The sequence below is a fragment of the Epibacterium sp. Ofav1-8 genome (genome assembly GCF_022348185.1).
Classification (GTDB): domain Bacteria; phylum Pseudomonadota; class Alphaproteobacteria; order Rhodobacterales; family Rhodobacteraceae; genus Epibacterium.
In genome coordinates, this window is record NZ_JAKRFD010000008.1 from 1 (window position 1) to 112625 (window position 112625).

Below are 112625 nucleotides of genomic sequence, written 5' to 3' on the forward strand. Positions count from 1 at the left end.
CGCAAGTTCGAATATTCGGCGCTGGAGGGCACCATCGGGGCAGATGGCTTTGACGGCTACACCCGGGATTTTTACAAGGGCGGCTGGTTCCGCAGCGACAAGAACGTCTATGGCGCGGTGGATGCGGGGCTGGATGCGGCGCTCGATCAGCAGGTTGCCGGGCTGACCTCCGGCCTTCTGTCGATGTCGGAGGCGCTGGGGCTGGGCTCTGAAGCGCTGGCGGAGTTCGAAGGCTATACGCTCTCGGTGATGACCTCCGGGCGCTCGCAGGAGCAGATCCAGCAGGACATCGCCGATCACATGGCGGCGGCCTCCAATCAGATGGCGGATCTGATCCTCGGCACCGATGACTTCACCCGCGCCGGGGAAAGCGCCTCGGACACCCTCTCGCGGCTCTCGGGCAGCCTGGTGGCGGTGAATGACGCCATGGATCTCTTGGGCGGCACCGCCTTTGACGTGTCGCTGGCGGGTGGTGATCTGGCCTCTGACCTGCTGGCGGCCTTTGGCGGCTCGGAGGCCTTCTCCGTGGCGATCTCGCGCTATTTTGACGGCTTCTATACCGAGGCGGAGCGCAGCGAGACCGTCCTGCGGCGACTGGAAGAAGAGTTCGAGGAACTGGGGCTTGCCATGCCCGCCTCGCGCGAAGCCTTCCGCGAGCTGGTCGAAAGCCTCGATCTGAGCACCGAGGGCGGGCAGACCCTCTATGCCGAACTGCTGCGGCTGGCCGGGGCGATGGATGAGGTGCTGCCGCAGGTGGGCGCCTTCACGGCGGAACTGGCCGGGCTGGCGCAGGAGATCGGTGGCGAGATTGGCGTCCATATCGATGCGGCCCAGGATATGGTCAGCGCGGCGCGGGAGGCGGCGGCGGATTGGCGGCGCACCTCCGAGGATCTGCGCGGCTTTGTCTCCGATCTGCTCACCACCGAGTTGAGCGCGGCCAGCGATGCCCAGACCGCCACGGCGCAGAAGGCGCGCCTGGATGCGGCCTTTGCCGGGGTGCAGGCTGGTGATGCCTCGGCGGCGGCGGCGCTGCCGGATCTCGCCCGCAGCTACCTGCGCAGCGCCCGCGACATGGCGGCATCGGATCTCGATTATCGCCGGATTGCTGCCGAGGTGCAGGCGCAGATGTCCTATGCGGCGGGGATCGCGGATCTGGAAGCGGGCAATGATGAGGTGCTGGCGGGGCTTTATGAACAGCAGATCGAGGTTCTGACCGCGCTTGGCACCTTCCTGCAATTTGAGGGGCTGACGGCGGATGAGGTCGCCAATCTGAGCGAGGGTGTGCAGGCGCTGGCCGAGGATTGGGATGGCACGGTGGCCTCCTTCGAGGCGTCGCTGTCGGCGCTCGAAAGCGCCATCGAACAGGCCGAGGCCTTCAGCTATGACGATCTGGTCGGCGCGCTGGATGTGGCGGTGACGCTGGATGACAGCGCCCCGGGCTGGCTGCGTGAGCTGGTCGAACAGGCCGACACCGGCATTCGCACCACGCTGGATTTTGTCATCCGTCGCGATGACCTGACACCGGCGGATCGCTGGATTGCCACTCATGCGCTCTCGCAGCATGTGGCAACGCTGGATCTGGTGCTGGGCGCGGATCTGGATGCGGAGAGCCGCAGGCTGGCGCTGACCACGGCGGCGGATCTGCGCCGCCGGGTGATGCTGGATCTGACCCGGGATCTCGACCCGGAGACCCGGTCGCTGGTGCTGACCCGCTCCGCCAACCTGTCGCGCCGGGTGACGGTGGCCCTGACCGGGGCCGGGGCCGACACGGTGGCGCGGCTGAGCGAGATTGCCGGGCTGATCGGCGATGGTGGCGGCAGTGGTCGGCTGACCTTTGGCGGCGGCGTGGTGCTGGAGGCCGATGATGTCTTTGCCGATCTGGCGACACAGACCGAACGGCTGCAGGAGCCGCTGGACCGCCTGCGCGGCATGCTGGGCGAGCTGCGCGATGCGGTGGAGGCGGATCGGCTGGCGCGGGCGGCGCAGACCCAGATTGCCGCGTTGCAGGCGCAGGGGCAGACCGTGGCCAGCAGCCTTGCGGATCGCAGCGAGGCGGCGGGGCTCATCGGCCAGATCGAGGCGCTGGAGCGCCGGACCGGCGTGAGCCTGACCCGCTCCGGCGGCCGCGATGCGGAGCTGCGGCTCTCAGAGGTCTCCGGGCGGATCATCTATGATGCGGATTACCTCACCTATGGGGGCGGGGCGGATCTGGCGGGCTTCCGCGCCGCCTTCCGGGGCGCGGATGGGCTGGAGGCGCAGATCCGCGCCTACAACCAGCGCTACAACGGCAACGAGGATCAGATCGAGACCCTGCGGGCGCAGATCCGGGATCTCGGCGGTATTCCCGCCTTTGCCCGGGGCGGGGCGCATAAGGGCGGCGCGCGCATCGTTGGCGAGCGCGGCTGGGAGATCGAGCACACCGGCCCCGCGCGCATCCACAGCCATGCGGAGTCGGTGGCGATGCTCGACAACCGCCCGCTGGCGCGGGGGATCGAAGATCTGACCCGCCATGTGGTGGCGCAGGGGCAGGCGTTGCAGCTGGTCGTGGACCGGATCGCCAATCAGATGGACGATTGGGACGAGATCGGCCTGCCGGGGGAGCGGAGCTGATGGACTTCAACATCATTGCACCGATGCCCGTGAGTGAGGTGGAGCTGATCGCCTCGAACATCCCGGAGGATGATCATCCGGACTGGGACAGCGCCGCCACCTATGACCAGGGCGCGCGGGTGATCTCCACCCTGTCGCACCGGATCTATGAAAGCCTGGTGGACAACAACCAGGGCCATGATCCGCTGGGGGATGACGGCAGCCATTGGCTGGAGATCAGCGCCACCAACCGCTGGCGGGCCTTCGATCAGCGCCGCTCCAACACCGCAAAACAGGCGGACCGGATCACCTATTCGGTGGTGCCGACGCAGGATTGCGATGCGATTGCGCTCTTTGGTCTGACCGCGGGCACGGTGCGGATCGAGGTCTGGGACGGGGCGGCGCGCATCTATGATCGGAGTTTTGCGATGGCCGACACCGGCCATGTGGTCAGCGCCTATACCTGGTTCTTTGGCGGCGTGGTCTATGCCCGCCAGAAGGTGCTGAACGGCTTTCCCGGCTATATCGGCCACCGCATCGACATCACCATCGATGCCACCGGCGCCATGGCGGAGGTGGGCCATATCGTCATGGGGCGCAACAATCTGCTGGGGCGGGTGCGCAACCGGCCCACGGTCCAGTTCGTCAGCCACAGCCGCAAGGGCTATGACGACTTTGGCAATGAGATCCTGGTCAAGCGCGGCTCCACCCGCAAGGTCGACCTGTCGCTCCTGGTGCCGACGCATCAGGCGCAGCGGGTGATGGACATCGTGGCCGAGGTCGATGGTCTGGCGACGGCGTTTTACGTCTCCGGCGATGCCCCGTCCTTCGGGATCGAGGGCCTGGGCTTTGTCGATGACCACAGCCAGCCCATCGATGTGGCTGGCGAGTCCGTCTTCCCCCTGATTTTGAAAACCTTAAAATAGGAGAGTGCCACAGATGAGCATTCCAGGCTTCTCACCCTTCCCCGAGATCCCCCAGCGCAGCACGCCAGAGGCGGATTTTGACGCCAAGATGTACGCGCTGTTCCAGCACTTCGCGACCACCCATCGCAATGAGCTCTTGGCCTTTATCGAGTTTTTGGAAAACAACTCCACCGTGATCGATGCGGCGCTGAACGGCACAACCATCGGCCTCACCGATCCGGCGGCGGCGAAGTTCACCACGCTGGAGGCGGACAGCATTGGCGGCGCGGCGGTGCAGGCGAATGCGACAGATGCGAGCGACGACAAACTGCTGAAGGTCGGGGCAGGGGGCATTCTGGCGACCAACCCGCCGAACCTCGCGGACCCCGCGCAACTGGACGCGCCCGCCGGTCTCTACAGCATTGCCGCGTCGGACGGCTGGCCCTTTGACGGTGCGCTCCTGCAACTGCGCCGGAACGCGGGGCGCGGGGTTCAGATTGCGGCGCGGGGATCGTCCTCGGCCCCCAATGCCTCCAGCGAGATCCTTGTGCGCACCTCCGGCAACAGCTTTGGCGGGTGGGCGCGGTTGATCCATGCCGAAAACCTGCTTGGCACCGTCTCGCAGTCCGGCGGCACGCCCACGGGCGCGGTGATCGAGCGCGGCAGCAATGCCAATGGCGAATATGTCCGCTTTGCCGATGGCACCCAGATCTGCCGCCGACAGGCCGTGCCGGACTACTCATCACAGAACACCCGCCAACAGTTCAGCTATGCCGCAACCTTCGCGGATCTGGCCGAGGTCTGGTGCGGCTATTCCATCCAGGGCAACGGCAACACCGCCGCCTGGGACGCCGCCGACGGTCTCTTTGTCTTTGGCGGTCTGGCTGCCGCGCAATGGGAGGTCATCCAGCGCAAATCGGGGCAGCCGGACAGCGGCTATCCGATCAATCTCATCGCCTATGGCCGCTGGTTCTAAAGGAGACACCGCATGCACCTCTCATTCACTCCGGTTCGCCAGGATCAGGAACTGAGCGTCACCCGCCAGGGCGACAGCCTGACGATCAATGGCGAGACTTTCGACTTCGCGCCGCTCCAGGAGGGCGATGTGCTGCCCCGCGCGGCTGTGGCCTGCGACTGGCTGGCCTCCGATGTGACCCGCGCGGGCGGCGAGATCCACCTCACCCTGATCCTGCCCCATGGGCCGGATGCACCCGAGGCCACCCGCTTTCCGCAGCCGCTGAGCCTGACCGGCGACGGGCCGGTGCCGCTCCCGGCCTATGAGACCACCGCCACAGAGGATCCCGCGCCATGAGCACCATCGACTTCTCCCAGGTCATCACCGCCCAGGACCGCACCGAGGCCGCACGGGCACAGGCGCTGGCCGATCTGGCCGATCTGCGCTGGCAGCGCACACTTGCGGGTGTGACCCTGCCCGGCGGCCTGCACATGCCGGGCGATGAAACCACCCGCCTCGCGCTCTCCGGCGCGGTCAGTGCCTTGCAGCAGGGCATGATCGGAGAGCCGGTCGCCTGGAAGACACCGGCGGGCTTTGTCGAGCTGACGCAAGAAGAGATCAAGGTCGCAGCGGCGGCAGTGGTGCAGCACGTCCAGGCCTGCTTTGCCGCCGAGGCCGCCGTGGCCGCGCAGATCGAGGCCAGCGCCGATCCGGCGGGCTTGGATGTTCAGGCGGCCTTTGACGCCGCACTCGCAGGATAAGGGCGCGAAAGGATGGCCATGATTGAAAACAGCGATCGCGGGATCACCATGAACAAATCCCTTGCCTGGACCGTGGCCTGCGGTTTGGTCGGGGCGGGGCTTTGGGTCGGGATGCAGCTCGCGACCCTGCGCGGTGAAACAGCCGGTCTGTCCCAGACGATCACCGCCCTGCGCGCGGATCTGACCGCTTCCGAAGCCCGCCAGGTGACCCTGACCGCCCGTGTGCGCACCAATGAAACCGCGCTCGCCCGCCAGGATGAGCGCCTGTCCCTCATCCTCTCCACCCTCAACAAGATCGACAACCGGCTCGAACGCATGGAACGCGCCCCGATCCGCTGATCCACCACCCGACATTCTGAAACCACCCCGCCTCGCCAAGGTCACCTTGCGCGGGGCGTTCTCATTTGGAGGCGGCATGACCGACATTCTCACCTTTGACACCTTGGAAAAGATCACCGGCAAGATTCCGAACGCCAGCGCGCAGGAGGCAAACGCCCGGTCGTTCCTGCTGTCGCTGAACGCCTATGGTGGCGACCTCGGGCTGAACCGGCGGCACCGCCTGTCCTGTCTTCTGGGGCAGGTGCTGCTGGAAAGCGGGGCCTTTCGCTATGACCGCGAGCTGTGGGGGCCGACACCGGCGCAGCAGCGCTATGACATCCGCACCGATCTCGGCAACACGCCGGAACGCGACGGCGATGGCTACCTGTTGCGCGGGCGCGGGCCGATCCAGATCACCGGGCGCTGGAACTATCGCGCGTTTACCGCCTGGGCGCGTGGCCTTGATCATACCGCGCCGGACTTTGAGGCCGATCCGGATGCGGTGCTGACCGATCCCTGGGAGGGTCTGGTTGCGCTTTGGTATTGGACCGCACGGGGGCTGAACGCGCTGGCCGATCTCGGCGACGTGCGCGGGATCACCCGCAAGGTCAATGGCGGCTTCAATCATCTGGCAGAGCGGCAGGCCTGGACCGACCGGGCACAGCTTGTCCTTCTTGGTCATGCGGCCACGGATGCGCGCGCCTTCCAGCGCTCCGCCGACCTGACCGTGGACGGGGTGATCGGCCCCAAGACTCGCGCCGCGCTGCATCAGGCGCTGCTTGCCCTGCCGCCTGTGTCCGCACCTCCGAAACCCGCGCCACGCCCGAACTGGCTGTGGCGCATCCTCGCCTTCCTCCGCAGCTAAGCGGTGGTCGGCTTTCTTCTCCCTGAAATCGAAAGGATTGACTGATGAATGACATCTTGCAGGAATTGCTGCCGGTGGCCCTGAGCGGGCTGAGCGTGCTGTTGACGGCGCTGATCGGCAGCGCGGCCCATACCGCCAAACGGCGCTGGGGTCTCGACATCGAGGCCCGCCACCGCGACGCGCTGCACAGCGCCCTGATGAGCGGCATCCGCGCCGGTCTGGAGCGCGGCCCCAATGAGGCGGCGGAGGTCCTGATCCGCGAGGCCGTGGATCATGCCAAGGCCTCTGTCCCCGACGCGATCCTGCGCCTGGGGCCGAACGATCAAGTGTTGCAGAACCTCGCCCGCAGCAAGCTCGCCAGTGTGGTGGGCGGCCTCATTCATTGACGAATAAGGGCTGGCGGCAATCGTCGCCAGTCCATTCCTTCAGTGCCACAAGCTCGGACAAGAGTCGCAACCGTATTGAAATCATGTTCGGCAGGCTCAAGGCTTGAAGGCGCGAGGTAGCTTGATAGGACAGGTGTCCAAGGGCCTTCGTCTCGGCAATAGTACTCGCCGCAACAGTCATCTATTGGCTGTGAGTCCTGAGTCTCGTGCCACGTAATCCAACGGCGAGTATTAATGAGAAAACGTCGGTGATACGACGTTTCTACGATTTAACATCACAACTATATGTAATTAATAACTATTCGTTGCTTCTCGACCGCACCAACTTGCCAACAGGTTTGGCGACTGGGTTTTCAATCAGATTGGTCTTTTTGACCCCTTTGCGGCTGTTGCCTGTCAGAAGGCGCGTGCCCGTGCGAAGGTGTTGCAACGGGCCCGGTATGCGCCTTGGCTTTGGCCACCCGGGGGCGGTTGGCCAGCCCTGTCAGGAGCTGCGTGATTGCAGGCGGAGGCGCGCCTCGTGTTGCAGAATGAAAACCTTCAGCTCCTTGATCGGAAGCGGTTTGCAGAAGGCATAGCCTTGCAACGTATGGCAGCCAATATCCCGGAGCACCTGAGCGTGTTCCAGGGTTTCGACTCCTTCGGCCACGATCTTCAGATCCATCAGATTGGCCATCCCAACGATATGTTGCAGCAATCCCAGGGCGATAGGGTCATTCAGGATCGGGCGGATCAGCCGTTGATCGATCTTCATCGCATCCGGTTGCAGATGCATCAGACCGACAATCGAAGCGTGTCCGGAGCCGAAATCATCGATTTCGATTTGCACGCCGGCCTCTCGCAGCCGATCCAGCCCAAAGCGGAACAGGTCGCTTTGTTCTTCGACCAATACGGATTCGAGGATCTCGAACACGATTTTGGGGCCGTCTTTGCGCTGCGCCCTGATCTGTTCGAACACCTGGTCGTTATGGATGCGCTCCACCGTGACATTGACGGACACCTTGGGGATCTGGATGCCGAGCGGCCGCAGGCTGTCGGTTTGCTTCATCGCCTTTGCAAAGATCTGGTTGTCGATGTCCTCGACCAGCGACAGCTGTTCGGCCACGGGCAGAAATTGGGCCGGTGGCAACAGCCCCAGTTCCGGTGAGTCCCAGCGCACCAGCGTTTCGACTCCGACGATCTCGTGGGTGTGGGCGTCAAACTGTGGTTGGAAGAACGGCACAAATTCCTGCCGTGCCACCGCGCGGCGCAATTCCCGGGCCAGGGTCCGGCGCTCCAGAACCATGTGGTGCAGGGTCTCGGTGTAGATGCGGATGCGATTGCGGCCGGCGTCCTTGGCCGCGTAGAGCGCCGCGTCCGCGCCGATGATGAGCTGATCCAGATCTAGCAGATCCTCATGGGTGCTGGCGACGCCAAAGCTTGCGCCAACGCGGATCGACTTGCTGTCGAAATACTTGGGTATCTTGATCCGATCCAACATGCGCTGCGCGAGATGTCGACCCTCCTCCGAGGTCGCCCCGGGCGAAAGCAGCAGCACAAATTCGTCCCCGCCTACGCGGGCGGCAATATCCGTCGCTTTGGTTTCCTCGCGCAGAATCCGTGCCACCTCGCACAGGATGAAATCACCCGCATCATGGCCCATGGTGTCATTGACGTATTTGAAATGATCGAGGTCGATGCGGATTATGGTCGAATGCTGCGTGCTGTCATCGGCGCGGTCCTGCAGCGCGTTGTCCAATGCGCGCCGGTTGGGCAGCCCGGTGAGCGGATCGTGCAAGGCCTGATGTTCAATTTCCAGTTTTGCAGCCACGATCGCCTCGCGCTGGGCCCGGGCTTCTGTGATGTCGTTTGAAATCGCCATGAACCCGTAGTGCGTGCCGCGATCCGTCTGCAGCGGCGAGATGCTGAGGCTGATCCAGTAGGGGCTGTCGTCGCAGCGGTAGTTGAGGATCTCAACCTGGATTGCCTCACGCGCCTCCAACGCATTGCGAATCCGGCCTCTGGTATAGGGATCCGTGTCCGGACCTTGCAGAAAATTTGCGGGTTTCAGGCCGCGGACATCCTCGACCAGATGACCGGTGAGTTTCTCGAAGGAGGGGTTGGCCCAGACCAGCCGGCCTTCGAGGTCGGTGATCAGGATCGAATCGCTGGCGCGTTCCGCGATGGCGGCGAGTTCGCGCAGTTCGGCCTGTTTGGCTTCGAGCTTGCGATGGGGGGCAACGATCACCGCCTTGCCGACCAATGCAAACAGACCGAAGCCGCCGATCAGAACCACCGCGATCGCGGTCATGCTGTTGGCCATCACCGCGCGTCCGGCTGACAGCACGGCAGCCTCGTCCGGAACCAGGGCGACCGACAAGCGGAAGTCGCTCAGGGCCCGAACCTGGGCAGTGCTGCGCTGCAGGATCCCGCTGAGCGGCTGCACGAGGTAGGTCCGCGTGGCAATTCCGTTGGCAGGAAAAATCTGGTCCGTGGCGAGCCTGTAGCCGCTCACGAGGACGCCTTCGACATAACCCTGGTGGAGGACAGGTGTCGCCATGACGACAAAGGCCTCGGTGCCGCTGGCCTTGAGCAGCACCGGCAAGCGATCAGGCGGCGTGGCCTCCTGGCTTTGTTTCAGCAGGTCGCGGATTTCATGCGCACCAAACCGCAGCTGACCCGGATGGCCCGGTGCATTGTAATGCGACAGAGGCGCGTTGAACGCGTCGTAGAAGGTCACCCACAACAGCGTCTCCGGCATCTGCAAGTCGTCGAGAAGATCCGGCAGGTAGCGCGCGTTGTTGTTGAACCCCAGTGCGATGTTCACCAGGTTGGAGTCCTGCGCGATCATCGACAGCATGGACCGATTGTGCATGAGCAATGCGTTCAGATGGGCCGCCGAATCCTGGGCCTGGGCCTGGATCGCCTCGTATTGATAGCTGCGAAAAAAGGGCAGCGCGACAAAGCGCACCGCCAGGGCAGAGCTGATCATGGTCAGGGTCAGGATCAACAGATTGAGCAGCCAGAACCGCCGTGCGATGGTTGCTGATCGGAGTTTGTGATCGGTTGGCATTCAGTGCATGTCCACGAGTTGGCCGGCGGAGTTGAAGCGGGCCAGGCACATGTCCCCCAAACCCAGTGCTTCATGGGCATCCGGTGTCTGCGCGGTATAGGGTGCGAAGGGCATGGAGTAGGTTTTCAGGATCCCCTCGACGGGGTGGTGCAGGTGTTCCAGCGCGGTCTTGAGCGCCATGCGCTTTTGCTGAACGGTGCCGGACCAGCCCGGTGTTGTCGCGGCCTGTTCGGCCGCCGCGATCAGCACGCGTGTCAGATCGTAGCCGTGGACAAACCCTGTCGGGGCGGGCAGGTCCGCAAGGTTGCCGGTTTCGTTTTCGAGGGCGCGCGAGAGCGCCGCCCGCAGGACTTGATTGCCCGCCTGTTCCCGCCGCAACCCGCAGGTTTGCAGCACAGACAAGCCATGCGCAGTGCGAACCTCATGCGGCACAAGGCGGCTGAAGGCACCGCCCATGATGCCCCAGTGACTGAACAGGCGAACCTCGGGCAGATGTTGGTGGAGGGCGTTGACCAAAAGAGCGCCGCCTTGCCAGTTCGACAGCATGATGATGCATTCCGGCGGATTCCGGGACAGACGCTCCGCCAGGGTGCCTGCTGCGGCTTCGCCGATCGAGTTAGCGAAGAAATTGACAGATTGCGGGGGGATCCCCTGGGCATCCAGCGCAGCGACCAGCGGGCCATGATTGGCCTTGCCCCACCCGGTGTCCAGCAGCAGCAAGGAAATGGACTCGCAACCGGCGTCCGTCACCGCGGCGTCGGCCAGAAACCGGCCCGATTTGGTGTCATCGACAGAGAGCCGGAAGATCCAGTTCTCCCGCCCCTCCGCCGCGCGGGTGATCGGCCCGGCGGCAGACCAGGGCAGGAGGGTCAGCAGCCTGTTTTCGTTTATGAAATCACGGTGGGTCAGATACGACGGCGATTGCATGCCGCCGATCATCAGCAAGGCGTTCTCATTGCGCTGAAGATCCTGCATGTGGCGGAAGGACCGTTTGACATTGCCCCGGTGATCCATTGATCGGAGGATGACATCCTGACCGCCGATCCGATGTCCGACCTCGTCGAGCGCGGTGCGTACGCCCAGCGTGATCGAGGTAGCGGAGGCCGTGCTCTTGGAAAAATCCGCGTCGATAAAGATTTCCAGCGGTTCTGCGGCCGAGGTCGACACGGCAGCTAGGAGGCAGGCAAGCCAGATTATGGCGCGGCGGAACATGTCGAACTCTCACTCAGCAACACGACGTACAGGGCCGAGCTTAGGCGGGGCAAGTTAAGGAAGGGCAAAGCGCCTGTGGGAAAGTTCCGGTGCAGTTGCGGTGGCGGCGGGCGCGGGCTACTGTGTTGCGGGCAGATGAATAACGGGCCCTCCCGCTGCCTCGGCGTCGGCGGCATCGTGGGTCACCAACAGCGTTGGCAATCGGCGCTCTGCTGCGTGGGAAAACACCAGCCTGCGCATCTGGTCGCGCAGATCGGTATCCAGCCTTGAAAAGGGTTCATCCAGCAGCAGGGCGGAGGGTGCGGACAGCAGCATGCGCATCAGGGCGACACGCGCCTTTTGCCCGCCGGAGAGCGTTTCGGGATCCCGATCGTGAAACCCGGTCAGCCCGATGGCGTCGAGGGCGGCCTCGATCTTGGCACGACGGTCTCGGCGCGGGATCGTGGGGGCCAGGCCAAACGCCAGATTGCCTCCAACGCTCAGGTGCGGGAACAGCAGGTGATCCTGAAACAGGATACCGACGCGGCGCGCCTGCGGAGGGAGGCCGAGCAAGGATCGGTCGTTCAGGCGAATGTCGCCTTTGGTGCTGAACCCTGGGGGCAGTTGTCCCGTGATCGCAGCGAGCAAGGTTGATTTGCCCACCCCGGAGGGCCCCATGAGACTGGTGACCTCGCCCGGGCGGACCAGCAGATCCAGCGACAGCAGCGCGGTCCCGTCCCGCCACAGGGTCAGGTTATCGAGGCGCAGCCCGTCAGGCATGATGCAACCCTTCTCTGTTGCGCCACACCAGCATCGGGACCGCCAGCGCGAGCGCAAACGGCAGCAGGGCTGCGGCAGTTTGGGCCAGCGCATAGGCACCGATGGCGCGCCTGTCGCCGCCGGCCGCCAAGGCGACGGCTTCGGTGGTGAGGGTCTGCACCCGGCCACCGCCCACAAGCAGGGTCGGCAGGTATTGTCCAACGGAGACGGCCATGCCCACGGCGCAGGCGGTGAGGATCGGCGCCAGCAACATCGGCAGACGCAGGGTGAGGAAAATCCGGTTGTCCGAGGCGCCCATGGTCGCGGCCACGGCAGCCTGGCGCAGGTCCCAGGTGCGATAGGGGCCTTCGAGGGCAAGCCGCAGGTAGGGCAGCACAAACACCAGATGCGCCAGAACCACCGCGCCAAGTGACCGATCCACATCCAGGTTGAGCAACAGGGTCTGCATGCCCGGCAGGAACGCGGTCTGGGGCACCAACAAGGGCAGGTAGAGCAGCCACAGCCCCTTTTGTGTCAGCGTCAGCTGACGGCGCTGTTCGGTTTCAAGGCACCCGAGCGTCAGCAGCAAGCCGGCTGCTGTGGCCGCGAGGGCGATGGTGAATGTGGTGGCAAGAGAGGGCAACATGGCGGTGCCATTGCGCTGCCAGCTGCGCAGGGAGAGGCCATCCGGCAGCACGTCCGGAAAGCTCCACCGCGCCGCGACCGACCAGAGCGACAGACCAATGAGCCCAAGAAGGACGGCCCCAACGATCACCCCGCCGGAGACAAACCCCACCGCGCGCACCATGCGGTCATGGCTGCCACGTCTGCCGCGATAGGCGCACCGCAGCCCGGTCTGCGCCAGCAGAACTTCCGCGCCGAACCACAGGGCAATCGCCAGGGCAACCAGGCCGAACTGCAGCATGGCGGCGGCAGAGGCAACGGTGCGCAGCGTCAGATCGGGGTCACCCATCCAGCGCACGATCTGCACCGACAGGGACGGCGGCGTGTTGGGACCGAGGATGACGGCCACATCGACCACTGACATGGAATAGGCCAGAACCACCAGAACCGGCAGCCGAATGCGCGCGTAAAGGGCTGGGAATACGCTGTAAATCCAGGCGGTAACACGCCCGTATCCCAGCGCCTGCGCCACCTGCAGACGCCGCGACGCATCGATCTGGCCCAGAGCCGCGAGGCTGATCAGCAGCAGAAACGGCACTTCCTTCACCACCAGCCCCAATACCATCGCGACGCCCATGGGGTCCTGTACCAGCAACAGATCGGGAGGGCGCTGCCAGCCGGTGAGCCAGGGGCTGAGCAGGCGGGCGATCCACCCCGAGGGCTGGATCAGGAACAAAAGCCCGAAGGCCGCCGCCGCATGTGGCACCGACAGGAGCGGGGACAGCACCCCCAGGAGCGCGCGAAAGGCGCGGGTTCCCGACCACCCTGCCAGCAGCAGCATGGTGACGACCAGAGAGATCACCGTCGCCAGCACCCCGGTACCGAGGCTGAGGCGCACGGAGGATGCCAGCCCCGGCCACTCCCACAGCGCCTGAAACGCGATCAGCGACGGGCCGTTCAGCCCGGCGGCGGGCAGGTGGCCGAGGGCGGCGCTCAGCGTGCCCCACAGCCCCGCCAGCACCGGCCCAAGCAGGGCAAGGATGGTCAGGGCCGGCAGGGCTGGGGGCAGGCGCATCGGGGGTCAGACCGGCAGGGAGGTCAATTGCCAACGCCGTAGCGGGCCACCCAGTCTTCGGCAATGCGGGTCATCCAGCTCGGGTGCGGTTCCGGTTGCACGGCGCCCAGTTCTTCGGGCGACAGTGTTGCAACCCCCAGGTCCAGCGTGCGGAAAGCGGCGCGGTCGTGCACCGGCAATGCGTTCATGTCAAGCACGGTGCCATAGCCCAGTACCTCGGGGTCTTGGGCGCGCAATTGGGCCTCGGGCGACATCAGGAAGTTTGCCACCACCATGGAGGCAGCCTTGGATCCTGAATTGTAGGGGATCGCCACGAAGGACGCATTGCCGATGGTGCCCTTGTCGAGCACGAAGGTGCGCACGCTTTCGGGCAGCTGGTAGTTGGCGATTGCGGTGCTGGCTTCGCCGGGGCTGAAGGAAATCGCCAGATCGATCTCGTCATCATTCATCAGCTGCAGCTGGCGCGGGCCGGTGGGCGGATAGGCGCGCCCCTCGCGCCACAACAGCGGCGTCAGTTCCTCAAGAAATGCCCAGAGCGGCGCCGTCACCTCGACGTAGTTGTCTTCATTGACGGGGGGCGCGAGCACCTCGGGATCATCGCTCAGATCGACCAGCGCCTGTTTCAGGAAGGTCGTGCCAAGGAAATCGGGCGGCTGCGGATAGGTGAAGCGACCGGGGTGTTCGCGGGCCCAGTCCAAGAGCGCATCCATTGAGCCTAAGCGTTCGGGCAGGTCTTTGGTGTCATGCATAAACACCACCTGCGCCATCGCCCATGGGGACTCATAGCCCTCGGTCGGGACGGTAAAATCATGCGTCAGGGTGCTGTTCTCTGTGTTGGCATATTGCCAGTTCGGCAGCGCCTCGGCGAAGGGGCCAAACAGCAGATCGGCGTCTTTCATGGAGGCGAAATTTGCGCCGTTGATCCAGATCAGGTCCACCGCACCATCCTCGTCCTGGCCTGCGGATTTCTCTGTCAGCACCCGCGTCACCGCATCGGCGGTGTTCTCCAGTTTCACATGATTGAGGGTGATGTCGTGGTCTTCTTCCAGACGCGCGCCCACCCAGGCGATAAAATCATTGGTCGCGGTAGAGCCACCCCAGGCGTGCCAGTACACGGTCTGGCCCTCTGCCTCCTGGAGCACCGCGCCCCAGTTTGATGGATCCGGGTTCGCCCAGCCGGTCAATGGCGCCAAGGCGAGGGCAAGCGACAACAAACGTTTCATGATCGTCCTCTTCCTGTTCGGAATGTCACGCGTAGCGGTGCGGCAGGGACGTCCTGCGCGTACCAGTCGCCCCAGATTGCCGATCCGCGGCGGGAGGTCCATGGACATGACGAAAATGTGACGTGCAGTGTACCTCAACCGGGCACGACGCTTGCACCCATGGGGTCCGACCGCTATGCACAGTCGCGCACACTTGCAGTGCCATCTGCGAGGATTGACCGGTTGTGCGACTTCTGCCGGAGTTGCCGCCAGCTATTTCGGTGCCGCCCGTATCTGACGGCGGCCCGCGACCAGACGAGGGGAACACCCAGCCATGTCGCTCGATATTCCGGTGCTGCGGAACGAGTTGTCCCAGCACTACGACCTCACTCCGAACCCTGAGCTTGCCGAGGCCATGTCTGATGTCTATCAGCGCATGTCGCGGGTGGTCTCGCCCGTCGATTGGGTGCTCTATGCGCCTTATGTCAAGGCGATCAATGACCTGAAGGCCAAGCGCAACGCGGTGATCCTGGGTCATAACTACATGACGCCCGAGATTTTCCACGGGATTTCCGATTTTGTCGGCGACAGCCTGCAACTGGCGATCAAGGCCACAGAGGTCGAGGCCGATGTGATCGTGCAATGCGGCGTGCATTTCATGGCCGAAACCTCCAAGATCCTGAGCCCTTCCAAAACGGTGCTGATGCCCGATATGGAAGCAGGCTGCAGCCTTGCGGAATCGATCACCGCCGAAGGGGTCGAGGAGATGCGCCGCCGGTATCCCGGCGCGCCGGTGGTATCCTATGTGAACACCACTGCCGAAGTGAAAGCGGCCTCTGACATTTGCTGCACCTCGTCCAATGCGGCGCAGATCGTGGGCGCAATGGAGAGCGACACGGTCATCATGACACCGGACCAGTATCTGGCGCAGAACGTGGCCCGTGATGTGCCGCATAAGAACGTGGTCTGGTGGGAGGGTTCCTGCATCGTGCACGAGCAATACACCGCCAAGGACCTGCGCGATTTCCGCGAATGGAACCCCGGCACCCGTCTGATCGCCCACCCGGAATGCCCCCCGGATGTGGTGGCGGAGGCCGATTTCTCCGGCTCCACCAGCGGTATCCTGAAATATGTTACGGATGAGAAACCGGAAAAGGCGCTGCTGATTACCGAATGCTCGATGGCGTCCAACATCGCGGATGAGCTGCCAGAGGTCGAGTTTGTCGGCCCCTGTAACATGTGCCCCTATATGAAGAAGATCACGCTGGAAAAGGTGCTCTGGTCGCTGCACTCCATGGAGGGGCAAGTCGAGGTTGAGGCCGAAATGGCCGCAAAGGCCCGTCACGCGGTGCAGGCGATGATCGACCTGTCGCGCAAGCTGGGCATCTGACAGGCGCATGGCGGGCTTGGAAGCGGTCCACAGCAACCGCATCGTCATCATCGGTGCCGGGCTGGGGGCGCTCTATGCGGCGTTGACGCTGGCACCGCGCCCGGTGGTGATGATCTCTCCTGACTCGCTGGGGCGGGGGGCAAGTTCGGCTTGGGCGCAGGGCGGTGTGGCTGCCGCGATGGGCGTCAGCGACAGCCCCGAGGCGCATGCCATTGATACCACCCGCGCCGGGGCAGGCACTGTGGATGCCGAGGTCGCCGCATTGGTCACCCGTGAGGCCCGCGAACATATCCTTGATCTCACCACGCTTGGCGCGCCTTTTGATCGGACCGAAGACGGCGGCTATGTGATGTCGCGCGAGGCGGCGCATAGTTTTGCCCGCGTGGTGCGGGTCAAGGGCGATCAGGCCGGGGCCGAGATCATGCGCGCCCTCATCGAACGCGTGCGTGCGACGCCCTCGATTCAGGTGATCGAAGGGGTGATGGCCGAGGGGCTGGAGGTCCGCGAAGGCACTGTGACGGGCGTGCGGCTCATCTCTTCAGCGCCAGAAGGATCAGCTGTGGTGCTGCTGCGCGGCAGTGCGGTCTTGATGGCTGGCGGCGGCAGCGCCGGGCTTTATGCGATCACCACCAACCCGCCCCGCATCCGGGGGCAGGCGCTGGGCATGGCCGCCCGCGCCGGTGCCGAGATCGCTGATGCGGAATTCGTGCAGTTCCACCCCACCGCAATGGATGTGGGCGAGGACCCGGCCCCCTTGGCGACCGAGGCGCTGCGCGGTGAGGGCGCGATCCTTGTCAATGCCGCCGGTGAGCGGTTCATGCTGGACGAACATCCCGACGCGGAGCTTGCGCCGCGCGATGTGGTGGCGCGGGCGATCTTTGCGCAGTCGCAGGCGGGCAAGCGCCCGCTTTTGGATACGCGGGCTGCAATCGGCGCCGACATCATCACCCTGTTCCCGGCGGTCAGCAGTGCCTGCGCGCGCAATGGCATCGACCCGACGCAGGAGCCGATCCCGGTGGCCGCCGCCGCGCATTACCACATGGGCGGCATCGCCACCGATCTGGACGGGCGCAGTTCGCTGTCCGGCCTCTGGGCTTGTGGCGAATGTGCCTCGACCGGGCTGCATGGTGCCAATCGTCTGGCCTCGAATGGTCTCTTGGAGGCGCTGGTCTATGCCCGGCGCGCGGCGGAGGATATTGCACGAGGGCAGGATGCACCCCACGAGGCCGCGCCGGTTCATCTTGAGTTGCCCCCCGGCGGCGAGGGCGCTGATCCCGCGCTTGTTGCATCCCTGCGCCAATGCATGACCCGCAATGTTGGTGTGGTACGCAACGCGGATGGGCTGCGCACAGCGCTGCGCGAGATTGCGGCCCTTTGCGCCCAACAGCCCACCTGCGAGAGCTTTCAAAACATCTGCACCGCCGCCACCATGATCGCCGCCGCCGCATTGCTGCGCGAAGAAAGCCGTGGCGCGCATGAGCGGTCCGATTTCCCCGAAACCTTGCCCGCGCTCGCGCACCGCTCCCGTCTGACGTGGGATGCGGCCAAGATGCTGCGCGACAGCTTGCTTGAAGCGCCTTTACCCCACCCGGAGACCCCATGAGCTTTGCCACTTTGCCTGACCTGATCCTCGAGCCCCTGGTCAAATCCGCCCTGATGGAAGACCTCGGCTCTTATGGCGATGTGACCACCCGCGCGGTGATCCCGGACGATGTGACCTATTCCGCCCGCCTGCGCGCCCGCGAGGAGGCCGTGGTCTCTGGTATGCAGGTGGCCGCACTTGCGTTCCGACTGATCGATGCCAACCTGCGGGTGAAAACCCTCGTTGCAGATGGGGCCGCCTGTCAGCCCGGCGATGTGCTGATGGAGATCGAGGGCAAAGCCGCCTCGATCCTGATGGGCGAACGGGTGGCGCTGAACTTTGCGGGCCGCCTGACGGGGATTGCAACCCTGACAGCGGCGATGGTGGCCGAGACGCGCGGCACCGGGGCGCGCATCACCTGCACTCGCAAGACAACACCCGGCCTGCGCATGGTGGAAAAGCTCGCAGTGCTGCATGGCGGTGGCTTTAATCACCGCTATTCGCTCTCGGATGCGATCCTCATCAAGGACAACCACATCGCCGCTGCGGGCGGTATTCCCGCGGTGCTGGACGCCACCAAGGCGCATGCCAGCCATATGATGGCGGTGGAAATCGAAGTGGATACGCTGGATCAGCTGCGTGAGGTCCTTGAGGTCGGCGGTGCTTCCGTTGTGCTCTTGGACAATATGGCGCCGGATCAGCTGCGCGAGGCAGTCCAGATCAACGCGGGTCGTCTAGCGCTGGAGGCCAGCGGCAACGTCAAACGCGACACGGTGGCGGCGATTGCGGCCACGGGGGTGGATTATATCTCCTCGGGGGCGCTCACGCATTCGGCGCGCACAGTCGATTTGGGCTTGGATTTTTAAACGCTCAGCCCGCAGCCCTTGCTGGATGATAATGCCTGAAGGACGGGGTCCGCGCGCAGCCGGTCGCGGGCAAAATCAATAAAGCTGCGTACCTTTGCCGGTGCGCGCCGCCCTTCTGCATGGACCAGATGGATTGGCATGCTGTCTGGCTCAAACTCCTCCAGCAGGCAGGCGAGATGTCCCGCAGCCACATCGCGTCCGGCCTGATAGGACAACATCCGGCAAATGCCCCAGCCCGCGCGCGCCGCGTCCAGCCCAGCCGCAACGGTACTGACACAGAGCTGCGGCGTAATGCGCACCGCGTCCTGTTGGTCGGTGCCAAACCTCCACTCCGTTGCGGAAGAGACCGCGTTGATCGCCACGATGCGATGCGCAGCAAGGTCTGCCGGACCCTCTGGCGTGCCGTATCTCTCAAGGTAGGAGGGCGCAGCACAGACCACCCGGCGCACCGCGCCAACTTTGACCGCTGACAGCGTCGAGGAGGGCAGATGCCCGATCCGCAGGGCCACGTCAAAGCCCTCTTCGACGATATTCACCACCCGGTCCAACAGCACCAGTTCGGCCCGCATCTCCGGGTACTCATCCAGATAATCCAGCAGGATCGGCAGGATATAGATGCGCCCAAACTCATTGGGGCAGGTCAGCCGCAATAGTCCCACCGGGGCGCTGGCCGCCCCGCGCGCCGCATCATCGGCGGCCTGCAAGGAGGTCAGGATATGGCGCACATCGTCCAGATAGCGCCGTCCCACATCGGTCAGATGCAAGCGCCGGGTGGTGCGGGTAAAAAGCCGCGCGCCCAGTTGCGCCTCCAAGCCGTTGATCGCTCGCGTGGCCGATGGCGCACTCAGGCCCACCCGGCGGGCCCCGGCGGCAAAGCCCTCTTCCTCTGCCACGGCGACAAACACCTGCATGCTTTGAACGCGGTCCATGGATTTTGCCCTGATTGCTATCGAAATCTGAAATTATCTCTTTCTTTCATGTCGTATTATTTTACGCAACGGGGTGATTTATCTCTGTCACCAGAGGCGCCGACCACCGCGCCACAACTGGAGACCAAAATGACCCTCACGCCTCGCCCACCGCTGCCGCCCTTCACCCGTGACAGTGCGATCGAGAAAGTTCGCCTTGCCGAGGACGGCTGGAACAGCCGGGACGCGGCCAAGGTGACGCTGGCCTATACGCCCAATAGCCGCTGGCGCAATCGCGCCGAATTTCCCGTGGGCCGGACCGAGATTGAGGCATTCCTGACCCGCAAATGGGCGCGCGAACTGGAATATCGGCTGATCAAGGAGCTTTGGGCCTATGACGGCAACCGGATCGCCGTGCGCTACGCCTATGAATATCGCGACGACAGCGGCCATTGGTTCCGCGCCTATGGCAACGAAAACTGGCAGTTTGACGAGAACGGTCTGATGGAAGAGCGCCATGCCTCCATCAACGAACACCCAATCACTGAAGCAGATCGCAAGTTCCACTGGCCACTGGGCCGTCGCCCCGACGACCACCCGAGCCTGAGCGATCTTGGCCTTTGACCCCTGAGGAAAACCAGATGACCCCCGATTTCCCCGCCAACGCCACCCCGATCAAATTCTACCGCCACCCGCTCTCTGGTCACTGCCACCGGGTGGAGATGATGCTGTCGATCCTGGATCTGCCGTATGAGCTGATTGAAGTCGACCTGCTAAAGGGCGCGCATAAAGCGCCGGAGTTTTTAGAGCTCAACCTGTTGGGTCAGGTGCCGGTGATCGACGACAACGGCACTCTGGTTGCGGATTCCAATGCGATCCTTGTCTATCTGGTGCAGGCCTATGGTGCGGGGACCGACTGGCTGCCGACCGCGCCCAAACCCGCCGCCGAGGTGCAGCGCTGGCTGTCGCTGACGGTGTCGCATGTGGCAACCGGCCCCTCACGCGCGCGGTGGCGGACATTGATCGGCGCGGGAGACACGCCCGAGACGGGTGCAGCCCGCGAGGCCAGCCACGCGTTCCTCGGTCTGATGGAAGGGATGATCGCGGGGCGGGATTTCCTTGTGGGCGACAGCCCCACGATCGCCGATGTCGCGGCCTACGCCTATATCGCCCATGCGCCGGAAGGGGGCGTAAGCCTTGCAGATTATCCGCTGGTGCGGGCGTGGATCGACCGGGTGCAGGGCATCAAGGGCTTTGTGCCGATGCAGGCCTCCCCCATTCCCGAAATCGCCTGAGGAGCGCCGACATGTCCCGTGCAGACCATGTCTTTCACGCAGGTGAGCTGATCCTGCAACGCCGCGCCGGTGTGGCAGAGAGTTACCGAGAGCGGGTGGCCCATGCCATCCGTCCGGAGATGCCGCAACAGCACCGCGATTTCTTCGAGAGCCTGCCGGTGCTCTTCCTCGGCCTGCTGGATGCGCGCGGACAGGTTTGGGCGACGCCTGCGGTGGGCGAGGTCGGGTTCCTGCGTGCACGCGATCCCCGGCGTCTTGCGGTGGGCGCACGGCCGGTGCTGGGCGATACGCTCTGGCTCGATGTCCGACCCGGTGCGAAAGTGGGCGTTGTTGGCATGGAGCTGTCCAGCCGTCGTCGCAACCGGATGAACGGCACAATCCGCGCGGTCAATAGCGAGGGGTTCGAGATCGCTGTGGACCTGAGCTTTGGCAATTGTCCGCAGTATATCCAGACGCGCGATCTGTTGTGGCCCGCCAATCCGCCCGCGCCAGTGGCGACCGCGCTGCCCGATTGGGACGCGCGCAGCCGCGCCTTGGTGGCGCAGGCCGATACCTTCTTTATCGCCTCGCGCGCGGCGGAGATGTCGGACGATCCAGCCGATGGCATCGATGCCTCGCATCGCGGCGGGCGACCCGGATTTCTGACGATCAACGCCGATGGTTCGCTGTCGTTTCCGGATTTTTCGGGCAACCGCTTTTTCAACACGCTTGGCAATATCGAGGCCGACGGCCGCGTGGGGCTGTTTATCCCCGATTTCAGCAGCGGGGCCGGGATTTTTGTCACCGGATTGGCCACGGTTGACTGGACCCCCGACCGTGTGGCGGGCTTTCAGGGTGCAGAGCGGATCGTGGACGTGCAGCCTGAGGAGATCTGGTATTGCGACCACGCGCTTCCGGGGCCTGCGCCGCTGGTGAATGCGTGGCCGATGCTCGCGGAAACCGGGACCTGGTAGGCCGGGGCTTGCGGAGCGACTCAGATGGGCGCGGGCCATGCGGTCCGCGCCCAAAATTTTGGCGGATACCGCAGATTCCCGGGAATGCTGCACATTGGTCCAAAGCCGCGAGAGCGTGATTTTCTCAAGGGTTCGGAAAATTACGACGCAAATTCAGTATTTTACGATCTTCCTGCCAGGGCAGGGCACGCCACCTGTCTCGCGCGGCGTCACAGCTAATACTTTAAAAATAGAAATTTCAAGCTTGAAATTGTTATGAGATACGCAGACCCTCTTCTCATCAATACTTGAGTTGGGGATGAGGATCATATGCGCATAGCATGCTTGGGAGGGGGGCCTGCGGGCCTGTATTTCGCGATCTCGATGAAGCTGCGCGATCCCGATCACGACGTCACCGTGATCGAGCGCAACCGCGCCGATGACACCTTTGGCTGGGGTGTGGTGCTGTCGGATGAGACGCTCGACAATCTCGCCGCCAATGACGCCACAAGTGCACAGTCGATCCGGGCGCATTTTGCCTATTGGGACGACGTGGCACTGCATTTCAAAGGCACCCGGCAGGTGTCTTCGGGCCACGGGTTCTGCGGTATTGGACGCAAGCAACTGTTGATCCTGTTGCAAGAGCGCGCACGCGAATTGGGCGTCGATTTGCAGTTTGAGACCGAAGCAAAAAGTGCCGAGGATTATCGCAAGGACTACGATCTGGTTGTCGCGAGCGATGGGCTCAATTCCCGCACCCGCAGTCTCTATGCCGAAACGTTCAAACCGGATGTGGACACGCGTTTGTGCAACTTTGTCTGGCTGGGCACCCACCAGACTTTCAAGGATGCGTTCACCTTCATCTTTGAGGAAACCGAGCACGGCTGGGTCTGGGCGCATGCCTATCAGTTCGATGACGACACCGCGACCTTCATCGTGGAATGCACGCAAGAGACCTTTGATGCCTTTGGCTTTGGCTCCATTAGCCAGCAGGAGAGCATCAAGGTCTGCGAAGAGATCTTTAAGGATCATCTGGGCGGTCACGCGCTGATGACCAATGCCAACCACATTCGCGGCTCGGCCTGGATTCGTTTCCCACGGGTTCTGTGCGAAAAATGGAGCCATGAAAATGTGGTGCTGATGGGCGATGCGGCGGCGACGGCGCATTTCTCCATCGGGTCGGGGTCGAAACTGGCGCTGGAATCCGCCATCGCGCTGGCTGATCTGCTGCATGAAAAGCCCGATCTGCAAAGCGCCTTTGAGGACTACGAAGAACAGCGTCGCCTTGAGGTGCTGCGCCTGCAATCGGCGGCGCGTAACTCGATGGAGTGGTTCGAGCGGGTCGAACGCTATCTTGATCTCGATCCGGTGCAGCTGAATTATTCTATGCTGACCCGCAGCCAGCGCATCAGCCATGAAAACCTGCGCGAACGCGACAAGGACTGGCTTGAGAGCGCGGAACGCTGGTTTATGACCCAGGCCGGTGCGCCTGAGGATGCGCCGCTGCGCGCGCCGATGTTTGCACCCTTCCGCCTGCGCGACATGGACCTTAAGAGCCGCATCGTGGTCTCGCCCATGGCGCAGTACAAGGCCGAGGACGGCTGCCCCACCGACTGGCATCTGGTGCACTACGGCGAACGCGCCAAGGGCGGTGCGGGGCTCGTCTACACCGAGATGACCTGCGTGTCGCCAGAGGGCCGGATCACTCCGGGCTGTCCGGGGCTATATGCGCCAGAACATGAGGCCGCATGGTCCCGCATTGCCGATTTCGTACATACGCAGACGGATGCCAAGATCTGCTGCCAGATCGGCCATTCGGGGCGCAAAGGCTCCACCCAGCTCGGTTGGGACGAGATGGATGCGCCGCTGCCAGAGGGCAACTGGGATATCGTCAGTGCCTCTGCCATTCCATGGTCGGATCAGAACGCCACCCCGCGCGAAATCACCCGCGCAGAGATGGACGAGGTGCGCGATCAATTCGTGAGCGCGGCTGAGATGGCGGATCGTGCGGGGTTCGACATGATCGAGCTGCACGCGGCCCATGGCTATCTCATCTCTTCGTTCCTGTCGCCGGTCTCAAACCAGCGCGGCGATGACTATGGCGGCAGCCTGGAAAACCGCCTGCGCTATCCGCTGGAGGTCTTTGCCGCCATGCGTGCGGTCTGGCCCGACGGCAAACCGATGTCGGTGCGCATCTCGGCCAATGACTGGGTGGGCGAGGATGGCGTCACCCCGGACGAGGCGGTCAAGATCGCGCGTGCCTTCTGGGAGGCGGGGGCGGATCTGATCGACGTGTCTGCCGGTCAGACCACCATTGATGCCAATCCCGTCTATGGTCGCATGTTCCAGACGCCCTTCTCGGATCAGATCCGCAATGAGGCCGGGATCTGCACCATGGCGGTGGGCAATATCTTTGAGGCCGATCACGCCAACTCGATCCTGATGGCGGGCCGGGCCGATCTCGTGGCCGTGGGTCGCCCGCATCTGGCCGATCCCTACTGGACCCTGCGTGAGGGCACCAAGATTGGCGACCGCGCCGCTCCGGACTGGCCGCTGCCCTATCAGGCGGGCCGCGATCAAAGCTGGCGGCTGGCGGATAAAGAAGCGGAGAGCTTGCGCGCATGAGCAGAGATCTGAGCCAAGAACACGTCCTGATTACCGGCGGTGGCACGGGGGTGGGGGCGGCCTGCGCGCAGGCTTTTGCCGCTGCGGGGGCCACGGTTACCCTGATGGGGCGCACAGAGAAAACCCTTGTTGAGCAGGGGCTTCCCTATGAGGTCTGCGATGTGACCGACGCGGCGAGCGTGACATCCGCTGTGGCGCGCGCGGCGGCTGCACGCGGGCCGGTGAGCGTGGCACTTGCCAATGCGGGCGCCGCCGAAAGCGTGCCTTTTGCCAAGATGCAGCCAGAGATGCTGAATGCCATGATGGCGGTGAACCTCAATGGCGTGGTGAACCTCTGGCAGGCGGTGCTGCCGGGCATGAAAGAGGCAGGGCACGGGCGCATGATTGCCGTGGCCTCAACCGCCGGGCTCAAAGGCTACCCTTATGTCAGCGCCTATTGCGCTGCAAAACACGCGGTGGTGGGGTTGGCCCGTGGTCTGGCTAAGGAACTCGCCCGTACCGGCATTACCGTGAATGCAATCTGTCCGGGGTTTGTGGAAACGCCGATGCTTCAACGCAGTATCGATAATATCCGCGCCAAGACGGGCATGAGTGCCGAGGACGCGGCGGGCGCGCTCAAGGCGGACAATCCGCAGGGGCGTTTTGTGCAACCGGAGGAAGTTGCGGATGCAGCGCTGTGGTTGGCGTCGAGCGGTGCGGCCTCGGTCAACGGCCATGCCCTGGCCCTGACGGGGGGCGAGATATGAGCAGCGCCAAACCGCGCGCAGAGGTCCGCGATGCGGCCTCCAAGGCCCGTCTGCGCCTGTGGCTGAAACTCTTGAAGACCTCTGGCAGTATCGAGGCCGAGTTGCGCCGCCGCTTGCGGGATCGCCACAATACCACGCTGCCGCGTTTTGATGTGATGTCGGCGCTGTCGCGCAATCCCGAGGGCCTCAAGATGAGCCAGCTGTCGCAGTTTTTGCGCGTCTCAAACGGCAATGTAACAGGCATCGTGGATCGGCTGACCGACGATGGCCTCGCGCTGCGGGTTGCGGTGCCCGGAGATCGCCGCGCGCAGGTGGCGCGACTGACCCCTGCGGGAGAGGCAGAGTTTGCCCGCCTTGCCGCCGAGCATGAGGCCTGGATCGATGAGATGATGGCGGGCCTTGGCGCAGATGACATCACGGATATGAGCGCGCTGCTGGATCAGATCCAGCCCATAGGCGCAAATCAGACTTCTAAGGACGACCTCACATGAGCCTGCACGACACAACCCATTTCAATTGCACCATCGAAGGCGATATTGCCCGCATCTCGCTCAATCGGCCAGAGCGTAAAAACCCGCTGACTTTCGAGAGTTATGCTGAGCTGCGCGACTGGTTCCGGGCGTTGCCCTACTCGGACGAGGTGCATGCGGTGGTGATCGTGCCCAATGGCGGCAATTTCTCCTCTGGCGGCGATGTGCATGACATTATCGGCCCGCTTACCAAGATGAACATGAAGGAGCTTTTGGCCTTTACCCGCATGACCGGGGATCTGGTGAAGGCGATGCTCAATTGTACCAAGCCGGTGATTGCTGCGGTGGATGGTATCTGCGCCGGGGCCGGTGCGATCATGGCGATGGCCAGTGATCTGCGCATTGCCGCACCTGAGGCCAAGGTGGCCTTTCTGTTCAACCGTGTGGGGCTGGCGGGCTGCGACATGGGGGCCTGCGCTATGCTGCCGCGCATCATCGGACAGGGCCGCGCGGCGGAGCTGCTCTATATGGGCCGGTCGCTGGGCGCCGAGGAAGGCGAACGCTGGGGGTTTTTCAACCGCGTGGTAGCGGGCGACGCGCTGGAGGCGGAAGCCATGAAGATGGCGGAGCGCATCGTTCAGGGGCCGACGTTTGCCAATGGCATGACCAAGACCATGCTGGCGCAGGAATGGTCCATGAGCCTTGAACAAGCCATCGAGGCCGAGGCGCAGGCGCAGGCGATCTGCATGCAGGGCAATGATTTCCGCCGCGCCTATGAGGCTTTTGTCGCCAAAGAGCGGCCAGTGTTTGAAGGCGACTGAGAGCGCCGGATTTCGCCTTCGGCGAGGATATTTAACAAGAAGATGAAAACAACGGGGAAGATAACGTGGCGGACCAGAGTTTTCTGAATTGGCCCTTTTTTGACCAGGAGCACCGCGATTGGGCGGCGCAGGTCGAGGCGGTGGCGGCTGGGCTCAATGTGGATCACAGTGACACCGATGCGGCCTGTCGCAAGCTGGTGGCCGATCTTGGCGCGGCAGGTGTTTTGCGGCCCACGGGCGAGGGGGAGGGCGGCGACCGCCTTGATGTCCGCAGGCTGTGCATCGCGCGTGAGATCCTCGCCCGCCACGATGGGCTGGCGGATTTTGCCTTTGCCATGCAGGGGCTTGGCACCGGGGCGATTTCGCTGTTCGGGACCGATGCGCAAAAGGCGGCGTGGCTGCCCAAAACCCGCAGCGGTGCGGCGATTGCCGCCTTTGCGCTCACGGAGCCGCAATCGGGGTCGGATGTGGCGAACTCTACCATGACGGCGGTGCGCGATGGCGATGACTATGTCTTGAATGGCGAAAAGACCTGGATCTCCAATGGTGGGATTGCCGATGTCTACACGTTGTTTGCCCGTACCGGAGAGGCTCCGGGCGCCAAGGGACTGTCGGCCTTTATTGTGACGCCGGATCTGGACGGATTTGAGGTGGTGGAGCGGCTGGAGACCATCGCGCCGCATCCGCTGGCAACCTTGCGCTTCACCGATGTTCGTATCCCCGCAAGCGCCATGATCGGCGCGCCGGGGCAGGGGTTCCGCATCGCCATGTCGGTGCTGGATGTGTTCCGCTCCACGGTGGCGGCGGCGGCGCTGGGCTTTGCGCGCCGCGCATTGGACGAGGCTCTGGCGCGTGTCACAGAGCGTCATGTGCAAGGTGCGCCGCTCTTTGATTTGCAGATGGTGCAGGGGCATATCGCCGATATGGCGCTGGATGTGGATGCGGCGGCCCTATTGGTCTACCGCGCCGCATGGACCAAGGACAGCGGTGCTGCGCGTGTGACGCGCGAGGCGGCGATGGCCAAGCTGTTCTCGACCGAGGCGGCGCAGGTTGTGATCGACAAGGCGGTGCAGCTCTTTGGCGGTGAGGGCGTGCGCTCCGGTGCGATGGTCGAAAAACTCTATCGCGAAATCAGGGCGCTGCGCATCTATGAGGGCGCGAGCGACGTTCAGCGCGTGGTGATCGCGCGGCAGGCGATGATGGCATTGGAGGGCAAATGATGACGCTCGGAGCATCCGCACACACCGACACATTCACCCGCGACGCCTTGCCGCCTGCGGATCAGTGGCCCGATTTTATGCTTGAGGGGTTCGAGTATCCCGAGCGTCTGAACGCGGGCGTCGAACTGACCGATGCGATGGTGGAGCGCGGCTTTGGCGACCGCACCGCATTGATTGGCAACGGGCGGCAGCGCACTTACAAGGAGTTGGCCGACTGGACCAACCGGCTGGCGCATGCGCTGGTGGAGGATCTGGGCGTCAAACCGGGCAACCGCATCCTGATCCGGTCCGCCAATAATCCGGCGATGGTGGCCTGCTGGTTGGCTGCGACCAAGGCGGGCGCGGTTGTGGTCAACACCATGCCGATGCTGCGCGCCGCGGAACTGAAGAAATACGTCGAGAAGGCACAGATCCAGTTTGCCCTCTGCGATACCCGGCTGATGGAGGAGATGGAGAGCTGCGCGGCAGAGTGTGACGTGCTTGAGCGCGTCGTGGGCTTTGACGGGACTTCCAACCACGACGCCGAACTCGACAGGCTGGCGCTGGAAAAGCCGGTGCGCTTTGAGGCAGTGCAGACCGGGCGCGATGATGTGGCGCTTTTGGGGTTCACCTCCGGGTCGACCGGAGAGCCCAAGGCGACCATGCATTTCCACCGCGATCTGCTGATCATCGCGGATGGCTATGCGCGCGATGTGCTCAATGTGGTGCCTGAGGATATTTTTGTTGGATCACCGCCACTTGCCTTTACCTTCGGGCTTGGCGGGCTGGCGATCTTCCCGCTACGTTTCGGGGCAACCGCGACGCTTTTGGAACAGGCCACCCCGCCCAATATGATCGAGATCATCGAGAAATACCGCGCGACCGTGTGCTTTACCGCGCCGACCGCCTATCGGGTGATGCTTGCCGCAATGGAAGAGGGGGCGGATCTCAGCAGCCTGCGTGCCGCCGTCTCCGCCGGGGAGACCCTGCCCAAACCCGTCTATGACGATTGGATCGCCAAGACCGGCAAGCCGATGCTGGATGGGATCGGTGCGACCGAGATGTTGCATATCTTTATCTCCAACCGTTTTGACGACCACCGCCCGGCCTGTACCGGCAAACCCGTGGGGGGCTATGAGGCCAAGGTGGTCGATGACGACGGCAACACTGTGCCCGATGGCGAGGTTGGCCGCCTTGCGGTGCGCGGGCCGACCGGGTGCCGCTATCTGAACGACGACCGCCAGGCCGGGTATGTTACCGATGGCTGGAACATCACCGGCGACAGTTTTGTCCGCGACGCGGATGGCTATTTCCACTTTGCCGCGCGCAACGACGATATGATCGTCTCGGCTGGCTACAATATCGCAGGCCCCGAGGTGGAGGCGGCGCTCTTGGCGCATGACGCCGTGTCTGAATGCGCGGTGATCGGTGCCCCGGACGCGGAACGGGGCCATATCGTCGAGGCTCATATCGTTTTGAACGCAGGCGTTGTTGGCGACGCCGCGTTGACCAGGGCGCTTCAGGACCACGTGAAGGCAACAATCGCGCCCTACAAGTACCCCCGAAGCATTGTCTTTGCCCAAAGTCTGCCAAAGACGCAGACAGGCAAGATCCAACGTTTTAGGCTTCGGTCATAAGCCAACACACCAACCAGAACAGGGAGTTCGACAATGAAGAAATTTCTGATGGCCACAGCGGCCACAGCGCTCATGAGCAGCGTCGCAATGGCAGAGGTCAAGGTGGGTATGATCACCACGCTTTCGGGCGGCGGTGCGAGCCTCGGCATCGACACCCGCGACGGGTTCATGCTGGCGATGGAAAACGCCAACCGTGATGATGTCGAGGTGGTCATCGAGGATGATCAGCGCAAGCCCGACATCGCGGTGCAGCTTGCCGACAAGATGATCCAATCTGAAAAGGTCGACGTGCTGACCGGGATCGTCTGGTCGAACCTCGCCATGGCCGTGGTGCCTGCGGCCACCGCGCAGGGATTGTTCTACCTTTCGACCAACGCCGCCCCGGCTCAACTGGCGGGCAAGGGCTGCAACGCCAACTATTTCTCCGTGTCGTATCAGAACGATAACCTGCACGAAGGCGCGGGCGCTTATGCGGCGCAGGAAGGGTTCAAGAACACCTTCATCATGGCGCCGAACTATCCGGCCGGCCACGACAGCCTGACCGGGTTCAAGCGGTTCTACGAGGGCGATCTGGCGGGTGAGGTCTACACCAAGCTGGGGCAGACGGATTACGCGGCTGAAATCGCGCAGATCCGCGCGTCTGGCGCCGACAGCGTGTTCTTCTTCCTGCCCGGCGGCATGGGGATTTCCTTCCTGAAGCAATATGCCGACAGCGGCGTCGATCTGCCCGTGGTCGGCCCGGCCTTCAGCTTTGATCAGGGTATCCTGCAAGCGGTGGGCGAGGCGGCGGTTGGGGTCAAGAACTCCTCCACATGGTCCAAGGATCTGGACAATGAGGCCAACGCGGCCTTTGTCGCGGCCTTCCAGCAGAAATACGACCGCCTGCCGTCGATCTACGCGGCGCAGGGCTATGACACTGCAAATCTGCTGTTGTCGGCCATCGACAAGGCGGATGTGAATGATGACGCGGCCTTTGCTGCGGCCCTCAAGGAGGCGGATTTTGCCTCTGTGCGGGGGGAATTCTCCTTTGCCGCCAACAATCACCCGATCCAGAACGTCTATGTGCGTGAGGTCATCAAGGAAGGTGACGTCTTTACCAACAAGATCGTCGGCACCGCTCTTGAGGATCATGCAAACGCCTATGTGGACGCGTGCAAGATGTAAGTGAGGCGCGCCCGGCCTGCAGGACCTGCGGGCCGGGACACACCTGAAAGAAGACATATGTCCACGATACTTATCATCGAGCAGGTGCTGAACGGGCTGCAATCCGGCGTCATGCTCTTTCTCATGGCGGCGGGGCTGACGCTGATCTTTGGCGTCATGGGGCTTATCAACCTCGCCCATGGCTCGCTCTATATGGTTGGGGCCTTCGCGGCGGCGGCTGTGGCGGGTGTCACCGGGTCGTTTGTGCTGGCACTGATCGCGGCCCTTGCGGCAGCGGCTCTTGCGGGGGCTGTGATCGAGGTCGCGGTGATCCGCAGGCTTTATGACAGTGACCATCTCGATCAGGTCCTGGCGACCTTTGCGCTCATTCTGATCTTTTCCGAGGGCACACGCTGGGTCTTTGGCTCTTTTCCGCTGTTTCTGGACATTCCCGATGCCTTGTCGGGGCCGGTGACCTTGCCCGGCGGGATCCAGTATCCTTTGTATCGTTTGGCGCTGATTGGCGTGGGGCTGCTGGTGGCGTTTGGCCTGTGGCTCTTGATTGAGCGCACACGTATCGGCATCCAGATCCGCGCAGGCGAAAACGACCGCGAGATGATTGCGGCGCTGGGCGTCGATATCTCGAAACTCTACACGCTGGTCTTTGCGCTGGGGGCGGCTCTGGCCGGTCTCGCGGGCGCATTGGTGGGCGCAATCCAGTCGGTGCAGGTGGGCATGGGCGAGCCGGTGCTGATCCTTGCCTTCGTGGTGATCGTCATCGGTGGAATCGGGTCGATCAAGGGCGCGTTTATCGGCGCATTGCTGGTGGGGCTTACGGACACATTGGTTGGGATCTTCCTGCCCGAAGTGCTCAAGCTCTTTATGGACGCAGCCCCTGCCACCTCTGCCGGATCGTCGATCGCCTCGATGTCGATCTATATCCTGATGAGCCTTGTGTTGATCTGGCGTCCCTCTGGCCTGTTCGGAGCACGCGCATGAGCCGAGAAACACTCTTTAACGCAGCCCTGCTGCTGGGTCTGATTGCCGTGCCTGCATGGGCGGTGATGACGGACGAACCGTTTACGATCACACTGGCGACCCGTGCGGTGATCCTTGCCCTTGCGGCGGCGGGGCTGAACATCGCGCTGGGCATCGGCGGTCTGGTCAGCCTTGGCCACGCCGTATTCTTTGGGATTGGCGGCTATGCCATGGGCATCCTTGCCCATCACGCCCAAAGCTACACCCCGCTGATGGAGTGGCCGTTCCTGATTGAGGGCACCAAGTTCATGCCGGTGATCTGGCTTCTGGCCATTGTCGTCTCGGCGCTGGCGGCATTGGTCATCGGCATCCTGAGCCTGCGCACCACCGGGGCCTATTTCATCATGATCACGCTCGCCTTTGGTCAGATGTTTTACTACTTCGCCATCTCGTGGAGCACCTATGGCGGCGAAGACGGCATGTCGATCTATGTCCGCAACGATTTTCCGGGTCTCAACACATTGGCGCCGATCCAGTTCTACGGGTTGTGTCTTGCGATCCTCGTGGTGGTGCTGATCTTTACCGCGCGCCTGCGTCGCGCGCCCTTTGGTCTGGCTCTGAACGCGGCGCGTCAGGTGCCTGCGCGGGTTGAGGCCGTGGGCATGGACCCGATGCGTCTGAAACTGGTGGCCTTTGTGATTTCCGGTGTCATCACTGGCCTTGCGGGCGCGCTCTTTGCCGATCTCAACCGTTTTGTCAGCCCGACGATGTTCAGCTGGCAGTTCTCGGGCGAGATCATGATCCTTGTGATCCTCGGCGGGGTAGGGCGGCTGTTTGGGCCTGTTGTGGGGGCTGTGACCTTCGTGGCGTTGGAACATTTCCTCGGCGGGATCACCGAGTTCTGGCATATCTTCCTCGGGCTGATCCTTCTGGCGGTCGTGCTCTTTGCGCGCGGTGGCATCACCGGGCTGGTGGCCGGCAAGGAGGCGACCCATGACTGAGACCATTCTTGCAACTCACGGCATCAGCAAATCCTTTGGCGCGCTGAAGGCCAGCAACGATATCTCGATTGATCTGCGCCCCGGCGAAATCCACGCCATCATCGGCCCCAATGGGGCGGGCAAATCCACGCTGATCGGCCAGATCTGTGGCTCGCTTGCGCCGGATGCAGGTCGTGTCGAGCTGATGGGCCAGGATGTGACCAGCCTCAGCACCGACCAGCGGGCGCGGGCCGGTCTGGGGCGGACCTTTCAGATCTCGGCGCTGGCGATGGAAGACACGGTGCTGGAGAACGCCACCCTCGGCGCCATGGGTGCCAGCGGTCGGCCGTGGCGGTTCTGGTCGGCGGCCCTTGGTGACAGGTCGTTGCGTGCCCGTGCCGAAGCGGCACTGGAACGGGTTGGCCTTGCCGACCACAAGACCAAGCGCTGCGCCGACCTCAGCCATGGACAGCGCCGCCAGCTGGAGGTTGCTGTGGCGCTCACGCTGGAGCCCAAGGCTTTTGTGATGGATGAACCCATGGCGGGCCTTGGTGCAGAAGGGTCGAAAAACCTCACCGGGTTCCTCGATAGTCTGCGCCAGGAGGCTCCGATCCTTTTGGTGGAACATGACATGGATGCGGTCTTTGCGCTCGCGGACCGGATCAGCGTGCTGGTCTACGGAGAGGTCATCGCCACCGGCAGCGTCGATCAGATCCGTAGCGACCCGCGCGTGCGCGAAGCCTATCTGGGAGAAAGCGCATGAGTCTTTTGTCGGTCAAATCCCTCACCGCATCCTATGGTGTCAGTCAGGCGCTGTTTGGTGTCGACCTTGATATCAATCCGGGCGAGGTGGTGGCGCTTATGGGCCGCAACGGCATGGGCAAATCCACCACCGTCAAGGCGATCTGCCGCATGATCACCGCAGGCGGCACGCTGGAGTTTGCAGGCCAGAACCTGCACGCGCTGCCAAGTCACAAGGCCGCGCGTCTGGGCCTTGGCCTGGTGCCAGAAGGGCGGCGCTGTTTTCGCGATCTTACGGTGGCGGAGAACCTTCTTGCCACCAGCCGCCCCGGTGATTGGGACATGGGCCGCGTCACGCAACTGTTCCCGCGTCTGGGCGAACGTCACAGTCAGCTTTCGGCGTCGCTCTCGGGCGGTGAGCAGCAGATGCTGGCGATCGGCCGCGCCCTGATGACCAACCCGCGCCTGCTCATTCTGGATGAGGCGACAGAGGGGCTTGCGCCCATCATCCGTCAGGAAATCTGGGCGGCGATCAACCGGCTGAAACAGGACACCGATATGGCGATCCTGGTGATCGACAAGACTTTGGCGGAACTGGAACAGGTCTGTGATCGTGCGGTGGTGTTGGAGCGCGGCAAGACCGTCTGGAGCGGGGCCATGGCGGCTCTGACCCCAGAGATTTCAGAGCGTTACGTGGGGGTCTGAGCCGTGTATGAGATGCCACAGAAAGTGCTGTTCAAACATTGCGACCCGGCGGGGATTGTCTTTTTCCCGCGCTATTTCGAGATGATGAACGATTGCGTCGAGGGCTGGTTTGCCGATGTTCTGGGCTGGCCGTTTGAGGACATGCACCACACTGCGGGCGTGCCCACGGCAAACATCCAGACGCGGTTTTCCGCCCCCAGCCGCCACGGTGACCACCTGATGCTGCGCCTTGTGGTCACGCGGATCGGGAAGTCCTCGCTTGCCTATGAAATGACCGCACATTGCGGCGAGGAGCTGCGCTTTTCCACCGAAACAACCCTGGTGCATATCAATGCCGAGGGGCGCTCCGCCCCCTGGCCCGCACCGATCCGAACAAAAATTGAGAACGAGATGAAAGGGCAGACATGACCCATCAAACCATTCACCCCGAAGGTTGGGCTCCGGCCAAAGGCTATGCCAATGGCATGCTGACCCATGATGGCGTGCTGCATATTGGCGGCCAGATCGGCTGGGACGAGAACAAGGAATTTGTTTCGGATGATTTCGTCGGCCAGATGCGACAGGCGTTGAAAAACATCGCCGCCATTGTCGAGGCGGCCGGGGGCAAGCCCGCTGATGTGACGCGCCTGACGTGGTTCGTGACCGACAAACAGGAATACCTCGCCCATCAGGCCGAAGTGGGCGCGGCCTACCGCGAGGTGTTTGGCAAGCATTTCCCGGCCATGTCGATGCTGATCGTCGCAGGGCTGGTGGAGGATCGCGCGCTGGTCGAGATCGAGGCGACTGCGCATATCACCTGACCCGTTGCCCGGAACAACGGACCCAGACAATCTGTAAAGGGCCCCGTGTTGCCGGGGCCCTTTCTGTTGCGTGCAGGGCGGTCTCAGAAACGCAAGATTGCGTTGCCCATCAGGCTGCCAGCCTCCACGGTCTCATGGGCGACGGCGACGTCCTCCAGCGCGAATGTCCTGTCGATCCGCGGGGTCAATTGACCAGAAGACAGCAGCGCATTGATGTCGGCAATCGCCTCGGCCTTGGCGGCGTCGCTCATGGAATACACAAACACCGGCTGCAACTGGATGTTGCGGAAGGCCAGCGGGTAGAACGGCAGCGCCGGTGTCAGATCGGAGGCCGAGGCATAGGCGCCGACGGAGCCGTTCAGCGTCAGGATCTGCGGATAGATGTCGACATGTGCGGCAATGTCCACATCAACCACATGATCTATTCCCCCGGTTCCGACAACATCCAGCAGTTGGTCGACAAGCGGCGCGCTTTTGTAGTTCAGCACGTCGTCGGCACCGGCGTCTCTGGCAATCTCCGCCTTGGCGTCGCCGGACACGGTCGCGACAACCCGCGCGCCTTTGGCCTTGGCGATCTGGATGGCGCTGTGACCGACGGCACCGGCGCCTCCGGTGACCAGCACCGTCTTGCCCGCAACGGGGCCGGCCCAGAGCAGGGCGCGATGCGCCGTCATCGCCGGAACCCCGAGACAGGCACCGGCGTCAAAGCTCGCCGGCTCCGGCAGTTCGACCGCAAGATGCGCGGGCACAATGGCATATTCCGCAGCGGTTCCCAACGGACCCTGACCCAGCCCATCCGCAGAGCGGTTCACATTGTAGAGCCACACCCGCTGGCCGACGCGCGCGGGGCCGACGCCTTCGCCCACCGCCTCGATGACGCCGGCGCCATCATTGTGGATCAGCACCTGATCGGCGATCATCGGCCCCTGCGCGCCGGAGCGCAGTTTCACATCCGAAGGGTTCACGCCGGAGGTCCGCATTGCGACCAGAACCTCGCCCGCGCCCGGCGATGGGGTCCCCACCTGCTTGAGGGTCAAAGTGTCCCGGGCTGTGCCGCGTGCCGTATTGAAGACCGCTTTCATGCTCGCTCCTTGTGTTTTTCTCTGAACGTATGGATGTGCGCATGAGCCCCGAAATCGCCCCGGAACGCAAGGGGCAGTCGGGCACAGGTCCTTGGGGTGCAATGTCGTGTTAACCATGCGGGGCGGTGCCGCGGCTGGATTAGGCATTGAGCAAGTATATCTGCCTAGGGTCGATCCGATGTGGAATTCGAGTACCCTTCGGGAGATCTGGTCATGAGGTTGGGACAAACGCTGGCCCTGTTTGCGCTCATTCTGGCGCTGCTGACCGGTATGTCATTCCTTGGCTATCGCTATCTGACCTTGGCCAGCGAATACCGGGCCCGCAACATGATCCACCTCAGCCTCGTGCATGACGCGATGGACATCCTGGCCGCGAACCCGGTGATCCGCCCGGAGGCGGCCCGGCAAATCAAGGTGCTGGCCGAACGCGCCGACGCGCAGGCCCATTGGTGCATCGACAATCTGTCCATGGTCGAACGCAAGGGGTTTGAGCTTCTGGGGGCCAGCGCAGCGCTGGATCTGTGCCATCAGGGGATCGAGGAATCCCACAAGATGACCGCGCTTCTCGACCAGCTGCTGCAGGAGGATGCGATCCATCAGAGCGGGGCGGACAGCCCGTTTGCGCGCAACCTGCAACTCCTCGCCTCGGTGGAGCGGTTGGAGCGGCTGAGCCACGCGTTCCACCCGCACGTCAATATGATCGAGGATCGGCTTGTCCGAATTGTCGAAGGCGGCACGGCGGTCATAAGCCTCTGCCTGGCGCTGTTTTTCGTGGGGCTGTCGCGACAGATGATCCGCTCCTGGCAGACGCAGGCGCAGCAGACCCGTGACCTCAACCGAATGACACAGCGGGTCGCGGCGGCCATGGGGGCGTCGGGCGATGGGTTTGCCATCTTCGACGATGAAAACAGGCTGGTGACCTGCAACGATACCTATCGGGAACTGAGCCATGCCCACCCCGAGGAGGTGAAGCCGGGCATGTCGTTGGGGGAGATTCTCGTCGGCGCCGTTCATGCCGGCCATTACGCGCTGCATGGGGCGACACCAGAAGATTTCGCCGCCTCCTACAATCTTCGAATCGAAAGCCGGGATTTCCGCGCCGAGACCCAGCTGGAGCTCGCCGGGGATCGCCATATCATCGCTCGGGTGAACGAGACCGACTTTGGCGACAAGGTGGTGACACGCAGCGAAATCACCCAACTGGTACGCAATGAACGTCAGCAGCGCGAAGCCGCCGAAGCGCTGAAGGAAGCCAAGGATCGGATCGAGCAGCAATCCCTGCGCGATCCGCTGACAAAACTGGCCAACCGTCGCCATCTGGATCAGGAACTGGCCCGGCGTCTGTCGCATGAAACGGTCACGCTGGTTCGCATCGATCTTGATCGTTTCAAGAAGATCAATGACATCCTGGGTCATGAGGCTGGCGACTTCGTGCTGTGCCATGTGGCGGATGTCCTGCGCAAACACACCAAATCGGGCGATCTGCCCGCGCGGGTGGGGGGCGATGAATATGTCATCCTCTGTCAGGCGGGCACCACCCTGCGGCAGGCAGAGGTACTGGCAAAACGCGTATTGGCAGAGGTGCTGCAACCGGTCTCCTGGGGCAACAAGCGCTGCAACTTCGGGGCCAGCTTTGGTGTGGCCTGTGGCGAGGCCGGCGCCATGAGCGCCAGCGAGTTGCTGAGCAATGCCGACGCGGCGCTGTACCGAGCCAAGGCGTCGGGGCGCGCGACGGTCGAGGTCTTCACCTCGGAAATGCGTCAGGAAGCCCAGGCCGAACGTGCGCTTGCCGATCAGTTGCAGGAGGCGCTGGAGCGTGGTGAAATCGTACCTTTCTACCACACCCAGCACGACGCCCGCACCTGGCATCTGGCCGGGCTGGAGGTGCTCGCCCGCTGGGATCACCCCAGTCTCGGGGTGCTGCCGCCCTCGCGCTTTCTCGGTCTTGCCAAGCAGCTGGGGCTGGAGGCAGAGATCGACGGGCAGATCTTTGAAGCGGCGGTCCAGCAGGTCACAGCACTGCGCGACATGGATATTCACGTGCCCCGCGTCGCCTTCAACGTCAGCGCGCCCCGGATCATGGAGCCGGGGTTTCTCGATACCGTACAGAGCAGAATCCCCAAGAACCGGGATCAGTTTGCCTTTGAAATCCTGGAATCGATCTCCTGCGAAGAGGGCGATGATGCGCTGATTTTCTGCATCGACACGCTGAAGGATATGGGATTTCAGATCGACATGGATGATTTTGGTTCGGGACATGCCTCTATCAACGGGGTGCTGAACATCGAACCGCATGCGATCAAGATCGATCGCAATATTATCTTCCCCCTGGGTAAGAGCGAACGCGCGGAGCGGATGGTGGCCTCGGTGGTTGACCTTGCTCATACGCTGGATGTGAAGATCATCGCCGAGGGGGTTGATACGCTCGACAAGGCAAAACTGTTGCGCCAGATCGGCTGCGACACCCTGCAAGGCTTCTATTTCTCCAAGCCGCGCAGCTTTGCCGACCTCAAGCTGAACCTCCTGGGAGTCGACCAGGATCGCAGCGTGATCTAGCCCTCTGAGGGAAGATCACCGCCCTGATCGGGATGACGCCGGGCCGTATCTGACGCCGGGGGCGGTGGCTGCAACCGGTCGAGGATCTCTGGCGCGAGGTCGCCGCTGCTCGCCAGCACCGCGCCACCTGCGCGCAGGAACTGGGGCAGGGCGGGTCTCGAGACCTGCCCACCCGCGGTTTCCACCAACAGCAGGCCCGCCATAGCGTCCCAAGGGTTGAGATGCCCCTCGAAATAGAAATCCGCCCAGCCGGCCGCCACCGCCAGCAAACCGAAACAGGCCGCGCCTTGGCGACGGTACTCGTAGCCTGCGGGCAGCAGGCCCGAGATGGTGCGCAGATGATCCTCCAGCAACAACCGGTCTGAATGGCCGAGGATGGCCAGCTTCCCGGCGCTCTCGGGGCGGTTCGACAGGTCAAGCGCGATCCCGTCCAGGTAGGCCCCTTCCGCGCGGCTGCACCAGCCGAGGCGGTTCAGGTCCGGCAGGTAAATGACCCCAAGCTCGATGTGTTCGGCGCTCATGCAGGCGATGGATACGCCCCATTCCGGCAATCCGCGCAGGAAGTTCGTGGTGCCGTCTATCGGATCGACGACCCAGGTGAACCGCCCACGGGTGCGTGATCCGCCCTCCTCACCCAGAAAACCGTCTTCAGGATAGGCCGCAGCAAGGCGGCGGTGCAGGAGGTATTCGACGGCGGTATCGGCTTCGGTCACAAAGTCCTGCGGCCCTTTTGCCGAAACAAAATCGCCAGATTGCCGGGACCGCATCTGGCGTGCCAATTGCCCCGCCTCCTGCGCGATATCGATCGCCAAGGCCAGTCGCGCTGCGATTTCGGTCATCCTGCGGTCTTTCGCGTGGTGCCGCGCCAGACCGGTGAAATCGGAATGGTGGCGGTTTCAAACGGACGGGTGGCGTCTTCGATCCGGGCTTGCATCAGCTCCACGGCCAGCACCGCCGCCGCGCCTGCGTCCTGCTTGATCGTGGTCAGGTTGTTGCCCAGCCAGCCCGCCTGCTCGATATCATCGTAGCCGAGTATTTGAAGATCCTGCGGGATCTGGCGACCATAGGTCACACGCATGCCGTCAAGGCACCCCAGCGCCAGCAGGTCGGTGGTGCAGAACACCGCATCGATGCTGTCGTCCTGCGCCGCAAGCAGATCCGCAGCCTCAAGCCCGTCGACATAGTTCTGCCGGTGCGGTGTGATCATTGTCACCGGCAACTCGGCGGCTTGGCAACAGGCGGCAAAGGCGCGGGCGCGTCCGGTCACGGTATAGGTCTGCTCGCGCGGCGCCAGCACCGCAAAACGCGTGCCTCCGGCGGCGCGCAGCATGTCAAAGGCCATCTGGCCGGACGCTTCGATATCCAGCTGCACGCGGTCGGCCTGTACATCGCCCACATCGCGATTGACCAGCACTACCGGCACGGCAAGGCGTTTGCATTCGTCAATGATCCCGGCCGGCGGCGAGTCGGAGGTGACGATCATCCCGGCAACATTGTAGTTCAACAGCCGGTCGATCAGCCCCGACAGCGCCACGTCCCCTTCGGCCACGATCAGGATCGGGCAATAGCCCTTGTTCAGCAGGTCGCGGGCCGCGATCTTCACCTGAAGGGCGCGATAAGGCGTGTCGAGCCGCGAAGCGACGATACCGACAAGCCCGGAGTTCTGGTCGTGCAGGCTCCGTGCGAGATAGTTCACACGATATCCGAGTTCCTGCGCCGCCTTGATGACCCGTTCACGGGTCTCCTCGGACACGCGTCCCTTGCCCGACAGCGCCCGCGACACCGCCGAGCGGTGCACATTCGCCAGGCGCGCCACGTCAAAGGATGTCGGTTTTTTCTGTTTCTTTTCAGTCATGTCTCACGCCGCGCCCGCAGGTGATCGCGGAACAGGAAAGGAAAGTGCAGGTTCACCAGGTCGGGCCCGGCGGTCAGGAGCTTGTCAAAAACCGCCGTGTCACGTCCCATATAGGCGATCATGGGCCGGACACCCGCCGTACGGCAACGGCTGAATTCGGAGAAGTCCTCCTCCACCGTGAATTCGAGGATACTGGGCCGGAGCGTTGCCAGCGCAGTCTCAAGATCGGGCAGGTCCTGACGGCGGATCATGATGTGCGCTTCGGGCGCTGCGGCGCGCAAGGCTGCAAGGCGCTGGTAGTCAAACGACCAGAAAAAACACCGCTCCATCATGCCCTTGGCCCGCACCGCGGCCAGCACGGCATCGGGGTCGGCCTGTTTCAACTCGACGTATAGCTTGCCGCCGTGGGTGCGGGTGACATCCAGAATGTCGTCAAGGTCGGGAACTTTGGTGCCGGTAAAGTGCGGCGAATACCACGCCCCCGCATCCCGTTTTGCGCAGTCCGCGACGGTGGACCAGGCCACCCTGCCGCACCCATCGGTGGTGCGGTCGAAACTGTCGTCATGGATCACCGCAAGCGTGCCGTCGCGCAGCGTGTGCACGTCGAGCTCGACCATGTCGAACCCCGCACCAAAGGCACAGATCGCGCCCTCGACCGTGTTTTCCGGCGCAAATTCGGTGGCGCCACGGTGGCAGACGATCTCGATCTGCGCATCATCGCGGGCGGAGAAGGGATGCACCATTTCGGGGCGGTCGGAACAGATGCCCAGCACCGGCAGATGCCGCAACTCGGCCATGCGCTGGGGATCTTCCTCGTGCCAGAGCACCACTTTCTGCCCGAGTTGCGCAGCCTTGGCAAAGAACGCAGGCGTCAACAGATCCTGCGGTCGATCCAGACTCTCCCAGCAGAGGTGGATGATCTCGGCGCCGCGCGCGTGCTCAAAGGGGTCGACACCCACCGGCACCAATGCGGCGCGGGGGTAGGGGCATTGTGCAGCATCCAGAGCGGCGATGGCCTCGGGGTCAAAGGTGCCGAGGATCGCGCGGGTGATGCCCTGAGCCTGCAACATCTCCATCACCGGCAGGGCGGCGTCGACGTCTTTGATGTCGGCGTAGACACCGGCATCATGCTCCAACGCCAGCGACAGGATGCTCGCGAGGGCCACGGCGGACACGCCTTGGGCAGCTGCCGCGGCGCCGAGCTGGTCGAAGGTCAGCTCCGCGATGGCGCGGCCATCGGGCAGGGCGGCATCGTGACAGGAAACAAGTGTGCCGCAGGCGGCGCGGCGAATGTCGACCTCCCAGAAATCGGCGCCCAGACAGGCGGCTTTTTCATAGGCCTCGATGGAGCAATCCGGCGCATAGGCCGAGGCCCCGCGATGGGCGATGACATAGGGACGGGCGGGGGAGAGCCAGTGCGTCATAGCCTCCTCCCGTCCTGATCGAACCGCAGCAATTTGTCCTGTGCCACGCCCCACTGCACTGTCGCCCCGGGGCGGATGCCCGACCCGGCGGGCTGAATGGAGCGCAAGACCTCTCCATTTGTCAGCGAGACATCAAAGAGATCTTCGCGGCCCTGGGTTTCGACAAAGGTGACGCGACCGGACAGGGCGCTGCCGAACTGCGGGCCAAACCCCTCGGGCCGGATGCCGTAGCGCGCCACCCGGGCCTCGCTCTGTCCCAGCCCCGCGCCAGACACAAAGGAGATCGGCGGATTGCCGAGGAAGCTGGCGACAAAGTCGTTCTCGGGCCTTTCATACATGCTGGTCGGCGTATCATATTGCACGATGCGCCCGCCATTCATCAGCGCGATGCGGTCGCACATCGACATCGCCTCCACCTGATCGTGGGTGACGAGGATCGCGGTCAGGCCGGTCTCCTGTTGCAGGCGGCGGATTTCGGATCGCATCTCCAGCCGCAGCTTGGCATCAAGGTTGGCAAGCGGTTCGTCTAGAAGCAGAAAATCCGGCTGCCGCACCAGCGCACGGGCCAGCGCCACCCGCTGCTGTTGCCCGCCGGACAGTTGCGCCGGGCGCCGTTCCAGCAGCGCCTCGATATGGACCAGTTCGGCATATCTGCGCACCATCGCCTCGCGGTCGGTCCGGTTCATCTTCTGCACCTTCAGCGGAAAGGCGATGTTTTCCGCCACCGTCATATGCGGATAAAGCGCGTAGTTCTGGAACACCACGCCCACATTGCGCGACTGGCTTGGCAGATGGGCGACATCCTTGCCGCCGAACATCAGCTGTCCTTGGTCAATGCGATGGATGCCGCAGATGGCGAATAGCGTTGTCGACTTGCCGCAGCCAGAGGGGCCCAGCAGCGCGATCATCTCGCCGGAGCTGACCGAGAGCGACATGTCTTCGATCACCGTGGTGTCGCCAAAACGCTTGGTGAAGTTGATCAGGTCAAGTTGCATCAGCCCTTGGTGCCTCCGCCATAGATGTTCATGAGGTGTTTCTGGAACAGCAGGTAGATCACCACGACGGGGGCCGCGTAGAACAGGCCCACTGCCTTGAACAGATTGAAGTCCGCCTTGGTGTCATCGAGGATCAGGGAGCTGAGATAGGTGGACAGCACCCGCGCGTCCGATCCTGGGGCCAGCACCTGCGGCAGGATGTATTCCGACCAGCCGGAGAGGAAGGAGAACAGGATCAGCGCCATCAGGCCGGGCCGCACCTGCGGCAACACCAGATGCCACCAGACAGTGGCGCGGCTGGCACCGTCCTGCACGCCGGCCATCTCGATCTCCCAAGGGACGGTGTCGTAGAACCCTTTCATGATCCAGATGCCGAGCGGCAGCTCCAGCGCGGTCTTGACCACGATGACACCGATCAGCGTGTCATAGAGACCGAGCATTTGCAGGATCAGGAAGATTGCGATGATCAGGGTGATGGTTGGAAAGGCATGCAACACGATCAGCCCGGCCAGAAAGAAGCCCCGCGCCGGAAAGTTCAACCGCGACAGCGCATAGCCCGCGGTAAGCGACACCGTGGTCACAACCAGCGCCGAAGTGGTGGCAAAGACAAAGGTATTGCCGGTCGCCACCCAGATGCTGCCGCGTGCTTCGGCCACCGGCTCCCACAGGAAGCGGAAATGCTCCAGCGTGAAGCGTGTGGGCACCAAGGAGCCGGGAGCGGTATCGCTGAAGGCGTCGATTACCGCATAGCCGCACATGATCAACAGCGGCAGCGACACCACCGACAGCAGCAGGAGGACGGGCCAGTTCTTGGAGGACATATCTTTCACCCCTCGATCAGCGGCTTGGTGATCAGCCGTTTGAAGTTGAACAGGCGGAAGTAGATCAGGCTGGCGGCAATACCGATCACCACGAGCACCAATGCGAAGGCCGCGCCGAGGCCATACTCCAGATTGCCGCCATAGTTGTTGAGGGCGGTGTGATAGGCGGCCAGAGACCAGACCTCGGTCGCGCGTCCGGGTCCGCCATCGGTGGCCAGCAGGATGTATTCAAAGGAGGTCAGAAGCGACAGCGTCTGGTAGCAGGTGATGAACAGGATCGGCCAGGCCAGCTGCGGCAGGATGATCCAGCGTACTTGTTGCCAGCGGCTCGCCCCGTCCACTTCGGAGGCATGCAGCATGGATGTGGGAATGGCGCGGATGGCGGAGGAAAAGATGATCATCCCCATCGACGCGCCGACAAAGCCGTTGATCAGCACCACCACCGTCCAGGCGTGGTAGGAGGTGTCGAGCATCCAGTTCTTCGGGCTGATGCCGAAATACCCGGTGACGGTGGCCAGAAAGCCTGTGTCCCAGGTGAACCAGCGCCACATCAGCACGTAGAGCACGGGCGGCAGGATGCGCGGCAGGAACCAGATGGCCCGGAAGGCAGCCCCCTGTCCCTTGGGCAGGTAGAAGGTGGTGATTGCGAGGAACAGCCCGAAGCCCACGTTGAAGGCCAGCGTCAGCGTCACATACAGTGTGGTATTGGCCGCGTAGCGCAGGGTGGAGGGCAGGGCGAACAGCAGCTCCACGTTTTTGGTGGTCCAGACCCAGCCGGTATAGGCGGCCGTGGTGATCTGCTCCGCATAAGCGGTTCTTGTGCCTGTTTCAGACAAGGCTGCACGAAAGGCAGCTTCGGTGGCAAAGCGTTCATTCAGGATCGAGCGTTTGAACAGCTCTGCGGCCTCTTTCCGGTCGCGGGTTCGGCGGATGCGATTGTCGAGCAGGTCCTTCAACGCCCGTTCCATGTCGCGCCGGTCGGAAAACTCCGCTGCGCCATGCAGCTGTTCCAGTTCCTGCGCGGTGGCGGGGGTGGTCGCTTCGGCCAGGGCGGCAAGCCCGGCCGCATCCACGCGGTAGCCGCCAGCCTCCAGTTTCGCCAGCACCTCCTGCGGCAGGCCCTCGTTTTGCAGCCTGCGCAGGCTGGCACTGTTCAAAAGATACTCGCCGCCGGTCACGCCCGTGGCGGTGGACATATTGGTGAAGGCAAAGAACCCGGTCAGCACGACCGGCAGCAGAAAGAACAGCGTCACCATGACCAGGGCGGGGCTCAGAAAGGCGAGGCCCAGCCAGTTTACGTTGCGCATGACAGATCCGAGACGTTGGGGGGAAAGGTGGGAAGGCGGCGCACCGCCCTCCCGATCTTCTTGGGGGAAGATAACCCTCAGCGGACGATCAGTTCGTCACCAAGCTTTGCGGTCAGTTCCGCCTCGACCGCGGCCACGGCCTCGGCGGGGGTCTGAACACCGGTCCAGGCAGCTTCGAGCCCTTTCCACATGGTTTCGGCAAAGACGCCGTATTGCAGGTGGTTCGGCTGCGCATTGGCGGTGCCGAGCAGGCGTTCGGTTGCTTCGTCGGCCCAGCGGTCGCCGGAATAGAGTTCGACATTGGACTGTTGCCTGCTGATGCCAAGATGCGCAGATTTGATCGCGTGCAGGGAATTCAGGCGTGGTTCGGAGGCGATCTTCACCAGCTGCGCGGCCACGTCTTCGACCATGTCATCCTGTTGGTCGGTCAGCAGATAGACCAGCGGTTGGGTGATGGTATTGGCACGGCCCTTGTCGTTGCCCGCCGGGATCAGCGAGAACTGGATGGTGCCGAAGAAATCATCGTTGCCTTCCTTACCGGTGTAGCGGGCATAGTGCCAGGTGCCGCCGTGCCACAATGCGGCCTTGCCGTTGGCGACCTCACTGTACCACTGGCTCCAGTCGGTGCCGATGTGGTTCTTGCGGGTCACGCCTGCCTCCACGGCATCGACAAAGAACTGGTACATCTCTTCCATCGCGGCCTTGTCGAGCACCAGCTTGCCGGTTTCGGGATCTTGCAACTGACCGCCAAACGACTGGTAGAACTGCGCATAGTCGGGGCCGTTCGACACCCGCGGATAAAACCCGTAGCCCTCTTCGACGAGGCCCATGTCGACGGCCTTTTGGGCATCGGCCAGCACGTCCTGCAGGGTGTATTCACCGGCGGCCACCTTGGCGGGCAGGGCGTCGATGTCGGCATCGGAATAGCCGATACCCTTCATCGCGTCCTTCCAGAAGAAGAACGGACGGCTCTCGGCGTCCTGCGGCAGGCCCCACTGGATGCCATCATAAGAGGCGATCTCCAGCAGGTTCGGGTAGATGTCATTGAGCGGCCAGGCATCCAGATCGAGGTAATCCTCGACCGGCACGATATAGCCGGCCTGCGACCAGGGCGCGATATCGAGGTGGGACGTGACCACGATCGCCGGCGCGGTGCCGGCCTCGGCCGCCAGCGTCACCGCCTGTTTGAATTCGTCCCAGCCGCCAAAGTCGCGTTTTGCCTCGACGGTGATGTTCAGCTCCTCGCCCAGGATCGCATATTCACGTTCCAGCAGGTCGGCTGCGAGCTCGATGGCTTCCCAGCGGTAGCTGTCAGCGTCGTTGGAGCCTCCAGCCCAGACATTGATGGTAATATCCTCGGCGAGGGCAGCTGTGCCGCAGGCGACAAGGGCGGTGGTGGCGAAGACGGCGCGCAAGTTGGACATGGTCGGTTCCCCGTGGTTTTGGCCAATGATCGAAGCAGTCGGCACATGATGCTCGTGATGTGAGCACACGTGTGCACATCTCGATGCAGGATCTAGGCGATTCGTGTTTCACTTTTTTGACGACGGATCGCGACAGGGCAGGGGGCGGCCGCAAAAACGCCCCGGATGCGGCATTCGGGGCGTGTGTGATGTTTCAGGGAAAATGTTCGAAATCAGGTGTTTGGAGAGAACCTCAGCGACAGGCAGGACATGCCGCCGTCCAGTTTTGCGGCCTCGGAATTTCCGATTTCGCGGAGGTTGTAACCGGCCTCCACCAGGCGGTCGCGGGTCTTGGGGAAGCCTGCGGGCATCAGCACCAGGTCGTTGAAGCGGATGGTGTTGGCCGCGGCCTCCTCGCCCTCTGCGGTGAGAATAACCTTGTAGCCGTCAAAGCACCCCGAGGCCGCCAGACGCTCTGTCGCGAGCACGGTCTCACCGTCGAGGAGCGAGCAATCGGTCTTGAAGTGCAAGACGCCTTCCGGGGTGATGACCTCGCGCACGCTGTAGCCCCAATCGGCCACCAGCTGGCGCAACTCTTCGATGCCGGCGGCATTGGTGCGGGCCGAGCGTCCCACCAGGATTTCCGTTTCCGTGGTCAGGATGTCGCCGCCCTCGATGTAGCTGTCCGCACCGGAGATCTCCCGCACCTCGGCGTAGAGCCTGCGCAGATGCGGTGCCATTTCGGCGGCCTCCCCCAGCCGCGAAGGGGCCCCGGGGCGCATCACAATGGCCCCTTCCTGCAAACACAGTGCGGTATCCTCGACAAAGACCGCATCGGGGTAGGCCTCCAGCGCGTCAAGCACCAGAACCTCGGCCCCGGTCTCCTTCAGCGCCAGCACGTAGTCGGCGTGATGGCTGGCAAACAGCTCAAGATCCGGCGTGCCGGTGTCGACCGCGCGCAGGCCGTCGGTGATGCTGGCGCTGGGTTTGCGCGAAATCGCGTGGGTGAAGCGGAAGGAACGGTCCGTCATGGGGGTAGTCCTTGGTCATTGAATAGAAATACAGATCAGGCGGTGCGGCGGGGCATCCGGCGCTCCATCAGGCGAAAGGCGATCACCAGCACGAAGGTCAGACAGAGGTAGATCGCTGCCACGAACAGCAGCGGTTCATAGATGCGATAGGTTTCCTGGCGCACGATGGTGCCGACGCCATAAACCTCGAACACGGTGATGGTGGCGGCCAGAGGCGTGGCCTTCAGGGTCAGGATGAATTCCCCCGCAAGGGTGGGAAAGACGTTCTGCAAGGCCCGCGGCAACCAGATCCGGCGCAGCACGGTGAAGGGCGACATGCCCATGGCGCGCGCGGCCTCCAGCTCGCCCCGCGGCACGCCGCGGAACGCGCCCCGCATGACCTCGCCCTCGTAGCCCGCCACGCTCAGCGAGAACGCAAAGACCGCATAGGGAAAGGCCTCGCGCAGCAGGGGCCAGATCATCGTGTCGCGAATGCCGGGGATAAAGGGAAACAGCGATCCCAGCCCGTAGTAGATCAGCCAGAGCTGGATCAGCAGCGGCGTGCCCCGGATCACGGTGCAGAACGCCCGCGCCGCCCAGGCCAGCGGCCAGGGTCCGGTGACCTGCACCAATCCAATCGGGATCGCCAGCGCCATGCCAAAAAAGATCGACAGCCCAAGAAGTTGCAGGGTGAGCCAGAGCCCTTCGGCGAAACGGGGGGCATATTCGGCCAGCCAATACCATTCCATTCTATGTGCCCCCTATGTCTGTACCGGCTGGCCGCGCCGCAGGCGTCGTTCCAGCAGGGTGAAACCGAGGGTGGAGACCAGCGTCAGCGCCAGATAAAGCGCGCCCGCCACCATGTAGAACATGAAATACTCCCGCGTGGCCCCGGCCGCCTGTTTGGTTTCCAGCGCCAGTTCGCTGAAGCCGACAACGGCCAGCAGCGCGGTGTCCTTGGTGGTGATCAGCCACAGGTTCGACAGCCCCGGCAGCGCATAGGGCAGCATGATCGGCAAGGTGATGCGGCGCAGCACGGTGAAGGGGCGCAGACCCATGGCACGCCCGGCCTCCACCTGCCCATGCGGCACCGCCTGAAACGCGCCGCGAAAGACTTCGGTGGAATAGGCGCCCTGGACCAGACCGATCACGTAGATCCCGGCCCACAGGCCATTGATGTCGGTGCGCTCCATCCCGAGGCTCTCGCGCAGCACATTGAGGAGATCCGTTCCCGCGTAATAGAGCAGCAGGATCAGCACCAGTTCCGGAATGGCGCGGATCACCGTGGTGTAGATTTCCAGACCCCAGCGCAGCACCGGCCCGCCGTGCAGCTTGCCCAGGGCGCCAAACAGCCCGATCAGCAGGCCAAGCGCATAGGCGCCGACAGCGATCTGGATGGTGCGAAACAGGCCCATGAGGAGATTGCCTCCCCAGCCGGGCGGGCTGAGGGCGAGGAGGTCGAATGCGCTATCCATCGGGGATGTGGGTCTTTCCTGAAACAAAGGTGCCGGGCGACCTCAGCGGGTCGCCCGGCCAGTCGGGCGGGGATCAGCCGCCGTAGATGTCGAAGTTGAAGTATTTGTCCGAGATCGCATCATAGGTGCCATCTTCGCGGATCTGCTGGATCGCCGCGTTCATCTTCTCGCGCAGCTCGGTATCGCCCTTGCGGATGCCGCCGCCCACGCCGGGGCCGAAGATCGCCACGTCATTCAGCTCCGCCTTCACTTCGTAATCCTGGCCCGCGTCGCTGTTGAGGAAGTCCTGGAACGCCAGGCTGTCGCCCACAACCGCGTCGATACGGCCCGCAACCAGATCCTGGTTGTGTTCGTCAAAGGTGTTGTAGGTCTTGACCTCGGCGGTGTCGGCAAAATGCGCATCGACATAGTTCGCATGCGTGGTGGAGACCTGAACGCCGACATAGCGGCCATCGAGGCTGGCCGGATCGCCGGTCATCTCCATCGATTTCGGGCCCACCAGAACGGCGGGCGTGTTGTAGTATTTGTCCGAGAAATCAATGGTCTTCATGCGTTCTTCGGTGATCGACATGGACGCGGTGATGACGTCGATCTTTTCCGACAGCAGCGCCGGGATGATGCCATCCCAGGCGATCGGCACGATCTCGCAGTCTTCTTCCATCGCGGTGCAGAGCGCATTCACGATCTCGATTTCCCAGCCTTTCCAGCTGCCATCGGCGGCCTTTTCGGCAAAGGGCGGATAGGGTTCGGCGGCGATGCCGATCTTGACCTCGGCGTTGGCGATGCCGGCGGTCATCGCGAGGGCGGCCGCGGCGGTGAAGGTGCTGAGTGTTTTCATTTTTCTGAACTCCCTGTTTGGTGGTTTGTTATGGATTGACGGGTCAGTGGACCGAGGCGACGAAGGCGCGGCAGCGGTCGCTGACCGGGGCGCCAAAGACCTGCTCGGGCGGGCCTTCTTCCTCGATCTGGCCCTGATGCAGATAGAGCACCTTGCTCGACACATCCCGGGCAAAGCGCATTTCATGGGTGACCAGCAACATGGTGCGGCCCTCGTCGGCCAGCTCGCGAATGACCTTGAGCACCTCGCCCACCAGTTCCGGGTCCAGCGCCGAGGTCGGCTCGTCAAACAGCATCACCCGCGGATCCATGGCCAGCGCGCGAGCAATGGCCACCCGCTGTTGCTGCCCGCCCGAGAGATAGGCCGGATAGGCGTCGCGTTTTTCCCACAGGCCAACCCGGGCCAGATGCGCCTCGGCACGCTCCGTCGCCTCGGCGCGGGACAGCCCGAGGATCTGCACCGGCCCCTCGATCACGTTCTGCAACACGGTCATGTGCTGCCAGAGGTTGAAGGACTGGAACACCATGCCCAGCCGGGCGCGAAACCCTTCCAACTGGCGTCGATCGCGCGGCATCAGACCCGCGCGGCCGGGCTTCAGGCTCAGTTCCTCACCGCCGAGGAAAATCTGACCGCTCGACGGTGTCTCCAGCATGTTGATGCAACGGAGGAAGGTGCTCTTGCCGGACCCGCTCGAGCCGATCAGGGACACCACATCGCCATCTTGTGCCGTTACACCCACCCCCCGCAGCACATGCGCCGTGCCAAAATACTTGTGCAGCGCGCGCACTTCGATGGCGGGGGGATTGGGCGGTGTGGCATCGGGCATCGGCTGGGTCCGTGGTTGTCTTCGTTGGCGCTAGCCTAGGTGTGATCGCGCCCGAAGGTCAACTCTGTTGCACGGTTGTGCAGTCATTAAATTTCTGGATCGCGCAACGGTTGTATCCGTGCCTGCGGCATCGGCAGAAACAGCGCGTGGTCATTGATGCCGCCAACGCGGACCGGTGCAGTCCCCTCAGGCGATTGCGTGTTGCCAGGTCTGTGCCAGAGCGCGGGCCTGCTCTGCTGGCAGTACCAGCGCAAGGTCCAGGCCTTCGATGCGGGCCAGCGCCAGCTGTAGATCCGGGCTCAGTGGCAGGAGATGCAGGCGCGGTGTCCTGCGGCATAATGCCGGTCCGGGCGCGTTCAGAGGCTGGTCCTGACGCAGCTGTGCAAGTGCCGCGTCCAGCATTGGCGCAAAGGCCGAGTCCGGGGGGGACCGTTCCATCCCGCGCGTATCGGTGTGATAGGCGCAGGCCGCCAAAGCCTGCGTGCGCGCCGCCGTCAGCACGTCCTGCACGGAGGCCGGGGCACATGCGGCAAGCGCGGCGCGCAGCATCGGGGCCTTGCATGCTGCGGCATGGGGGCGGACGGCGGCGGCACGTCGCGTCAACTCAACCCTGGCGTTTGCAGACAGCCGGGCGCTGATCTCCAAGAGGGTTCGGGCAAAATCCGTCGCAGCCGTTTCGGGGCTGTCGCCGCCACTGCCAGCACCGTCAGGCGCGTCGGGCCGGGGCAGGGTGCAGCCCTGCCAGCACAAGCGCATCAGGGCGCGCTGTGCGACGTGGAACTCCGCCACCTGCCCGTCGGTGATCCGGAGGCTCAGGACACGGGGCAGGACAATCTCGTCGATCTCCTGTAGCAGCCGCTCCATCAGGTCTGTCGGGGCCGCGGGCAGGGGCGCGGTTGCCAGCAGCCGCAACCGACGGGCCAGCGGGGTATTGGGGGACGGTGCCGTGGGTGCCTGTGCGGCCTGTTTCATATCGTGCCCATGCCCGGGTCCGATAGCACCGCCAGCAGCAGCGCCTGCGCCTCAGGCAGCACCCTATCCGCGGTTTGCACGGTGTCGCAAAGCAGGAGCAGCGCATCCTGTGGCGCTTGCGGTGACCTCAGGAACAGGCGCACGCCGCGGTCGTCAATAAGGCGGACCTGCTCCACGTCAGGGCCGTCGTCCGCCCCCCCGCCAAAACCCGGCGGACAGCAGGCCAGCGCCGTTGCACGCAGGGCAAAGGCGGCATGGGCGTCGGCGCTCAACTGGTCCAGCAGCTCTTGCCGCACGGCCGGGCTGGCCACATGGCGCAAGACCAGGCTGGCCTCGAGATCGCAGTAGGCGACCACCCGGCATCCGGAAACCCGGCGTTGCACGGCCGAGAGCGCCTGTTCGACGGGGCGAGCGGGGGTATCTGGGTCGCTGCCGGATGAGGGGGAAATCACTTGCGTCACTTGACCCGGCGCTCCTGCCGACCGCGGCGCGGACGCGGCGTGGCGTGCTGCGTTTCACTGCGCACGCGGCGCGGCAGCACCCGCACGGTTCCTTCCGCTGCCGTGTCCTCCTCCGCCGGTGTCACCCCCGCAGAAACCGCGCGAACCGGTCGCAGCCGGGGGCGCTGCAAGTCGGGCACGGGCGCCAACTGGGCGATCGTGTCGTCACAGAGGGGGGGCGACGCGGTGGCGGTCTCCCAGTTCAGCAGCATGTCGATGAGGTGTTCGACAAATTGGTCCGCACCGCTGGTTTTCCAGGCTTCCACATCCTCGCCCGCGGCCAGCGCCTGTGGCAGGGCGATGGGGAAGATGGCGCCAAAACCGCCGTCGGTTTCCCGCTCCAGCCGCCGCAGGACCCGCGCCCGATCCCGCTCCGAGGTGAGCTTGTCGAAATGCGTCACCATCAGCGTGCCGGGCATTTTCAGCTGCGGCGACAGGATCGACCAGAAGGCCGCCTCGCTCTGGCGCCAGGCCTGAGTCGCCGAGGTGCACCAGATGACGCTGTCGACCTCGGGCAGCACCGTTTGCCAGACCTCTGCCGGCATGTTTGGATCGGAAATCCCCGGCATGTCGATCAGGTCGCACAGCTCCAGCGCTTCTGACGGCAACTGCAGGTCGATCCGGCGCGCCTGCGCCAGCGGCACGCGGTCCAGCGCCGCCGGTGCTATGTCCTGAACCGTGCCGTCGGCCATCTGGACCTGCGCCTGCTCCGGCCCGTGGGAAATCCACACCGGCGGCAGCCGGGTTGCGGTGACTTTGACCGGCAGCGGGCGGCTGCCCAGCAACAGATTGGTGAGCGTGCTTTTACCGGCACTGAATTCGCCCATCAGGGCGATCCGGGGCTTTTGGGAGGGATCTGGCATGAGGTGGGTCTCCGGGATCAGTCGGTGAGCCTGCGCAGGGTGCGCAGGGTGGCGGGGCAGAGGCTGGTTTCACGGTGGCCAGCGGCAAGAGGGGCACTCTGCGGTGGGTGTCCCCGGGCCATGGCATCTGTAATTTCAACAAGGATATCGCGGTGCTGGCGCAGGGTATCCTGCAACCGTCCCAGCGCCTCGGTTCGGATGCGTTCGGCCTGATCCACCTTGAGCGCGGTCATGAAGGGATGGGTTTCCACCGCGATCTGGGTGCGAAACGTCTCGGCAAAGGCGGCATATCCGCGGGCCCGGCGCCACCAGCTGCCCCACCAGCTGTCGCGGACATCGAGGGCAATGGTCTGGGCGAGCGCCACCGGAGCGGGCAGCGCAGGCGCATCCGGAACCGCGATCTGTATTCCGGCCACGGCGTCGCCGCAGGCGTCGTAGAGATGGCGCGCCACATCGCTCAAGGCGGCGGAATAGCGGTCCTCCAGCCCTTCCTTGAGCTGCTTGCCCATGACCGAATAGGCGCTGCGCAACAACAGCCGCAGTCCGGTGGGATCGTACTGCCAGGGGCTGCCTTCGCCCCACTCCTGCAAATGCGCGATCAGGGCGTGGGTGGCGCGATCCAGAAACGTGTCATGGGCGCGATCCGCCCGTTCCGCAAAGGCCTGCAGCACAGCGTCGATTTCTTCGCCACACGCCTCCAGATGCGCCTGAGTCAGGGTGTCAAACGCGTGCAGGCTCTCCTCCGGCGTGGCAAACACCGCGCCGCGGTCGCCACTGACGCCGCTGACCCGAATGCCCTCGGCTGCATCCCGGGCGGTGGCCAGCGTCAGCGCCTCCTGCGCGATGCGGCGAATGAGGGGGCGTGCGTCGGTTTCGGCCACGCGGGTGGCAATGGCACGGTTCAGCGCCGGCAATCCGGAGAGCGCCCAGACCAGGTCCGGCGGTTCGACCGCGTCGCCCTCGGACAGCGGGTTGGCTTCAACCCAGTTGAACAGCGCCTGCGCGGAGGCCCGTGGCATCGCATCCAGATCGCCGGCCAGCACCGCATTGGCCCAAAGCGCACTGCCAAAGATGATCTCAGCCCCGCCGGGCACGTGATGGGCCTTTAATGTTGCGCGCAGCGCGGTTTCGATTTCGGGCACCTGCACTGCCGGCTCCGACAGTTCGTCGATGCGGTTGACGAAGAGCACCACCTGTTCGGCCTGCAGGTTGCTCAACATGCGGATCAACCCGAGATCCACCGTCGACAGCGCCTGGCTGGCGGTCAGCACCACCACGCAGACGCGGCTGTCGCGCAGCGCCTGCAGGGTGATCTGTTCGCGCATCAGAAAGGTGTCGTTGACCCCGGGCGTATCCCGCAGGCACAGCTTGCAGGGCAGCACCGGACTGCCGAGATAGAGATCGGCAGAGCGCGTCACATCGGCAAACCGGCCCTGATGGGCGTCCGCGTCGTCGCCAAGGCCGGGATCATCGCCGAGGCAGATATAGCGTTCGATCAGGTTCTTGTCGAAATAGCCGTAGTCATGGCTCTGCCCCATCAACAGCTCGAACTTGCGTCCCAGTCGCGCCTTGGCACGGTCGCGCATGGTTTCCACCTGGCTGCGGATCTTGTCCATCTCGCCCGCAGCACCGGCGCGCCCGGCCATCTCTCCCATCCGTCCGCCCCGGGTCAGCAGGTGATCCCACTCCGCCTCGGTCATGAAGCGAAAGCGGGCGCTGGTTTCCGCCCGACCCTGGCCCGGGCTCAGGTGCAGCGAGGTCACCACCGAGGTCCAGGGGTTCACATCCGAAGGCAGCAGATCCGACCAGCCGGCCAGCGCATTCACCAGCGTGGTCTTGCCGGATTTCACTTGTCCCAGAAAGGTCACCGCCGGCTCGAACTGCGCCAGGTCCTGATCCAGCCGGGCCAGATTGCGCGCAGTCTTCTCGCCGGGGCCTTGCGCCAACTGATCCAATGCAGCCCGCAAGTCCGCGAGGTCCTGCGCGACCTCGTGCAACGGCGCCAGCCCGGCGGCGAGATTGCCGGGCTGGGTGGCCGCGCGCAGGTCCGTGGCGCTGTCGATTTCGGTATCGATGTACATTTGGCGGGGGCGTCCTTTGGATCGGGGCGAGAGAGAGCGGCAGATCAGGCTGGGGGTGACATTTCGCGCCGCAGTTGCAGCAGTACGGTGACCGCATCGACGGCGGCGTCCTCGTCCTGTTCCAGTTGGCAGAGCATCAGCACCTCTTCGCCTTCCTGCGCTGTGTCGTGGATCTTGCGCAGCCGGTCGGAGCGCGCCGCATGAGGTTCGACGGAGCGCATGACCTGCCGCAGCGTCGCCAGCGTGCCGTCAAAGATACAGTTGAGGTCGGGGGGCTCGGCGTCCTGCGCCTGCAGGAGGTCCGCGGCGCGGGCGCGGATCATTGCCGAGGCCTCGGCCAGAAGATCTTGCTCGTCGAGGCGCGCATGCGCGGGGGCGGGCGCCTGTTCGGGGGCGGGCGTGGCTGCGGCGTCGCTGCGTGCTGTGGCGGTTGGCGCCGGTCGGAGGGTCCGGTGATCGGTCGCCGACGGGCGACGCCGGTCCGGCGGGGCGAATTGTTGCAGCAGCATCTCCGCCTGATCGAGGTCGGCAGTCCGGCCCTGATCGATCTGATTCATGATGTCATCATAGAGCCGCTTGCCACCGCTCGAATGCCACAGCTGGCGGTCGATGCCGGCATCACCGCCCACCTGCGCCGTCAAACCCTGGATTGCGGCCAATGGATACAGGCCAAGGAATTCCTGCGCGGCCACGGGATCGAGCGCATTGATCGCCCGGTCAAGCGTGCCACGCATGATGCGGCGGTCGGCCATGGTCAGCACCAGAAAGCTGTGATCCTTGCGTTCGTCCGGCACTTCGGACCAGAGCGCCTGTTCCGGTGCGCTGAACTCGGTGCTGCAAAACAGCAGAATATCCGCGTAGGCCACCGCCTGTTTCATGATCGCGGACTGGCGCGCGGGGGCGCCGAACACCGTGATTTCCGTCAGGCTCATGCCGCGCAAACGCGGATCGTGCAGTTCCTGGCGCAGCCGCAGCGTGGCCAGCCCGGGATCGGTGACAGCACTTTGATCGGCCAGGTGGCCCTCGTGCTGCAGGATCGCGCCGTCGGCGGTCTCGATCTCGGCCCGGGGGCTCTGGCCGAATACGACCTCCGTCATGCCCGCCGAGGGGCATTGTCCCAGCACGGGTTGGCCCAGCAGCATGTCGATCAGGGCGGATTTTCCACTGCCCGGCAGTCCGATCACCACCACCTGCACCGGCTTTTGCAATCGGTGCAGCAGGCGCTGTCCCCAATCCGCGTATTGGCGCGGGATCACCCCGGATTGCAGGCTCTCGCTCAGTTGCCCGGCAAGCGGCGTCAGTGCGGCCTCGGCTATGCTCATGCGGATCCATCCCTGATGCTGTGGTGCAGATGCAGCCCTGCGCGGTGATTGCCCCTGGCCAGAACCGTCAGCCGTCGACGCTTGCGTGCGGGGCGGGCGCGCTGCGGGGCCTGTGTCTGGCGCACACGGATCAGACAGAAGGCGACGTTGTCCTGCTCGGGCGCATTGGCGGCTTCAATGCGGGCCAGGAGCCGCTGGCTCAGCTCCGCGCTCGACAGGTCCGCCCCCTGGCCGAGGGTCTCTTCGATCTCCGCGGTGTGCAGCGCCAGCAGGCCATCGCTGGTGGCGATCACGAGATCGTCGGCTTTGAGCGAGAGCGGCGCGTGGCGGCAATCCACCTGCGGAATGTCATGCCCGGTCAGGACCGACGTCACGCAGGCGCGATCCGGGTGCGCATGGGCCTCCTGCGCCGACAATTCCCCCGCCGCGACCATCCGGTCCAGCTGGGCGGCCAGCGAATGATCGGCGTTCAACCGATAAAGCCGCCCGTCGCGAAACAGCAATAGCGGCGAATCCCCGATCGACAGCCAATACAGGCGATTGTCCACGATCACCGGCGCCAGCAAGGTTGCGCCCATCCCCAGCGCGTCCGGCCGCTGGCTCGCATAGGCGCGGATCGAGGCATTGGCGTCATCGGCGGCGTCGGTCAGCACCTGGGCGATCTGCGGTTCCAACCGCTGCGGTGCATCCGACCACAGCTTTAGCCCGGCAAAGACCTCGGTGACCGCCAGTTTCGACGCCATGTCACCGGCTGCGTGTCCGCCCATGCCATCGGCCAGCACGGCAAATCCGATCCCGGATCCGGCAAGGAAATCCGAGGCCACGGAATCCTCCTGCCGGTCGCGACGGCCCTGGCTGATCGCGGTGGCCGCGTCATAGCTGAAACTAGCGCGCGGCGGCATGGCGGTGGTCGCCCTCCGAGGTGTCATCATCCCAGCTGAAGCCCTGATCGCACAGCGGGATGAACCGCAGTTCGGTCTCCCCGATCCGCAGGGTGTCGCCCGCGTTCAAGGGTTCTGTCGACAGCACCGGCCGATTGTTCAGCCGGACCAGATTGGCTTTGCCGCCATGGCCGACATAGAAACTTCGCTGTTCCGGATCATAGGCCAGCGCGGCGTGCTGCGCGCGCGAGATACTGGTGTCGCCAAAGTCCAGCTGCACGCTCTGGTCAGAACCGCGCCCGATGGTGGAGACGCCGGCATAGAGCGTGAAGGTCGCGCCCCTGCCGGGACCGCGGACCACCGCGAGCCAGCCGACAGGATATTCGCTATAGCCCGGGGGCTGGCCGCCCACTTCGCTGGCAAAAGGATCCGGCGCTGCGGCGGGGTTGAAGCCCAGCAACCGCGTCTTGACCCGTCCACCGGCGCGCCGCGCGCCGCGCCCCATGGCCGGGGCCGGCACATCCACAGGCGATTGCACGGCTTCGCTGTCACCCAGCGGAGGCGGCAGGGCGTCCCACTCCTCATCGCTGGCGTTCTGCGGTGGTGGGCAGAGATCGGTTGTGTCCGGCTGTCGGGGGGCTGCCGAGCGCGCACGATCACTGCGAAACGCGTCGAGGGCGTCGGGGGCCATGTCGGGCGCGGTCAGGTCACCGTCTGGATCGCTTGCATGCAGCGTCCGTGCCTGCGGAGCCTGTGCCGGCGCACCCATGCCCGGCGTTTGCTCAGGCTCTGGTGATTGCTCCGGCTCTGGCGTCTGCGTCTCGGTCGCTTCTGCGCTGCGGGCTGTTGGCGTGGGGGCAGCCTCCGGTTCGGGCGGACGCTCTGACATCTGCGCAGGGCGGCGGCGGGTGAACAGGCGATAATCCCTGGGGTCCTCATCTGCCGGTTCAGGTGTGGGCGACGGCGCGCGCGCCGGGGGAGGCGGTGCCGGGGTGTCCCGCTCGGGTCCCGGGGTGGGCGCGGTATTGTCGGGCGCGGGCGGCTTGGGGTGGTCGGTGTCCTCTGCGGCCTCCACGCCCGCTGCCGTCGCCGCCCGCAGCGCGGCCTCTTCCTGACGGGTGCGTGTGAGGATGCGATCAAATTCGCTGTCATCTGCCAGCCGCTCCTCGGAAGGAGGCGGGGGCGGTGCGGCGTTCCCGGCCTGCTGCTGCGTCCTCTCGCTGTTCAGGAGGTCGGTCACAGCCTCCAGCTGGTGCGCCGCGGCGGTGCCGGGCGGGATCGGCGCCTCCGGATCAGCGTCATCCACCCGGTCCTGGGTCTCGAGACGCAGTGGCAGGTCGTCAGAGGCTGCGGTCGGGCGGACGCGGGTGCGTTGCTCTCCGATGATATCCTTGATGAACTTCATGGGTGATCCTCTTGGGAAACGGGGCGTTGTCGGAAACGCGGTAGCGGGGAGGCTGGGTCATGTCGGAAGGGTCAGGAGGCCGTGGCGCTGTCCCTGGGCCGTGTGCGTTTGCCAAAGAACCGGCCGAGCCCGCCCTTTGCCTGCATTCGGTCGGCCTCGGGCGGGGCATCATCGGTTGCATCACCCGCGGACCCCGCTGCCAGCGGAGCAGACGGCTCAGCGCAGTCCTGATCCGCCATCCAGGCGTGCAGATCCCCGACCGGCTGGCCGAACAGGTCGACAAATTGACGTTTCAGCTTGTGCGCCTTCGGTTCGGGCGGCGGTGCAGGGCGCAGGACTCGCGGCAGCCCCGCGGTCAGCCCGTCGTTGGTCTGGGCGACAAGATCGGCGATCCGTGTGCTCAGCTGCGCCCCGGAGGCGGAGGCCGTCGGAACGTCTTCCGCAAGCACGTCGGCCGCCTCTGGCAGGGCGGGGGCGGTCGGTGTCGGCTCCGGCAACTCTTGCGAGGCCGGAAGGGGCGCCGCGGTTGATGCGCCCGGGGGGCTGCACCGCAGGTCGGCCAGCCAGTCCGCCGCCGTCTGGTAGCGCTCTGCCGGCAGAATCGACAGGGCCTTGGCGATGGTGGACCAGAACGCCGGGGTCTCTGCAGGCGGGCGGAGCGGATCGGCCTCACCTCGGGTCACAGCCGCCAGACGCTCCGGCCCCGACGGGGGCGGGTCGCCGGTCAGCAGGTAATGCATCGTTGCACCAAGCGCATAGAGGTCGGAGCAGGCGCGGGCGATGGCCCCGGCGGCATAAAGCTCATGCGGCGAGTAGCCATCTTTGACGGCAACCGTGTCCTCGCTGATGGTCAGATCTTCGGCGGGGGTATGGCAGGCCGCGCCAAAGTCGATCAGCATCAGCCGATTGTCGACGGTCCAGATCAGGTTGTCCGGGGAGATGTCGCGATGCAGGATGCCCTGCCCATGCAGCGCATCGAGCGCGCCCAGGGCCTGGAGCAGACAGGCGTGCAACATCGGCGCGGTCAACCGCTGAGGAGCGGTCTCGCGCAGCGACAGAAGATCCTCTCCCAGCAGGTGGTCCATTGCAATATAGGCCGTGCCGTTTTCGCGAAACACCTGATGCACGGGCACGATATTGGGATGTTCCGCACGCGCCAGCAGATGCGCCTCTCTCAGGAAGCTGCGCAACACGGCCTTGTAGCTCCGCAACTGGGCGGGGCTGCGCGGACGCACCTGTCCGGTGGTGTCGCGCTGGCACAGCTCAGCCGGGAAGCATTCCTTGATTACGACCTGTCGGTCGAGACTGTCCCGCGCCAGATAGGTGATCCCGAACCCGCCCGCGATCAGCGGCGCCTCGATTTGATATTGCCCGTGCAGCAGCCGCGCACCATTCGCAAGTTCCGCATCCGAAGTCGGCTGAGCGGTCGCGGGGTGCAGCTGCATGAACAAACCTCCTGGGAAACCCGGCAGTGAGACAGACCCCCGGCAGAGTGGGGCGCGGCTTTCAAGGCTGCGAGGCAATCAGGGAAGAAGCGTGTCCTCTTTGGGGCAAATCGGGCAGGATCGCCCTTCTTTTGCCATAGTTCCGGGCACTTCCTTGAAAAGAAGGCGGGAAATGCGCCGCATTGCTTAACGCGCTATTAGTTCAAATTAACACTGATGGCGTTGCCCGCTGGCCGTTGCGGGCGCCTGGCCTGTGGTGGCGCAATTTTAGGTGGCGGTGGCGGGCATCGGGCAGCCTGCGCCGATTCTGCGCCGCCGCATCAGCGCCGGGACCCCTGCCGGATATGGGGCAAGATCGGGGTCATGCCCGCCACGCCTCAAGGCCAGTTGTCCTAGCTTATTTCCGGGGCGCTCTGCCTTGGCACAGGCTCCTGCTGGTCCTGATCATTGCGGATGTGATCACGGGTGCAATCGTCCACATAGCGGCGCAGCAACTCCGTGTAGAATTTGAGCTCGACCGTCTCATCCTCGATTTGGCGCAGCCCTGACCGCATGGCTTCGGTCGCGTTCCGGTCCTCAAGGATGCGGTCCAGGTGCAGGGCGATATTACGGAGCGGAGAGCAGGTGCTGTCCCGCGCCTGCACCGCCAGACGTTCCCGGTGCGGCAGGGACTCATGCAGTGCCCCTTCATGTCGCCGGAACACGCAGGCCACAGAGCCGATGAGAAAGGCAAAACCGATGATGATGTGCCGCCCGCCATTCATCGCCGTGTTGACCAGCATGCGCATCCGCGCGACCACGGCGGCCTTTCGGGATTTGATGACATCGGGGGTTGTCAGGACCATCGGCGCGTCTTTGGCGCGTTGCACCAGACGGAGCAGACAGTTGGCGAAATCCGGGTGGAACACATCGGTGATGGACCGTTTCCCGGTGAAGTGAAGCGTGTTCTTCAACGCCGCAGAGCGGAGTGCAACGGAGGCCACGGTTTGGTCGCGGCCTCCGGCAGCATCGCGTATTTCTACGGTCAGCATGTTGCCTGCATACGCACTTACCTCAAACATGAGACATCACCGTTCAAGACCAAACCCAAACTATGATTATTCTATAGGTTGCGGGCGACAAGGCAAGGCGTCTGGAGGGGAAACACCGGCAATCCCAGGGGGCTGACTGCGGAGTAAAAGCGGGTTTTCTGTTGATTTATTGATGCTTGTCTCCCGAAGGAACATCGAAATTTCCAATCCGCCTCGCCGAAAATGGCGGGGGTGGCAGGGCAGGTGTTGGCGCCCGAATTATCGGTGGTGACGCCCTTGTCGGCAATCTGGATCGGCCTGTGGTTGCAGTGCGCGGGGGCGCGGATCAGATCACACTGACGATGACGCCGATGTTCTCCGGGGGCAGACCCTTGAAAATCGGCGTGAACCTGAGTGTTTTTTCAACATCCCCCTCGCTGAACGGGACGCTCCGGTTCTCCTGATGACGAAAACACTCTGAGACCTGTGGCACCAGATGCGGTAGCCCCTCTACGGAGCGGCACGCGCTGAGGGGGATGCCGCTTTGGGGCAGCTGCGAAATCCCGAAATAGGACAGCGCAACCGCCGAGGCATGGCGAATTTGCAGCGCCGGGTCGACCACAAGCGTGGGATAAGGCGTGGCCCGCAGGATGGCGTCCAGCTCGATCATCAGTTGCTGCAATTCCGTCGCGTTGATCTGCATCTCCTCATTGACGGTAATCAGCTCCTCATTGGTGGCCTGCAGCTCCTCGTTGGAGGTTTCCAACTCCTCGTTTGTCGCCTGTAGCTCCTCATTTGTGGCCTGCATTTCCTCGTTCACGGATTGCAGCTCCTCGTTCGAGGTCTGCAGCTCCTCGATCGTTTGTTGCAACGCCTCGCGGGTGCTGGCGATCTCGTCCTCGATCTGCCGGACATATTGCATCCGGTCCTGATCGCGGATGTCCGGCGTAGCGGGTGTCCGGGTATGTGCCGCGCGGGTCTCCACCGCAAACAGGACATGATCTTCGCCCTCGTTCTCGGCCAGCAGCGGGTAGCATGTCAGCCGCGTCTGGTCGAAGCCGGGGCCGGCGATGCTGTGCCAGAGCCCGGAGCGCATGGAGCGGCTGCGCAGGCACAGGGTGATCAGGCTGGCAGCTTCGGCGCGCAGGTTCGATTTCAAAATCTTCGTGCTCAGGCGCAGCAGGGCGCTGCTCTCGTTCAGCTCCGTCACGTGGGAAATGTCGCCGATGATGCGGATGATCTCGCTGTCGCGGGTGGCGATAAAGCCGTTTGGCGCCAGTACCCGGCTGAGCGCGTCGAACATTTCCGAACCCCGGGGTTTCACCTGCTTGCGCGCCGGTTGCGGCATGTCGCGGCTGGCGATCGGCAGGGGCAGGAAACTGGAGGGCAACCGGGCGCTGCTCTGGCGCAGGCCACGTTTGGAATACAGCCGGTCGGGCAGGGACAGGGTTTCGAAATGGCCGTGCATGGCGCCGACGGTTTCCGAGGTGCCGAGAAAGATCTTGCCGTCGGGCACCAGCGCATAGGCCATCCGCGAGAGCACCTTCTCCTGCAGCGATGCGCCGAAGTAGATCAGCAGGTTGCGCAGGCTGATCAGGTCGATGTTGATGAAGGGCGGGTCCTGGATGATGTTGTGGCGGGAAAACAGCACCACGGATCGCAGCTGCTTGTGGACCTCGACGGTGTCGCCACCGACATGCAGATAGGTCTCGACATAGGCGCGGGGCACATCATTGGCGGCCGACAGCGGATAGAGACCGCGCCGGGCCACTTCCAACGCCTTGGTGTCGATGTCGGTGGCAAAGATCTGAACCCGATCCTTGGTGAGCCACTCAATCCCACCCAGCGCCTCGGCAAACAGGATGGCGATCGAATAGGCTTCTTCTCCGGTGGCGCAGCCGGCAACCCAGACCCGCAGAGGGCGACTGGCCCCGTCCTTGACCATGGCGGCGATGACCTGGGCGAGGCGATTGAACTGGGTCTGGTCGCGAAAGAACCGCGTGACCGAGATCATCATATCCTTGTAGAGCGCATCCACCTCGCTGTCGTTGTCGCGGCAGTGCGCGACATAGGCCTCATAGCTGTCGATGCCGAGCGCCACCATGCGTCGCGCAATGCGCCGGTTTATGGTGGTCTCCTTGTAGTCGCGAAAGTCGACTCCGGTGCGCGACAGCAGGATGTGGTAGAGATCCTGAAGCTTGCTCGAGGCGCTGGCGAGGGACTGCAGATCGGCAAGGTCCCGCGGGTTGGACAGGATCCGGGTCAGTTGCTGGCCGATCATGTCCGGCGGCAAGGTCAGGTCGATGCAGCCGGTGTGGATGGCGGAGGCAGGCATGCCCTCGTATTTCGCGGTGCCGACCTCCTGGGCAATGGTCACGCCGCCGCAGTCACGCATGGCGCGAATGCCGTCGCTGCCGTCGCTGCCCGTCCCCGACAGCACCACGCCGACACAGCGGTCACCGCATTCATCGGCCAGGCTTTTGAACAGGCGATCGGCCACGGGTTGGGGCGCGCCGGGAGGGCCGCCAGAGTCCCGCAGCCCCAGTTTGCCCCCGTCCAGTATGACGTCGCAGTTCGGCGGCGTGATATAGATGGTGTCCGGGAGCGGGACGCGATCCTCCTGCGTCAACTCGATGACCGGCAATTCGGTTTCGCGCCCGATCAGCGCGCACAGCAGGCTCTTGTGGGTCGGTGACATGTGCTGCGCAATCACGTAGCTGGCCTTGGTCTGCGCCGGCAGGTTCTTGACCAGTTGCGTGATCGCCTCCAGACCACCGGCCGATGCGGCAATACCGATCATGACCGGTAGCGTTGCCTGTGCCATTCACCCAAACTCCTGTCCCGCAAGGCCCTGTCGGACCGGCCATGCTCCGGCGCGGTCTCGTGGCGACCGTCAAAAAGGCCGGATCCGTCCGCGCGCCTGCGCGTCTTCTCGGGTTGTTTCAGAAAACCCGCCGGCGTTCCAGTCACGCGGCGTCACAAAACACGGCTGCGGCGGCGCGCTGCGGCAGGATACCTTTGCCGCGGGAGGGTGCTTTGCGTCTGTATATTTTAAGCTTGAAGGTTTTTCTTGCACCGGGACCCGCCGCGCAATACCGTTGCCCGGAGATCTGGCGGCGCGGGATCGCAGGCCGCAGGAAGGGAGCACCAAGATGAGCAACACACCCTATAATCCCGGGCAGGAGGGGGCCAAGATGGGCTTTGCCGACGCCATGTCCTATGGCGACTACCTGCACCTTGATGCGCTCCTGGATCAGCAGCACTGCAAGAGCGACGCCCATGACGAAATGCTGTTCATCATCCAGCACCAGACCAGCGAATTGTGGATGAAGCTGGCGCTGCATGAATTGCAGGCGGCGCGCAATGCCTTGCAGCAGGGCCAGACTGCCGAGATGTTCAAGATGCTCGCCCGGCTCAGCCGCATCTTTGAGCAGCTCAACAGCGCCTGGGACGTGCTGCGCACCATGACGCCCGCCGATTACACCCGCTTTCGCGAGGCTTTGGGGCCGTCCTCGGGGTTTCAGTCCTATCAGTACCGGCTGATCGAATATGTGCTGGGCAACCGCAACCCCAACATGCTGCGCCCGCATGAACATGTGCCGGAGGTCCACGCGATACTGAGCGCCGAACTGGCGCGCCCCAGTTTCTATGACGAGGTGAACCGGTTCCTGTATCAAACCCTTGATGGGCATACGGAAAACATGCCGGTGCCACAACTGGATGCCCCGCATGCGCTCAACGCGGATATTCAGGCCCGCTGGTTGCAGGTCTACCAGGACATTGAAAGCCACTGGACCCTCTACGAACTGGCCGAGAAACTGGTCGATCTCGAAGACTATTTCCGCCGCTGGCGCTTCAACCATGTGACCACGGTGGAGCGCGTCATCGGCTTCAAACGCGGCACCGGCGGCACCTCCGGTGTACAATACCTGCGCCGCATGCTGAGCGTGGAGCTGTTCCCCGAACTCTGGACCCTGAGAGGCGACCTCTGACATGACCAACCTGCCCAAGAAACACCTCTTCGACATCCCGGAGGGCATGATCTACCTCGACGGCAACTCGCTCGGTCCGCTGCCAAAAGGCGCGGCGGAGCGGGCGACCAAGACCCTCACGCAGGAGTGGGGCACCCAGCTGATCAAGGCCTGGAACACCGCCGACTGGATGGCCCTGCCGCAAAAGGTCGGGGACCGGATCGCGGGCTTTATTGGCGCCGCGCCAGGCAGCGTGGCCACCGGCGATACGCTCTCGATCAAGGTCTATCAGGCGCTGGCGGCGGCGCTGAAAATGCGCCCGGACCGTCGGGTGATCCTGTCGGACACCGGCAATTTCCCCACCGATCTCTATATGGCGCAGGGGCTGATCTCGACCATCGGCAAGGATTATGAACTGCGCACCGTCGCCCCTGAAGAGGTCGCCGAAGCGATCACCGAGGACGTCGCCGTGGTGATGCTGACCGAAGTCGATTACCGCTCGGGCCGGCGGCACGACATGATGGAGATCACCGCACGGGCGCAGCAGAACGGCGCCGTGATGATCTGGGATCTGGCCCATAGTGCGGGCGCTTTGCCGGTGGATCTGACCGCCTGCAACGCGGAATTTGCGGTGGGCTGTACCTACAAGTACTTCAACGGCGGTCCCGGCGCGCCGGCCTTCATCTATGCCCGCCCCGACATCGTGCTGGAGGTGGAGCCCGCGCTGTCGGGCTGGCTTGGCCATGACGCGCCTTTTGCGATGGAACCCGGCTATCGTCCCGCCATGACCACTGAACGCCTGCGCGTCGGCACGCCCCCCATCGTGCAACTGTCGATCCTCGACACGGCGCTGGATGTCTGGGACGGCGTGTCCATGGCCGAGATCCGGGCGGCGTCGATTGCGCTCTGCGAGACTTTCATCGCCGAGGTCGAGGCCCGCTGCCCGATGCTGACCCTTGCCTCCCCGCGCGACGCCGCGCAGCGCGGATCGCAGGTGTCCTTTGCCTTTGACGAGGGGTATGCGGTGATGCAGGCGCTGATCGAGCGGGGGGTGATCGGCGATTTCCGTGCGCCGAATATCCTGCGGTTCGGGTTCACACCGCTCTATATCGACGAGGCGGACGTGCGGCGGGCTGCCGAAATCCTTGGCGAGGTCATGGACAGCGGCGCCTGGAAGGAGCCGCGGTTTCAGGTCCGTTCGCGGGTGACCTGACCGGGCCATCGCGCCCCCAGTGCCTTTCGCTCCCCCCTGTGCCTTGCGCCCCATGGCGCGAGGCACGCTGTCCCAACGCCCTGCCCCTGCCCCTGCGCGCGCAGGGGCAGGGCGTCGCGATACTCATCAGCGAATTCGGTAAATCATCACAGTTTTGCACGGCTGTCGCGCGTGTCGCATCGATCTGTTGCGCCGGGTTTGTAACAGCTTCTTGACAGCGACGCGCATTGATTGACATCATGACGTCATGTAGTGAGGCCGCCCCAGATGTCCAAAGACAAGACAAGCAGCAGCAAGCCCTACAAATCCGCGCGCAAGAACACCTCGTTGCGTTTGGACAGCAAGACACTGAAAGCGCTGAAAATCCGGGCCATTGAAGAGGATACCAGCATTCAGCGCCTTATAGAGCGGCTTATCGAGGACTACCTGAGACCGACAAAGAGATAAGGCGCATGACATCATCTGAACCAATCGGGTTTCTACTGGACGGCCAGATTGACTGGTCGCAGATCGAAGCTGCCCTGGCCCCCCTGCGCCTGGTGACGGAGCCTGACGACGGGACCGTGCCCTTTCGCCTGCTGGATTGCCACGACCAGCTTTTGCGCGGATCCGGGCGAGTGTTGCTGGAGTTTGACGCTGCGCTTGCGCTGTTTGCCGGGAAGGAGGCACCGTTGCGCCAGGCGGCGGCCTCGGACGGTGATTTCCCGGCGGATCTGCCAGACGGGCCAATCCGCAGCCTGACGCAAGACCTGTTCCCGCTGCGCTGCTTTCTGACCCTGGCCCGTGGTGTGCTGCGGTCCACCACCCTGCGAGTGGTGGATGAGGAAACCAAGACCCAGTTGCGCGGCGAGGTTCTGCAGGTCGAGGGCGAGGCCGGCGGTGCCGTCACCCTTGTCCTGCTGAAACCGCTGCGCGGTTACGACCGCGCCCCGGCGGCGATGGCGGCCGGCCTGCGGGAGCAGGGCGCCGGGCCGGTGGATGCGGAACGGGTCTTTGCGGCGCTGGCGCCGGAGGTGCAGCCCTATGTGGCCAAGCCCAAAACCACCTTTACCGGGCAGGAAACCGCCTTTGACGTGGCGGTGGAAACGATGTCCAACTACATCGCGGTCGCCCGCGCGAACGAGGCCGGTGTGATCGCCGATCTCGACACCGAATTCCTGCATGACTATCGCGTGGCGCTGCGCAAACTCCGCTCGGTGCTGAGCCTGTTCAAGGGCGTGTTTGGTGCGGTGCAGACGGCAGAGTTGAAAGCCGCCTTGTCCGACCTGATGCAGCCCACCGGGCGGGTGCGCGATCTCGACGTCTACCTGATGGAGCGGGCGGACTACGACGCCCGGGTGCCCGAACATCTGCGTCCCGGCCTGTCGGTGATGTTCGATGCCTTTGCCGCAGAGCGCGCCGATGCGCAGGCGGCACTGGCAAACCATCTGAACAGCAAGGCCTATCACACGGTGATTTCGGAGCTGGAGGCGCAGTTTGCCCATCCCGAGGGCTTCATCCGCGGCGCCGCAAGCGGGGTTAGCGCAGATCGATATGCCCGCAAGCTGATCTGGAAACGCTACCGCAAGATCTGCAAGATCGCCGCGCGTATCCATGACGACACGCCCGACGAGGAGGTCCATGAACTGCGCATCGCCTGCAAGAAATTCCGCTATCTGGTGGAGTTCTTTGCCCCGCTGTTTGCCGGCAAGAGCGCCAAGCGCATCATCAAGCGGATGAAGCTGTTGCAGGACAATCTCGGCGCGTTCAACGATTATGCCGTTCAGCAGCAGGCGCTGCTGCGCTTTGTCGAGACCCACCCGGCGATGACCGGGCGTCGGGGTGTCGAAGCGGCGCTGAGCATCGGCGCGCTGATCGCCCTGCTGGATCAAGGCCAACGGGCGGAACGGGCACGGGTGATGGAGAGTTTCGACCGGTTCAACAGCCCTGAGGCCCGCGCCGAGATCAAGGCGCTGTGTCATCCCGAGGAGGCCGCCGCATGAAGGTTCTTGCCTGCTACAGCAACAAGGGCGGCGTCGGCAAGACCGCGACCGCGGTGAACCTGGCCTACGCCTTTGCGCAATCCGGCGCGCGCACCTTGTTGTGCGATCTCGACCCGCAGGGGGCGTCGAGCTTCTATTTCCGGGTCAAACCGTCGAAAAAGCTGAAGGGCGCGCAGTTCTTTCAGGATGTGGAGCGCTTTACCCGCGCCATCCGCGGCAGCGATTATGAGAACCTCGACATTCTGCCGGCCAATCTGACCTTTCGCGATTTCGACCTGTTTCTGGCGCGCATGAAGAACAGCCGGTCGCGCCTGAAAAAGGCGCTGAAGGGCGTGCACAGCGATTATGATGTCATCATTCTCGATTGCCCGCCCAATATCTCCATGCTGTCGGAGGCGGTGTTCAAGGCGGCGGACAAGGTGGTCGTGCCGGTGATCCCGACCACGCTGTCGGAACGCAGCTTTGTGCAGCTTCTGGATGTGTTCCGGGCGGACGGGGTGAAGATGACAAAGCTGCTGCCCTTCTTTTCCATGGTGCAGGGACGCAAGGCTATGCATGGCGAGACGATCACCCGCCTGCGCGCCCGTCATGGCAAGCGGTTCCTGTCGACGGAGCTGCCGTTTTCTACCGATGTGGAGAAAATGGGCCTGCACCGCAAACCGGCCTTGTGCTTTGCGGCCACCCGCCCGGCGGGCAAGGCCTACTGGGCGCTGTTTGATGAGGTCAAAGCCCGTCTCTGAGGCGGAACGCAGGGGGCACAGGGGTGATGCAAGCAAGGACATTGGCATGAAAGAGATCGAGCGGAAATTCCTGGTGGCGGATCAGCCGGACCTGACTGCGGCGCAGGCCACGCCCGTGCGGCAGGGGTATCTGACCGCGTTGGAGGACAGCACCGAGCTGCGCCTGCGCCAGAAGGGAGAGCGTTTCTATCTGACCCAGAAAGGCGGGTCCGGGCGGGTCCGCGAAGAACGGGAGGCGGAAATCAGCCCGGCAGTGTTCGAGACCTTCTGGCCGGGCACAATGGGGCGGCGGGTGGAGAAGACCCGTTGGACCGGGGCGTTGCCCGATGGCCCGGGTTATGAACTCGACATCTTCGAAGGGGCGCTGGCCCCCTTGCAGATGGTCGAGGTGGAGTTTCCGGACGAGGCGGCGGCAGAGGCCTTTGTGCCGCCGTCCTGGTTCGGGCGCGAGGTGACCGAGGACAAGCGGTTCGGCAATAAATCCCTCGCGGTGCACGGAATGCCGTCAGACCCGGAGTGATCCGCGCAGGGGGGGGCGTAAAAGAGGGGGGCGCTCCCGCCCCCGCGCAGACCCTTGCTGACGCAAGACCCCGCTTGGCGTTGGGCCGGGCAGCCTGTCCTGCGGACAGGCTGCGGCGCCGGACCTGAAGGTCCGGCGCCATGCCCAACGGGAGCGGTCGCATTTATTAATGGGGCCGCGACGGGCGGGAGCCTCGCCCTTTCTGTTGCATCCCGAAAACCAGAGGTTGCGTGCTCAGGGGGCGCGTTGCAGCAGGTAGATATCCATGATCCAGCCATGATCCGCGCGTGCTTCTGCGCGTGTGGCGATGATCCGGTCCTGCACCTCGGAGAGGCGCCCGGCGATGTTGATCTCGTTGTCCATGCCCGCATAGGCGGACCAATGGATCGTGATCTGCGCCTGTTCGGCCAGGCTTTGGAAAGAGCATTCGCCATCCAGCATCACCACCAGCGTGTCGCAGCCCTCCGGCCAGCCCGCCGCGCGCAGCCGTCGTCCGGTGGTGATCTGCACCGGGCCACCGATGGTGTTCAACGGCACGCCATGGGCGGCGGTCAGGGCCTGGATCGAGGTGATGCCGGGGATCACGCGCATCTGAAGGTCCAGGCGCGCGCGCAGCCGCTCGGCGATCCGCATGGTGCTGTCGTAGAGTGACGGATCACCCCAGACAAGAAACCCCACCTGCCCGCCATCGGGCAGGTGATCTGACAGGGCCGACTGCCAGACCGCGGCAATCGCATCATGCCAGTCGTCGACCCGCTGGCGGTACTCCGCGGTGTTCGGGTCTCGCGTGGGCAGGGCGAATTCGGCGATCCGCGGGGGATCTGCGCAGTCTGCCAGCACGTCAGCGCAGATGGCCTGCCGCAGCCCGGCAAGATCATCCTTGCCCGCCCCCTTGTTCGGGATCAGGATGAGATCCTGGGATTGAATGGCCTCGATGGCCTCCCGCGTCAGGTGCTTGGGATTGCCGGTGCCGATACCGATCAGGTTCAGATGGATCATGGCGTGCCGCTTTCCGGTTCCAACTGCGCCAGCGGTCCATAGAGGATCAGCACCGGCGCCGGTGAGGTGATCGCCTCCAGCAGATCGGGCAGACCGTCAACGGTGACCCGGTGCAGCTCTTGCGCGGGCGTCGAGACCCCAAGCGCCACCAGCGCAGGCGTGTCCTGCGGCAGGCCGGCCTCTAGCAGCAGGGACAGCAGCGCCGCAAAGGTGCGCTTGCCCATATAGACCACGGTGGTTGCCTCGGGGTCGGCAAGGGCTGCAAGGTTCATGTGATCGGGCAGGCCGCCGGTCACGTCATGGCCGGTGATGAACTGCAACCGGCGCGCGGTCAGCCGCCGGGTCAGCGGAATTCCCGCCGCAGCGGCGGCGGCAGAAGCTGCGGTGACGCCGGGGATGATCTCGTATTTGATGCCAGCGGCGCGCAGCGCAATGATCTCTTCCTCAAGGCGGCCAAAGACGCCGGAATCCCCGGATTTCAGCCGCACCACATGGGCCCCGGATTGGGCATAATCCACCAGAAGCTGGCTCACGTGGTCCTGCTTGGGCGAGGGGCGGCCTGCGCGTTTGCCCACGCCCACCAGATCCGCATCCTCGCGCGCGTGCGACAGGATCGGGCCCGAGGACAGGTCGTCAAACAACACCGCATCCGCCGCCTCAAGACGTTTGACGGCCTTGACCGTCAGCAGGTCCGGATCCCCCGGCCCGGAGGAGACAAAGCTGACAAATCCGCTCATGCGTGCTCTCCGGTGATCAGGTGGAAAAAGGTGCCGGTGACATGACCCTTGATCGATCCGGTTTCGGGGACCGGATTGCCGTCAGCGTCCATGACGCGCGCCAGCGGCGCGTCGGGCTCATCCAGAATGGTCGAGTAATGGAACTCATGCCCGCGCAAATAGGCGCCGCTGTCAAAGCCCGGCATCGGCGCTTGCAACTCCGCACGGCGATAGCCGAGGTGGAATTTGCGCTTCTCGTATGATGTGACAAGCCCGAGGAGCCCCGCCATCTGGTGCCGGGTGCCGTCTTTGTCGATCAGGGCCTCGCCCAACGCCATATAGCCGCCGCACTCGCCATGCACGGGTTTGGTCTCAGCATGTTTTGCCATGCCTTTGCGCCAGTTTTCGGCAGCGGCAAGCGCGGAACCATGCAGTTCTGGGTAGCCGCCGGGCAGCCAGACCAGATCGGCATCGGTGGCGGGGGCCTCATCCTTCAAGGGCGAGAACGGCAGGATCTCGGCCCCGGCGGCACGCCAGCCTTCCAGGAGATGCGGGTAGGTAAAGGAAAACGCCGCATCGCGCGCCAATGCGATGCGCTGCGCAGGCGGGTGAGGCAGAGCGCGCGGCGCGGGTGCAGCAGCGGTGCTGGCCGCCGCTCGGATCGCGTCGAGGTCGACGTTTTCGCGCAAAAAGGCGGCATAGCCCGCAATCGCGGCTTCAAGGTCCGGGTGCTCCACCGCCTGAATGAGGCCAAGGTGGCGTTCGGGCAGGGTCAGATCACCGCGCCGAGGCAGGGAGCCAAGCACCTTGACGCCCGCGCGCTCCATCCCGAGCCGGGTGAGCCGCTCGTGGCGGGGGCTGGCCACCCGGTTCAGGATCACGCCCGCAAAGGGCAGGTCGGGGTTGTACATCTTGAACCCCAGCGCGGTGGCGGCGGCGGATTGCGCCTGTCCGCCCACGTCGATCACCAGCACCACCGGCCAGCCCATCCTGAGCGCGGTCTCTGCCGAGGAGCCAAATCCCGACTGGCCGCGCGTGGCGACCCCGTCAAAGAGGCCCATCGACCCTTCACCGACGCAGATATCAGCGCCTTGGGCCTGGGTTGTTACGGCATCGAGCAGCGCGCTGTCCATCGCCCATGTATCAAGGTTGAAGGACGCCCGCCCGGCGGCCGCAAAGTGAAACGCCGGGTCGATATAATCTGGCCCGCTCTTGAAGGGCTGCACGGTCAGCCCATCGTCCTTGAGCGCGCGCAGCAGGCCCAGCATGACGGTGGTCTTGCCGGTGCCGGAGGAGGGCGCGGAGATCATCAGGCCTTTGGGGAAATGGGTCATGTTGCCTCCCTGCGCACCGGCAAGTCCCGTCCGGCCGAAAGGCCGGACAGCGCCCGACCCTCCCCCCGGGAGGGCGCTTTCGCACCCACCCAGGCTCGGGCGCGGTCCTTGGTGTTCCACATCACGCGATCAATCATCCCCTTCGCTCCATTCCGACCACGGGCTGTCGGCACTTTGCGGACGATAGCGGCGGTCATAATCCGCACCATACAGGCAGCTTTCGGCGAAATCCTCTGCGCCCAGGGCGTGGCCCACGAGGATCAGCGCGGTGCGTCCGCGCGCGCCCTCGGTCGCCTCGATAATGGACCCAAGCGTTGCCTTGACGATCTTCTGATCCGGCCAACTGGCGCGCCAGACGATGGCCACCGGACACTCCGCGCCATAGGCGGGCGTGAGCCGTGCCACCACATCGTCCAGCACATGCACCGACAGATGGATCGCAAGCGTTGCGCCGGTGGCGGCGAAATTCTCCAGCGTCTCGCCTTCGGGCATCGCCGAGGCGCGCCCCGACGTGCGCGTGAGCACCAGCGATTGTGCCACGCCGGGCAGCGTGAGTTCAGTCCCCAGCGCCGCCGCACCAGCCGCAAAGGCAGGTACACCGGGGGTGATGTCATAGGGAATATTCAGATCGCGCAGGCGGCGCAGCTGTTCGCCCATGGCGGACCAGACCGACAGATCCCCGGAGTGAAGCCGCGCAATATCCTGTCCGGCGGCGTGGGCACTGGCGATCTCTGCCATGATTTCATCCAGCGACAGCGGCGCGGTGTTGATGATTTTGGCCCCCTCTGGGCAATGGCTGAGCAGCGCTTCGGGCACCAGAGAGCCAGCATAAAGGCACACCGGACAGGCCGCGATCAGGTCGCGCCCGCGCAGGGTAATCAGGTCGGCGGCACCCGGTCCGGCACCAATGAAATGAACGGTCATCTCTCTATCATCTCCGCAAGCGCCACGGTGGCAAGCCCGTCCGTGGTCACACATCGTCTCTGGATCAGCCGCGCGCCTGCGCCCGCTGCCACAAGGGCGCAGGCTTCGGCCACCGATCCGGTGTTGAACCGCGCATGGATACGCGGCGAAAGGGTGGGGGTCGGGACCCCGGCGATCTGGTCCTCATCAAGGGTCTCGACCGTGAGGTTTTGTGCCAGCACAAAGGCGCGAAACACGGGGCTATCGGCCTTGGCACGCAGGGTCACCACCCGATCCGGGCGCGTTTGCAGCGCAGTGTAAGCCTCCGCAAGGCTTGCCTCGCTGGCGCGGTTGGAAAAGCCAAAGCCTGCGATCATCATCGGGTAACGCTCCACTGGATCACGGGGCGGGCACGTTCCCAACCGCGCATGGTGCCCAAGGGGCCAGCTTCGGCGATTTCCGCCTTGAGCAAATGCCCACCATGGGTGGCATGAGCCTGCATCAGCAAGATCTCAGTCTCCAGCGTTACACCATTGGCAACAAGGCGCGTGCTTGCGGGCAGGATCTGCCAGAGGTGGTCAATGAGGGCCTGCGACCCTCCGCCGCCGATAAACACGCAATCGGGCGAGGAATGGCCCTCCAATACTTCCGGCGCGCGGCCCTCAAGGGCTGTCAGGCGATGCGCCAGACCGAAGTCTTTGGCGTTGCGGCGAATATTCTCCAGCCGATCGGCGCGGGCCTCAAATGTGGTTGCCGTGGCCCCTCGGGCCGCAAGGCACCACTCCACCGAGACAGATCCCGATCCGCCGCCAATATCCCACAGATGTTCGCCCACGCGCGGGGCAAGGGCCGAGAGCGTCAGCGCTCGGATGGGGCGTTTGGTGATCTGCCCGTCACTGGCAAAGAGTGTATCCTCAAGGCCGGATGCCTGCGGCAGGCCCGAGCCTGATGCCGTGAGTGCCGCCACGACGGGGGCGTCAATGTCGGTAAGGTCAAACCCTTGGGCGGTGGTCGTGCGGATGCGCTCCCGTGGTCCGCCAAGGCGCTCCAGCACGGTGATCGCGCTGGTGCCAAAGCCGATCTCGCAAAGATAGGCAGCCAGTTCCGCCGCCGCCGTGCCATCGCGCAGGGTGCAGATCACTTGGGTGCCACGGCCCAAAATCGGGCGCAGGCGCGCATGGGGCGCGGCATGCAGACCCAGGCAGAGCGTGTCCTCCAGCTTCCACCCTAGCGCATTGGCGGCCAGCGCAAAGCAGGAGGGCGCCGGATGGGACGTCCACTCGCAGCGGTCCAGATCGCGCAGCAGGCTGCCGCCTGCGCCGTGCCAGAAGGGATCGCCCGACGCCAGAACCACCGTCGCGCGCCCGCGTGCGGCCAGCACCGGCGCGGTGGAAAACGGTACGGGCCAGACCTGCCCGCGTACGCCTGCATCGACCAGTTCCAGATGACGCGGCCCGCCGATGATGATTTCTGCGGCCCGAAGGGCTGCACGGCTTGCATCCGACAGCCCTTCGGGGCCATTTTCCCCGAGCCCGATCAGGGTCAGCCATGGGCGTGCTCCGCCCTTTGTCAGAGGATCAGACATGACCAAGCTCCTGCTTCTGGGCGGCACCACCGAAGCCTCGCATCTGGCGGCGCATTTGGCGCAAGCCTGGGTTTCGGACGATCCGGTGGCCGGGCGTCAGGCGGTGTTCTCCTACGCAGGCCGGACCGCGCGCCCGGCAGAGCAGCCGTTGCCCTGCCGTATCGGCGGGTTTGGGGGCGTGTCCGGGCTGGTCGATTATCTGCGCCGCGAGGGGATCACCCATGTGATCGATGCCACCCATCCCTTTGCCGCGCAGATGAGCACTAACGCGGTGCGGGCCTGCGCTGAGGCGGGGGTGGGGCTGGTGGCCTTTGAACGTCCTGCATGGCAGTCGAAGCCGGGCGATCACTGGGTTCATGTGGCGGATATGGCGGGTGCCGTCGCCGCCCTGCCAGAGGCCGGCGCGCGGGTGTTTCTGGCCATCGGCAAGCAACATGTGGCGGAATTCGCGGCAAAGCCCAAAAACCACTATCTGCTGCGGCTGGTGGATGCGCCGGAGGCACCGCTGCCCTTGCCCGATGCCACCGTCATTGTGGCGCGAGGACCGTTTGAAGCGACGGGCGATGAGGCCCTGATGCGCCAGCACAAGATCACGCATGTTGTGGCCAAAAACGCCGGTGGCGCAGGTGCCGAGGCCAAGCTGAGTGCCGCGCGCGCGCTCTCCGTGCCGGTCGTGATGATCGACCGGCCCAAGGTGCCCGCACGCCCGGTGCTGGGCACTGTCGCTGAGGTGATGCGCTGGCTCGAGCACGGCGCTTAGGTGTCCTTGTCGGTCGGGGGCTGCCCGGTTTGATGACCGGGTTGGTGACCGGGTGCAAAGCGCGGGGTGTAGACATAAGGCCCCACGCGTCGCGTGTCGCGATTGCCGACGATCACCACGGTACGCATGTCCGCCATCTCTGGCCGGGCATCCTTGAGCGGTACGGTGAGGATCTCCTGCCCCGGTTTGGTAACATCACGGGCGAAGGTAATCAGGGTGTCCGCGCCACAGGCCGCGCGCAGCACGTCCAGTGCGCGGGCAAACTGATGCGGGCGGGATTTGGAGCGCGGGTTGTAAAAGGCCATCGCCAGACCTGCCTCACCCACAAGCTGCAACCGGCGTTCGATCAGCTCCCACGGTTTCAGATTGTCGCTGAGGTTGATCGCCGCAAAATCATGCCCCAGCGGCGCGCCGATCGCCGCTGCGCCCGCCAGCATGGCGGTGATGCCGGGCAGCACCCGGATGTCCAGGTCGAGCCACGCGGGCTGCGCCTTGGACCCGTCTTCCAGTGCTTCAAACACCGCCGATGCCATGGCAAAAACCCCCGGATCGCCGGAGGAGACCACCACAACGCGTTTGCCCTCTGCCGCCATCTGCAGGGCCTGCGTGGCGCGGTCCACCTCAACCCGGTTGTCGCTGGCATGGAGCGTCAGGCCAGCGCGCGGCGCGATGCGCTCCACGTAGGGGATATAGCCAACCACGTCTGTGGCCTCGGCCAGAACTTCCTGCACCTCGGGGATCACCATGCGCTCGTCACCGGGGCCAAGCCCCGCGATCACCACCCAGCCTTTTTGCGCGTCATTCATGGGCGACGTCCTTGCCCGTGCAAGAGCACGATGGAGAAATAGGGCACATCGCCAGTGATCTCGGTGAGCTTTTGCACCGTCTGGGTCGGCATGGTGCCGCGCTCCACCAGCCATGCGTCCTGAAGTCGGCCCGCAGCCTCAAGCGCACGGCGCAGCTTGGGCAGGTTGCGGCCGATTTTCATGACCACCAGCGCGTCCGTTTCCCGGATGCGTTTGGTTAGTTCTTCTTCCGAGAGGGTTGCCATCGCCACGGTCAGAACATCATCACCCCAGGTGATCGGCTGGCCGGTGGCGGTCCAGCAACCGGACATGCCGGTGATGCCGGGGATGATTTCCACCTCTGCGCGGCCCTCAAGGCGGGTGTGCAGATGCATGAACGACCCATAAAGGAAGGGATCGCCCTCGCAGAGCACCACCACCGTGTCCGTCGCCGCAATCTCGGCCAATGTGTCGGCCCATTGGTCATAAAACGCGGCCAATTGGCGGTTATACTCGGGATCGGAGAAATGGATCTCGGTGGTGACCGGATATTCCATCGGGTATTCGGTGACGCCTGCGGGCAGGATGCCGTCGACGATGGCGCGGGCCTGCCCTGCGCGGCCTGCCTTGCGGAAATAGGCCACATGGGTCGCGCTTTGCAGCGCGCGCCAGCTCTTGACGCTCATCAGGTCCGGATCGCCGGGGCCGAGGCCTGCGCAGATGACTTTGCCGGTTTTGGGCGCGTTCATGGTCATTCTTTCCACGATGCCAGCGCATTCACTGCGGCAACCGTGATGGCAGAGCCCCCAAGGCGGCCTTTGACGATCATCGCGGGCACCGGCAGATCCTCCATCAGCGCCTCCTTGGATTCGCGGGCGCCGACAAAGCCTACAGGGCAGCCGATGATTGCGGCAGGGCGCGGACAGGCAGGGTCTTTGAGCATGTTCAGCAGATGAAACAGCGCGGTGGGGGCATTGCCGATCGCGACCACGGCCCCGTCGAGTTTCGGACGCCAGAGTTCCAGCGCGGCCGCCGAGCGGGTGTTGCCCATCTCGCGGGCCATTTCCGGCACTTTGGGGTCACGCAGGGTGCAGATCACCTCATTGTCGGCAGGCAGGCGCGGGCGGGTGATCCCCTCGGAGACCATATAAGCATCACAGAGGATCGGTGCGCCTTTCGCCAGTGCCGCGCGGGCGGTTTCGGCCATCCCGTCTGAGAATTGCACATGCTCCTCCAGCCCCACCATGCCTGCGGCGTGGATCATGCGCACGGCCACCACCTCCTCGTCTTTGGTGAAACGGGCGAGGTTGGCCTCGTTGCGGATGGTGGCAAAGCTCTCGGCATAGATCTTGGCGCCATCGGTCTCATAGGTGTGCAGCATGTCAGGTGTCTTTCGTCAGAAGGTGCGGCGCAGCGCGCAGGGTGCGCGCAGAGAGATCAGAACGCAAGGGGCGGTCGTTTGCACGGCCATTGCGAACAAGGTCAAAGCGGTCTGTGCCGGTGGCGGTCAAGGTCACATCGGCAGGTTTGGGATGGGCGCAGCCCTTGGCGCAGCCCGAGACGTGCAGGCTGGTGCCCTCCGGCAGATGCGGGGCGAGGTCGCGGGCCAGCGCGCGGGTTTCAGAGAGCGCCTGCAAGCACCCGGGCGCGCCGGTGCACGCGCTCACCCGCAGGCGCGGATTCGTTGCGCTGTGGATCAGGCCGGGCAAGGGCGCGATGTCTTGGGCGTTTTCGATCAGCAGCATTCGCCAGGGGGTGAGGCGCAGCGGGCCGAGATCGGCAAGCGCGGCGAAGGTCTCGGCGCTGATCTGGCCAAACTCCAGCGCAACCAATGCGCCGCTGCGGGTCTGGCCGGGGGCGGGCCGCGAAGCGCCTCTTGCGACACCTGCGGTATGCGATGCGGGGGCTGCGCGGCGCGCGAGCAGGGCGTGCATCCGGCCCCGGCCCTCCGACGCGCCGCCTTGGTCAAGGAACCAGCGCGCGAGGGTCAGCGCCTCGGCTGCGGCATTGTCTTTGCACACCTCCAGCGCCACATAGGCACCGTCTGCGCGCAAGGTCAGCCTGTCGCCTGCACCCTCAATGCGGATATCGGCAGCGGTGCCTTGCAACGCGGGAGCCGGACCTGCGTCCACCGCAAAGCCGAACTTGCCGGGCAGGGGCAAGTCCTCTGCCTGTGCGAGGCCCTCTGTCAACGCCAGGGCGATATGGTGGCTGCGGTCTCCTTCAGCCCAGAAGGGCGTCATGAGGATATTGCGGCGTGCCTCAGCGCGCGCGTCCTGGTCCACCAACCCGAGATCCTGAAGCGCAGCGATCAGGGCGGGATGGCTGTCCTCGCGGACGCCGCGCATTTGCAGGTTCGCCCGCGCCGAGAGATCAAGAATGCCATTGCCGTAGCGTATGGAGAGATCCGCGACGGCCTTGGCCTGCTCAGACGTGAGCCGCCCCAGTGGCGCGCGGATGCGCACCACCAGCCCGTCGCCGGACATCATCGGCCTCAGCGCGCCGGGGCACCAGCCATAGACCTTGGGGGCGGAGCTCATGCTGCGCCCTCAAGCGTGGCAAGGATCGAATTGCGCCGCGTCACCCACAGCCCTGCATCGCGCAGAGCGTTGAACCGATCCCGCATGGCCTGAAGGGCAGCGGGGTTTTCGCGCTCCAGAAATGCCACCAGATCGTCGCGGCCCAGTGTGGCCTCGAAATAAAGGTCAAAGAGATGCGTAGGCACCACCTGGGCCAGATGCGCAAAGGCCGCCATGTGATCCAGCGTTGCCGCAATCTCTGCCGCGCCGCGAAAGCCGTGGTTCATCATTGAGGTCGCCCAATGCGGGTCAGAGGCACGGGCGCGGGTGACCCGGGCGATTTCCTCCTGCAGGCTGCGCGCCTGCGGGCGGTCCAGACGGGTGGCGTCCATGTGATAGAGCGCCGGGGCCTCGGCGCCCAGACGCTTCATCGCGGCGGCAAAGCCTGCTTCATGGGCGGCATAGTCCGAGGCGACCAGAACATCCGTTTCCGCCAGATCTTGCAGATGTACAAAGCTGTCTGCGCTGTGCAGTCGATCCTCAAGCGCGGCGCGCGCCTCGTGGATGTCCCCTTTTGCGTCAATCGCATGCGATGAGGCCGCAAGCCAAGCCTCGCCCGCTGCCGCGCGGGCCTCATCGGAGTAGTCATCAAGATGCTGGGTCATCCCAAGGCCGTATAGCCCGGGCTTGGGGCCAAAGACGCGCGGCGTGGTCTTGAGGTAGGGGTTGTCACTTGGGTCTTCTTCGCGGGCGCTCAACGCGGCGGCGGCGGCTTCGAACATTTGGGCAAGGCCGGGAAACACGTCGCGAAACAGGCCGGACACCCGAAGCGTCACGTCGATGCGCGGACGGCCCAGAAGGGCCAGCGGGATGATTTCAAAGCCCGAAACACGCTCGGATCCTGCGTCCCATTGCGGGGCAAGACCCGCAAGATGCAGCGCCATGGCGAATTCCTCGCCCGCCGTGCGCATGGTGGCAGAGCCCCAGAGATCCACCACCAACCCGCGCGGCCAGTCGCCATGGTCCTGCAGGTGGCGGCGCAGCAGCTCTTCTGCCAGCTTGACCCCTTGCGCCTGCGCCGCCCGCGACGGTACCGCGCGGGGATCCGTGGTAAAGAGGTTGCGCCCCGTGGGCATCACATCCGAGCGCCCCCGGTAGGGCGACCCGGACGGGCCGGGGGAGACCAGCTTGCCCGCCAGCGCATCCAGCACCCCGCGCAACTCTGCCGCGCCGTGATCGCCCTCGCCAAAGATATGCAGACCTTCGCCGTATTGGCTTTCCTTGATGTCGCAGACAAAACGGTCGATGCGGGTGATCGCCTCTGCCGCCGAGGCGTCGGCGGGGATGCCCAAGTCTTCTTCGACGCCGGTGCCCTGCGCCTCGGCCCGGATGTCGGCGATCAGCCGGTCACGGCGCGCGGGATCCAACCCGTCGGCTGTGGAATATTCATCCAGGAGGCTTTCAAGCCGCGTCATCCCGTCGAGCAGCGTGGTCTGTGCCAAAGGCGGCGGCATGTGGCCCAGAGTGATGGCACCGATGCGGCGTTTGGCCTGCGCGGCCTCGCCCGGATCATTGACGATAAACGGATAGATTACCGGCAGATCACCCGCCAGCACCTCGGGCCAGCACTGCGCCGAGAGTGCCACCGCTTTGCCCGGCAGCCACTCCAGCGTGCCATGGGCACCCACATGCACCAGCGCATCTGCTTGCGTCCGGAGCCAGAGATAGAAGGCGACATAGCCATGGCGCGGCGTGCGGTCGAGGTCGTGATACTCGTCATCGCGGGATTGCACGTCACCGCGTTCGGGTTGCAGCGCGATCAGTGCCTTGCCCGCGCGTAGCGCGCGAAAGTGCACGAGGCCGTCCCTGATCGCGGGGTCCTGCTCGGGCGCGCCCCAAGCCGCGGTGAGATCCTTGCGCAAGCGGGCGGGCAGGCGGTCGAGCGCTGCGAGATAGTCCGAGAGCGGCCATGTCAGCGTCTCATCCGAGAGGCGCGCGCCAAGGTCTGCCTCGGCCGTGACGTCATAGCCCTCGGTCGCAAGGGCGCGCAAAATCTCGGACGTTGAGGCCAGCGCGTCCAGCCCCACCGCGTGAGCGAGGTTGTAATCGCGCCCCGGATAGGTCGAGAGCACCAGCGCGAGGCGTTTGTCGGCAGGCGCTTGACGGGCGAGCCGCAGATGCGCCTCGATGCGATCCAACGCCGCCGCTACTCGTTCCGGATCGGTGCGATGGGTGAAACGGGAATATTCCAGATCGGGGTCGCGCTTGGTGGGGGATTTGAAGCTGACAACACCGGCAAACAGCCGACCGTCCACCTCTGGCAGGACCACATGCATGGCCAGATCCGCAGGCGACAGGCCGCGATCCGCCAGATCCCAATCCTTGCGCCGGGCGGTGGACAGCGCCACCTGAAACACCGGACAGCCCGTGAGGCTCAGCGGGGAGGCGCTGCCATCGCGCCCCTGCGCGGAAAAGGCGGTGGCGTTGATGAGCGCGGCGGGGTTCAGGGCGGGCAGTTCCGCGCGCAGCCAGTCGACCGCGTCGGGGACCTTGAGGCTCGGCGCGAAAACCCCATAGGCGGCATACCCGCGCGCGCGCAGGCTGTGGATCATCGCATCTACAGGGGCGGTGTCGGCAGACGTCAGATAGGAGCGATAGAAACTGACCAGCACCAGGGGTTTGTCGATCTCGGGCAGCGCATCCAGCGCGCCCCGGTCGGGGTCGTAGAACCCGAAATCCGGCACGGTTTTCTTGCCGATCACCGGGCTGGCATAAAGGCCAGAGGCCAACGCCAGCTGCGCCAGCGCCGCCTGCGCCGCGACAGCACCGCCCGCATCGCACAGCGCCTGAAGGCGGCGCAGGGTGGAAACCGGCAGGGTGGACAGCTCATCAAGGCGCGGATCTTCCTGACCGTCGGCGGGCAGGATCGCCAGCGCGATGCCCTTGCGCCAGGCGAGATCCTGAAGCGTGGCCAGACCGTAGGACCAGTAGCTCTCACCACCGATCAGCCGGACCAAGACACCCTTTGCGCCCTCCAGCGTCTGTTCGGCGTAGACATCGACGGAGAGCGGGTGTTTGAGCGCCACCAGATTGGCAAGCCGAGTGGAGGGAAGTTTGCCGTCCGCGCGGTGCCAGCCCGCCGCAAAGGCGCCAAGGTCGCTGTCGGAAAAGGACAGCACCACCAGATCGCCGGGGGTTTGCCCGACGTCATAGGGGGTGTCTGTTTCTCCGAGCCCGTGGCTTTCGCGGAAGACGACGTGCATGAGGTTAGCTCCGTTTGGACACGCCGAGGATAGCCCCGGACCGCGGGTGGGGGAGAAGCCCCCGCCCGGGGGGGCGGTCGGGGGCTGCCCGGCCTCTCGGCCGGACGAAAACGATGTGTTTCCACTTCGCCCGCATAGAAACTCAGGCCCCGAGGTCGGCGTGGATGCCTGCTGTGTCGATGTTATCATGCTCGGCGATCACCACCAGCTGGGTCTTGCGCTCCTGCGCGCCCCAGGGTTGGTCGTATTGCGCGCGCAGGCGTTCGCCCACCGCTTGTACCAGCATTCGCATCGGTTTTCCTTCCACGGCCACATAGCCCTTCACCCGCAGGATGTTGCGGGCGCGGGCCATCTCGATGATCCGTTTTTGCAGGTCTTCGGGATCGGAGACTTCGCCCATTTCGACCACGATGGACTCAAAATCGTCATGTTCGTGATCGTGATGGCCGTCGTGATGGCTGGGGCGGGCATCAAGGTCGTCTTCTGCGGCGGCCCCCAGGCCAAGGATCACGCGTGGGTCGATCACGCCCTCGGTCATCGGCAGGATCGGCAGCTTGCGCGGGGCCTCAGATTCGATCACTGCGCGGGCTTTCTCGACACCAGCCTCACCGGCCAGATCGGCCTTGGACAACAGCACGATATCCGCGCAGGAAATCTGATCTTCAAAGACCTCGGACAGCGGTGTTTCATGATCAAGGCTGTCGTCCGCCTCGCGCTGGGCCTGCACGGCGTCCAGATCCGGCGCGAACTGGCCCTTGGCAACGGCCTCGGCATCGGCCAGGGCGATCACCCCGTCCACGGTGATGCGCGAGCGGATCGCGGGCCAGTCGAAGGCTTTCAGGAGCGGCTTTGGCAGCGCCAGACCGGAGGTTTCAATGACGATATGCTCGGGCGGCTCGGGCAGCGCCATCAGGCTCTCGATGGTGGGGATGAAATCATCGGCCACGGTGCAGCAGATGCAGCCGTTGGCGAGTTCCATGATGTTTTCCGCCGGGCAGCTCTCGTCGGCGCAGGATTTCAGGATGTCGCCATCGACACCGGCGGTGCCGAATTCATTCACCACCACGGCAAGGCGCTTGCCCTGCGGGTTCTGCATCAGGTGACGGATCAGAGTGGTTTTGCCAGCCCCCAGAAAGCCGGTGATGACGGTGACGGGGATCTTGTTCAATGTGGTCATGTGAAATGGGCCTTTCGGGTCAATCCTGCGCAAGCTCGGTGGCAGGTGTGTCTGGGGTGTCATTGGAAGAGTCGCGACGCTCCGGTGCGGGTGTCGGGGTCAGCGCGACGCTTGGCATGGAGACGGGCGGAATGCGGGCGATGGATTGTTTGCGAAACACCACCGGGCGTTCGCGCCATGGCACAAACCCATCCTCGGTCGAGGCATAGGCGGCCGCACCGGCGAGGATATCCTCAAGATGGGCATCCGGGTCGAGATCGCCGTAGATATAGCTCCAGCGGGCAGGGCCACCGGAGAGATGCAACGTGCAGGACCGCGAGCACGCCGAGAGGCACTCGACCCCGCGCACGGTGACGCCTTCGGGCAGCGCGCTGCCCGCAAGACGGTCTGCAAGGATGCGGCCGGGGCGCATGGCTTCGGGATCGCTGCCGGTCTGGCGACAGGTGGTGCAGACGGTCAGAACGACCGGCTCCGGGCTCTGGCTGGGGGTCTCTCCCATGCGGCCTTTTCTCCTCCTCAGCGGCGAGGCGGGGCAGGCCAGATGGGGGCGCGTGCCACGTGTGGCAGGCCCTCAACCGGTCGCGGCACACCCCGTCCGCCGGTTTCACACGCGCTGGCAGGTCTCCCGGCTTGCGGATGCCAGACCCGGGTCGGGCGCTGACGGTCGTCCCGCCTTCCCGGTGCCACCCCTTGGGGGCGCCAGTGGCGTCGGGAGACCTCTCCGGTCACGGTCGCGGGGGCGGCTGTGCTTGGGGCGCGCTGCGGCGTGCCTTGTCACATTCCCTCTTCGCCCGAAGGGTGTCACCTTCGGGAACCAACGAAAATCCCTTGCGCCATGGGGGCACTCTTTGTCAAGACATGGGGCCAAACAGCAGGAGCGACCCCGTGAGCGATCAGACCAGCGCAAGTAGCGAAACCGACATCTCGGACGAAGAAGCGGCACGCCATGCCTCCAAGATGGCCAAGAAAAAGGCCGCCCGTGATCGGATGATGAAAACCAAGGATGGCGAAAAGGGTCTGATCATCGTTCACACCGGCCCCGGCAAGGGCAAGTCGTCCTCGGGATTCGGCATGATCATGCGTTGTATCGCGCACGGCATGCCCTCGGCGGTGGTGCAGTTCATCAAGGGCGCGTGGCAGACCGGCGAGCGCACGTTGATCGAGGAGAATTTCTCGGATCTGTGCCAGTTCTACGCGATGGGCGAGGGGTTTACCTGGGAAACTCAGGACAAGGCCCGCGATATTGCAGCAGCCCGCGCGGGCTGGGAAAAGGCCAAGGAAATGATCCTCGATGAGAAGAACACCATGGTGCTGCTCGACGAGATCAACATCGCGCTGCGCTATGAGTATCTGGATTTGCAGGAGGTTCTGGAGTTCCTCGTCGAGCATAAGCCGCCGATGACCCATGTGGTGCTGACCGGGCGCAACGCCAAAGAAGAGCTGATCGAGATCGCCGATCTTGTGACCGAGATGGCGCAGGTGAAGCATCCCTTCCGGGCCGGGGTGAAGGCGCAGAAGGGCGTGGAATTCTGAAACCTCAGCGTGTGTCGTGAACGGGGGTGCGAGGCTCTGCCTCGCGCTCCGGGATATTTTGAGTTAGAAGAGGGAGGGACGCTGTGCCCCTCTCTTTTGTCACGTTAGTCGGTGACGCGGGATTTGATGTATGTGTCGACCGCAGTGCGCGCATCAGGGTCCAGACGCAGGCCGAGTTTTGTGCGCCGCCAAAGGAAATCCTCGCCCGTGCGCACCCATTCGCGGGCAATCGCCCAGTCGAGCTCGCGGGCTGTGATGGTCGCGCCGAAGCTCTGGCCCAGATCGCTCTCCGCCTTGGCGTCGCCCAGAATGGTCCAGGCCTCGGTGCCATAGGCGCGGATCAGGCGGCGGGTGGCGTAGGCCGACAGGAAGGGATACGCGCGCGCCAGTTTTTCGCGCAAGCGGGTGACATCTTCGACCGGGAAATCGCCGCCGGGCAGGGGCACACCTGCGGTCCACTCCGAAGGCAGGCTTGGGAAGACCTCGTTGATTTTATCCAGCGCCGCTTCGGCCAGTTTGCGGTAGGTGGTGATCTTGCCGCCAAACACATTGAGGAGCGGGGCCTGTGTCTTGTCGAGCGTCAGCACATATTCGCGTGTCGCGGCAGAGGCGGAGCTGGCGCCGTCATCATAGAGCGGCCGCACGCCGGAATAGGTCCAGACGATCTGGTCGCGGGTCACCGGTGTGTCAAAATAGTTTGACGCGAATTTGACCAGATAATCCTGCTCTTCCTCGGTGCAGATGGGTTTGGTCTCGGGATCGGGGTGATCAGCGTCGGTGGTGCCGATGAGGGTGAAATCTTCCTCATAGGGAATGGCAAAGATGATGCGCCCGTCCTGCCCTTGGAAGAAGTAGCAGCGCCCGTGGTCGTAGAGTTTAGGCACCACGATATGACTGCCGCGCACGAGGCGCACGTTTTCGCGGCTGTTTTGTCCAATCTTCTGGCGCAGCACATCGGCCACCCAGGGACCGCCCGCGTTGATCAGCATTTTTGCGCGGCGCGTGGTTTCTGCACCGGTGGCCAGATCCTTCAGGTGGATTTCCCAGTGATCCGCGTGGCGGGTGGCATTAACAACCTCGGTGCGGGTCATGATCTCGGCACCACGGGCCTCGGCGTCGCGGGCGTTGAGCACCACGAGGCGCGCGTCCTCGACCCAACAGTCGGAATATTCAAACGCCTTTTTGAATTTGGAGTTCAGGGGCTTGCCTGCCTCATCCGTGGTCAGATCCACGGTTGCGGTGCCGGGCAGGATGCCGCGTTTGCCGAGTGTGTCGTACATAAAAAGGCCCAGCCGGATCAGCCACGCCGGGCGGCGGCCTTTCATCCATGGCATGACGGTGGTCAGCAGTTTGGAGGTCGGCGTGGTGTTGTCGAACCGCATGTCCTTGTGGAAGGGCAGCACGAAGCGCATCGGCCATGAGATATGCGGCATGGCGCGCAGCAGCACCTCGCGTTCGATCAGGGCCTCGCGCACCAGACGGAATTCGAAATACTCCAGATAACGCAGGCCGCCGTGGAACAGTTTGGTCGAGGCCGAGGACGTGGCTGAGGCGAGGTCGTTCATTTCGGCCAATGTCACGGAGAGGCCGCGACCGGCGGCGTCGCGGGCGATGCCGCAACCGTTGATGCCGCCGCCGATGATGAACAGGTCGGTGATGTCGGAGGTCTTGGGCGTATCAGTCATTTTCGCTGCTTTCGGTTTCGGGGCCGCCGTCTGCGATCAGGATTCGGGTGCCGGACGCGGCTGCGGCCTCGGCAAACTCTGCCGGAACAGGGCGGTCTGTGATGACAAAATCCAGCTCCGCGAGGGCGCAGATGCGCACGGGGGCGGAGCGGTCGAATTTGCTGCCGTCGCACATCAGGATGCGCGTGCGGGCATTTCTGAGGATGGCGCGGGCGACGGAGACTTCGCGGGCGTCGTGGTCGAGGATCGCACCGTCTGCGTCCATGGCGGAGGCACCGATGACGGCGTAGTCGACCTTGTAGCGGTTGATGAATTCCACCGCCTCTTCGCCGACAATGGCACCGTCGCTTTGGCGGATGGTGCCCCCCACAAGGATCAGATCACGCGCCTCCATACCCATCATCATATTGATAATGTTGATATTGTTGGAGAGGACCGTCAGGCCCTTGTGACCGGAGAGCGCGCGCGCCACCTGTTCGGTGGAGGTGCCGATATTGAGCGCGATGGAACAGTTTTCAGGGATCACATCGGAGGCCAGTGCGGCCATCGCGCGTTTGCCGCTGGCATTGAGGCTGCGGCGCTCGGCATAGCCGCGATTGGCGGCGGAGCTGATGCGCACGGCACCGCCATGGACGCGGCTCAACTGGCCACGGGCTGACAGATCGCGCAGGTCGGTGCGCACGGTTTGCAAGGAGACACCAAAGCGGCGCGCGAGGTCTTCAACCTCGACACGATCCTGCTGCGTGAGCAGGGAGAGGATTTCGTTTTGGCGGTCGCTTGCATCCATGAGCTTTCCTTTTCATAGATGCATATAGCGAGTGCCACTCGTTTTGTCACGTATGGATTTCGTTCTCGTGTATGTAGGGTGCAAAACGAAAGCCCCTCGCGCGGATGCGGAAGGGGCGGAGGTTTTGCTCTCGGAGTTTTGACTGGGTTTTGCCCGGACGAAGGTCGGGGCCGCCCTGCGTGCTCTCAGGTGAGCGGGATCAGATGGTTGTCCCAGGCCAGCGGTGCGGTGGCGAGGTGTTCGACCTCTGTGCCGATCCGCGCTACGGCACCTGTTCCGGTGCTGGCGAGAAAACCTTCGCGCCGGGTCGCAAGGCCACAGACATCCCGGAGTGCGTGTTCGGCCAGCAAAGCACCGCTGGCGCAGTCCATTACCTGCACCACGCCACCCCGGGGCGAGGTCACGGCGATCTGCGTCTCATCGCCGGAAAACGCAATGGAGCCGCCATAACCATTGAGGTTGCGTAGGCGCGGGGCGTCCGCCGCCATCAGGCGCGGCGCGTCGCCGGGGTGATGCAGACCCACGATCGGCACGTCCGCGCCCAGATCGCCCTGCCACTGCATGGCAAACCCCACGGTGCCACCGCTGCGCACCGCGATATGGCGGATGGAGTTTTTATGCAGATCCGATGGCAGTTCCATCTGCTCCTGTATCTCGCCCGACAGGCTCAGATAGCTGAGGTTTGGGCGCATAAAGGGGATGTTGAGCTTGGCGCGGCCAGTATCCGGGTGGGTCTCGATGCCACCATTGGCGACCACAAGACCGGGGGCGTCGCGGCGCAGGAGCATCTCATGCGGGCCGATGCCGCCGGAGGGAAACTGGCCGATGCGGCGATAGTCGCGCGCGTTCCAGACGCCAATCATGCCTTCGCCGCTCTCGAAGGCATTCTCGGTCGTATACATCACCTCGCCCTCGGGGGAGAACACGCCGTGACCGTAGAAGTGATGCCCCTCCGGTGGCTCCAGCCGCGCCAGTTGCGCGCCGCTGCGGCAGTCGATCACATCGGCAAATCGACCGGGACGGCGGGCAAAGGCCACCGCTTCGGGCCGTGTGGGGTGGGCGCTGGCGGCATGGCCCCGATCCGGCAGGGAATGGCGAAACAGCACCTCGCCCGCGTCAGACAGCCCCGCGACTACAAACAGTCCCAGTTCGTCCTTGCCCGCAGACAGATAGGCAGGCGCGCCCGCGTCCGCCCAAGTGGCAGAAGGGGCCATGCTGCTGGCCATCAGGCCTGCAATGAAGCCGCGTCGAGAGGGCATTTGTGAACTCCTGTCTTTGATCGGAACGGGTTGTGAAGTGTCGGGTCAGTCGCCGTCCAGCGCGTTGAACCCGGCCTCCACCCCCAGCGTGGGGCCAAGGTCCAGTGCGGCGATGTCTTTGATCTCACGCACATCCTGTTGCAGCGTTTCCAACAGAAAACGTTTTTGTGGATCACTCACCCCGGCAAAGCTCGGGTCATCGGCAAGGTTCGCGGCGTGGCGGTCGGCCTTGTCGAACAGCTGTGTCAGATGTTGCGAGAGGTCCTGATCGCCTTCGGACAGGAGGTGTGCCAGGTGACGCAGGCTATCCAGCTGGATCTGCACATGGCGCAAGGAACGGCCAGAGCGGCGGGCCTCGGCGCGATTGGGGCGCGGGGTGTCAAATGTGCCAAGCGGGCGGCCAAGGCGCATATCGGCGAGGATCTCCAGCCCGGTGGTGAGCGCCTTGAACAGTTCCTGATGCGCTTCCTCATCGCTGCGGTAACGGTCATCCGGATGGCGGAGCTTGTCGGCGTAGTCCTCTTGCCAATCGGTCAAAATCGCGGCGCTGTTGCGCGACAGATCTTGCGCGACGGCCTTAACCACGGCGCAGGCGTAATCCGGGGAGGTCAGATCTGCATAGGCTTGGTCATAAAAGAGGTACTCCAGCGCATAAAACCCGCGTACCGCGACCGAGGCGGTGGCGAAATCCTCAGGCGTGTCGACCACCGGGTCGCTGTCCAACAGCAGGCCGCGCAGGGCCTTTGGGGTCTTGGAACGGCTGTCGGGCCAGAAGGCGATGGCAAAGGCGCGGTTGTCGGCCTCGGAAGGGCCGAAACGCAGGTGGCTGGCCGCAACCCATGCGTCAAAGGCCTCCCCCCAGGCTGTGCGCACGGCCTCTGATGTGGGGGCGCAGTCGCTTTCCGTGAGGGTCGCAAATTCGGCAGTCTCGGTGGCCAGACGCGCGTAGGTCGGTAAGATATGCTGGTCGATGACCGCATCCGTCAGCGCATCGGCGCGCGCCAGTCCGGTGAGGGCAACAAGGGCGCAGGCGGTGGACGCCAGACGAGACAAGACAGACATTAAAGAGACTCCAGAAAGGTGATAAGGGCGGCGCGATCATCGGGGGGCAAGGCGACGACGGTGTCGCGGGCGGCCTGAGCCTCGCCACCATGCCAGAGGATGGCTTCCAGCAGGGTGCGGGCGCGGCCATCATGCAGGAAGGTGGCGCGGGTTGAGACCTGCTGCGTCAAACCAATCCCCCAAAGCGGTGCGGTGCGCCATTCGCGCCCGGTGGCGCGCGCTTCGGGTCGGTTGTCGGCAAGGCCCTCTCCCATGTCGTGCAACAGCAGATCGGAATAGGGCCAGATCAGCTGAAAGCTCTGCTCGGGGCGATCAAGCAGGCGGTGGGTGACAAATTTGGGCTGGTGGCACCTGGCGCAGCCGCTGTCATAGAACACGGATTTGCCGCGCAGCACCTCGGGCGCGTCCAGATCGCGGCGGGCAGGTGCCGAGACATTGCGGCTGTAGAAGGTGACCAGATCCATATTGGGCTGGTCAATTTCGGTCACGCGCACGTCGCCGTCGCCATGCGGCGCGCTGCGGCAGGCGTGCTGCAAGGCTGTGCAATCGCCATAGGGCTGCGGAAATAATGGTGTCGAGATGCCGATATCGCCGGAAAACGCCGCTGCGGATTGTTCCTGGATGGTGGCGGTGCCGGCCTTGAGGCCAAAGCGCCCCAGCATGACCTGATCAAATTCCTTGGACCAGACGAGGTTTGGTCGCCCCGATATGCCGTCACCGTTCTGATCGTCGGGGTCGGCAAGGGCGAGGATATCGGCGGCGGGAATGGCCTCCAACAGGCCAAGGCCAATCATCGGCGGGGCCACGCGGGGCGAGAGCATCGCCTTGGCATGCAGGGGGCCGTATTTCAACGCGGTGGCTTCAAACGAGGGTTTGCGCAGGCGGACCACCTCGCCGCCATTCAGGGTAATGTCTTCCTCGGTGTAGGTCACCGACAGGCGGTATTCGGGATTGACGCCGGGGCTGGAGAAATCCTGCAATTGCCAGCCATAGGTCGGCTCTGGCGACATGCCGATATAGTCGGGAATGGCGCGCAAGGCGGGCGGCACCGGGCCGGGGATGGAGACCCGCAGAAAGGTCGAGGCAGAGCGATAGTCGGGCCCCTCGGGCAGATGTCCGCGCCCGTCGCGGATGTGGCAGCGTTGGCAGGCGCGGGCGTTGTAGATCGGGCCCAACCCATCAGACGCGCGGGTCGAGGACGGCGAGAACACCCAGAGTTTGTCAAACAGGGCCTCGCCCAGCCGAAACTCCAGCCCCTGTTCAAAGGTCAGGTTCACCGGCGGCGCGCTAAAGGCCTCGCGGTCATTGCGATAGGGCAGGGTGGCGGCCCCGGCGGGGAGGTCTTCGAACGGCTCGGGCGCGGTGAAGTCATCCGCAGGGGCGGTGACGCGCGCAATGCGGCTGCTTTCGTCCTTGGTGCGGGGCAGAACGGAAAGATGCGGTTCCGCAAGGCCATCCGGGGGCGGCGCGGCGGCGCGGTCGGTTGCATGCAGCGGTGCGGCCAGCACCAGAGCGAAGGCCGCACCCAGGAAACAGGCCGACTTACTCGGCGTTGTCCATCTTGGAGGCGTTGAGATGCGCGTAGTTTTCGGCGCCAACGCGGTCGTGCAGTTCAAGCTGGGTCTCCAGGAAATCGATATGGCCTTCTTCGTCGGCCAGCAGCTCTTTGAACAGCTCCTCGGTGACGAAATCACCATTGGTCCTACAGTACTCGGCGGCTTCCTTGTAGAGGTCGCGGGCTTCTTGTTCCGCGGCCAAATCGCACTCCAGCGTTTCCTTGGGGGACTGGCCGATGCGCAGGGGATCAAGCGTTTGCAGATTGGGATGCCCCTCAAGGAAGATAATCCGATCAATCAGCTTGTCCGCGTGATGCATCTCTTCGATGCTTTCCTCGCGGCTTTTCTTGGCCATGTGACCAAGGCCCCAGTCGTCCTGCAGGCGATAATGCAGCCAATACTGGCTGACAGCGGTCAACTCGCTCCTAAGCGCCTTGTTGAGATAGTCGATGACTTTGGGGTCGCCCTTCATAATTGCTCTCCGGAGAAATGGCTGTACGCAGGTTCTGCAGATGTGCAGGTACACTAACCTTAGCGTTGGCGCGCATGGTGTCCAGAAAGAGCGTCATGCAACCGCCACAATCCGCCTTCTTGCCGAGAGCGCGATAGATTTTCCCAGGGGTTATAATGGTTTGCGGGTCAGATGCGCGCATCCAGTCGATGGCCGAATGGATGTCGTGATCCGAGATCGCAGTGCAGTGGCAGATGATCATGACGGGGCTTTTATCCCAAGAGATTCTATAGGCTACTTGCTCGCCTCAATATCTGAGCAAAAGAATAAGTTTTCAAGGATAAATGAGACTGATTTGCTCAGGAAAGCGTGAGCGCGGCATATTGTGAAGATTGGCGCGCGCAAAAAAGAAGGAGCCGCGCACGGGGCGCGACTCCTGTCAGATCGGGGACCTGATCTGAATTACTGGAATACGGCCGACGGGTTATCGAGCGAGTCGGAGCCCTCGATGGCGACGGTGTCCAGTTCCAGCACGGCAACCGCGCGTTCGATCGAGCGGGTCTGATCCACCAGCGCCTCGACGCCGCCCATGACCAGCGCCTCGCCGGCTTCGCTGCCCTGCGCCAGCATCTGGTCATAAGAGAAGCCTGCCTCGGCCGCCGTCTTGATGCGGCCCAGCTTCATCATGGTGGTGGAGAGTTTGCCGGTCAGTTCCGCGTTCAGTTCAGAATCCGCAGCCTCGACCAGATCGGCCAGTGCCGGGCCGGACACCAGATCGCCGTTCACCCGCACATATTCGCCCAAGTAGACGTTCTGGATGCCCAGACCATCATAGTAGTGGCTGTTGTGGGTGTTGTCGGAGAAGCAATCATGCTCTTCTTCGGGATCGTTCAGCATCAGGCCAAGACGCATCCGCTCGCCCGCCTGTTCGCCATAGGACAGCGACCCCATGCCGGTCAGGATCGTGGTGATGCCCGCGTCCTCGTCAGAAAGCACGGTTTCGCGCGCTTCGCCGCCCTCGGCCCATTGCGCGGTGATCCACTCAAGATCGGACACCAGCAGATCGGTCGCCGCTTTCAGGTAGGCGCCACGGCGGTCACAATTGCCGTTGGTGCAGTCCTCGCCCGCCGCATAGTCTGTCCATGCGCGCTCGCCCGCGCCATGCTCGGTGCCGTTCAGATCCTGACCCCAGAGCAGGAATTCGATGGCGTGGTAGCCGGTTGCCACATTGGCTTCGACACCGTCGGCCTCGTGCAGGGTCTCGGCCAGCAGCTCGGGCGTGATGTCGGAGGCGTCGATGGTTTCGCCAGAGAGGGTGAACTCCGGGTTGGCAACCACGTTCAGCGCTGCGGCGGCGTTCTCATCCGTCGGGCCACCATAAGAGGCGTCCACATAGTCGATCAGGCCTTCATCCAGCGGCCATGCGTTCACTTTGCCTTCCCAGTCGTCGACAATGGCATTGCCGAAACGGTAGACTTCGGTCTGCTGATAGGGGACGCGCGCCGCCAGCCAGGCGTGTTTTGCGGCCTCAAGGTTTTCAGCCGAAGGGTCCGCAATCAGCGCATCAACAGCAGCCTGAAGCGCCTTTGCGGTGATCAGGCTGTCTTCGTATTTTGCCTCGGCGATGTTTGCGTAATTGGTCAGAACATCGGCCTTGGACGCGGCGAAAGCGGCCGATGTGCCTACGGTCAAAGCCGCAATGGCGGCACCGGTGAGAAGCGGCGTTTTCATGAAGTATATCCTCGCTGGAACTTTGGTATTTGTGGCGCTGTTGCGCGTGGGGTGAATTACTTGGTCAGGATCAGCTTGCCTGCGCGGGTGATGCGCAGCGAATAGATCTGACCATTGAGAAGAATGCGGGCCTGCACACCGCCGCGGGTCAGATCCTCGGCGTGGTAGGTCGGGTAGGTTTCCGGTTGTGCGGCTGCGGCAATGTCTTCTTGGGAAATCGGTTTCAGGTTGCTCATCGGGGAGACCTCTGTTTCTGCTCCACCTTGTCGAACAGCCACTCAAAGCAAAAGCTCTGCTGCGGCACCTCTCCCGACAGGACGTTGTGCCACAGATCCGACACCGGCAGCGGATCTGCGTCGCGGTCACTGTGCGTGGGTGGTTGGCCAGAGAGGTTCAACATGTGCGGGACGCAAGGTTCAGGTTGTCGGCTGGCCCGTGTGATGCACAGGTTGGCTGGATTGCCCTATTCCTGATTTATTTGGTCGGATATGTCAAATGGTTTCATATCCGGCCTGTTTTCTTTGACTTATCCAAAGGTGGCGGCGGCGACAGGGGCGGACAACACCAGGGCGCGGGCCGCTATGGCCCCGGCTGCGGCGCGGCGGCGCAGCCCTCGGGCGGGCCGCCCGTGGCGGAAAATTCGGCCACAAGCGCCTCTATGAACAGGCGCACGCGCTGAGGTTGGTGGCGGCGATCCTGATACACGAGGTAAAGGCCAAGCTGCGATTCGACGCCGGGAGGCGGGGCGGCGATCTCTACCGCGCCCGTCGCGGCATCCTGTTCACAAAGCGACAGCGGCAGGCAGGCACGGGCGGCACCGGCCAGCGTCAACTCCCGCGCCAGCGCAAAGGATTCGCACTGGGCCTGTCCGGGCAACGGGCTGCTGTTCAGGTGCCGGGTGAGGGGACCAAGGATCGGCAAGCTCTCATCCCGCAGCCGCCCCGGCGGGGCCACCAGCTGCACCGGCATCTGCGACAAGAGCCGCGCAATCAGGTCCGCACCGCCGGGGCGGTGACCACGCAGAGCCACATCGATCCCGTCGCGGACAAAATCGGTGGCGCGATCCTCAACGGTGATGTCGATGTGAATCTTGGGTTGGCGCGCCAGAAAGTCCCGGGTGAGACGGGCCAGCCGTTCCATGGGCAGGGCAGTCGGCACCGACAGCCGCACCGGCCCGCTGGCGCTGACATCGGCCGAGACAAGGCTGCGCGCCGCCTCGATCTCGGCCAAGGCCCGTTGGCAGCGCTCCAGAAACACCGCGCCCTCGGCGGTGAGGGCAGTGCTGCGGGTGGTGCGATCCAGGAGGCGCACGCCGAGGCTCTGTTCCAGCGCCCGCACCCGGCTGGTGACGGTTGAGGGCGGCAGACCCAGACGCCGCGCCGCGCCCGCAAAGCTCAACTGGCCCGCCACTTCGGCGAAGGTTTCGATGTTTTGCAGATCGTTCATTGTGCGACTATCTCGGTTAGTGTCTGCGGTATTATGGCGATTATTTCGCCCGATGCGAGGGGTTACATCCGCTTCATCAGAAGTGGAGAAGCAGATGAACAGACGTAGCTTTCTAAAATCCGGTGTTGCGGTTGCCGCAGCGGGCCTGTTGCCCGCCACCGTGCGCAGTGCGACGGCCCCCCTGTCGGTGCGTTGGCTGGGAGGCGCGATGATGGAGATCGAAGCCGCAGGCCTGCGTATTCTCACCGATCCCTGCCTTGGCGAAGGGGAAGAGGCCTTTGTGATGGGCGATCCCAATGAGATGTTTGACCTTGCCAAAGGCCCGAACATCAAGACCCACGCCCGGCTGACGCCCTTTCCGGGGCTGACGCACAGCAGCCCGGATCTGGTGCTCCTGAGCCATCTGCACGAGGATCATTTCGATCAGAAGGCCCAAGCCTGGCTGGACCGCAGCCTGCCCGTGCTGGCACCGGAGCACGACACGGAGCATCTGCGGCAGCAGGGCTATGGCGCACAGGCCGTGCGGCACGGGGCGACGCGTGTGTTCAACGGCCCCAGTGGTGAGCTCCGGGTCACCGCCTTGCCTGCGGTGCATTCGCTCAACCCGCAAATCTCGGCGGTGCTGGGCCTTGGCAACGGCTATATGATCGAGGCCCGCCGTGGCGCGCAGGTGCAGCGTCTGTATTGGGCGGGCGATACGTTCCATGTCGCGCCGGTGGCGCAGGCGCTGGCCCAGCAGGACACCCCGGATCTGTTCATTCCACATATCGGCGCGGTCGGCGGCGAGGGCGCGCTGGGGCAGATCTCCATGGATGGGGCGCAGGCGATGGATTTTGCCGCACAAGTGGGTGCGCGGTCGGTTCTGCCGGTGCATCACACAACCTATTCCCTCTATCGCGAAGGGCCGGACGTGATGCAGCACCTGCACCAAACCCGGTCCCCCGGCTGGTCGCTTCAGGTGCTGAACGAGGGCGAACAGATCGCCCTCTGATGCGCGCAGATGCAAAAAGGCCGCCCGGAACAGGGCGGCCTCTTCGTTGTTTTCTGCAAATATGTCCGGGGCTTAGGCGTCGCGTCCGCCGGCAAAGCGCGCCTGCCATTCCTCGCGCTGCTCGTCGGTGATCTTGGCAAAGAGCACCTCCGGCACGGTAAAGGCATGGCCTGCGGGCAGGGCGGCGAGCGCTGCGGCGACGTCTTCGGGCCAGTCGCGATCCTCGGTGCCCAATGCCTCAAACAGGCGATCAGAGGCATCGGGGATGAAGGGCGCCGACAACACCGCATAGAGGCGGATCAGGTTGAGGCCCAGACGCACCTGACCAGCGGCGCGCTCGGGGTCTTCCTTGAACACCGACCACGGCGCGGCAGATTGCAGGTATTCATTGCCCGCAACCCAGATCGCGCGCAGCTCTTGCGCTGACTTGCGCACTTCCATCGCTTCCATGTGGCGCTCATAGGCGCCGATGCGGGTGGAGAGCTCCTCGATCAGGGCCTGTTCCTGCTCGCCCCATGCGCCCCCCTCGGGCACCTGCTCGCCAAATTTCGAGCGGCAGAATTTGGTGATGCGCGAGACAAAATTGCCAAGCACATCCGCCAGATCCTTGTTCACGGATTGCTGGAAGTTCTCCCATGTGAACTCCGCATCAGAGCTTTCGGGGGCATGGGACAGCAGCCACCAGCGCCAGTAATCCGACGGCAGGATCTCCAGCGCCTGATCCATGAACACGCCGCGCCCCTGCGAGGTGGAGAACTGGCCGCCGTCATAGTTCAGGTAGTTGAACGATTTGAGGTGATCCACCATCTTCCAAGGCTCGCCCGACCCCAGCAGGGTCGCGGGGAAGGACAGGGTATGGAAGGGGACGTTGTCCTTGCCCATGAACTGGACGTATTTGACGTTATCCGCGCCCTTGTCGGTGCGCCACCAGCGCTCCCAGTCCGCATCCGATTTGCCGTGTGCCTCGGCCCATTCGCCGGCGGCGGCGATATATTCGATCGGCGCGTCGAACCAGACGTAGAAGACCTTGCCTTCCATGCCGGGCCAGTCCTCGGTGCCTTTTTTGACCGCGATGCCCCAGTCGAGGTCACGGGTGATGCCCCGGTCCTGAAGCCCATCGCCGTCATGCAGCCATTTCTTGGCGATCGAGGTGGTCAGAACTGGCCAGTCGGTCTTGGAGTCGATCCACTGGTCCAGCTGGTCGCGCATTGCGGATTGGCGCAGGAACAGGTGCTTGGTCTCGCGCACCTCAAGGTCGGTGGACCCGGAAATCGCCGAGCGCGGGTTGATGAGGTCGGTCGGATCGAGCTGCTTGGTGCATTCCTCGCATTGATCGCCGCGCGCCTTCTCGAACCCGCAGTTGGGGCAGGTGCCCTCGATATAGCGGTCGGGCAGGAAGCGGCCATCGGCGTTGGAATAGACCTGCTTTTCCGACACTTCGGTGATCAGCCCGGCCTCTTCCAGCTTGCCCGCGAAATGCTGGGTCAACGCGTGGTTTTGCGGGCTGGAGGAGCGGCCATAATGGTCAAACGACAGGCCAAACCGCTTGGCGATGTCGGCCTGGACCTCGTGCATCTCGGCGCAATAGTCGGCCACGGGTTTGCCCGCCTTGGCTGCGGCCAGTTCGGCGGGGGTGCCGTGTTCGTCGGTGGCGCAGAGGAACATCACCTCATGACCGCGCCCCCGGTTGTAGCGGGCATAGAGATCGGCAGGCAGCTGGCTTCCCACGAGGTTGCCGAGGTGCTTGATCCCATTGATATAGGGCAGTGCCGAGGTGATGAGAATTCGGGCCATATCGTCCATCCACGTCGCTTGTCTGGCCGCTCGTCTATCCCATGCGGGAAGGTACGAAAACCCCATGTGATCCGGCGATGCGAAGAAAGCGGCAAATCTGCTGCGCCAGCGGCGCTCTTCACCTTGACCCTCGGGGGCGCTTGCAGGAGGTTGAGGGCGATTTTGAACCCCAATCCCTTGAATCCTCACGGGTGCGTGAACATATAGATTGCATACAATGGCATACAAATTGGATTTTATATACGGATGACAGATCTTCTTCTCGACGGGGCCTTTGCCCCTTTCACCATGGCGCTGGCGCTTTTGCTTGGTTTGGTGGGGATGGAAGTTCTGGCATTGCTGCTGGGGGGCAGCCTTCTGGCCGGGGACAGCGACGCTGATCTGGATGGTCCCGGTGGTGTGGAGCTGGACGCGGATCTCGATATTGGTGGCGTCGATCTGGACGCGCTGGATGGCGTTGATCTGGATGCGCTCGACATCGACGGGCTGGAAGGGCTGGAGGCGGAAGCCCCCGCAACCGCGCCAGAGATTTCCGGCGGCGGCGGCGTGCTCAGCTGGCTCGGCATCGGGCGCATGCCCTTTCTGATCTGGCTCGGCTCTGCACTGATGGCCTTTGGCTTGTCGGGCATGGCCTTGCAACTCAGCCTCCGGGATCTGTTCCAGATCTTTGCCCCGGCTGGGCTGGTCGCAATTCCCGCCGGCATCCTGGCCCTGTGGTTTGCGCGTGGCTTCGGCGCGGTCTTTGCGCGGCTGTTGCCACAGACCCAGACCGAAGCTCTGTCCGAAGGGTCCTTCGGCCGCCGCCGTGGAACCGTCACCCAGGGCACCGCCTCGCGCGGGCGCCCCGCCGAGGTCCGCGTCATGGACCGTTTTGGCAACGCCCATTACCTGCGCGCTGAACCCCTGAGCGATCAGGAACAGATTGCCCAAGGCACCGAGGTGCTGGTGATCCGTGACCGCCGCGCCGAACGATATGTTCTCGTGCCGCTCTCTGACTGAGTCGCGCGGGGGCAGCCCCACCTTGAATTTAAACGTAACTTTGACCTGAAGGAGGTTTGGGATGGACTTTTCATTCCTGCTGGTGAGCGTGATCACCATATTGATTTTTGTGGCCCTGATCGGGCTTGTTCTGGGGCGACTCTACCGCCGTGCCACCCGCGAGGTGAGCCTGGTGAAGACCGGCTCTGGCGGCAAAAAGGTCATCATGGACGGCGGAACCATTGTGATCCCGTTGCTGCATGAGGTCAGCCCCGTCAACATGAAGACCCTGCGTCTGGAGGTGCAGCGTTCGGGCGAGGCTGCGCTGATCACGCAGGACCGTATGCGGGTCGATGTGGGCGTGGAATTCTACGTCTCGGTGATGGCGACCGAAGAAGGCATCTCGCGCGCGGCACAGACGTTGGGCGACCGGACCTTTGATGTGGAACAGCTGCGTGAGATGATCGAAGGCAAGCTCATCGACGGTCTGCGCGCGGTGGCCGCACAGATGACCATGGACGGGCTGCATGAAAACCGCGCCGACTTTGTGCAGGAGGTGCAGAATGCGGTCTCCGAGGATCTGTTGAAAAACGGTCTGTCGCTGGAATCTGTCTCGCTCACGGCACTCGACCAGACGCCGTTTGAGGCGCTGGACGAAAACAACGCCTTCAACGCGGTGGGCATGCGCAAACTGGCCGAGGTGATCGCCACCTCGAAAAAAGAACGCGCCCAGATCGATGCGGAGGCGGAGGTCGCCGTGCGCCGTGCCGCGATGGAAGGGGAACGCCAGAAACTGCTGATCGATCAGGACGAACAGCAGGCCCGTATCGAACAGATGCAGCAGGTGGAAACCATGCGCGTGGCGCAGGAGGCGGAAATCGCCGCCCGGACCGAGGACTCGGTGCGTGAAACCGAACGCGCCCGCATCGCCCGAGAGGAAGCCATCCGCTCTGCCGAGATCGAGCGCGAGCGCAAGATCCGCGAGGCCGAGATCACCAAGGAGCGCGAGCTTGAGGTGGCCGAACAGGAACGTCAGGTCATCATCGCGCAGAAATCCGAGGAAGAAAGCCGCGCCCGCGCCTCGGCGGATATGGCCCGCGCCGAAGCGACCAAAGCAACCGAAGCCGTGGCAACCGCCCGTCAGGTGGCCGAGGCCGAGCGTCAGAAGCAGATTGTTCTGATCGAGGCCGCGCGCGAGGCGGAACGTCAGGCCACCGGCATTCGTCTGGCCGCACAGGCCGAAAAAGAAGCCGCCGCCGACCGCGCCGAAGCCCGCCGCGAGGAAGCCCAGGCCGAGGCCGATGCGCTCAACATTCGCGCGGAGGCCAAGAAGAACGACATGCTGGCGGAGGCCGAAGGGAAACGCGCGCTGGTCGAGGCCGACAATGCGCTCTCGCCGGAACTGGTGCGCATGAAGGTTGACCTCGCCCGGATCGATGCGATGCCCTCGATCATTGCAGAGATGGTGAAACCGGCCGAGAAAATCGACTCGATCAAGATCCATCAGGTCGGTGGCGTGGGCGGCGGCGCGGCCTACAGCAGCGCAGGCGCAGGTGCCGGGGCGTCTGGCGACAAACCCGTGGTCAATCAGGCGCTGGATTCCATCATGGGCATGGCGGTGCAGATGCCCGCGCTGAAAACGCTGGGGCGTGAGCTGGGCATTTCCATGGAGGACGGCGTGTCCGGCGTGGTGAATGGCATGCTGGACGGCACTGACATCGCCCCCGAAGTCGCCGCCGACGTCCCGTCCGATCCGGAGGCCACCGATGCAGCGAAAGCCTCAGAGGTGCACTGAACACTGAGGTCCTGTGCACGGATGCGCTGAGACATCAGGAAGGGCCAGCCACGGGCTGGCCCTTTCTATCTGATCCACGGCCGGCACACCGCGTTGCACCGCGTTTGTGTCGACAGCGGAGACATGCGAGGTGTTGCGGTTGCGTCCGCCCGCGCCATGTCATGGAGATTGACGGCCTGGGCCCTGATGCCAGTGGTGCCTCTGACTGTCCGGGTGTTGGCCCCCGCCTCAGGCAATCTCACAAACACCGCTCTCATACGGCACACTTGGGTGCGTCGGCGCAGGGAGTGGCCCCGGCGCGTCCGAAGCCGGACGCGCCCGGGCAGGTTTGTTCACCGAGGCGCACCAATGGCGCGGCCCAGTCCCTCGGGCGCAGGCAGTGCTTCATGTGCCGCCGCGATCTTCGTCAGATTGGCCTCGATCTGTGCCGCAGGCGGCGCGGAGCGACGGGTCTTCAGGTCCACATGCAAGAGCATATGCTCCCCCGTCGCCAGCAACCGGTCGCCCTCATACATCTCGTGCCAGAGGTGCATTTTCTTGCCCGCACCCATGATGACCCGGGTCCTCACCTGGATCGGGTGGCCCGCGTGCACCTCGTCGATATGGCGTATGTGGGTCTCGGCGGTGAAATAGCTGCCGCCAGAGGCGATATAGTCGGCGTCACAGCCGATGATCTCCATCAGCCGGTCGGTCGATTGCGCAAAAGCGTCGAGATAGCGGCTCTCGGTCATATGGCCGTTGTAGTCGGTCCAATCGAGCGGCACGGTGCGATTCTGGGTCAGGATCGGCTGCGCGAGATCGGCAAGATCATCCATGCTGCGCGCCAGTCCCGCCTCCTGCATGCGCGCCGCATCATGCGCGTTCTGAAGCGCGCCCGCGCCCCAGTCGTTGGCGCCCAGCGCGCGCATCATGCCCACGAGGTTGTCGTCGCGGATGCGCTCCAGCTCGCGGATGGAGTGATGTCCGGATTGCGCGTCGGACTGACCGGCGATCAGGTCCACCAGCGCGTCATTGTAGTCCGGCACATCCATCAGCTTGGTCCAGGGCCAGCTGAGCGCCGGGCCGAACTGGGCCATGAAATGCTTCATCCCGGCTTCGCCACCTGCGACGCGATAGGTCTCGAACAGGCCCATCTGCGCCCAGCGGATGCCAAAGCCATAGCGGATGGCGTTGTCGATCTCCTCGGTGGTGGCGATACCGTCCTTGACCAGCCAGAGCGCCTCGCGCCAGACCGCCTCGAGGAAGCGATCCGCCACATGGGCGTCGATTTCCTTTTTCAGGTGCAAGGGGTACATGCCGATGGCGCTGATGATCTCCTTGGCCTTGGCGATGATCTCCGGGCTGTTGGCCTCGGTGGTGACCACCTCAACCAGCGGCATCAGGTAGACCGGGTTGAAGGGATGCGCGACAACGATCTGCGCGGCGTTGGTGAACCCCTCCTGCAATTGCGAGGGTTTGTAGCCGGAGGTCGACGAGCCGATCACCGCGCCGGGCGGCACATGCGCCTGCAATTCGCCGTAAACTTTCTGCTTCAGATCCAGCCGCTCCGGCACGCTTTCCTGCACCCAGTCGACGCCCTGAACGGCTGCTTCGATGGTGTCGTGAAAGGTCATCGTGCCCTCGGGCGGCAGCGCCACATTGCCCAGCCCCGGCAGGGCGCGGCGGGCGTTCTCCATCACCTCGGCGATCTTGCGCGCCGCCTCCGGGTCGGGGTCGAAGACGCGCACATCCCACCCGTTCAGAAGGAAGCGCGCCGCCCAGCCGCCGCCGATCACACCGCCGCCGATGATTGCTGCTGTTTTCATCTCGTTGTCCTCAATAAAAAAGGGTGCAGTTGAGCGGGGGTCCTGGCCTGTGGCCAGGATCCGCGCCGGTCTGGCCCTCGACGGGCCAGACCGGCGCTCCCCCTTCCTCGACCTCCGATTATTTCGCGACGGGCGCTTGCTTGGTCAGCCCGAGCCGCGTGCGCACCTCGGCCGGGGAAATCACCCGGGCACCGAGGTTGGAGATGATGCTGCCTGCACGCTCCACCAGCTGCCAGTTCTCCGCCAGCACGCCCTTGTCGAGGTAGAGGTTGTCCTCCAGCCCCACACGCACATTGCCGCCCGCCAGCACCGAGGCCGCCACATAGGCCATCTGATCGCGGCCCAGCGAGAACGCCGACCAGTTCCAATCATCAGGCACATTGTTGACCATCGCCATGAAGGTATTGAGGTCATTGGGCGCGCCCCAGGGCACCCCCATGCACAGCTGCACCAGCGCGTTCGCCTCAAGGACGCCATCCTTCACCAGCTGCTTGGCATACCAAAGATGGCCAGTGTCAAACGCCTCGATTTCTGGCTTCACGCCCAGATCCGTCATCATCTTGCCCATCGCCTGCAACATGCCCGGCGTGTTGGTCATGACGTAATCGGCCTCGGCAAAGTTCATGGTGCCGCAATCCAGCGTGCAGATCTCCGGCAGACATTCGGCCACATGCGCCACCCGTTCGCTGGCGCCGATCATGTCGGTGCCCGCCGCATTCACCGGCAGCGGGCTTTCCACCCCGCCAAAGGTGATGTCGCCGCCCATGCCGGCGGTCAGGTTCAGCACCACATCGGTGTCGCTGTCGCGGATACGGTCGGTGACCTCGCGATAGAGCCCTAGGTCGCGCGAGGGCGCGCCGGTTTCGGGATCGCGCACATGACAATGCACAATTGCCGCCCCTGCCTTGGCGGCAGCAATGGCGCTGTCGGCGATTTCCTTGGGCGAGCGGGGCACATGCGGGCTGCGATCCTGCGTCCCTCCGGAGCCGGTCACGGCACAGGTGATAAAGACCTCGCGGTTCATGGAAAGCGGCATTTTTGATTTTCCCTCTGATGTACAGGGTTGTGCCACGGGTTATCCCCAGGCTTCTCCCCGGATTCCAATTTGCGCTGATCCTGACTCTGGCTCAGCCTTGCCGGCAAGAGTTTACGCGAAGCGAATCGAAGTTGATGAAATCCGCAAAAAACATCCTCCAGCCGGAGAACCGCCCCCTCAAGACCGCCGTTCTGGTGATGGACGAGTGTAACACACTCTCCTTTGCCGCGGCGGTGGACCCGATGCGTGCTGCCAATCGGCTGGCCGGACGCGCGGCCTTTGACTGGGACTATATCAGCGCCACGGCCGAGGCGCCGATGCTCACCTCCGGCCTCACCGTGCCCACCACACCGCTGGCGCGGCTGGATGGCTGTGATCTGCTGATCGTGGTGGCCGGGTTCCAACTGGCCCGCCACGCCACCCCAAGCCTGCTTGCGGGTCTGCGCCGCATTGCAGGCACCGGCGCCACCCTTGCGGGCATCGACGGCGGGCCCTGGCTCCTGGCCGAAGCCGGGCTGCTGGACGGCCATGCCGCCACCACCCATTGGGAAGATCTGGAAAACTTCTCCGCCCGCTTTCCCGACATTCACTGCCGTACCGACCGTTTCACCGTCTCCGAGGGCCGCATGACCTCCGGCGGGGCGACGCCCGCGATCGAGATGATGCTGCATATCATCGGCGCGCGCCACGGCCACGGCTTTGCCTCGCGCGTTGCCGGGCTGTTCCTCTACGACGGCATCTCCGCGCCCCAGCGTGGACAGAGCCGTCTCGGGCATCACAAACACAACGCCCTCACCGCCAAGGCCAATGCGATCATGGAAGCGGCGCTGGACGACCCCAAACCCCTGGCGGAAATCGCCGAGGTTCTGGGCACCAGCCCGCGCAGCCTGCAACAGCAGTTCCGCCTGCGCCTCAATACAACGCCGCAGGACCACTACCTGCAACTGCGCCTGGCCGAGGCCCGCCGTCTGGTCACCGACACCAACCTGCCGCTGATGGAGATTGCAGTGGCCACCGGCTTCACCTCGCAATCCACCTTCGCCCGCGCCTTCCGCACCGCCCATGGCCTGTCGGCGCGTGAACTCCGGCAGAGCGGGGCAGAGACAGCCTTTGCAAGCTATCCGGCCCTGCAGGCCAATAGCCACGCCAGCCACAGCACCAACTAGCCCCTTCAGCTTTTCATAAATATCTCGGGGGTGAATTGCCCCAAGGGGCAAGAGGGGGCAGCGCCCCCTCCCGTCGTTTAATAGGGCATCGGATGGGCGCGATGGGCATGGTCGATCTCGGCCAGAACCTCCGGCGCCAGCTCCAGATCCGCGCCCTCCAGGATATGCGCCAACTGGTCCACATCCGTCGCGCCAAAGATTGCGGAGGCCATAAAGGGCCGTGTCCGGCACCACGCCAGCGCCATATGCACCGGATCAAGCCCGTGATCGGCGGCAATCGCCAGATAGGCCGCCACCGCAGCCTCGACCCGATCCGACTGACGCCCGCCCATGGTGGCGTTGATCGACTTGCGCGACCCGTCCGGCACCGCGCCGTCCTGATACTTGCCGGTCAGATACCCCGCACCCAGGGGCGAGAAGGACAACAGCCCCACATCCTCGTAATGGCTCAGCTCCGCCAGGTCGGTGTCATAGAGACGGCACAGCAAGGAGTATTCGTTCTGGATCGAGGCCACCCGCGGGCCTTTGCCCTGTTCGGCCAGACGCAGCCATTGAGCGGTGCCCCAGGCGCTCTCGTTCGAGAGGCCAAAGGCGCGGATATTGCCCTTGTCGACCTGCTCCTGCAACGCGCCAAGACAGTCTTCCATATCCGCAATCACCTGCGCGCGGTCATAGCTTGAGGCGGTCGGATCATAGGTCCAGTTCTTGCGGAACATATAGCTGCCGCGGTTGGGCCAGTGGAACTGATAGAGGTCGATGTAGTCGGTCTTCAGCCGCCTCAGAGACGCCTCGACCGTTGCCCCGATGGTCTGTGCCGTGATCGGCGCGCCATCGCGTGCAACCGATCCCTCGCCGGAATGTTTGGTGGCCAGGATATATTCCCCCCGCCGGCCGGTCTTTTCATTCCAGCTGCCGATGATCTCCTCGCTGCGCCCCAGGGTCTCCAACCGGATCGGGTTCACCGGATACATCTCTGCGGTATCGAGGAAATTGATCCCCGCATCCAGCGCCATGTCGATCTGCGCGTGGGCATCCGCCTCGTCGGTCTGGGTGCCATAGGTCATGGTGCCCAGGCACAGATCCGTGACCATCATATCGGTGCGGCCAAGCCGGTTCATCTTCATCTCGTGCTCTCCTGCAATGCGGTGTCGCGCGGACCCTAACCCGCCGGGGACGCGATGCAAGCAGATGCCCCCGACCTGCCCAAACATTAACCATTTGGTAGCTTTGTTGCCCGTTCAGGTTGTGTGCCGTGGTATACTTCTCGCATCCCCTTCCAGACCAAGGAGGCACGCATGACTTTTATTTCCACCAAGACCCATCAGGATCTCGTGGCAGAGGCAGAGGCCGAAATTTCCTTCGTCCCGGTCGCGGATGCGCAACAGCTGCAAGAGGCGGGCGACGCCGAATTCATCGATCTCCGCGTCTATCGGGAGCTGGAAAAGACCGGCGTCATCCCCGGCGCGCATTCCTGCCCGCGCGGGTTGCTGGAATTCTGGCTCGACCAGGACAGCCCCTTCGCGCGCGAGGTGTTTGGCCGCGACAAGATGTTCATCTTCTACTGCGACAACGGCTGGCGCTCGGCGCTGAGCACGCATCAGGCCGAGACCATGGGGCTGCAGAATGTGCATTGCCTCAAGGGGGGCCTGGACGGTTGGATGGACGCCCAAGGTCCGCTTTCGCCCTATCACTGGTAGTCCAGGCGACATCATCAGGGGCGTGCCCCGCCGGACCGGCGCGCGGTCTTATGCGCAGCGGTGCGGAGGTGCGATGCCCGCCGTTTCGTCCGGCGCCGTGCCGAGCGGGCTGAGACGGCTTGCCCCGCGCGGGGCAGGGGACACATCCGCGCCGGATTGGCCACAGCGCCAGAAAAACGACCCCACCCGTCGAAAACACGACTGCACGGGCCGGACGAATCCGTATGGTCGGGCCTGTTATGCGCACGATCCTCTCCTTTGCCGCCCTCTTTCTGTCCGTCATTCTGCTCCAGCTCTCTACCGGGGGCGTGGGGCCACTGGATGCGCTCTCGGGTGCGGCGATGGGGTTCGACAACCGCCAGATCGGTCTTTTGGGCTCGGCGCATTTCCTCGGCTTTTTCATCGGCTGCTGGTGGACGCCCCGGCTGATGGGGCGGGTCGGGCATTCGCGCGCCTTTGCGGTCTGCACGGCGCTTGGGGCGATGGGGCTGCTGGCGCATACGCTCACCGACAACCCCTATGCCTGGGCGGCGATGCGGATTGCTTCGGGCCTCTGTGTGGCGGGCTGTTACACGGTGATCGAGGCCTGGCTGAACGCCAAGGTCACCAATGAAAACCGGGGCCGGACCTCGGGGCTCTACCGGATTGCCGACACCGGCGCCTCGCTGGCGGCGCAGCTGATGATCGCGGTGCTGCCACCCGCAAATTACATCTCGTACAATCTGTTGGCGATCCTGTGCTGCGCCACGCTGTTGCCGCTGATGATGACCCGCGCCAGCCAGCCCAAGATGCCCTCTGCGCCGCGCCTGCGCCCCGGGCTGGCATGGCGCTGCTCGCCCCTTGGCGTGGCCGGTGTCCTGGTTTCGGCGCTCAGCGGCGCATCGTTCCGGATGGTGGGGCCGATCTACGGCCAGGAGGTCGGCCTGATGATCGACCAGATCGCCTTTTTCCTCGCGGCCTTTGTTCTGGGCGGCGCGCTGGCGCAATATCCCGTCGGGTGGCTTGCGGATAAATTCGACCGCCGCTGGGTGCTGATCTGGCTCTCGGGCGTGTCGATGCTGGCCTGCGCGGTGACCCTGCCGGCAAGCGGCGGCGGCACCCTGGCGATCATGATCTCGGCGGCCTTTTTCGGGCTTACCACGGTGCCGATCTTCTCGGTCTCGGCCGCCCACGCCAATGACTTTGCCACCTCCGAAGAACGGGTGGAGCTGTCGGCGGCCTTGATGTTCTTTTATGCCAGCGGCGCCATCGCCGCGCCGCTTCTGGCCTCCGCCCTGATCGAGGCCTTTGGCCCCGGCGCGCTGTTTGTCTTTATCGCCGTGGGCCATGCGGGGCTGATCGTCTTTGGCCTTGCAAGGATGCGCAGCCGCGCCACCCCGACGGAACGCACCCGCTACGTCTATGCGCCGCGCACGTCGTTCACCATCGGCAAGATGCTGAAACGCGCGCGTGAAGGGCGGCAGTAGGGCGGCCCGCGCGCCGCGTCACGACGTCCCCCCGATCTGCGCCCTGAGCGCCCGCACCCGGCGCGGCATCTGCCGGGCGGTGATGTCCGCCTCGCGCACCAGCCGGTCGAAATGGCCGGTATAGGTCTCGATCCGCTCCCGGTCGCGAAAGGCCATATAGTGGCTGCCGGCATAGAACACGCACAACAGCGGGCCGAATATGGTCAGCGGCGAGGAATAGAGCCGCTTGGCATCATAGAGATAGATCCGCAGCCGGGGATAAAGCTGCGTGGTCAGCTGCTCCAGATGCTCCAGCTGTTCGATCCGGATCTCTGCGGGCAGGCCTTCGTAATAGCCCACGCCCTTGGCAAAGCTGTCGATCTCGTAGATCGGCATGGCGATCTCGTAATCCGACCCTGCCTGCTGCATCCAGGTCAGCCGGTCCTGCGAAGCGCCGATGGCCTGATCGGCGGTGCGCCCCAGATGCGGCGCGTATTCCCATTCCAGCACCGCGCGGGTCTTCAGCATGTCGGGCAGGGTCGCGGGCACGTGGCGGATCTTGTAGCCCGCCGCCTCCCGGTGCCACTCGTAGATGCGTTCGTCCACCAGCGCCCGGGGGGCTTCGGTCATGGCGATCGAGGAGGCCAGCAGCTCGGCCGCGCTCTCCGGCCGGTCCGACAGGCTCAGGAGCCAATCCGCCGAAACCCCGAGCACCGCCGCACAGGCGCCCACCACATGGGCGTTTGGCAGGCGCGCGCCCTCGTCGGTCAGCAGCTGTGAAATGGTGGACCGGTCCACACCGGTTTCCCGCGCCAGGGCGCTCTGGCTCAGGCCGCTGTCGCGCAGGGCGCGATTGAGACGATCCCGAAACTGCGTGGCGCGCAGGCGTTTGTCGATATTATCCCTCATGTGGTGACATATATCACCATTGATGGGTTTTGTTAATCACATACGGAATTCTGCACAGCTTCGGCTCTTGCTAATGTGACCACATACAAAAAATCAGGAGGCATTATGGAAACGCGTGGGCGCTCCCTCGTGAAGGCTGTCGTATGGAATGTGATCGGGCTGGTCTCGATGACGCTTGTGGGATTTCTCGCCACCGGCTCTGTCAGCGCGGGCGGCAAGATGGCCGCAGTGAATACAGCGCTGGGGTTCGCCACATACCTGATCTACGAGCGGGTCTGGGCGCGTATTTCCTGGGGGCGGCTTGGCCATCAGAGCGGAGGCCACCGCCATGCGTGACCTCACCGAGGAAGAGCAACTGGCCGCGCTGTTGAACGACCCGCTTGCACAGGGGGCGGGGGACGCGACGGCCGAGGCGGTCGATCCCGCGGATGTTGCGGCGCGCGCCGCGCTGCCGGCGCATCCCGAATGGGGCACCTTCGCGCTGATCGTGGCCTGCTATTGTGTCTGGGCCGGGGCGCTGTTTGGTCTGGCGCAGCTTTCCACCGTGCTGGCGGTGGGGCTGGCCGGGGTCACGGTGGCGCTGCATTCCTCGCTCTGCCACGAGGTGCTGCATGGTCATCCCTTCCGCAGCCGCCGCCTGAATGAAGCGCTGGTGTTCCTGCCGCTGAACCTCGCGGTGCCCTATGGCCGCTTTCGCGACACCCATTTGCAGCATCACCAGGACGAGAATCTGACCGATCCCTATGACGACCCGGAGAGCAATTTCCAGGATCCGGAGGCCTGGGCGCAGCTGCCCGCCTGGCGTCAGCGCCTGCTGCGGGTCAACAACACGCTGCTGGGGCGCATGCTGCTGGGGCCGGTGATCGGGCAGATCAGCTTTATGCAAACGGACTGGCGGCTGATGCGCCGGGGCACGCCGGGCATCCTGCGCGACTGGGCGCTGCATGCGCTGGGCGCTGCCTTGGTCCTGTGGGTTGTGTCGTTGTCGGCGCTGCCGGTGCTGGCCTATCTGGGCGCCGCCTACATTGGCCTCGCGCTGCTGAAGATCCGCACCTATCTGGAGCATCGCGCCCATGAGGACATGCATGGCCGCACCGCGATCGTCGAAGGCCGCGGCCTGTTGGGGATGGTGCTGGGGTTTCTGTTCCTGAACAACAATCTCCACATTGTGCACCACCTCTATCCCGGCGTCGCCTGGCACCGGTTGCCGGCCCTCTACCGGCGTCATCGCAGCCGGTTTCAGGCCCGCAATGACGGCTATGTGCTGACCAGCTATGCCAGCGTGTTCCGGCAGTTTGCACTGCGGGCCAAGGATCCGGTGCCGCATCCGCTCTGGAAATCGCCGGAGTAAGGGGGCACAAGAGCGGCATGTGATAGTCTGCCACCAAGGTTTGTCGATGCCGCTCTGGATCCCCGTCACCCTCGCCGCCGCCACGTTTCAGACCATCCGCTTCATGCTGCAAAAGGTGCTGAGCGCGGTGACCCTCAGCGCCGCGGGGGCGACGTTTTCGCGGTTTGTCTACTCGGCACCGGTGATCCTGCTGGCGCTCTGGGCCTATGTGACCAGCACGGAAGCGGAGCTGCCGGCGCTGTCGCTGCGGTTCTGGGGCTTTGCCACCATCGGCGGGCTGTCGCAGATCCTGGCCACGGTCTGCGTGGTGGCGCTGTTCAAGCAACGCAATTTTGCCGTTGGCATCACCTTCAAGAAAACCGAAGTGATCCAGACCGCAATCGTCGGGCTGGTGGTGCTGGGGGATGAAGTCTCGGCGTTGGGCTGGTTGGCGATCCTGATCGGGCTGGTCGGGGTGCTGGTCCTGTCAAAGACAAAGGACGGCCCCAAGGGGCTCTGGCGTCAGATGAGCGGCCGCGCCCCGGTGCTGGGGCTCGGGTCTGGGGTGCTGTTTGCGTTTTCAGCGGTCAGCTATCGCGGCGCGTCGCTGCAATTGCAGGAGCCGGACGCGGTGCTGCGCGCGGCGGTGACGCTGGCGGTGGTGGTCTGCTTGCAGACGGTGATGATGCTGGTCTGGCTGGCGCTGCGCGACCCGGGTGAGATTGCACGGGTCTGGGCGGCACGTCGGGTGGCGGTCTGGGTGGGGCTGACCAGCATGGGCGGGTCTTTCTGCTGGTTTCTCGCCTTCACGCTGCAGAACGCGGCCTATGTCAAGGCGCTGGGGCAGGTGGAGCTGCTGTTGTCTCTGCTGGCGTCCCTGCTGGTGTTCCGCGAGGAGGTGACGCGGCGAGAGATCTTCGGCATGGGGCTTCTGGTTTTGTCGATCCTCGCCCTGATCCTGGCAATCTGAACGGACAGCGGCGAGCCGCATCCGCGTGGCGCTGTGTCGCCCGGGTGGGCTCCCGCCCGTCGCATCTGCGCCCCTTTTTGCAAAGGGGCACCGTGCTCCCGTTGGGCCCGGCACCGCGCGTCCCGCGCGGTGCCGCAGCCAGCCCCTTTTTTCAAAAGGGGCTGGCTGCCCGGCCCAAGACTGACTGGCGGTGCGCCCTTTGGCACAAAGGGCGTGCAGCCGAAGGCGCGGGAGCGCCGCCGCCCGCCGAGGCCGCCGGACGCCTGTGGTTGTGACCCGCGCGGCTGGGTCAATCGCGCCCCGCCATCGGTCGTCCGTGCAACTGCAGGAACAGGCTTTCCTCGTCGTCGTTGCGAAAATAGGGGGTGGTCTCGGGGCGGGTTCCGCTGCGCAGGTTGGCCGCGACCTCCGCCAGCACGACTTCGGTGATGAACGGCAGATCAAAGCGCCGCACCTGGCTGAGCGGAATCCACTGGAGATGGGACAGCTCGTCCGAGGCGCGGGAGAAATCATCCAGGTCCCCCAGCAGAGATTCGGCGGCCACCTGGAAGAACCGCGCGTCAAAGCGGCGCGGCCGGCCGGGCGGGGTCAGGGCGCGGAACACGAAGCTGAGCGCGGAGGCATCCGGCACATGGCCGCTGGCAGCAAAGCTCTGCCAGTCGGGCGGCACCTCTCCGCTCCAGGTGCCGGGGCATCCCAGGATCAGCCCGGTTTCCTCCCACAATTCGCGCGTCGCTGCCGCGCAGAGCGCCTGCCAGACCTCGGCGCCGCCATCGGCTTGCAACCGCTCCCGACAGGGGGGCGGGATGTCTGCCGCCAGCGGGATGTGACGGTCGCCGTGATCCATCGCCCCGCCGGGAAACACGAATTTGTTGGGCATGAAGGCCGCCTTGGCCCCGCGCTGCCCCATCAGCACCCGCGGATCGTCGCTGTCGCCGTCGCGCACCGCGATCACCGTGGCGGCATCGCGGATCGCGGCCTTGTCCACGGGCATGCCGCCGTGCGGCCCGGTCACGCGGCCTGAATTGCCTGGGGTGCCTGCCATGGCTTTGGTCCTCCTGTCCTCACCGGCCCGACCGGCCCAAGCAATCTGGCCCAAACGATCCGGCCCAAGCGATTCTGGCCAAGGGTCCTGTCGCGCCGATGCTGCGCCCGCCGGGGGCTGGCGGCAGTTTCCTGTCTTTGGCAGGGAAAGGAAAGGGGCGGCACCGGATTTTGATCAAACGACGCCGCGAAACGGGGGCAGCGGCACCTGATTCCGCAACCCCGGGGCAAGCAGCGGCCGTGTGGCGGGGCAGGCGCCGGTGCCCTCGCCGAGGGTCCCGTCTTGCCCCCGGGCGCGCACGCCCGCGCGGGCCACGGGGGGGCGTCAGCGATGCGGCATCAGCCGGCGGATCGTGCGGCCTTGTCGAACCCGTGCATGCGCTTTGCCCATTGATAGGCCACCACCACGCCTTTCAGCCGCGGCAGCAGATAGAGCGACGCGGCGATACAGGTGACCGAGAACACCGAGGCCATCACCCAGGGCGAGGGGCGCCATTCAAACGCCATATAGTGCATCAGGGGCGCCATGATGTGGCCGACCGCCAGAATGGTCAGATAGGCAGGCCCGTCGTCGGCGCGATGGTGGTGAAACTCTTCCCCGCAGTTTGCGCAGCTGTCATTCACCTTCAGGTAACTGTGCAACAGCTTGCCCTCGCCGCATTTGGGGCAGCGCTGGCGCCAGCCGTTCCAGAGTGCGGGTTTTGTCGGGCGGTCGTCGGTCAGCGTCTCTTGCTGGGCGAGGCCGTGCGTCTGGGTCATCTCGAAGCTCCGTCACCTTAAATAGCCGCATCGAAATCCGGGCAGAATTCCCTCTGTGGCAATGCTCAGTTTCAATACATTGGACCAAATATGCAAATCACAGGTGTATTTCGCTGTGACCGGGTGACGCGGCGGGGGCAGGTGACGCCACGTCGAAACCGGCCGTAACAGAAAAATGCGCCCCTCGCGACGGAAAACGGCCAGTGGCCCGTTTCACTTCTACATCGGGCAGCATGGTGCTGCTGAGGCTGATAGAAGGAACGATGTGATGAAGAAACAGATCCTGATTGCCACTCTGCTCACGCTCTCCACCGCCGCCACGGCGACCCTTGCGGTTGCCAAGCCCGGCTTTGGCCCC

The 112625-nt window shown here is 64.2% G+C and carries 105 protein-coding genes, 2 pseudogenes and 1 riboswitch (1 of these 108 running past the window's edge); of the genes and pseudogenes, 47 read left to right on the plus strand and 60 right to left on the minus strand.

Annotation, left to right across the window (positions count from 1 at the left end; all coding sequences use genetic code 11):
- The 9 genes and pseudogenes from MHM97_RS13530 to MHM97_RS13570 form a co-directional block, all read left to right on the plus strand.
- Nucleotides 1-2610: pseudogene (locus MHM97_RS13530) on the plus strand (hypothetical protein); the annotation flags it as partial.
- Nucleotides 2610-3515 (plus strand): hypothetical protein, encoded by a 906-nt coding sequence (locus tag MHM97_RS13535; protein ID WP_239322891.1) that lies wholly within the window; start codon nt 2610-2612, stop codon nt 3513-3515. The pseudogene MHM97_RS13530 and the gene MHM97_RS13535, both read left to right, overlap by 1 nt.
- A 13-nt stretch (nt 3516-3528) precedes the next feature.
- The gene (locus tag MHM97_RS13540; protein ID WP_239322892.1) at nt 3529-4470 is read left to right on the plus strand and encodes a hypothetical protein; all 942 of its coding nucleotides are present in this window, start codon (nt 3529-3531) and stop codon (nt 4468-4470) included.
- A gap of 12 nt (nt 4471-4482) precedes the next feature.
- Nucleotides 4483-4806 carry a hypothetical protein gene (locus MHM97_RS13545; protein ID WP_239322893.1) on the plus strand — a complete coding sequence of 108 codons (324 nt, stop codon included), beginning with the start codon at nt 4483-4485 and terminating at the stop codon, nt 4804-4806.
- Nucleotides 4803-5210, plus strand: coding sequence for a DUF4376 domain-containing protein (locus MHM97_RS13550; RefSeq protein ID WP_239322894.1), 408 nt, complete (start codon nt 4803-4805; stop codon nt 5208-5210). The genes MHM97_RS13545 and MHM97_RS13550 overlap by 4 nt, the downstream gene beginning before the upstream one ends.
- 18 nt (nt 5211-5228) lie before the next feature.
- The gene (locus MHM97_RS13555) at nt 5229-5549 is read left to right on the plus strand and encodes a hypothetical protein (RefSeq protein WP_239322895.1); all 321 of its coding nucleotides are present in this window, start codon (nt 5229-5231) and stop codon (nt 5547-5549) included.
- A 76-nt stretch (nt 5550-5625) separates the two neighbouring features.
- Nucleotides 5626-6393: a glycoside hydrolase family 19 protein gene (locus MHM97_RS13560; RefSeq protein WP_239322896.1), complete on the plus strand. Its 768-nt coding sequence runs from the start codon at nt 5626-5628 to the stop codon at nt 6391-6393.
- Between the two features lie 44 nt (nt 6394-6437).
- Nucleotides 6438-6779: a hypothetical protein gene (locus MHM97_RS13565; RefSeq protein ID WP_239322897.1), complete on the plus strand. Its 342-nt coding sequence runs from the start codon at nt 6438-6440 to the stop codon at nt 6777-6779.
- Nucleotides 6780-6838: 59 nt separating this feature from the next.
- A pseudogene (locus MHM97_RS13570) lies at nt 6839-6973 on the plus strand (IS5/IS1182 family transposase); the annotation flags it as partial.
- A 290-nt stretch (nt 6974-7263) separates the two neighbouring features.
- Here the strand turns inward: MHM97_RS13570 and MHM97_RS13575 are convergent.
- The 5 genes from MHM97_RS13575 to MHM97_RS13595 form a co-directional block, all read right to left on the minus strand.
- Entirely contained in the window at nt 7264-9831 is a 2568-nt protein-coding gene (locus MHM97_RS13575; RefSeq protein ID WP_239322898.1) for a putative bifunctional diguanylate cyclase/phosphodiesterase, read from the minus strand.
- Entirely contained in the window at nt 9832-11043 is a 1212-nt protein-coding gene (locus MHM97_RS13580; protein ID WP_239322899.1) for an ABC transporter substrate-binding protein, read from the minus strand.
- A gap of 117 nt (nt 11044-11160) precedes the next feature.
- On the minus strand, nt 11161-11802 hold the full coding sequence (locus MHM97_RS13585) for an ATP-binding cassette domain-containing protein (protein WP_239322900.1): 642 nt from the start codon (nt 11800-11802) through the stop codon (nt 11161-11163).
- Nucleotides 11795-13480, minus strand: a complete 1686-nt coding sequence (locus tag MHM97_RS13590; protein WP_239322901.1) for an ABC transporter permease — start codon at nt 13478-13480, stop codon at nt 11795-11797. The genes MHM97_RS13585 and MHM97_RS13590 overlap by 8 nt, the downstream gene beginning before the upstream one ends.
- A 23-nt stretch (nt 13481-13503) precedes the next feature.
- On the minus strand, nt 13504-14703 hold the full coding sequence (locus MHM97_RS13595; RefSeq protein ID WP_239322902.1) for an ABC transporter substrate-binding protein: 1200 nt from the start codon (nt 14701-14703) through the stop codon (nt 13504-13506).
- Between the two features lie 313 nt (nt 14704-15016).
- Here MHM97_RS13595 and nadA point away from each other — a divergent pair, with 313 nt between their 5' ends.
- The 3 genes from nadA to nadC are packed head-to-tail and all read left to right on the plus strand — an operon-like array spanning nt 15017 to nt 18520.
- Complete coding sequence (gene nadA, locus MHM97_RS13600) at nt 15017-16072, plus strand: quinolinate synthase NadA (protein WP_239322903.1); 1056 nt, start codon at nt 15017-15019, stop codon at nt 16070-16072.
- A 7-nt stretch (nt 16073-16079) separates the two neighbouring features.
- On the plus strand, nt 16080-17675 hold the full coding sequence (locus tag MHM97_RS13605; RefSeq protein ID WP_239322904.1) for an L-aspartate oxidase: 1596 nt from the start codon (nt 16080-16082) through the stop codon (nt 17673-17675).
- Nucleotides 17672-18520: a carboxylating nicotinate-nucleotide diphosphorylase gene (nadC, locus tag MHM97_RS13610; RefSeq protein WP_239322905.1), complete on the plus strand. Its 849-nt coding sequence runs from the start codon at nt 17672-17674 to the stop codon at nt 18518-18520. Before MHM97_RS13605 ends, nadC begins: the two co-directional genes overlap by 4 nt.
- Here the strand turns inward: nadC and MHM97_RS13615 are convergent.
- Nucleotides 18517-19449 (minus strand): LysR family transcriptional regulator, encoded by a 933-nt coding sequence (locus tag MHM97_RS13615; protein WP_239322906.1) that lies wholly within the window; start codon nt 19447-19449, stop codon nt 18517-18519. The two genes, nadC and MHM97_RS13615, sit on opposite strands and share 4 nt — an antisense overlap.
- A gap of 129 nt (nt 19450-19578) precedes the next feature.
- On the opposite strand from MHM97_RS13615, the gene MHM97_RS13620 reads away from it, so the two are divergent.
- From MHM97_RS13620 to MHM97_RS13695, 16 genes are all read left to right on the plus strand, one after another.
- A complete protein-coding gene (locus MHM97_RS13620; RefSeq protein WP_239322907.1) occupies nt 19579-20052 on the plus strand; it encodes a nuclear transport factor 2 family protein in 474 nt (157 codons plus the stop codon).
- A gap of 17 nt (nt 20053-20069) precedes the next feature.
- On the plus strand, nt 20070-20723 hold the full coding sequence (locus tag MHM97_RS13625; RefSeq protein WP_239322908.1) for a glutathione S-transferase family protein: 654 nt from the start codon (nt 20070-20072) through the stop codon (nt 20721-20723).
- Nucleotides 20724-20734: 11 nt separating this feature from the next.
- On the plus strand, nt 20735-21676 hold the full coding sequence (locus tag MHM97_RS13630) for a pyridoxamine 5'-phosphate oxidase family protein (protein WP_239322909.1): 942 nt from the start codon (nt 20735-20737) through the stop codon (nt 21674-21676).
- A 309-nt stretch (nt 21677-21985) separates the two neighbouring features.
- Complete coding sequence (locus MHM97_RS13635; RefSeq protein ID WP_239322910.1) at nt 21986-24280, plus strand: bifunctional salicylyl-CoA 5-hydroxylase/oxidoreductase; 2295 nt, start codon at nt 21986-21988, stop codon at nt 24278-24280.
- Complete coding sequence (locus MHM97_RS13640; RefSeq protein ID WP_239322911.1) at nt 24277-25026, plus strand: SDR family NAD(P)-dependent oxidoreductase; 750 nt, start codon at nt 24277-24279, stop codon at nt 25024-25026. Before MHM97_RS13635 ends, MHM97_RS13640 begins: the two co-directional genes overlap by 4 nt.
- Complete coding sequence (locus MHM97_RS13645) at nt 25023-25517, plus strand: MarR family winged helix-turn-helix transcriptional regulator (protein WP_065326398.1); 495 nt, start codon at nt 25023-25025, stop codon at nt 25515-25517. Before MHM97_RS13640 ends, MHM97_RS13645 begins: the two co-directional genes overlap by 4 nt.
- Entirely contained in the window at nt 25514-26317 is an 804-nt protein-coding gene (locus MHM97_RS13650; protein ID WP_239322912.1) for an enoyl-CoA hydratase family protein, read from the plus strand. The genes MHM97_RS13645 and MHM97_RS13650 overlap by 4 nt, the downstream gene beginning before the upstream one ends.
- A 65-nt stretch (nt 26318-26382) precedes the next feature.
- Complete coding sequence (locus tag MHM97_RS13655) at nt 26383-27537, plus strand: acyl-CoA dehydrogenase family protein (RefSeq protein ID WP_239322913.1); 1155 nt, start codon at nt 26383-26385, stop codon at nt 27535-27537.
- Nucleotides 27537-29153 carry a benzoate-CoA ligase family protein gene (locus MHM97_RS13660; protein WP_239323117.1) on the plus strand — a complete coding sequence of 539 codons (1617 nt, stop codon included), beginning with the start codon at nt 27537-27539 and terminating at the stop codon, nt 29151-29153. The genes MHM97_RS13655 and MHM97_RS13660 overlap by 1 nt, the downstream gene beginning before the upstream one ends.
- Nucleotides 29154-29186: 33 nt before the next feature.
- On the plus strand, nt 29187-30317 hold the full coding sequence (locus MHM97_RS13665; RefSeq protein WP_239322914.1) for an ABC transporter substrate-binding protein: 1131 nt from the start codon (nt 29187-29189) through the stop codon (nt 30315-30317).
- A gap of 57 nt (nt 30318-30374) precedes the next feature.
- Nucleotides 30375-31295 carry a branched-chain amino acid ABC transporter permease gene (locus MHM97_RS13670; protein WP_065326402.1) on the plus strand — a complete coding sequence of 307 codons (921 nt, stop codon included), beginning with the start codon at nt 30375-30377 and terminating at the stop codon, nt 31293-31295.
- The gene (locus MHM97_RS13675; RefSeq protein ID WP_239322916.1) at nt 31292-32275 is read left to right on the plus strand and encodes a branched-chain amino acid ABC transporter permease; all 984 of its coding nucleotides are present in this window, start codon (nt 31292-31294) and stop codon (nt 32273-32275) included. Before MHM97_RS13670 ends, MHM97_RS13675 begins: the two co-directional genes overlap by 4 nt.
- Complete coding sequence (locus MHM97_RS13680; RefSeq protein WP_239322918.1) at nt 32268-33017, plus strand: ABC transporter ATP-binding protein; 750 nt, start codon at nt 32268-32270, stop codon at nt 33015-33017. Before MHM97_RS13675 ends, MHM97_RS13680 begins: the two co-directional genes overlap by 8 nt.
- Entirely contained in the window at nt 33014-33700 is a 687-nt protein-coding gene (locus MHM97_RS13685) for an ABC transporter ATP-binding protein (RefSeq protein WP_239322920.1), read from the plus strand. The genes MHM97_RS13680 and MHM97_RS13685 overlap by 4 nt, the downstream gene beginning before the upstream one ends.
- A gap of 3 nt (nt 33701-33703) precedes the next feature.
- Nucleotides 33704-34108: an acyl-CoA thioesterase gene (locus MHM97_RS13690; RefSeq protein WP_239322922.1), complete on the plus strand. Its 405-nt coding sequence runs from the start codon at nt 33704-33706 to the stop codon at nt 34106-34108.
- Nucleotides 34105-34500, plus strand: a complete 396-nt coding sequence (locus MHM97_RS13695) for a RidA family protein (protein ID WP_239322924.1) — start codon at nt 34105-34107, stop codon at nt 34498-34500. The genes MHM97_RS13690 and MHM97_RS13695 overlap by 4 nt, the downstream gene beginning before the upstream one ends.
- 83 nt (nt 34501-34583) lie before the next feature.
- On the opposite strand, the gene MHM97_RS13700 is transcribed toward MHM97_RS13695, so the two are convergent.
- The gene (locus tag MHM97_RS13700) at nt 34584-35582 is read right to left on the minus strand and encodes an NADPH:quinone reductase (RefSeq protein ID WP_239322925.1); all 999 of its coding nucleotides are present in this window, start codon (nt 35580-35582) and stop codon (nt 34584-34586) included.
- A 213-nt stretch (nt 35583-35795) separates the two neighbouring features.
- Here MHM97_RS13700 and MHM97_RS13705 point away from each other — a divergent pair, with 213 nt between their 5' ends.
- Nucleotides 35796-38138, plus strand: a complete 2343-nt coding sequence (locus tag MHM97_RS13705; RefSeq protein ID WP_239322927.1) for a putative bifunctional diguanylate cyclase/phosphodiesterase — start codon at nt 35796-35798, stop codon at nt 38136-38138.
- On the opposite strand, the gene MHM97_RS13710 is transcribed toward MHM97_RS13705, so the two are convergent.
- The 22 genes from MHM97_RS13710 to MHM97_RS13815 form a co-directional block, all read right to left on the minus strand.
- Entirely contained in the window at nt 38135-38977 is an 843-nt protein-coding gene (locus MHM97_RS13710; protein WP_239322929.1) for an inositol monophosphatase family protein, read from the minus strand. The genes MHM97_RS13705 and MHM97_RS13710 overlap by 4 nt on opposite strands.
- Complete coding sequence (locus tag MHM97_RS13715; protein WP_239322930.1) at nt 38974-39993, minus strand: LacI family DNA-binding transcriptional regulator; 1020 nt, start codon at nt 39991-39993, stop codon at nt 38974-38976. The genes MHM97_RS13710 and MHM97_RS13715 overlap by 4 nt, the downstream gene beginning before the upstream one ends.
- Nucleotides 39990-41417 carry a glycerophosphodiester phosphodiesterase family protein gene (locus MHM97_RS13720; protein ID WP_239322932.1) on the minus strand — a complete coding sequence of 476 codons (1428 nt, stop codon included), beginning with the start codon at nt 41415-41417 and terminating at the stop codon, nt 39990-39992. Before MHM97_RS13720 ends, MHM97_RS13715 begins: the two co-directional genes overlap by 4 nt.
- Nucleotides 41414-42412, minus strand: coding sequence for an ABC transporter ATP-binding protein (locus MHM97_RS13725; protein ID WP_239322933.1), 999 nt, complete (start codon nt 42410-42412; stop codon nt 41414-41416). The genes MHM97_RS13720 and MHM97_RS13725 overlap by 4 nt, the downstream gene beginning before the upstream one ends.
- Nucleotides 42412-43233 carry a carbohydrate ABC transporter permease gene (locus MHM97_RS13730; RefSeq protein ID WP_239322934.1) on the minus strand — a complete coding sequence of 274 codons (822 nt, stop codon included), beginning with the start codon at nt 43231-43233 and terminating at the stop codon, nt 42412-42414. The genes MHM97_RS13725 and MHM97_RS13730 overlap by 1 nt, the downstream gene beginning before the upstream one ends.
- A gap of 5 nt (nt 43234-43238) precedes the next feature.
- Nucleotides 43239-44540 carry a carbohydrate ABC transporter permease gene (locus tag MHM97_RS13735; RefSeq protein ID WP_239322936.1) on the minus strand — a complete coding sequence of 434 codons (1302 nt, stop codon included), beginning with the start codon at nt 44538-44540 and terminating at the stop codon, nt 43239-43241.
- Between the two features lie 77 nt (nt 44541-44617).
- On the minus strand, nt 44618-45964 hold the full coding sequence (locus tag MHM97_RS13740; RefSeq protein WP_239322938.1) for an ABC transporter substrate-binding protein: 1347 nt from the start codon (nt 45962-45964) through the stop codon (nt 44618-44620).
- 212 nt (nt 45965-46176) lie between these two features.
- The gene (locus MHM97_RS13745) at nt 46177-46974 is read right to left on the minus strand and encodes an arginine deiminase family protein (protein WP_239322939.1); all 798 of its coding nucleotides are present in this window, start codon (nt 46972-46974) and stop codon (nt 46177-46179) included.
- Between the two features lie 35 nt (nt 46975-47009).
- Complete coding sequence (locus MHM97_RS13750) at nt 47010-47702, minus strand: ABC transporter permease (protein WP_239322941.1); 693 nt, start codon at nt 47700-47702, stop codon at nt 47010-47012.
- Nucleotides 47703-47714: 12 nt separating this feature from the next.
- Nucleotides 47715-48428, minus strand: coding sequence for an ABC transporter permease (locus tag MHM97_RS13755; protein WP_239322943.1), 714 nt, complete (start codon nt 48426-48428; stop codon nt 47715-47717).
- A gap of 73 nt (nt 48429-48501) precedes the next feature.
- Complete coding sequence (locus tag MHM97_RS13760; RefSeq protein ID WP_239322944.1) at nt 48502-49266, minus strand: transporter substrate-binding domain-containing protein; 765 nt, start codon at nt 49264-49266, stop codon at nt 48502-48504.
- Nucleotides 49267-49309: 43 nt separating this feature from the next.
- A complete protein-coding gene (locus MHM97_RS13765; RefSeq protein WP_239322946.1) occupies nt 49310-50092 on the minus strand; it encodes an ABC transporter ATP-binding protein in 783 nt (260 codons plus the stop codon).
- A 186-nt stretch (nt 50093-50278) separates the two neighbouring features.
- Complete coding sequence (locus MHM97_RS13770; protein WP_239322948.1) at nt 50279-51064, minus strand: hypothetical protein; 786 nt, start codon at nt 51062-51064, stop codon at nt 50279-50281.
- Nucleotides 51061-51525, minus strand: a complete 465-nt coding sequence (locus MHM97_RS13775) for a hypothetical protein (protein WP_239322949.1) — start codon at nt 51523-51525, stop codon at nt 51061-51063. The genes MHM97_RS13770 and MHM97_RS13775 overlap by 4 nt, the downstream gene beginning before the upstream one ends.
- Nucleotides 51522-52427, minus strand: a complete 906-nt coding sequence (locus tag MHM97_RS13780; protein ID WP_239322950.1) for a dynamin family protein — start codon at nt 52425-52427, stop codon at nt 51522-51524. Before MHM97_RS13780 ends, MHM97_RS13775 begins: the two co-directional genes overlap by 4 nt.
- A gap of 17 nt (nt 52428-52444) precedes the next feature.
- Nucleotides 52445-54508, minus strand: coding sequence for a dynamin family protein (locus MHM97_RS13785; protein WP_239322951.1), 2064 nt, complete (start codon nt 54506-54508; stop codon nt 52445-52447).
- A gap of 44 nt (nt 54509-54552) precedes the next feature.
- Nucleotides 54553-55830, minus strand: a complete 1278-nt coding sequence (locus MHM97_RS13790) for a dynamin family protein (protein ID WP_239322952.1) — start codon at nt 55828-55830, stop codon at nt 54553-54555.
- Nucleotides 55827-56732 carry a PP2C family protein-serine/threonine phosphatase gene (locus MHM97_RS13795; RefSeq protein WP_239322953.1) on the minus strand — a complete coding sequence of 302 codons (906 nt, stop codon included), beginning with the start codon at nt 56730-56732 and terminating at the stop codon, nt 55827-55829. The genes MHM97_RS13790 and MHM97_RS13795 overlap by 4 nt, the downstream gene beginning before the upstream one ends.
- The gene (locus MHM97_RS13800) at nt 56716-58116 is read right to left on the minus strand and encodes an FHA domain-containing protein (RefSeq protein ID WP_239322954.1); all 1401 of its coding nucleotides are present in this window, start codon (nt 58114-58116) and stop codon (nt 56716-56718) included. The genes MHM97_RS13795 and MHM97_RS13800 overlap by 17 nt, the downstream gene beginning before the upstream one ends.
- 71 nt (nt 58117-58187) lie before the next feature.
- Nucleotides 58188-59561 carry a serine/threonine protein kinase gene (locus MHM97_RS13805; RefSeq protein WP_239322955.1) on the minus strand — a complete coding sequence of 458 codons (1374 nt, stop codon included), beginning with the start codon at nt 59559-59561 and terminating at the stop codon, nt 58188-58190.
- Between the two features lie 392 nt (nt 59562-59953).
- Nucleotides 59954-60592 carry a hypothetical protein gene (locus MHM97_RS13810; protein ID WP_239322956.1) on the minus strand — a complete coding sequence of 213 codons (639 nt, stop codon included), beginning with the start codon at nt 60590-60592 and terminating at the stop codon, nt 59954-59956.
- 325 nt (nt 60593-60917) lie between these two features.
- Nucleotides 60918-63395: a chemotaxis protein CheB gene (locus MHM97_RS13815; protein WP_239322957.1), complete on the minus strand. Its 2478-nt coding sequence runs from the start codon at nt 63393-63395 to the stop codon at nt 60918-60920.
- A gap of 328 nt (nt 63396-63723) precedes the next feature.
- On the opposite strand from MHM97_RS13815, the gene MHM97_RS13820 reads away from it, so the two are divergent.
- The 6 genes from MHM97_RS13820 to MHM97_RS13845 all read left to right on the plus strand — a co-directional run bounded on the left by MHM97_RS13820 (nt 63724) and on the right by MHM97_RS13845 (nt 68997).
- On the plus strand, nt 63724-64563 hold the full coding sequence (locus MHM97_RS13820) for a tryptophan 2,3-dioxygenase (protein WP_239322958.1): 840 nt from the start codon (nt 63724-63726) through the stop codon (nt 64561-64563).
- 1 nt (nt 64564) lies between these two features.
- A complete protein-coding gene (gene kynU, locus MHM97_RS13825) occupies nt 64565-65755 on the plus strand; it encodes a kynureninase (protein WP_239322959.1) in 1191 nt (396 codons plus the stop codon).
- 267 nt (nt 65756-66022) lie between these two features.
- Nucleotides 66023-66202: a hypothetical protein gene (locus MHM97_RS13830; protein WP_239322960.1), complete on the plus strand. Its 180-nt coding sequence runs from the start codon at nt 66023-66025 to the stop codon at nt 66200-66202.
- A 5-nt stretch (nt 66203-66207) separates the two neighbouring features.
- The gene (locus MHM97_RS13835; RefSeq protein ID WP_239322961.1) at nt 66208-67737 is read left to right on the plus strand and encodes a CHAD domain-containing protein; all 1530 of its coding nucleotides are present in this window, start codon (nt 66208-66210) and stop codon (nt 67735-67737) included.
- Nucleotides 67734-68477, plus strand: coding sequence for a ParA family protein (locus tag MHM97_RS13840; protein ID WP_239322962.1), 744 nt, complete (start codon nt 67734-67736; stop codon nt 68475-68477). The genes MHM97_RS13835 and MHM97_RS13840 overlap by 4 nt, the downstream gene beginning before the upstream one ends.
- Nucleotides 68478-68523: 46 nt before the next feature.
- Nucleotides 68524-68997, plus strand: coding sequence for a CYTH domain-containing protein (locus MHM97_RS13845; protein WP_239322963.1), 474 nt, complete (start codon nt 68524-68526; stop codon nt 68995-68997).
- A 234-nt stretch (nt 68998-69231) separates the two neighbouring features.
- Here MHM97_RS13845 and cobF read toward each other — a convergent pair whose 3' ends face one another.
- From cobF to cbiE, 6 genes are all read right to left on the minus strand, one after another.
- On the minus strand, nt 69232-69996 hold the full coding sequence (gene cobF / locus MHM97_RS13850; protein ID WP_239322964.1) for a precorrin-6A synthase (deacetylating): 765 nt from the start codon (nt 69994-69996) through the stop codon (nt 69232-69234).
- Nucleotides 69993-70733 carry a uroporphyrinogen-III C-methyltransferase gene (cobA, locus tag MHM97_RS13855; protein ID WP_239322965.1) on the minus strand — a complete coding sequence of 247 codons (741 nt, stop codon included), beginning with the start codon at nt 70731-70733 and terminating at the stop codon, nt 69993-69995. Before cobA ends, cobF begins: the two co-directional genes overlap by 4 nt.
- Nucleotides 70730-72046, minus strand: a complete 1317-nt coding sequence (locus tag MHM97_RS13860) for a cobyrinate a,c-diamide synthase (protein ID WP_239322966.1) — start codon at nt 72044-72046, stop codon at nt 70730-70732. The genes cobA and MHM97_RS13860 overlap by 4 nt, the downstream gene beginning before the upstream one ends.
- Nucleotides 72047-72175: 129 nt before the next feature.
- Complete coding sequence (gene cobM / locus MHM97_RS13865) at nt 72176-72970, minus strand: precorrin-4 C(11)-methyltransferase (RefSeq protein ID WP_239322967.1); 795 nt, start codon at nt 72968-72970, stop codon at nt 72176-72178.
- Nucleotides 72967-73329 (minus strand): cobalamin biosynthesis protein, encoded by a 363-nt coding sequence (locus tag MHM97_RS13870; RefSeq protein ID WP_239322968.1) that lies wholly within the window; start codon nt 73327-73329, stop codon nt 72967-72969. Before MHM97_RS13870 ends, cobM begins: the two co-directional genes overlap by 4 nt.
- Nucleotides 73326-74534 (minus strand): precorrin-6y C5,15-methyltransferase (decarboxylating) subunit CbiE, encoded by a 1209-nt coding sequence (gene cbiE / locus MHM97_RS13875; RefSeq protein ID WP_239322969.1) that lies wholly within the window; start codon nt 74532-74534, stop codon nt 73326-73328. Before cbiE ends, MHM97_RS13870 begins: the two co-directional genes overlap by 4 nt.
- Between cbiE and MHM97_RS13880 the strand changes: the two genes are divergently transcribed.
- Nucleotides 74533-75294 (plus strand): cobalt-precorrin-6A reductase, encoded by a 762-nt coding sequence (locus MHM97_RS13880; protein WP_239322970.1) that lies wholly within the window; start codon nt 74533-74535, stop codon nt 75292-75294. The genes cbiE and MHM97_RS13880 overlap by 2 nt on opposite strands.
- Here MHM97_RS13880 and cobJ read toward each other — a convergent pair.
- From cobJ to MHM97_RS13915, 7 genes are all read right to left on the minus strand, one after another.
- On the minus strand, nt 75291-76100 hold the full coding sequence (gene cobJ, locus MHM97_RS13885; protein ID WP_239322971.1) for a precorrin-3B C(17)-methyltransferase: 810 nt from the start codon (nt 76098-76100) through the stop codon (nt 75291-75293). The two genes, MHM97_RS13880 and cobJ, sit on opposite strands and share 4 nt — an antisense overlap.
- Nucleotides 76097-76828 carry a precorrin-2 C(20)-methyltransferase gene (locus MHM97_RS13890; RefSeq protein ID WP_370645732.1) on the minus strand — a complete coding sequence of 244 codons (732 nt, stop codon included), beginning with the start codon at nt 76826-76828 and terminating at the stop codon, nt 76097-76099. Before MHM97_RS13890 ends, cobJ begins: the two co-directional genes overlap by 4 nt.
- 2 nt (nt 76829-76830) lie before the next feature.
- A complete protein-coding gene (locus MHM97_RS13895; RefSeq protein WP_225262089.1) occupies nt 76831-77460 on the minus strand; it encodes a precorrin-8X methylmutase in 630 nt (209 codons plus the stop codon).
- A gap of 1 nt (nt 77461) precedes the next feature.
- On the minus strand, nt 77462-78619 hold the full coding sequence (cobG, locus tag MHM97_RS13900) for a precorrin-3B synthase (RefSeq protein ID WP_239322973.1): 1158 nt from the start codon (nt 78617-78619) through the stop codon (nt 77462-77464).
- Entirely contained in the window at nt 78616-81861 is a 3246-nt protein-coding gene (gene cobN, locus MHM97_RS13905) for a cobaltochelatase subunit CobN (RefSeq protein ID WP_239322974.1), read from the minus strand. The genes cobG and cobN overlap by 4 nt, the downstream gene beginning before the upstream one ends.
- 142 nt (nt 81862-82003) lie before the next feature.
- Nucleotides 82004-83038: a cobalamin biosynthesis protein CobW gene (gene cobW, locus MHM97_RS13910; RefSeq protein WP_239322975.1), complete on the minus strand. Its 1035-nt coding sequence runs from the start codon at nt 83036-83038 to the stop codon at nt 82004-82006.
- Between the two features lie 19 nt (nt 83039-83057).
- Entirely contained in the window at nt 83058-83537 is a 480-nt protein-coding gene (locus MHM97_RS13915) for a DUF1636 family protein (RefSeq protein ID WP_239322976.1), read from the minus strand.
- Between the two features lie 99 nt (nt 83538-83636).
- A riboswitch (cobalamin riboswitch) is annotated at nt 83637-83872 on the minus strand.
- Between the two features lie 24 nt (nt 83873-83896).
- On the opposite strand from MHM97_RS13915, the gene cobO reads away from it, so the two are divergent.
- Nucleotides 83897-84571, plus strand: coding sequence for a cob(I)yrinic acid a,c-diamide adenosyltransferase (cobO, locus tag MHM97_RS13920; protein WP_239322977.1), 675 nt, complete (start codon nt 83897-83899; stop codon nt 84569-84571).
- 104 nt (nt 84572-84675) lie between these two features.
- Here the strand turns inward: cobO and glpD are convergent, their stop codons facing one another.
- The 11 genes from glpD to MHM97_RS13975 form a co-directional block, all read right to left on the minus strand.
- A complete protein-coding gene (gene glpD / locus MHM97_RS13925) occupies nt 84676-86256 on the minus strand; it encodes a glycerol-3-phosphate dehydrogenase (RefSeq protein WP_239322978.1) in 1581 nt (526 codons plus the stop codon).
- Nucleotides 86249-87043, minus strand: a complete 795-nt coding sequence (locus tag MHM97_RS13930; protein WP_239322979.1) for a DeoR/GlpR family DNA-binding transcription regulator — start codon at nt 87041-87043, stop codon at nt 86249-86251. The genes glpD and MHM97_RS13930 overlap by 8 nt, the downstream gene beginning before the upstream one ends.
- Before the next feature lie 185 nt (nt 87044-87228).
- Nucleotides 87229-88302, minus strand: coding sequence for a DUF1513 domain-containing protein (locus MHM97_RS13935; protein WP_239322980.1), 1074 nt, complete (start codon nt 88300-88302; stop codon nt 87229-87231).
- 45 nt (nt 88303-88347) lie between these two features.
- On the minus strand, nt 88348-89364 hold the full coding sequence (locus MHM97_RS13940; protein ID WP_239322981.1) for an imelysin family protein: 1017 nt from the start codon (nt 89362-89364) through the stop codon (nt 88348-88350).
- Nucleotides 89364-90872 (minus strand): di-heme oxidoreductase family protein, encoded by a 1509-nt coding sequence (locus MHM97_RS13945; RefSeq protein WP_239322982.1) that lies wholly within the window; start codon nt 90870-90872, stop codon nt 89364-89366. Before MHM97_RS13945 ends, MHM97_RS13940 begins: the two co-directional genes overlap by 1 nt.
- Nucleotides 90873-90906: 34 nt before the next feature.
- Entirely contained in the window at nt 90907-91392 is a 486-nt protein-coding gene (gene bfr, locus MHM97_RS13950) for a bacterioferritin (protein ID WP_239322983.1), read from the minus strand.
- Nucleotides 91346-91633 carry a (2Fe-2S)-binding protein gene (locus MHM97_RS13955; RefSeq protein WP_239322984.1) on the minus strand — a complete coding sequence of 96 codons (288 nt, stop codon included), beginning with the start codon at nt 91631-91633 and terminating at the stop codon, nt 91346-91348. The genes bfr and MHM97_RS13955 overlap by 47 nt, the downstream gene beginning before the upstream one ends.
- Before the next feature lie 200 nt (nt 91634-91833).
- Nucleotides 91834-93102, minus strand: coding sequence for an imelysin family protein (locus MHM97_RS13960; protein ID WP_239322985.1), 1269 nt, complete (start codon nt 93100-93102; stop codon nt 91834-91836).
- 56 nt (nt 93103-93158) lie between these two features.
- Nucleotides 93159-93338, minus strand: coding sequence for a hemin uptake protein HemP (hemP, locus tag MHM97_RS13965; RefSeq protein ID WP_005628449.1), 180 nt, complete (start codon nt 93336-93338; stop codon nt 93159-93161).
- The gene (locus MHM97_RS13970; RefSeq protein WP_239322986.1) at nt 93335-93502 is read right to left on the minus strand and encodes a hypothetical protein; all 168 of its coding nucleotides are present in this window, start codon (nt 93500-93502) and stop codon (nt 93335-93337) included. The genes hemP and MHM97_RS13970 overlap by 4 nt, the downstream gene beginning before the upstream one ends.
- A 179-nt stretch (nt 93503-93681) precedes the next feature.
- Nucleotides 93682-94548: a LysR family transcriptional regulator gene (locus MHM97_RS13975; RefSeq protein ID WP_239322987.1), complete on the minus strand. Its 867-nt coding sequence runs from the start codon at nt 94546-94548 to the stop codon at nt 93682-93684.
- A 94-nt stretch (nt 94549-94642) separates the two neighbouring features.
- Here MHM97_RS13975 and MHM97_RS13980 point away from each other — a divergent pair, with 94 nt between their 5' ends.
- Nucleotides 94643-95539, plus strand: coding sequence for an MBL fold metallo-hydrolase (locus tag MHM97_RS13980; RefSeq protein WP_239322988.1), 897 nt, complete (start codon nt 94643-94645; stop codon nt 95537-95539).
- Nucleotides 95540-95611: 72 nt separating this feature from the next.
- Here MHM97_RS13980 and metG read toward each other — a convergent pair whose 3' ends face one another.
- Entirely contained in the window at nt 95612-97333 is a 1722-nt protein-coding gene (gene metG / locus MHM97_RS13985) for a methionine--tRNA ligase (RefSeq protein ID WP_239322989.1), read from the minus strand.
- 246 nt (nt 97334-97579) lie between these two features.
- Between metG and MHM97_RS13990 the strand changes: the two genes are divergently transcribed.
- Entirely contained in the window at nt 97580-98332 is a 753-nt protein-coding gene (locus MHM97_RS13990; RefSeq protein ID WP_239322990.1) for an OB-fold-containig protein, read from the plus strand.
- 61 nt (nt 98333-98393) lie between these two features.
- Nucleotides 98394-100106 (plus strand): flotillin family protein, encoded by a 1713-nt coding sequence (locus tag MHM97_RS13995; RefSeq protein WP_239322991.1) that lies wholly within the window; start codon nt 98394-98396, stop codon nt 100104-100106.
- Between the two features lie 332 nt (nt 100107-100438).
- On the opposite strand, the gene MHM97_RS14000 is transcribed toward MHM97_RS13995, so the two are convergent.
- Nucleotides 100439-101911, minus strand: coding sequence for a carnitine 3-dehydrogenase (locus MHM97_RS14000; protein ID WP_239322992.1), 1473 nt, complete (start codon nt 101909-101911; stop codon nt 100439-100441).
- 118 nt (nt 101912-102029) lie between these two features.
- Nucleotides 102030-102947 carry a 3-keto-5-aminohexanoate cleavage protein gene (locus tag MHM97_RS14005; protein ID WP_239322993.1) on the minus strand — a complete coding sequence of 306 codons (918 nt, stop codon included), beginning with the start codon at nt 102945-102947 and terminating at the stop codon, nt 102030-102032.
- A 134-nt stretch (nt 102948-103081) separates the two neighbouring features.
- On the opposite strand from MHM97_RS14005, the gene MHM97_RS14010 reads away from it, so the two are divergent.
- On the plus strand, nt 103082-104113 hold the full coding sequence (locus tag MHM97_RS14010) for a GlxA family transcriptional regulator (protein ID WP_239322994.1): 1032 nt from the start codon (nt 103082-103084) through the stop codon (nt 104111-104113).
- A gap of 77 nt (nt 104114-104190) precedes the next feature.
- Here MHM97_RS14010 and MHM97_RS14015 read toward each other — a convergent pair whose 3' ends face one another.
- A complete protein-coding gene (locus tag MHM97_RS14015; RefSeq protein WP_239322995.1) occupies nt 104191-105237 on the minus strand; it encodes an aldo/keto reductase in 1047 nt (348 codons plus the stop codon).
- Between the two features lie 171 nt (nt 105238-105408).
- Here MHM97_RS14015 and MHM97_RS14020 point away from each other — a divergent pair, with 171 nt between their 5' ends.
- Both MHM97_RS14020 and MHM97_RS14025 read left to right on the plus strand, forming a co-directional pair.
- The gene (locus tag MHM97_RS14020; RefSeq protein WP_239322996.1) at nt 105409-105810 is read left to right on the plus strand and encodes a rhodanese-like domain-containing protein; all 402 of its coding nucleotides are present in this window, start codon (nt 105409-105411) and stop codon (nt 105808-105810) included.
- Between the two features lie 239 nt (nt 105811-106049).
- The gene (locus MHM97_RS14025; protein WP_239323118.1) at nt 106050-107276 is read left to right on the plus strand and encodes an MFS transporter; all 1227 of its coding nucleotides are present in this window, start codon (nt 106050-106052) and stop codon (nt 107274-107276) included.
- Between the two features lie 18 nt (nt 107277-107294).
- Here MHM97_RS14025 and MHM97_RS14030 read toward each other — a convergent pair whose 3' ends face one another.
- Nucleotides 107295-108164, minus strand: coding sequence for a helix-turn-helix domain-containing protein (locus MHM97_RS14030; RefSeq protein WP_239322997.1), 870 nt, complete (start codon nt 108162-108164; stop codon nt 107295-107297).
- 105 nt (nt 108165-108269) lie between these two features.
- Here MHM97_RS14030 and MHM97_RS14035 point away from each other — a divergent pair, with 105 nt between their 5' ends.
- From MHM97_RS14035 to MHM97_RS14045, 3 genes are read left to right on the plus strand one after another with little or no spacing between them, the layout of a single operon-like run.
- Complete coding sequence (locus MHM97_RS14035) at nt 108270-108500, plus strand: DUF2061 domain-containing protein (RefSeq protein ID WP_239322998.1); 231 nt, start codon at nt 108270-108272, stop codon at nt 108498-108500.
- Nucleotides 108493-109515: a fatty acid desaturase gene (locus MHM97_RS14040; protein WP_239322999.1), complete on the plus strand. Its 1023-nt coding sequence runs from the start codon at nt 108493-108495 to the stop codon at nt 109513-109515. Before MHM97_RS14035 ends, MHM97_RS14040 begins: the two co-directional genes overlap by 8 nt.
- Before the next feature lie 46 nt (nt 109516-109561).
- Nucleotides 109562-110464: a DMT family transporter gene (locus MHM97_RS14045; protein ID WP_239323000.1), complete on the plus strand. Its 903-nt coding sequence runs from the start codon at nt 109562-109564 to the stop codon at nt 110462-110464.
- Between the two features lie 289 nt (nt 110465-110753).
- On the opposite strand, the gene MHM97_RS14050 is transcribed toward MHM97_RS14045, so the two are convergent.
- Together MHM97_RS14050 and MHM97_RS14055 are read right to left on the minus strand one after the other, a co-directional pair.
- A complete protein-coding gene (locus MHM97_RS14050; protein WP_370645733.1) occupies nt 110754-111509 on the minus strand; it encodes an NUDIX hydrolase in 756 nt (251 codons plus the stop codon).
- A gap of 338 nt (nt 111510-111847) precedes the next feature.
- On the minus strand, nt 111848-112267 hold the full coding sequence (locus tag MHM97_RS14055; RefSeq protein WP_239323001.1) for a DUF983 domain-containing protein: 420 nt from the start codon (nt 112265-112267) through the stop codon (nt 111848-111850).
- Between the two features lie 268 nt (nt 112268-112535).
- On the opposite strand from MHM97_RS14055, the gene MHM97_RS14060 reads away from it, so the two are divergent.
- Nucleotides 112536-112625 carry the 5' end (the start) of an EF-hand domain-containing protein gene (locus MHM97_RS14060; RefSeq protein ID WP_239323002.1) on the plus strand. The gene runs 408 nt beyond the window's last position, so 90 of the gene's 498 nt are visible here — the first part of the coding sequence; it begins with the start codon at nt 112536-112538; its stop codon lies off the right edge, out of view.

Coding starts and splice junctions, on each gene's coding strand:
- MHM97_RS13820 (WP_239322958.1), top strand. CDS start 63,724: ATGAGCAACACACCCTATAATCCCGGGCAGGAGGGGGCCAAGATGGGC.
- MHM97_RS13565 (WP_239322897.1), top strand. CDS start 6,438: ATGAATGACATCTTGCAGGAATTGCTGCCGGTGGCCCTGAGCGGGCTG.
- MHM97_RS13840 (WP_239322962.1), top strand. CDS start 67,734: ATGAAGGTTCTTGCCTGCTACAGCAACAAGGGCGGCGTCGGCAAGACC.
- MHM97_RS13935 (WP_239322980.1), bottom strand. CDS start 88,302: ATGCCCTCTCGACGCGGCTTCATTGCAGGCCTGATGGCCAGCAGCATG.
- MHM97_RS13555 (WP_239322895.1), top strand. CDS start 5,229: ATGATTGAAAACAGCGATCGCGGGATCACCATGAACAAATCCCTTGCC.
- MHM97_RS13630 (WP_239322909.1), top strand. CDS start 20,735: ATGTCCCGTGCAGACCATGTCTTTCACGCAGGTGAGCTGATCCTGCAA.
- MHM97_RS13645 (WP_065326398.1), top strand. CDS start 25,023: ATGAGCAGCGCCAAACCGCGCGCAGAGGTCCGCGATGCGGCCTCCAAG.
- MHM97_RS13955 (WP_239322984.1), bottom strand. CDS start 91,633: ATGATCATCTGCCACTGCACTGCGATCTCGGATCACGACATCCATTCG.
- MHM97_RS13930 (WP_239322979.1), bottom strand. CDS start 87,043: ATGGATGCAAGCGACCGCCAAAACGAAATCCTCTCCCTGCTCACGCAG.
- MHM97_RS13590 (WP_239322901.1), bottom strand. CDS start 13,480: ATGCGCCTGCCCCCAGCCCTGCCGGCCCTGACCATCCTTGCCCTGCTT.
- MHM97_RS14050 (WP_370645733.1), bottom strand. CDS start 111,509: ATGGCAGGCACCCCAGGCAATTCAGGCCGCGTGACCGGGCCGCACGGC.
- MHM97_RS13725 (WP_239322933.1), bottom strand. CDS start 42,412: ATGCAACTTGACCTGATCAACTTCACCAAGCGTTTTGGCGACACCACG.
- MHM97_RS13765 (WP_239322946.1), bottom strand. CDS start 50,092: ATGCCCGATGCCACACCGCCCAATCCCCCCGCCATCGAAGTGCGCGCG.
- MHM97_RS13640 (WP_239322911.1), top strand. CDS start 24,277: ATGAGCAGAGATCTGAGCCAAGAACACGTCCTGATTACCGGCGGTGGC.
- bfr (WP_239322983.1), bottom strand. CDS start 91,392: ATGAAGGGCGACCCCAAAGTCATCGACTATCTCAACAAGGCGCTTAGG.
- MHM97_RS13810 (WP_239322956.1), bottom strand. CDS start 60,592: ATGCTGACCGTAGAAATACGCGATGCTGCCGGAGGCCGCGACCAAACC.
- MHM97_RS13745 (WP_239322939.1), bottom strand. CDS start 46,974: ATGACGGACCGTTCCTTCCGCTTCACCCACGCGATTTCGCGCAAACCC.
- cobF (WP_239322964.1), bottom strand. CDS start 69,996: ATGATCCATCTGAACCTGATCGGTATCGGCACCGGCAATCCCAAGCAC.
- cbiE (WP_239322969.1), bottom strand. CDS start 74,534: ATGTCTGATCCTCTGACAAAGGGCGGAGCACGCCCATGGCTGACCCTG.
- MHM97_RS13815 (WP_239322957.1), bottom strand. CDS start 63,395: ATGGCACAGGCAACGCTACCGGTCATGATCGGTATTGCCGCATCGGCC.
- MHM97_RS14045 (WP_239323000.1), top strand. CDS start 109,562: ATGCCGCTCTGGATCCCCGTCACCCTCGCCGCCGCCACGTTTCAGACC.
- MHM97_RS13830 (WP_239322960.1), top strand. CDS start 66,023: ATGTCCAAAGACAAGACAAGCAGCAGCAAGCCCTACAAATCCGCGCGC.
- cobO (WP_239322977.1), top strand. CDS start 83,897: ATGGGGCCAAACAGCAGGAGCGACCCCGTGAGCGATCAGACCAGCGCA.
- MHM97_RS13995 (WP_239322991.1), top strand. CDS start 98,394: ATGGACTTTTCATTCCTGCTGGTGAGCGTGATCACCATATTGATTTTT.
- MHM97_RS13580 (WP_239322899.1), bottom strand. CDS start 11,043: ATGTTCCGCCGCGCCATAATCTGGCTTGCCTGCCTCCTAGCTGCCGTG.
- glpD (WP_239322978.1), bottom strand. CDS start 86,256: ATGACTGATACGCCCAAGACCTCCGACATCACCGACCTGTTCATCATC.
- MHM97_RS13880 (WP_239322970.1), top strand. CDS start 74,533: ATGACCAAGCTCCTGCTTCTGGGCGGCACCACCGAAGCCTCGCATCTG.
- MHM97_RS13695 (WP_239322924.1), top strand. CDS start 34,105: ATGACCCATCAAACCATTCACCCCGAAGGTTGGGCTCCGGCCAAAGGC.
- MHM97_RS14040 (WP_239322999.1), top strand. CDS start 108,493: ATGCGTGACCTCACCGAGGAAGAGCAACTGGCCGCGCTGTTGAACGAC.
- MHM97_RS13805 (WP_239322955.1), bottom strand. CDS start 59,561: ATGCAGCTGCACCCCGCGACCGCTCAGCCGACTTCGGATGCGGAACTT.
- MHM97_RS14055 (WP_239323001.1), bottom strand. CDS start 112,267: ATGACCCAGACGCACGGCCTCGCCCAGCAAGAGACGCTGACCGACGAC.
- cobJ (WP_239322971.1), bottom strand. CDS start 76,100: ATGAATGACGCGCAAAAAGGCTGGGTGGTGATCGCGGGGCTTGGCCCC.
- MHM97_RS14010 (WP_239322994.1), top strand. CDS start 103,082: ATGAAATCCGCAAAAAACATCCTCCAGCCGGAGAACCGCCCCCTCAAG.
- MHM97_RS13585 (WP_239322900.1), bottom strand. CDS start 11,802: ATGCCTGACGGGCTGCGCCTCGATAACCTGACCCTGTGGCGGGACGGG.
- MHM97_RS13890 (WP_370645732.1), bottom strand. CDS start 76,828: ATGAACGCGCCCAAAACCGGCAAAGTCATCTGCGCAGGCCTCGGCCCC.
- MHM97_RS13980 (WP_239322988.1), top strand. CDS start 94,643: ATGAACAGACGTAGCTTTCTAAAATCCGGTGTTGCGGTTGCCGCAGCG.
- MHM97_RS13665 (WP_239322914.1), top strand. CDS start 29,187: ATGAAGAAATTTCTGATGGCCACAGCGGCCACAGCGCTCATGAGCAGC.
- MHM97_RS13615 (WP_239322906.1), bottom strand. CDS start 19,449: ATGGACCGCGTTCAAAGCATGCAGGTGTTTGTCGCCGTGGCAGAGGAA.
- MHM97_RS14030 (WP_239322997.1), bottom strand. CDS start 108,164: ATGAGGGATAATATCGACAAACGCCTGCGCGCCACGCAGTTTCGGGAT.
- MHM97_RS13620 (WP_239322907.1), top strand. CDS start 19,579: ATGACCCTCACGCCTCGCCCACCGCTGCCGCCCTTCACCCGTGACAGT.
- MHM97_RS13540 (WP_239322892.1), top strand. CDS start 3,529: ATGAGCATTCCAGGCTTCTCACCCTTCCCCGAGATCCCCCAGCGCAGC.
- MHM97_RS13800 (WP_239322954.1), bottom strand. CDS start 58,116: ATGAAGTTCATCAAGGATATCATCGGAGAGCAACGCACCCGCGTCCGC.
- MHM97_RS13670 (WP_065326402.1), top strand. CDS start 30,375: ATGTCCACGATACTTATCATCGAGCAGGTGCTGAACGGGCTGCAATCC.
- MHM97_RS13595 (WP_239322902.1), bottom strand. CDS start 14,703: ATGAAACGTTTGTTGTCGCTTGCCCTCGCCTTGGCGCCATTGACCGGC.
- MHM97_RS13940 (WP_239322981.1), bottom strand. CDS start 89,364: ATGTCTGTCTTGTCTCGTCTGGCGTCCACCGCCTGCGCCCTTGTTGCC.
- MHM97_RS13575 (WP_239322898.1), bottom strand. CDS start 9,831: ATGCCAACCGATCACAAACTCCGATCAGCAACCATCGCACGGCGGTTC.
- MHM97_RS13770 (WP_239322948.1), bottom strand. CDS start 51,064: ATGAAACAGGCCGCACAGGCACCCACGGCACCGTCCCCCAATACCCCG.
- MHM97_RS13545 (WP_239322893.1), top strand. CDS start 4,483: ATGCACCTCTCATTCACTCCGGTTCGCCAGGATCAGGAACTGAGCGTC.
- MHM97_RS13705 (WP_239322927.1), top strand. CDS start 35,796: ATGAGGTTGGGACAAACGCTGGCCCTGTTTGCGCTCATTCTGGCGCTG.
- MHM97_RS14005 (WP_239322993.1), bottom strand. CDS start 102,947: ATGCCGCTTTCCATGAACCGCGAGGTCTTTATCACCTGTGCCGTGACC.
- MHM97_RS14015 (WP_239322995.1), bottom strand. CDS start 105,237: ATGAAGATGAACCGGCTTGGCCGCACCGATATGATGGTCACGGATCTG.
- MHM97_RS13870 (WP_239322968.1), bottom strand. CDS start 73,329: ATGATGATCGCAGGCTTTGGCTTTTCCAACCGCGCCAGCGAGGCAAGC.
- MHM97_RS14020 (WP_239322996.1), top strand. CDS start 105,409: ATGACTTTTATTTCCACCAAGACCCATCAGGATCTCGTGGCAGAGGCA.
- MHM97_RS13710 (WP_239322929.1), bottom strand. CDS start 38,977: ATGACCGAAATCGCAGCGCGACTGGCCTTGGCGATCGATATCGCGCAG.
- metG (WP_239322989.1), bottom strand. CDS start 97,333: ATGGCCCGAATTCTCATCACCTCGGCACTGCCCTATATCAATGGGATC.
- MHM97_RS13975 (WP_239322987.1), bottom strand. CDS start 94,548: ATGAACGATCTGCAAAACATCGAAACCTTCGCCGAAGTGGCGGGCCAG.
- MHM97_RS13835 (WP_239322961.1), top strand. CDS start 66,208: ATGACATCATCTGAACCAATCGGGTTTCTACTGGACGGCCAGATTGAC.
- hemP (WP_005628449.1), bottom strand. CDS start 93,338: ATGAGCAACCTGAAACCGATTTCCCAAGAAGACATTGCCGCAGCCGCA.
- MHM97_RS13700 (WP_239322925.1), bottom strand. CDS start 35,582: ATGAAAGCGGTCTTCAATACGGCACGCGGCACAGCCCGGGACACTTTG.
- nadA (WP_239322903.1), top strand. CDS start 15,017: ATGTCGCTCGATATTCCGGTGCTGCGGAACGAGTTGTCCCAGCACTAC.
- cobW (WP_239322975.1), bottom strand. CDS start 83,038: ATGACCACATTGAACAAGATCCCCGTCACCGTCATCACCGGCTTTCTG.
- MHM97_RS13790 (WP_239322952.1), bottom strand. CDS start 55,830: ATGAGCATAGCCGAGGCCGCACTGACGCCGCTTGCCGGGCAACTGAGC.
- MHM97_RS13860 (WP_239322966.1), bottom strand. CDS start 72,046: ATGACCCATTTCCCCAAAGGCCTGATGATCTCCGCGCCCTCCTCCGGC.
- MHM97_RS13970 (WP_239322986.1), bottom strand. CDS start 93,502: ATGTTGAACCTCTCTGGCCAACCACCCACGCACAGTGACCGCGACGCA.
- MHM97_RS13960 (WP_239322985.1), bottom strand. CDS start 93,102: ATGAAAACGCCGCTTCTCACCGGTGCCGCCATTGCGGCTTTGACCGTA.
- MHM97_RS13635 (WP_239322910.1), top strand. CDS start 21,986: ATGCGCATAGCATGCTTGGGAGGGGGGCCTGCGGGCCTGTATTTCGCG.
- MHM97_RS13680 (WP_239322918.1), top strand. CDS start 32,268: ATGACTGAGACCATTCTTGCAACTCACGGCATCAGCAAATCCTTTGGC.
- MHM97_RS13625 (WP_239322908.1), top strand. CDS start 20,070: ATGACCCCCGATTTCCCCGCCAACGCCACCCCGATCAAATTCTACCGC.
- MHM97_RS13750 (WP_239322941.1), bottom strand. CDS start 47,702: ATGGAATGGTATTGGCTGGCCGAATATGCCCCCCGTTTCGCCGAAGGG.
- MHM97_RS13735 (WP_239322936.1), bottom strand. CDS start 44,540: ATGCGCAACGTAAACTGGCTGGGCCTCGCCTTTCTGAGCCCCGCCCTG.
- MHM97_RS13675 (WP_239322916.1), top strand. CDS start 31,292: ATGAGCCGAGAAACACTCTTTAACGCAGCCCTGCTGCTGGGTCTGATT.
- cobA (WP_239322965.1), bottom strand. CDS start 70,733: ATGAGCGGATTTGTCAGCTTTGTCTCCTCCGGGCCGGGGGATCCGGAC.
- MHM97_RS13760 (WP_239322944.1), bottom strand. CDS start 49,266: ATGAAAACACTCAGCACCTTCACCGCCGCGGCCGCCCTCGCGATGACC.
- MHM97_RS13780 (WP_239322950.1), bottom strand. CDS start 52,427: ATGCCAGATCCCTCCCAAAAGCCCCGGATCGCCCTGATGGGCGAATTC.
- MHM97_RS13605 (WP_239322904.1), top strand. CDS start 16,080: ATGGCGGGCTTGGAAGCGGTCCACAGCAACCGCATCGTCATCATCGGT.
- MHM97_RS13730 (WP_239322934.1), bottom strand. CDS start 43,233: ATGTCCTCCAAGAACTGGCCCGTCCTCCTGCTGCTGTCGGTGGTGTCG.
- MHM97_RS14025 (WP_239323118.1), top strand. CDS start 106,050: ATGCGCACGATCCTCTCCTTTGCCGCCCTCTTTCTGTCCGTCATTCTG.
- cobG (WP_239322973.1), bottom strand. CDS start 78,619: ATGAGCTCCGCCCCCAAGGTCTATGGCTGGTGCCCCGGCGCGCTGAGG.
- MHM97_RS13915 (WP_239322976.1), bottom strand. CDS start 83,537: ATGGGAGAGACCCCCAGCCAGAGCCCGGAGCCGGTCGTTCTGACCGTC.
- MHM97_RS13895 (WP_225262089.1), bottom strand. CDS start 77,460: ATGCTGCACACCTATGAGACCGATGGCGCCAAGATCTATGCCGAGAGC.
- MHM97_RS14000 (WP_239322992.1), bottom strand. CDS start 101,911: ATGAAAACAGCAGCAATCATCGGCGGCGGTGTGATCGGCGGCGGCTGG.
- kynU (WP_239322959.1), top strand. CDS start 64,565: ATGACCAACCTGCCCAAGAAACACCTCTTCGACATCCCGGAGGGCATG.
- MHM97_RS13650 (WP_239322912.1), top strand. CDS start 25,514: ATGAGCCTGCACGACACAACCCATTTCAATTGCACCATCGAAGGCGAT.
- MHM97_RS13795 (WP_239322953.1), bottom strand. CDS start 56,732: ATGCCGCCGCGCGCTAGTTTCAGCTATGACGCGGCCACCGCGATCAGC.
- cobN (WP_239322974.1), bottom strand. CDS start 81,861: ATGCACGTCGTCTTCCGCGAAAGCCACGGGCTCGGAGAAACAGACACC.
- MHM97_RS13845 (WP_239322963.1), top strand. CDS start 68,524: ATGAAAGAGATCGAGCGGAAATTCCTGGTGGCGGATCAGCCGGACCTG.
- MHM97_RS14035 (WP_239322998.1), top strand. CDS start 108,270: ATGGAAACGCGTGGGCGCTCCCTCGTGAAGGCTGTCGTATGGAATGTG.
- MHM97_RS13535 (WP_239322891.1), top strand. CDS start 2,610: ATGGACTTCAACATCATTGCACCGATGCCCGTGAGTGAGGTGGAGCTG.
- MHM97_RS13740 (WP_239322938.1), bottom strand. CDS start 45,964: ATGTCCAACTTGCGCGCCGTCTTCGCCACCACCGCCCTTGTCGCCTGC.
- MHM97_RS13560 (WP_239322896.1), top strand. CDS start 5,626: ATGACCGACATTCTCACCTTTGACACCTTGGAAAAGATCACCGGCAAG.
- MHM97_RS13550 (WP_239322894.1), top strand. CDS start 4,803: ATGAGCACCATCGACTTCTCCCAGGTCATCACCGCCCAGGACCGCACC.
- MHM97_RS13715 (WP_239322930.1), bottom strand. CDS start 39,993: ATGACTGAAAAGAAACAGAAAAAACCGACATCCTTTGACGTGGCGCGC.
- MHM97_RS13720 (WP_239322932.1), bottom strand. CDS start 41,417: ATGACGCACTGGCTCTCCCCCGCCCGTCCCTATGTCATCGCCCATCGC.
- cobM (WP_239322967.1), bottom strand. CDS start 72,970: ATGACCGTTCATTTCATTGGTGCCGGACCGGGTGCCGCCGACCTGATT.
- nadC (WP_239322905.1), top strand. CDS start 17,672: ATGAGCTTTGCCACTTTGCCTGACCTGATCCTCGAGCCCCTGGTCAAA.
- MHM97_RS13785 (WP_239322951.1), bottom strand. CDS start 54,508: ATGTACATCGATACCGAAATCGACAGCGCCACGGACCTGCGCGCGGCC.
- MHM97_RS13660 (WP_239323117.1), top strand. CDS start 27,537: ATGACGCTCGGAGCATCCGCACACACCGACACATTCACCCGCGACGCC.
- MHM97_RS13755 (WP_239322943.1), bottom strand. CDS start 48,428: ATGGATAGCGCATTCGACCTCCTCGCCCTCAGCCCGCCCGGCTGGGGA.
- MHM97_RS13990 (WP_239322990.1), top strand. CDS start 97,580: ATGACAGATCTTCTTCTCGACGGGGCCTTTGCCCCTTTCACCATGGCG.
- MHM97_RS13685 (WP_239322920.1), top strand. CDS start 33,014: ATGAGTCTTTTGTCGGTCAAATCCCTCACCGCATCCTATGGTGTCAGT.